Here is a 114209-nt window from a genome sequence, read left to right on the forward strand (position 1 = left end):
CAGTAAAGGTGTTGCTGCTCTTGTCGCCATCGCTGTCGGTGGCGGTGTAGCCGAAGGTCAACGACAGGTTGTTCTCGTTATTGCCAGCCGCATGATCCAGCGGCTTGACCAGCGTGAAGTCATAGCTGCCGTTGGCAATATCCGAGACCGAGGCGTAGAACACCACATTGGACGAGCCCTGGCCCGTCACGGCCGTCGGGGCGGTCTCGCCGGTATAGCCGACCAGGACGCCGTTGATCAGGACGGTCGAGACCGTCAGGCCAAGCGAGGTCAGGGCTGTGCTGCTGGCGCCGGAAACTGCGACAATGGTATCGGTGAAGGCAACCGAGCGATCGTTCAGGCCGCCGGCATTGGCGCTGTCGGCACCCCAGTTGATGTTCAGCGAAACGCCCGACACGCCAGCGGATAAATCGTCGGCTTCGTTGTTGCCGCCGTTGACCGCTTCGTCCTCGACCGTCGAGGCCGTGCCAGCGTTGGCAACCGGAACATCATCAACGATGTTGACAGTAAAGGTGTTGCTGCTCTTGTCGCCATCGCTGTCGGTGGCGGTGTAGCCGAAGGTCAGCGACAGGTTGTTCTCGTTATTGCCAGCCGCATGATCGAGCGGCTTGACCAGCGTGAAGTCATAGCTGCCGTTGGCAATATCCGAGACCGAGGCGTAGAACACCACATTGGACGAGCCCTGGCCCGTCACGGCCGTCGGGGCGGTCTCGCCGGTATAGCCGACCAGGACGCCGTCAATCAGTACGGTCTTGACCACCAGACCAAGCGAAGTCAAAGCTGTGCTGCTGGCGCCGGAGACGGCAACCGCGGCATTGGTGAAGGCAACCGAACGGTCGTTGGTACCGCCCAGATTGGCGTTGTCAGAACCCCAGTTGATGTTCAGCGAAACGCCGGAGACGCCGGCCGACAGAAGGTCACCCGGCTCGTTGTTGCCGCCGTTGACCGCTTCGTCCTCGACCGTCGAGGCCGTGCCAGCGTTGGCAACCGGAACATCATCAACGATGTTGACAGTAAAGGTGTTGCTGCTCTTGTCGCCATCGCTGTCGGTGGCGGTGTAGCCGAAGGTCAGCGACAGGTTGTTCTCGTTATTGCCAGCCGCATGATCGAGCGGCTTGACCAGCGTGAAGTCATAGCTGCCGTTGGCAATATCCGAGACCGAGGCGTAGAACACCACATTGGACGAGCCCTGGCCCGTCACGGCCGTCGGGGCGGTCTCGCCGGTATAGCCGACCAGGACGCCGTTGATCAGGACGGTCGAGACCGTCAGGCCAAGCGAGGTCAGGGCTGTGCTGCTGGCGCCGGAAACTGCGACAGTGGTATCGGTGAAGGCAACCGAGCGATCGTTCAGGCCGCCGGCATTGGCGCTGTCGGCACCCCAGTTGATGTTCAGCGAAACGCCCGACACGCCAGCGGATAAATCGTCGGCTTCGTTGTTGCCACCATTGACCGCTTCGTCCTCGACCGTCGAGCCCGTGCCCGCGTTGGCAACCGGACCGTCATCGCGGATATCGATCGATGCGTTGCCGATGACGGTGTCGCCATCCTTGTCGGTGACAGTGTAGGTAAACTGCAGGCGCAGGAGATCATCGGCGCCGCTCTGGCCCTGATCCGGATGATCGAGAGCATACAGCTGCTCGAAGGTGAAGGCGCCGGTCGCGGTGTTGGTGACCGTCAGCGTGAACACGACGGCGCCACCGGCGGTGCCGGTGAGTGTCAGGCCATCTGCCGAGACTGTGACGACGACGGCGGCGCCGCCCGATGTCAGCGCGGTGGCGAAACCTGTCTGCGTGGGCTCATCGATATTCAGCGTGTTGACATAGGCGATCGACGCAATCTGGCCGGTGTCGGCGCCGGGTACGAAACCGAAAATCCCGTCGATGGTCTGGTTTTCGAACGTACCATCGGCATTTGCCGTTTCAGTAACGAAGCTCAAAGCGGTTTCGGTGATGATCGGGGTGTCATCGAACAGCAGACCGTTGCCATCGCCGTTCGGATCACCGAATTCGGTATTTCCCAGAAGATCGGCCAGAGGACCGGCTTCCGGGGTGCTCTGCTGCAGCGAATCCTCGAAATTGCCGCCTGAGCTCTGCGGGCCGGAGCTTGTGGCCGAATAGGAACCGTCGGGACCGGCAGCGACGTTGACGCCATCCTGTTCGAGAACAGCAAGAAGGACCTGCTGGGGAACCTCGACTTCACCAATAAGGAATGTCGGGATGCGAAGCGCGCCGTTGATGATGGTCACTTCCGTGCCGTCTGCCTGCACCAAAATGAGATTGGCGCCCTCGACGCGAATTTCATCGACCGTCACATTGGCCGGGAGACGCGCGATGTTGTTCTGATCCGGCACGATCTCCTTCGGCCGTTCGTCAACTGCGGCGGCTTCAGCAGGCAGCCGGTGCGACTTGGCGGACGCGCCATCATCCGTCGCCTGGGCCATTTCAATATCAGTGGCTTGCCGGCCATCGTCCTGAAATTCCGACGAGAACTCGGTCACGGCCTGATCAGCATCGATGGCGGAAACATTCAAATCTTCAATAGACATAATGGCAAACCTCTCACAGAAACATGATCGCACTCAAATACCTGAGGCTCGCCGAACGCAATACTTCCTTAACTATGGAGACATATTCGGTTATGCACCTCCCCAAAAAAGGACAAGACTTGGTTAACTTTAGCGGCAGGAGAAACATCGCAGAACAGCTGCTGTATTCGGGTGGCCGGCCATAGAAACGCCGATGCCGGGCATGTCTTGCCGGGCCGGCACGCGGACGCTTTTGGGCGAGCGGACAGCAACAAGCGGCCTGCGGAACGATCCACACGCCGGCAGCAGCGCGTAGACGGCGCCAGATATGTTTGTTTGATATGCAGGCCTTACTTAGCCGCGAAGCATCGCAACGAGCGGCAGCTCGGCCGGTCAGTTCTTGACGGGAGCCGGTCCTGACATCCGCTCGAGCCTGCCATTGCTGATGACATGCGGTGTCAGCTTGCGCTCGGCCTGACCGGACGCAGTCAGGCGGAACAGGCCGGTTATGCCGGTAAAGCCGGCTTTTCGGGTCAGAAGCTCAGGCGTTAGCCCTGCTGGCCCCTTTGCCCGGATGATCCCGGATGCGAGCGCGACCGCATCATATCCGTAGGCTGCAGCCGCCGACAGCGGGCGGCCATAGCGGCGGTTATAACGCTCGGCGATCAAGGTGCGGTTTTCGCGATCAACCGAAGCAATCATGACGCCCGTTACACTAGGGGCCGATAGAACCTCCTCGGGCCAGCCGCTGGTGCCGATGAACGCCATTTTTGGCGGTGCGCCGGATGTTTTTACGGCAGAGACTAGTCCGGCAACAGTGCTGGTATTGCCAAGCACGAGGACCGCATCGGCACTTTTCAACACAGCCTGCGCGCCCAACGCCGCTTCGGATACACCGGCGCTGCTGGCGACGTACCGCGGCGATGCCAGAACTGTGCCGCCCGCAGCACTCGCGGCTGACAGTATTCCGGCCTCATAGCCTGCCGGATAGTCCGACGGTACAAAGACGACAAACTTGCGGCGTCCATTTGCGGCCGCAGCCTTCAAACCTGCAATTGCACTATCGACTTCATCGGAAGCGAAACTGAAGACGCCGCCGGAAGCGCTCACCTGGCGTCCGACATTGATGAGCAACGGCCGCTGATCGGCTGGCATGGCAGCGATGGCGGATGTCACGTTGCTCGGCGCATAGCTGACGAGAACAACGGAACCGCGGGCCTTGGCGGCGGCCGCTTCCGAAACGCCGGTTGCAGCGCCCTTGGACACGTCGGCCACCCGGGCATGCACCATGTCCTCGCCGAGTTCACCGATCGCAAGCGCTGCGCCATCGCGGACATCACGCGCCTCACCCATGACATAACCGGCCGGCGCTTTCGCCAGGATGAGCGTGATCTCGGCACCCTTGTCGCCGAAGGCTTCGGTAACGGACGTCGACGGCGGTGGCTTCAGGTCATTCTTTCCCTTGACGCCACCCAGGCTGTCGACTTCGGACTGACATGAGGCAAGCGCCAGCACCATACCCGAAGCCAGAACGAGCCTGGAGAGGCGGCCGCTGATGGATTTCCGCGGGAGAGATAGAAAATCCGCCGGACCGGTCCGGATATCAGAAGCATTTCCAGACTGCGCCTTCAGGCAAGGACTCAGACGTCCGGCGCCCAGCAGGATGCCGGCGATCCACGATCCACGCATTTTCAGCAAAGCTCTCTCCCCAACGCATGCAGTCAAGTTTCGGTTTTACCGATTTTCTTTTCCGCAGAATAAAGCCGACTGCGAGCAACGCCGCTGATTGATAGAACATTAAAAAATTCTTTCAATGTCTTTTCTCATTCGACGTTTTATTTTTATCCAAGGTTATCTACGCCTCCTCACGGTAATTTTATCGATCCGTCCTAATGTTTCTCCAACCGCCGGAGAACGTGGACAAATGAAAAAACAAATCAAAAACTATATCGCTGCCATTGCCTTCGCTACCACTGCAATTCCAAGCTATTCCTTGGCAAATTCAACAAGCGTAGTCGAAAATAAAAATTTTGAACAAAATTTTACTTACTTTCCCTCATTGTCGCTTCTTCCGGCAACAATCTTTTATTCTGCCATTGCGTTAAAGCAGCAGATCACCACGCTGTATTTCGCACCGGCTGAAGTGCGGACAACAACCGTGGACGCCAACATCCAGACCGGCGCGATCCCGGCCAAACTGGCCGATCCCGCAGCCGTTCGTTCCAAACAAACCAAAGGCACCAGCCCAACCGCGTCGAAAGCGGTGTTCGGCACCGTCGCTTTTCCATTGAAGCGCCTTGGCGCACTGAAGAAGTTTGCGCCGTCTTTGAGCCAGATAAAGGATGGTTCGGAATGGAACTGCGCGGCAGGGAACTGCAACGCGGCGGCGCTTGCGATCAAGGCCTCCTATTCCCGCGTCGCTCAGGCTTCCTTGCGCGACAAGTTGAACGATATCAATGCGACGGTAAACGGCTCGATCCGCTATAGCCGCGACGCCGATACCTACCGGACGGTGGACAATTGGGCCAAACCCAGCGAGACGCTGAAGCGCCAGACCGGTGATTGCGAGGATTTTGCCATTCTGAAGATGGCGGCTTTACATGCCAGCGGCATCAGCCTGGAAGATATGGCCATCGTCGTTCTCTACGATCAGAAACGCCGCTTCTATCACGCCATTCTCTCGGTTTCGGCTGGCGACAGATATTACATACTCGACAATATGCGTAACGCTGTCCTAAGCGACGATCAACTTGTGGACTATGTGCCGCTCTACTCGATCCTCAATGGCCGCGGCTATTTTCATGGCCTACCGGTATCGCGGTCGAAGCAGATGGCGGGCAATGTGCTGCCATTCGAAAAAGTAGCGCCCGGGGAGGGCTCGCCTCTCTAAGAGTGTCACTGCGACCTGATGGGTGCGCCCGTTCACACTCTTGATCGAATATAAAAAAGCCCGCCATCCGTTTGAGATGACGGGCTTGGACACCAAACATATATTGACCCTGAAAAGCCCCTCAATACAAAAAGTCAAAAACGCTTCCGCTTTAAAATGCTGTTCCGGTTTCGGCCAAGGTAACAACATAAGAAAATTAGCATTGGCTTAATAACAAGTCGAGTCACGTTTTTCGGGCATGTGAAAGGCGGCGTGAATGCTGGCGAGGGCTTCCTGTTGGCCAGAGAAACAAGCCCCGTTACCCGGCCCTTGTCGTCGCCAAGCCTTTCCGAGACCTCTTCTGTAGCGAAGTGTTGCACTGGGACCTTTTTGCTACAGAAAAAGATGGCTGTTGTTGAGGGAACAGAACGCCTGTGCGTCAAAACACGCCATCTGCAGACGAAATTGTGGGTATCAATCGGCCGAAAAATCTGTCAAAGCCCCCTCGTCCGCAAGGACCGGACGCGGCTGCTATTAACTTTAGAATAGGGCCGGGCGGGCAGATTGACGTCTCTCTCGCTGCCACGAAAAGACGTGGCCGTCCATTTTGCGATCCAGCCGACCCGCCACGCGCAAGGATCAGGGCCTATCGTACCACTCCACCCTTCCACGGGTCACTTGGAACATGAGACATGGACGGGCAAGGACTTGCCGCCGCCAGGGCGGCATTCGAACGGGCAGACTATCTGGAAACCCTGGCGCTTGTCAGCCCGATGCTTGGCGCGAACGCAGATGCGGCGCCACTGATCCTTCTTGGCGAAGCGCTCGAAAAACTCGGCCTTCCTGCTGACGCAGCTGACGCTTTCGAACAGGCCGCGCAACATGCCGGCAATGGCTCCGCACTGTTGCTCAACCGCGCTGCAAACCTATATTTCGATGCCGGCGATGATGATCGTGCGCAACTGATCGGCATCCGGCTGCTGGACGTCATCCCCAACGACGGTACGCTTGCCTACATGCTGGCACGCTCATTCCGGCGCACCGGTGACATCGAGCTCATCGATCTGGTCAAGCAGAGCCTGGCAAACAGCGACGAGACCAGCCATCTGAAACTTGCCGGTGAAATCCTAAACGGGGACGAGCGAAACCCGCTGGCCCTTCAGGTATTCGGCAAGCTCGCGGCGCTCTTTCCCGGTGATCCCTACACGCAGTTCAAATTCATGTCCGTGGCGCGCGATTTCTGCGATTTTGCAGCGATCGAAAAACTGGAAATGACGTTGAGTGGCCAGATTGCCACCGGTGACCTTTCCGCGCTTGAGGGTGAAACCGCCTATTCCAATCTTCTGCGCTGCGGCGACGAGCGGCTGAACCGGCTGGCCACGAACAATCCCGGCCTGATGGCAGCGCCATCACCTGCCGCCAGCCGGCAAAGATGGATGCGGCAGCACGCCTGGGGCGAGCGGATACGGATCGGCTACCTCTCCAGCGACTTCTGGAGCGAGCACGCGACCATGCGACTTCTGAAAAGCGTGCTGGAAGCGCATGACGAAAACCGTTTCGATGTCACCCTCTTCTGCTACACACCGGAACGCCATGTCTCCGCCGATGCCAACAACCGGGCGCGATGGGGCCGCATTGTCTCTCTGCTCGGCACGACCGATGCGCAGGCCGCCTACATCATCCGGCAGCAGAACATCGATATTCTTGTCGACCTGAAGGGGCATACCGGCGGATCGCGCTCAAACATTCTCAACCAGATGGTTGCCCCGGTGCAGGTGGCCTGGCTCGGTTTTCCGGGCAGCGCTGCGAATGTCGATTGCGACTATGTCATCGGCGACCGGATCGTGCTGCCGAATGGCGCCCGGCTGAGTTATCACGAGAAGATCTGCCAGCTGCCGGAAAGCTACCAGCCGAACGACCCGGTCCACCGGGTTTTGCCGCCTGCAGCGGCGCGCCAGGCGCTCGGCCTGCCGGCGGACCGCTTCGTGTTCGCCGCCTTCAATGCCGCACGCAAGATCTCGCTTGACGCCCTCGACCGCTGGGCGGAGATTCTTCGCCGCTCCAGCCGCTCCGTCCTCTGGGTGATGATCGACGGAGATCTGGCGCGCAGCAACTTTCTCGCGGCTTTCGCCAAACGCGGCGTTGCAGCGGACCGGATCATCTTCGCTTCGGCGACCGGCTATGATGCCCATATCGCCCGGCTGCAGGCTGCCGATATGGGGCTGGATACTTTTCCCTATAACGGTCACACCACCACGTCGGACAAACTCTGGGCGGGCCTGCCGGTCGTGACCGTCAAGGGGAGCAACTTCGCCTCCCGGGTTTCCGAAAGCCTGTTGACGGCGCTTGGTCTGCCAGAGCTTGTGGCCGAAACGCCCAGCGCCTTTGTTGATCTTGCCGTCGCATTGTCGGAACATCCGCAGCGGGTTGGCGAGTTGAAACGAACCATCGCCCGCAACAGGTTCCTGGCACCGCTGTTTGATGCTGAACGGTTCTGCCGCCACCTGGAAAGCGGATACGAAATGATGGCCGAACGGGCCAAGGCAAAACTGCCGCCGGATCATCTCAAGGTCCCCGGACAGCCTGCGCGATCGGAACCGTTTTCGGCGCGCACTGCCGCAAATGTTCCGGCCTGAATGCCGATTGTGGGTACAGGATGCCGCAATTGATGCTAAAGGCAATGACGGGATCAGCGACACGGCGCACTCGACCGCCAAGCTGAAGACCACCAAAAACCTGACACAACGGCCATCACCGGCTTTGCCGGCGCCAGTTCCTTGAAAGGGCCATCCATGGCCGCGAAATTCATCATTATCCCCTATCGCAAGGCGCGCGGCGGGATGACCCCCGGCGAAATGCGCCAGGCATCCAGTGCCGCCAGCGCCGAGAAAATCGCTGCGGCCATGGCCGATCGATTTGCCGGCGTCGCGGCCTATGCCGTTGAGGTGGATGAGGAAACAGGCGACATGACCAGCCCGCGCCTATTGGCAAAATTCGGGGAAATCGCGGAACTTCCCTCATCTTAAATCTCCACTGTGGCTGGTTTGGCGGCCATAACAGTCTTTTCGAGGAACATTCGTCCTGTAGCGACGTTTAGTTGGCAGTTGCCTTCAACGTTTGCTGGCACAGGCACCATTTCTCGAAAGGATATGAACGCCATGAATCAACGTTTTGACCCCAGTGAAAACCGCAACGTGAATCCTGCAGCATGGCCCGCCGAACAAGCAGGTCCGCCTATCGATCCGGTGACAGGAACGCCGGTGAACGATCCGTTGGCCAACCAGCGGCGCGTCGAAGAGATAGAACCGCGCAAGTCGCGCTCAAGCTGGCCGTTACTGCTCATTCTGCTCGCAGGTCTGGTTCTGGCCCTGCTCGTCTGGCTGCCGGCGGAAATGTCTTCCAATCAGCCTGCGGACACGGCAACACCGCCCGCGACCACCGGTGAGACAGCAACGCCACCAGCCGATAACAGCATGACACCCGGTACAGCCACGCCGGAAACCAGTGTTACTCCCGGCACGACGACCACGCCGAATGCAACACCGGCAACCCCGGATACGCAGACCCCGGCTACGGGTACCGATACGCAGACACCGGCCACCGGCACTGCACCCCAAAACTAATCTGCACACCATCTTCAGAAATGGCGGATCCGCTCAACGGATCCGCCATTTTTCGTGTTCGCTTTCGCAAATGATGCGGATCGATGGATGCGAATGAACCAAATGCCTCGTCATCCGTTTCTGTCGTGATCTACCAGAACGAGGACATGACGATGATCGACAAGACACCAAAGAGCACCGGACGCGAGGAAGACTACCGCGACTACGAGGAGCGCGACATTGATGAAGGCTGGCCCTATGCCGACGGCACTCCGGGATCGGAGAAGAAGGTTGGAAACAGCTCCTATGGGCAGGGGGGCGACAACTTCGATGAGGCGGGCAATCCCGGATTCCAGCGCAGCAATAATCCTGCAATCGAGAGCGAGAATGGTCCCGACCTTTTCGGCGACGAGACTGAGGCGGATGTCGATGACGATGCCCTGGAAGATATAATTGCCAATGTTCTTGAAGACAGCGACATCGAAACCTCGGGCGTCGACATCAAGGCACGGCGTGGATCCGTCTGGCTGAAGGGCTCTGTCGATACGGCACACGAACGCCGCAAGATCGAAGTGCTGGTCTATTCGATCCCCGGTGTCGTGAGCATTCGCAACGACCTGGAAACCAGTGGTGCCGATGGCGGCATCCCGGCGGATTGGGACGATTGATCCAGCGGTTTCCGCCTGATTGCTGCTACGCGGACACCGTTCGCCCGGCTTTACGTTCGAGTGCAAATGGGGAGATTCATGCAAGTAGACGGCACCGCTGCGGCCACTAGCGGCGATGAGGCCACCCGGTCAACAGACGAGCCCGCTCCTGCCAAATTTCTGGTCGGCATGGGCCGCGGCGTTGCAGGCGCGCTTCTGTTTGCATTACCGATGCAGATGACGATGGAAATGTGGGAGTTCGGCATTACCATGGAGCGGTGGCGCCTTGCACTGCTGATGGTGATCGCCATTCCGCTGCTGGTTGGTATTTCTCATCGGATCGGTTTCGAAGACACGTTTTCCTGGAAAGACGGGGCTCGCGACGCGATGATTGCCTATGGCATAGGCATTTTCACAAGTGCTGTCACGCTGACGCTGTTTAAATTGCTGATGACAGGTATGCCGGCAGAGGAGATCAGCGGCAAGATCGCCATCCAGGCCATTCCCGCCAGTATCGGCGCATTGCTTGGGCGCAGTCAGCTGGGCAGTGGCAAGGATGACGCGGAAGACGATCCTCAAGCGGGTTACGGCAGCGAACTTTTCATGATGGCGGTGGGCGCCCTGTTTCTCAATCTGAACATGGCGCCGACCGAGGAGATGATCCTGATTTCCTACAAAATGACGCCGTGGCACGCCCTTGCAACAATCATTCTCTCGATCGCGCTGATGCATGCCTTCGTCTATGCCGTTTCTTTCAAGGGCGGCCATGAACTATCCAGCGATACACCATGGTGGCACGCGCTTATCCGGTTCACGTTGCCTGGCTATGCGATCGCCCTGGTGATCAGCCTCTATTCGCTCTGGAGTTTCGAGCGGCTGGATGGCGTATCTTTCACGCCAGCGATGACGGCGATGATCGTCCTTGCCTTTCCCGGCGCAATTGGCGCCGCCGCCGCGCGGCTTATCCTGTGAGAAACAAATACAATGCCTGAAGCGACGAAGGACACAGCAAGCAGCCGCAGGGTCAAGCGTGGTGCGCACTGGATCGAGTGGGCGGTCGGCGGGCTTTGTACCCTGCTGGTCGCGGCATTGATCCTGTGGATCGCTTACCATGCCGTCATCAATTCCGCCGGCGTTCCCGAACTGGATGTCAAGGTCACTCACCAGCAGGCCAACGCGGGCGGCAGCTACACGGTTTCCTTTGTGGTCAGCAATAAAGGGACACGAACGGCAGCCGCAGTCCCGGTCACGGGCACGTTAAAGGATGGGGAAAGGATTATCGAGACGCAGGAGATAACCTTTGACTACGTTCCCGCGCAATCGACGGCAACGGGCACATTGCTGTTCAAGGCCGATCCTGCCGCCTATCAGCTCGACATACACGCGTCAGGTTATGTTGATCCGTGATCATCGTGCAGCCTTGCCTTCTACCGGCCAGCGGCGGGACGGAATGGGGGAAACCGCGTTCCAGCCAAATTGGCTCTGTGACGGGTCTCCCTTGCCAGGCACCCAGAAACTGGCCGGTGGCATCGCGCGCTCTGCCGGTTTCGACAGAAGCGCAATCACCGCGCGTCTTGCTTCCGGTGCGCGGGAAAACAGCCGGCCATCAAGGCTCCAGACGGCATATTTGACGGCGAGGAAGCGGAACCGGTCGCCATCGGGCATGAGTGCGCCCACGGCTTCGCCGTTGAATTCGATCACCTGTTTCTGCATGAAATTCCTCCCGCCACTGCTTGCCGCAGTAGTCTTTTCAATTTCTGCGCATAGCGCAGCCGACCGATCCCTCGCCTTCAGCCATCACAGTAACGGCGGAGTTTGACGTTTGTTCCGGCGTCGAAAAAAATAATCGGGAAAAATGTTGGGAGTGGCCGGGCGCAGGAAGCTTCATATGCGCCCGCGCCCGTTCGGATCAAATCAGATCAGGCCAGGAAACGGTCCGGCCGGAATGGCTTGATATCGATCACGGTCTTCTCGCCCGTCATCTTTTCGGCAAGGGCGCGGCCGGTGACCGGGCCAAGGGTCATGCCGTGATGGGCATGGCCAAAGGCAAACCAAAGGCCTTCATGACGCGGTGCCTTGCCGATGATCGGCATCATGTCCGGCGTGCAAGGGCGCGCCCCCATCCACGGCTCCTCATCGCGGCGCTCAGCCAGCGGAAAGAATTCGCGGGCGACACGCTCTGCCCTCGTCAGCTGAACGGGGGTTTTCGGCGCGTCACGATTGGCAAACTCGGCACCGGTGGTCAACCGAACACCGCGCAGCATCGGCGCCAGGAAGTACCCCTTTTCGGCATCGAGCACCCAGTTGTTCAGCTGCGCGCCCTCCTCCATGCCATAGTGCATATGGTAGCCGCGCTTGACTGCCAGCGGGAAACGATAGCCGAGCTTTCGGGTAACGGTATCCGCCCATGGGCCGAGCGCCACAACCACTTCCTTGGCCTCCAGCGGACCTTCCGGCGTCGCAACGCGCCAGCCTGCACCTTCGAGAATATGCTCAAGCGTCGCAGCGTCACCGGAAACCAGGCGGCCGCCAAGGGACTGGAAATAACTCAGGTAAGCCTTGTTGAGGCTGTGCGGATCGCGGATCGACCACGGATCTGTCCAGCGCAGGCCGCCGGTGAGGTCCGCCCGGATCGATGGCTCCATCACCTTCAACTCACTGCTCGATAGCTTCTGGTGATTGACACCGAACGTGGACGACAGCTTTTCCGCTTCCTTGTAGGCCGCGTCCCGCGCAGCCTCCGTGCGGAAGACCTTCATCCAGCCATCCTTGCGGATGAGATCACCGGCACCGGATGCGTTGATCAGGTCGGCATGTTCGGCGATCGAATTCTCGATCAGCGGCGCATACATCGAAGCGATATTCTGGTGCTGGGTAAAACCCGAATTCCACCAATAACGGATGAGGAACGGCACGAGCCCCGGCAATGCACGGAAATGATAATGCGCGTCGATCGTGTTGTTCAGCGCGTAGCGGAACAGCGCGCCGAAATCATGCGGGAAACCGTAGGGAAAGACGCCCTCGCGCTGGATCAGGCCGGCATTGCCATAGGAGGTTTCCTCGCCGGCGCCGCGGCGGTCGAGAAGGACCACGGACTTACCCCGCCGCGCAAGGTGGATGGCCGTCGACAGGCCGACGATGCCTGCGCCCAAAACAACGACGTCTGTCTTCATGTCCGGTTCCCCCCGCTTATTTCTTCAGTCTGGTCATGATCTGCTCGAGGAACCCAAGCATCAGCGCGGAGACCACGAAAGCAATATGAATGATCGTCGCCCACATCAGCTGCTCGCTGGTGTAGTTCTGCACATTCAGGAAAATCTGCAGCAGATGGATGGATGAGATCGCCACGATCGACGACGCGACCTTGATCTTCAGACTGCCGGAATCAAGCTTGCCCAGGAACGACACTTCGGCATCGCCCTCGTCGAAACGGCTGACGAAGTTTTCGTAACCGGAAATCATCACCATGACGATGAGGCTGGCAACGAGAGCCGCATCGATCAGACCAAGCATCGCAAGAATCATGTCGGATTCGTCATAGGTAAAGACCATGATGGCGATCTTGTAGAATTTGTAGACGAAGGACACCGCGTAAAGTGCCAGTGCCGCGACCAGCCCCAGGTAAAAGACCACCAGGAGCCAGCGGCTCGACAGGATGATTCTTTCGACGATGAGTTCCAGCGATTTCATGCTTCGCGCAGCTCCGGCATGTCCGATTGCAGTTCCGATCATGCATAGCCAAGCCAACCCTCTTCGGCAAGGCGCAAGCGGATGCCTCACATTGCCGCGTCCGCTGAACATGGAAAAGGGAGCGATGCTTTTGCATCGCTCCCTTCTCTCACGCATTACCTGAGATGGGATCAGGTTCTGCGCATCAGGCCAGCCACCAGCGAGATGACAAGGAACGCCAGGAACAGGAAGAACAAAATCTGCGCGATACCTGCGGAAGCACCAGCAATACCGCCAAACCCCAGAACACCTGCGATGATGGCAACAACGAGGAAGACGAGAGCGTAGTAAAGCATCGAGAATTCTCCTTTGTTTAAACTTTCGCTGACTAAACGCTGGTGAGGAAATTTTGTTCCGAAGGCCAGAAATCCCGGCCAAGCTGCATCTAAACCATTGATTAACCATGGCAGGAAAGATTGCCCCGATTTGACACGGATTGGCCACAGGTTTCACGGAACATTCCCAACGCGGCTAACGTTGTGAAGGCATATAACCTCATGCGAGATAGTAAAATGACCGTATCAAACACCAATATCTGGAAGTCAGCCGCGTCTGCGGTACGCCGGCCGCACGATTTTCGCGGAAACAACCTGCATATCGGTAAGACGCTGCGCGATTTGTATTTCCCCGGAGATATGCCCAACACCGACGGTGCCTTTTCAGGACTTCTCGCTGAACTCGAAGCGTCAGAGAAAGCTTCCGGTGACAATGACCACTGACGACGACACCCTGCAACAGACAAAAATACAGCGGCCTTGAGCCGCTTTTTTTGTCTAACAACGACCGACAGTCAGAAAACCGGCGCCATTCAGACGCCGGTTTTTTCAAAAAGTTCTAGTTTGGGTTTGACAGGATAATACCGCGCGGGTTTGCCTTGTAGGCCTCTTCGTCATAGGCAGCCTGACTCTCAAGTTGCGCCTTGGTAAAAGGGGAATAAATAGCCATCGTGCCGTTGGTATCGGCCATCACTTGAACGCTTTCGCCGCTCATAGCGACCGGTTTCTCTCCGATGCCGAGAAAGCCACCAACGTCGATGACATAGGCTTCGATTTTCCCGTCTTTGCCGACGATAACATCGCCGATTTCTCCGACCTTGGTGCCGTCAGCAACTTTGACCTCCGTGCCGACGAGTTTATCGGCGCCGATCAAAGCCGGGTCCACCAGTTTCAATTCGTCCGATGGAGTGGAAGCCGTTGTATCCGGATCGACCGGCTGATTGAGATCCGGGTCCGTCATCTGAGGGGTCGTACCGGTTGCCGGCTGCGTCACTCCGGCATTTTCATCAGTGATAACGGGCGGTGCCGACGATGCAGAGTTTTCCGGCAAAGTCGCAGCCGCCCCTTCCATGATGGCTGCCCGCTGAAATTCGGGAGCGGCCTGAAGCTCTTCTTTCGTGGCGGCGACTACAATAATGCGCTGGCCATCCCGGTCAGACCAGGAGACACGGTCGAAGCCGATCGCCACATCCTTTTCGCCGATACCGAGGAAACCGCCGACACCGATCACCATCGCCTCGGCACCACCATCGGCGTTGATCACGACATCGTTGACATCACCAATCGCCTCACCTTGTTCATCGACGCCGGTATAAACGGTTTTACCGAGGACCGAGCTTGCGAGCACCTGCTCCGGGGCGGCCGTGAAATAGCCCGCCAAGCCCTGCTTAGCCTGGGTATTGGCTGTGGAGGCCTGAGCCGGATCAGCCTTGGTGGCAGCATCCTGCGCAAGCGCAACAGAGATTGAGGCGCCGGAAACCAGGAACGCGGCAAGCGCGGTCGTCGCCAGGAGAGTGCGGATCATGTTGTGCTCCTTCATGCAAATTTGAATACGCCAGCCGCACAAGCGGTGACTGTCTACTGGCCGCTAGGGCCTTTTGTGAAACGGCATCATCCAGATTTTGTTCCGTATTTTATCCGCGCTCCGCAGAAGTCGGATATGAAAACGGCACCCGGACGGATCGTCGGGGTGCCGTTTGATGAGTCAAAGACGAACAGCCTCAGTGGCGTGAAGACCACTCATCAACCTGCCGCTCGGCTTCGTCTTTTTCGATGCCGTAGCGGACCTGAATCCGGCCCGCCAATTCCTTGCGGCGGCCGTTGATAACGTCCAGGTCATCGTCGGTCAGCTTGCCCCACTGGGTCTGCGCCTTGCCGCGATATTCGGTCCACTTGCCTTCGATCATATCCCAATTCATGACAATCTCCTTCTTTGGGTGTTGAGAAACGGTGCTTCCGCTGCAATGTTCCGGCAGTTATGGCGATCAATTGCTCAAAATCGCCTTGCGATCTGCCTTCAGTGCAACGACCATGGGGGGAGCGGGATCATCGAATGTCACCTGTACGTCCAGTTCGTTCGCAGGCGTGATGTCCCAGGTTATCGTTGCATCCTCAAGGTAGAGGGCGGGATCGATTTCAGCGCATTTGCCGTAGACAATCTTGTATCTGCCCCCGACGTCTTTGATCGACGGCTGTAGCAGTTGCTGGCATTCTTCGGCAGTTTCAAACCCGACGGCCGGCGCGGGCAATTCCTTGCATTCGAGATTGCCCTGGCTGCACCCGACAAGCATCATGATCGCTGCGATATGTTCCATCCTCGTGCTCCCTGCACAATGATTGATGTGCCAGATGAACGGGGAAACGCGGCAAGAAGTTCCATCGGTCTGTTCCGGGGACCTTTTACGCTGAATGGCGTTCTGCCAAGGCGTCAAAGAATGCCGGCAATGTTGCGCACCCCGTCACCCCATTGGCTTTCTCAAGTCCCAGGCATGGAAACGGTGCTCATCAATGTTATGGTGATGTCGCCGGCGTTCTGGAGCTGCTTTGCGCCAAGCATCGTGCGCGATGAGGGGCAGGCTGTGGCCTATCCGCTTCCGGGCCATAGCCCGTGGACATTGGATGGATCTACCAATGGCCTCGATACAGCTGATATCGTCCATGTCTAATGCAGGGGCGATCGAGCGCGACTTTGCGGGCGACCGGTGACCCTGATTGGCCATTCAACCGACGGCTTCGTTTCCCTATTGCTCGCTCGACAAGTCCGCAGATTGGGAAACGGAAGAGACAATCGCTGCAATGGAGCAGGTTCGCGAACATCTGCTGAAATCCGAGGCCAGCGAAATCGCCACTTTCGTTTCCTGGATGTCACGGACATCGGTTATCGACGGATTACCTTTCTTCGATGTGCCTGTCTTCAACATGACCGGCGCCCATGATGCGATCGTGCCGCCATCAGATCCATCTCTCCTTCCGCGGGTCCATACCGTCATCCTCGACAAGGTGGACCGCCTGATTAGCACCTTCCTGTTGTTCGGCCCCTTGACGCCGCCCCGTAAACAATCGCTTACCAATCGGGCTAGATCGCACCCTCTTGTGAATGCCATGCCTGCCGGAATTAAATGAGACCCCGGCGCGGGAACAAAATTGTGTGACAGACGTTACCGCAGCATAATCCCGTCGGCCCGAAGGGGCCTGAACCCCGAAGAGGAAATATCATGCTCGGTACAATTCTCCTGATTGTCTTGGTGCTGTTGCTGATCGGTGCGCTCCCCAGCTGGGGCCACAGCCGCAACTGGGGCTATGGACCCTCGGGCGGCCTCGGGCTGGTTGTGGTAATTCTCCTCATCCTTGTACTGATGGGCCGAATCTGATCGGCTGTCATGCTACCGTCCTTGTCCACTAACCCTTGTCCATCAACGCCTTCAAAAGGAACCCATCCATGAAAAAGATCCTCCTCGCAGCCGTTCTCATCCTACCGCTGGCAGCTTGCTCTCAGACGGAAAAGGGCGCCGGCATCGGCGCTGCTTCCGGCGCAATCATCGGCGGCGTGGCAACGGGTAATGTCCGCGGTGCGGCAGTTGGTGCTGCGGTCGGTGGTGTCGCAGGCGCGTTGATTGGTAATGCCAATGAGCCTGGCCGCTGCGTCTATCGCGACCGTTACGGCCGCCGCTACACCGCATCCTGCTGATCGCACGGCAGCAGCACTTAAAACAGGAAAACGGGCCTCGGCCCGTTTTTCATGTGAATGCGAAGGGATGAAACTGGCTGGGGATGGCACAGCACACCCCGTTACAGTTGCGGCTTGTCAGCCCGTTCCGCTCTGTCAAGCTTCTCAAGTAGATCGAGAAACATGTCGGGGATTGGTTCCTGCTCGACAGAGCTATAAAGTGCTTTCAGCTTGTGGGCGATCTGGTTGTTGGGGTCCGCGATGTTACCACCGGCCCTGCCTGCCCGCCGCTGATTTTCCGGGATGTCACTCATCGACCGTTTCACTCCTTACGCCGCAACGTCGATTGCCAGACTGCGACGCTTACACGCGTCTTTCTGATACACCGAAAACGTTGCAATATCGCAAATTTATTGGGGTTTGGTTTCTGCCGGTATCCGATTGGGTCCGCCTGGAAACTTCCCATAAACCACAAAACATGTTCAAACCAATGCCATGTTTCGACTCAATATAGCGTCGTACGACGGCAAATTCCGGCGCCATCATACTGAAGGAAGTCATAAATGTCACTTTCCATGCGGATCGCAGCCCATCTTCCTTATCTGCGGCGCTTCTCCCGCGCGGTCACGGGATCGCAAGCCTCCGGCGACGCCTACGTTGCCGCCGTCCTTGAGGCGCTGATTGCCGACATCACGATCTTTCCGCAGGGTGCCAACGACCGTGTAAACATCTTCAAGCTGTTCTCCACGTTGTTCGATACGCTCAGCATCGATTTGCCGGAAACGGCTTCGCCCTTCGGCTGGGAAGCTAGGGCAGCGGCGAACCTCTCGCTTATTCCGCCAGCGGCCCGCAAAGCCTTCCTGCTGGTGTCGGTGGAAGGTTTTACACAGGCGGAAACAGCCGAAATTCTCGGCGTGAGCGAAGCAGAAACCGCGGCGTTGCTGCGTGAGGCTTCGGAAGATATTTCCAGGCAGGTTGCCACCGAAATCCTGATCATCGAAGATGAACCGCTGATCGCCATGGATATCGAGGACATGGTAAGCAGCCTCGGCCACAAGGTTTCGGGCGTAGCCAGAACTCATGGCGAAGCCATCACGCTGTTTGAAAAGACCGCGCCGAAGATGATCCTCGCCGACATCCAGCTTGCCGACGGAAGCTCGGGCATCGACGCCGTCAATGAGATCCTGAAGAGCGCGACGATTCCGGTGATCTTCATCACCGCCTTCCCGGAGCGGCTGTTGACGGGAACGAAGCCCGAGCCTGCCTTCCTGGTGACCAAGCCGTTCAATCCGGAAATGGTCAAGGCGCTGATCAGCCAGGCTCTGTTCTTCGACGAGAACGCACGTTCGGGTAAGCGCTGAGGTATCAGCCGGCAGGCGGCGGCCGGTCGATGGCGAAAGCGTCGAACCAGCCTTCTCCCCTGCCGGCGCACAATTCGGCCAGCATCCGCGACGCCATGAAACTGAAGGTTATGCCATTGCCGCCATATCCATAGGCGGCAAGGATGCGTGGCATTCCGGGAACGGCGCCGATCAGCGGCAGTCCATCGTCTGTCTCGCCAAACGCGCCGGACCAGCTGAAATCGACCACCGGGTTGGCAGTGGGCCAGAGCCTGACGAGACTTTCGACCAGCGCTGCCGTTTTCTGCGGCATCTTGCCGTCACGCACGGCCGGATCGATTGTGCCGTCGTCTTCGCCACCGATGATGATCCGCCCATCCGCCGTCGTCCGTGCATAGTTGTAGGTTTCCGAAGCCTCCCAGATCAGCGCGCCATCCCGCCAGAGGCTGCCCGGAGCCTGCGGTACGGTTGCCAATGCCCAGCTCGATGCCGTTTGATGGATGCCGCAGCGGACGAAATCCGGCATGAGATATCCCGTGGCAAGAATGACATGCCGCGCCTCGATGACGAAAGGGCCGTCCGTTTCCACGGTTACCGAGCCCGGCGCGTCGTGATACTCCGTCACCATCGCATCGAAAAGCCGCGCACCCCGCGCTTCGGCATCGTGCAACAGTCCCCAGGAGAGTAGCACGGGATCGGCCTCGGCAGATCCGGGTGACAGAATGGCGGCAGCCCGATCGATACCGAAGCCGGACAAGAGCTCTGCATGATCAAGCAGCGCGCCCGGCAAACCCGCGCGTTGCCGCAGCAGATGCTCGTCACGCAGGGCCGACGGACCCGCCTCGCCGGCGGAGAGATAGAGGGTTGATCGCGGCCGGAAAGAACAATCGATACCAAGCGCACCAACCAAGCCCGACAAGCCGTGAACAGCACCAGCGCTGCGCTGATAAAGGGTTGCTGCCCGATCAAAACCGTAGAAGTTCGTCAGTTCGCCAAGCGTGCAATCGATCTCCCATTGCAGCATAGCCGTACTTGCAGCGGTACTGCCGAGACCGGGTTGCTCGCGATCGACAATCACCACATCCACTCCCCGCGCCGCCAGATGCTGGGCCGCCAGCGATCCGGTAATACCGCCGCCGACGACGAGTACCTCCGTCTTTATACTTTGTGTCAGGCTGCCATGCTGCGGCGGGCGAAGTCCCCTTCCCCATGGCGCCCTTCCTCCGTGAAGATCCGCCTGGGCAGTATCAAGGGCATCAAGCATTTGGGACATGCGTCAGTCTTTCTGTTCGTGCATATGATCGCGGCAAGCTCTGCTAGCCGCCGGGCTTCAACCCGGCAACTGCCGCTCCGGCGGTTGGGTGCGGACTTCGTTGAAGATCGTCATTGCGATCAAGGAGAGCGGCAGGGCAAGCATGGCTCCGACGGCGCCCCACATCCAGGTCCAGAAGATGATCGCCAGGAAAATCAGAAACGGGTTGATCTCCAACCGGTGACCAAGGATCGCCGGCGTTATCAGGTTTTCCATTACCAGATGCAGAAGAAAAAATGCAGCGGCCGGTGCAAGTGCCAGAAGCAGGGCGTCATGGGTCATCATGCCAGCGCAGAGAAGTGCTACCGTCATGATGGTGACGCCGAGATAGGGAATGAAGCTTGAAACGAAAGCGAACAATCCCCACAGGGGAGCCACCGTCAGTCCGCCGAGGAAGGCGATGGCCATCGTGATCAACCCCAGCACTATGTAGATGATGCTGGCGGTCGAGAAATAGAAACCGACGGCATTTTCTGTCGCATTCATGATCCGGATCGCTGCCAGCCGGCGCTCGCGCGTGGCGAAGGCAAGGATGATCGTCTTGCGCAGATGCCCGCGCCCGACAAGGAACAACCCGAGTGCCGCCATGAAAATCATCGTCTGGATGAAGGCTGGCGTTACCCCCGAGGCGACAAGTCCGAGCATGGCGCCGGCATTCTGGATGGCCACATCCGTGACAGCCTTTTCATCCGTGCCGGCGATTGCGTTCTTTGCCCAATCAAACCGCTGGATGAGGGGAAGAACGCGTTCGATCGCCCGCTCCAGGATACCAGGCGCCTGTCCCACCAGAGATGTTAGCGGATCGATCAGCGCGTTGATCAGAAAGAACAGGCCGATGACAAAGACGATCGCCAGAAACAATCCGCCAAGCGCGGGCGGTACTCCGAATTTCGCGAGCCGGTCCGCAGCGAGCCCCAATACCATGCCGATGACAATGGCGAGGGTCACCGGCATCAGGATCGATTCCATCGTATAGATCACCCCGGAAGCAAAGATGATGAACGTTCCGATGATGCTCCAAGCGACGACCAAATCCAGCCCGGTCTTCGGCGACGGTTCCGGGTTGGCGGCCTCAGCCACCTGCGCCTCTATTTCCGCCTGTTTTCTTTTCTTGAAAACCCCACTCGCCGAGAAGGCAGCGTTCATGGTCCAATTCTCCAGGATGTCCGGTGCGGTACGGTCTCTGCCGGCTGACAAATATGATCGATGTGAGGAAAACGCCGGCGCATAGGCTACACCGGCATGTCGGCTGTAAACTCGCGAATTGCGGAAAAGTTCCCGGGCACCTTCCTGCGGCGAGAAGCTGCGTGCCTTACCGTTTTCCGCTGCGCTTCAGATTGGAAATGTAATGCGCGCGCGCGTTCCCGTGGAAAAGCTGCGGTCGTAGGCGAGCTCCGCACCCATCGTTGCCGCCATGGCCCCCAGAATTTTGGTCCCAAGCCCCGTGCCTTTGGCAGGTGCGTCCAGATCAAAACCATCGCCATCATCTTCTACCACGAGCTCGATGATATCGCCGCTGCTACGGGAGACCCTGACACGGATTTCGCCGGCATTGCCGTTTGCATAAGCGTATTTAAAGGCATTGGTGACGAGCTCACTGACGATCAGCCCCAGCGGCACGACCTTGTCGGTTGGCAGCTGCGCCGGCTCGATCAGACGGATAATCGTGTGCGGGCGTGTATCGTCATGCATCGATGACTGCAACTCGCTAAGAAGGCTCTCCAGATAATCGTCGAGATCGACTACACCTATCTGGTTTTTGGCATAGAGATGGCGGTGCACATTGCCGATCGCATGAATGCGGACCTGGGTTTCCTGAAGGGCACCAAGGGCGACGGGATCCGTAATCAATGAAGCCTGCATGCGCACCAGGGAAGCGGCCAAACTGAGGCTGTTGGCGACCCTGTGATTGACTTCGCGCAACAGGAGTTCGGCACGATCGCGCGCTTTGCGGATTTCCTCCTGCGCCACGGCGGCTTCGCGGCGAAACCGCGCCCGTTCCAGAGACTGCCTGACGGCGGCCGTCAGAAGATCGAAGAACTCAGTCGAAACGCTTTTTGCCACATAGTCGTCAGCACCGCGTTTCAAGGCCTCAACTGCGATGCTCGCATCTCCGGCGCCGGTTACATAAACGACCGGCGGCCTATCTGGTAAGCTCACGATGGCGGGCAGAATGTCCAGACCCGTTTCGCCAAGCAGGTAATGGTCAAGGACGATGACATCGACCCCGCCGGCGGCCAGTTTCGAGAGGCCCGACTGCCTGTCGAGCGCATTGACGACCGTAAACCCTCGGCGTGCAAGGTTCTTGCGCAAGAGAACACCGAGTGCCTCGTCATCATCAATGTAGAGTATGGCGATGTCCGTCTCTCCACCGGACACACCCAGGCTCATCACGATACCTCCGGCACGGTGACGACGGACAGGAACAAGCCGAGCTGCTGGATGGCATTGACGAATTTTTCGTATTCCATCGGCTTGGCGACATAGACATTCGCGCCGAGTTCATAGCAGCGATTCACCTCCACCGGATCATCAGTGGTCGTCAGTACGATCACCATGATGTGGTGAAGATGGGCGCTTTCGCGAACCCGGGCCAGGATGTCCATTCCGGTCATATCGGGTAAATTGAGATCCAAAAGGATAAGAAGCGGCTTGCCCTCGTGAACCTTGCCGCTGCCATCCGGGCCGAGAAGGTAGGAGAGTGCCGCCAGGCCCGTTTCAAACGGCACGATGTCGTTGGTCACGCCCGCGCGCCGAATGTTCTTCTCGATCAGCCGGGCATGGCCCTGATCGTCCTCGATCATGATGATGACGACCGGATGTAGTCCTTGGTTCATCTTTCCCCCCTGTCTCTGGCTGACCGCACATCAGCTGCGAGGGTCACGACGAACGTCGTCCCTTCCCCCAGAACCGATTTCACGGCTACATCTCCCCCCAGGCGGCGAACCAGCGCACGCACATGCGCGAGACCGATGCCATCGCCTGGCCTGTCCTGTGGTCCGGAACGCCGGAAAAGTTCGAAAACCCGTTCCCGGTCCCGCTCGGCAATGCCGCGGCCATTGTCAGCGACGTCGATCATCGCAAAACCGTTGGCGATCGTTCCCGAGACACGGATCACTGCCCTGCGCGATGGATCGGCATACTTTACCGCATTGTCCAGAAGGTTGCCAAAAATCTGCTGCAAGGCAAACCGGTCCGAAACAACAGGCGGCAGAGCCGGCGAAAGCACGACGCTCGCACCCGTCTCATCCAGCCTGTGCTGCAGATTGGCCACGGTTTCTGAAAGTAGATCTAAAAGGTTTAACGGCTCGGCGTTCAACTGCCGGCTTCCGGCGCGCGCCAGTCTGAGTATCTCGTTGATCAGGTCATCCATCCGCTTCATGGAAGAGCGGATAAATCCCAATGCTTCGGGAATGTCGTCGTCAACAGCCTGGCGCACGATCTTATCGGCGAGGTCATCACGGGTGTCTGGCGATCTCTTCACATAATCGGCGAATATCCCCGCAGCCCGCTCCAGTTCCGACGTGAAGCCCATGATGTTGACGAGGGGAGCCCGCAGGTCATGGCCGACAATATAGGAATAGCTCTGCAATTCCCGATTGGCGCGTTCCAGAAACTGGGTGCGCTGCTTGATTCTCACCTCCAGCACGTCGTTCTGTTCTGCCAGGGCTTGGCGTGCTGCCTCAAGTTGCCTTGCGTGGACGACGGCAAGAAAGATCGCGCCGCCAACCAGGATGACAAGCAGCACCGCACCGCCAGTGATGGAGATCAACAGCCACTTCGCCGCATTGGCCATCGTTTCCTCACGCTGGAACCCGATGTTGCCCGTAATGGCATCGATCCTGGTCATGATCTCACGGATTTCATCCATCACCCGCTTGCCCGAATCGGTCTGGACAACAGCTATCGCTTCGGCATCCCGGCCAGCTTTCTTCAAGCCGATGGTATCGCGCATCTCCCCCAACTTATCGTCGATCAGACGCTTCAGTCTTTCAACGGTCACGTGGCTGATCCCGACCTTCGTCAGATCACCACTCACGCTGAGGAAATGAAGGGCAATGAGTGCTTCGGCACGCTTGAAGGGACTGAGATATTTCTCTTCGCCGGTGATCAAATATCCGCGCTGCCTGGTTTCTGCGTCCTGTACCAGGGTCAGCAGCAGCATTGCGCGATTGTTCAAGCGGGCGGCATGGAGAGCTCCTTGCGAACTCTGCTGGGTCAGCGTGGCGAAACGGAGCGAGGCGAGTACAAGACCCAGAAGCAGAATGGCGCCTGCGAACAACAATAGCGGCACAAATCGGGAAAATACAGATTTACCGATCACCATTCCCGGGCACCACACAACCGTTTGATAGCACGCATCACGGCCAAGTTCCCCTCAACCGAGCCGCCTTCTCGCCACATGCTTGGCGAGAATAAAATCAATAATCAATCATGAGAAGCAGCTCCCGTTGCGAACGTACAGCGTTCGCCGGAAAATAAAACTGTTTTGATGATGCGTCTCAACAGTGCGCTTCAGTAGCGTTCCGGAGGAAAGACATGCAACGTCAGGGAGAACAGGCCGAGGCCCAAGATCACGACGATCAATGTATTGGCAATGTCTTCCGACGTTGCGGGCAGAATACCCAAGCCCACAATCGCAGCGGCAAGCAGGAACAGGCATAGCCTTGGCAACCAGTACAGCATGGCACATTCCTTTATGTTTGAGAGCATTCCCTTAGAATACACAGTTTAACGCAGCTCAAGCCGAATGGTTCCATAGCCTTGCGTTGATCCAGGCGAAACATTTGGAGTAGGCCCTGCTCATCCCATTGCTGAGTGATCCAATTGCCGGGCGCGGCGTATGGAGTGCAATGCGATGGAGACTACCATGCGGAAAATTGCAATCATCATTCTGAGCGTCACAGTGTCCGGCCTCGCTGCGGCGGCGGAAGTGACCCAAATGAAGGAGGCTGATATCCGAAGCCTCATCATTGGAAAGACGATCTATCTTGCCGCTCCGATGGGCGGGGAGTTTCCACTGAACTATCATCCTTCCGGGCAAGTCGATGGCACCGGCAAGGCGCTGGGTCTGGGAAAATTCATTCAGCCGACCGACCAGGGCCGCTGGTGGATTCAGTCCGACAAGCTCTGTCAGCAATTCAAGGTTTGGTACGACGGTTCGCCGATGTGTTTCGACCTGACGGAAACCGGCGAGGGTAAGGTCAAATGGGTGCGTGACAACGGCGAAACCGGCACGGCCCGCATCGGAAACTGACAAGTAGGCATAAAAAAGCCGGCGCCCTTCACAGGCGCCGGCTTTTTCGCGATAAGTGGCAGCCCTTAGAGAGCGGCGATGACGATGACTTCGACGAGATAGTCCGGGGTTGCAAGCTTGGCTTCGCCGGTCGCACGCGCCGGTGTGTTGCCCTGCGATGCCCAGGCATCCCAGACAGCGTTCATCTTCGGGAAATCGACCATGTCGGCCAGCCAGATGGTTGCCGACAGGATGCGGGACTTGTCGGTGCCGGCTTCAGCCAAGAGACGATCAACCGATGCGAGAGCCTGCTTGGTCTGCTCGGTCACATCGGAACCGGCTTCGCCGACCTGGCCAGCGAGATAGACGGTGCCATTGTGAACAACGGCCTGGCTCATGCGCGGACCGGTTTCGAAGCGTTTGATTTCCATCTTCATATTCCTCGTAAGATGCGGCGGGCCGCATATGAATTGTGGTGACGCAGGCGCTTTACCGCAGATTTCCGGTCAGTGGAACCGTCATCACGCGATTGTCGCACCCGGCGCCGTTCAGGCCGCTTTTTTGCGGGCGAGCCGTGCCTTGATGCTGTCGACATCGGCGCGCGGCGTCGCGGCAAACAGCGTCTTGGTGTAATTGTGCTTGGGATCGCTGAAGACCTCTTCACGGCTGCCATATTCCACGGCTTCACCGTAATACATCACCATCACGTCGTCGGCGATGTAGCGAACCACCGACAGGTCGTGGCTGATGAAGACATAGGTCAGCTGGAATTCGTCCTGCAGATCGGCGAGCAGGTTGAGAACCTGTGCCTGCACCGACAGATCGAGCGCCGAAACCGGCTCGTCCAGTACCAGCAGCCGCGGATTGAGCATCAGCGCACGGGCAATCGCCACACGCTGGCGCTGGCCGCCGGAGAACATGTGCGGATAGCGGCCGTAGTGCTTTTCCTCAAGTCCCACCTTTTTCAACATGGCCATCGCCTTGTCGCGGCGGTCGTCGGCTTTCATGCTGGTGTTGATGATCAGCGGTTCGGTGAGGATTTCGCCGATCTTCTTGCGCGGGTTCAGCGTACCATAGGGGTTCTGAAAGACGATCTGCACCTTCTGGCGCATTTCCGGTGTCAGCCGTTCCTTGGCAATGTCGACCTTGTTACCATCGATCAGCATGTCGCCCGAGGTTGCCGGATCGATCATGGTGACGATACGGGCCAACGTCGATTTTCCGCAGCCGCTTTCGCCGACGATGGCCAGCGTCTTGCCCTGATCGACCGCAAAGCTCACGCCCTTGACGGCGTGAACGGTCTTGGACTTTTTAAACAGGCTCCCCGGGATGTGATAATCGCGGGTGAGGTTTCTGGCTTCGAGAACATGGGTCATCGAACAGCTCCTGCAAAGATCTGGTCGTCGCTGAGGAATTCCGCGATCGTCGGAAGGCGGTCGCCGGTGGCATTGTCCGGAAGTGCCGACAGAAGCGCGCGGGTGTATTCGCTCTTGGGGGATTCAAACAGCGACAGCACGTCAGCTTCCTCGATCTTGCGGCCCTTGTACTGGACGATGACGCGATCGGCGGTTTCGGCCACCACGCCCATGTTGTGGGTGATGATGATCAGGCCCATGCCATGTTCGGCCTGCAGCCGCATCAAGAGATCGAGGATCTGCTTCTGGATGGTGACGTCGAGCGCCGTGGTCGGCTCGTCGGCGATCAGGAGTTTCGGATTGCACGACAGAGCGATGGCGATCATGACGCGCTGGCACTGGCCACCCGACATCTGGTGGGGGAAATGCCCCAGGCGTTCTGCAGGGTTGGGAATGCCGACCAGATCGAACAGTTCGATGGCCCGCGCCCGGCGCGCCGCCTTGTCGAGGCCGAGGTGAATGCGCAGCACTTCCTCGATCTGGAACCCGACGGTAAAACAGGGGTTGAGGCTGGCAACCGGTTCCTGGAAGATCATGGCAATGTCCTTGCCGACGATCTTGCGCCGATCCGATGGCGACAGGCCGAGCAGATCGATGCCGTTGAACAGCAGTTTGTCGGCCGTGACCTTGGCCGTCCAGGGCAACAGGCCCATGGCCGCCAGCATGGAGACCGACTTGCCGGAACCGGATTCACCGACGATCGCAAGCACTTCGCCAGCATTGACCTTCATCGAGACGCCATCGACGGCACGGAAAGGACCGGCAGCCGTCTGGAACTCAACGACGAGATTTTCGATTTCGAAAAGCGACATCATGACCTCTTCAACTTGGGATCAAGCGCATCGCGCAGGCCGTCGCCCATCAGATTGATGGCAATGACGGTGACAAGAATGGCAAGACCGGGGAACGTGACGACCCACCATGCACGCTGGATGAACTCGCGGGCTTCGGCCAGCATCGTGCCCCATTCCGGTGTCGGCGGCTGTGCGCCCATGCCGAGGAAGCCGAGTGCCGCCGCGTCGAGGATGGCCGCCGAGAAGGCGAGCGTTGCCTGGACGATCAACGGTGCGAGGCAATTGGGCAGGATGGTCAGGAACATCAGCCGCATCGTGCCGGCACCGGCAACCCTTGAAGCGATGACATAGTCCTTGGTGCGCTCCGACATGACGGCGGCGCGGGTCAGCCGCACGAAATGCGGCAGGTTGACCAGCGAAATCGCGATCATCGCGTTGACCAGTCCCGGTCCGAGGACTGCCACCAGCACAAGGGCCAGAAGCAGCGACGGAAAGGCCAGGATGATATCCATGACGCGCATGATGATCGTATCGGTGCGGCCGCGGAAATAGCCGGCGATCAGGCCGACGAGAACGCCGGAGATGACCGAAAGCGTGACGACCACAAGGCCGATGAACAGCGAGAAACGCGCACCGTAGATCAGGCGGGACAGGATATCACGGCCGACAGCGTCGGTTCCGAGAAGATAGGTCCACTGCCCGCCTTGCGTCCAGCCGGGCGGCAACAGAAGCACATCCCGGTTCTGCACACTTGGGCTATGCGGCGCGACGAAAGCCGCAAAGACCGCAACGAACAGGATGATCAGGAAGAAAACAAGCCCCATCACCGCGCCCTTGTTGCGCGAGAAATAGAACCAGAACTCGGCAAAACCGGTCTGCGGCTTGATAGTTTTGATTTCAGCGACAGCCATCAGACCCTCCTAATGCCGGATACGCGGGTTGATGAAGCCGTAAAGCACATCAACGATGAGGTTGATGATCATGATCATGGCGGCGATCAGCATCAGCCCGCCCTGCACGACCTGATAGTCACGCTTGAACACGGAATCGACCATCCATTTGCCGATACCCGGCCAGGAGAAGATCGTTTCCGTCAGGATCGCGCCGGCCAAGAGCACGCCGACCTGCAGGCCGATGGTGGTGATGACCGGGATCAGCGCGTTACGCAGCGCGTGAACGCCGATGACCCGGAACGGCGACAGGCCCTTGGAACGGGCGGTGCGGACATAATCCTCACCGAGCACTTCCAGCATGGCCGAGCGCGTCTGACGGGCGATGACCGCCAGCGGAATGGTCGCCAGCACGACGGTCGGCAAGATCAGATAGCTGACCGCCGATTTGAAGGCGCCCGCCTGCCCCGAGATCAGACTGTCGATCAGCATGAAGCCGGTGACCTGCGGGAAGAAGTACATCATCGAGATGCGTCCCGAGACCGGCGTCCAGCCGAGATAGCCGGAGAAGAAGATGATGAGCAGCAAGCCCCACCAGAAGATCGGCATCGAATAGCCGACAAGGGCGACGCCCATCAGCGACTGGTCGAGCCAGGTCCCCCGTTTCACCGCGGCGATCACCCCGGCCGGAATGCCGAGCAGCACCGCAACGATGATGGCGCAGAGCGACAGTTCAAGCGTTGCCGGGAAGAGGTTCATGAAATCATCGAGAACCGGCCTCTTGGTGACGATGGACGAACCGAAATCGCCCGTCACGAGACCGCCGAGATAATCGAAATACTGAACATACATCGGCCGGTCGAGACCGAGCTGGTGCATGAGTTCGGTGTGGCGTTCCGGAGCCATGACGCGCTCACCCGACATCAACATGACCGGATCGCCCGGCAGAAGTCGAATGAAGGAGAACGCGATCAGCGATACCCCGAGGAACGTGGGTATCAGGACGGCAAGACGTCCGAAGATAAAGCGCAACATGGGAGCCAATCCCTTCTTTCTTTGAAAAACCGACGGCCCGAATGTCTTCGAGCCGCCGGCCATTGCACGCTCTTTGCGGCGTGCCTTTCTTTATCTCAGCCGATCTTATTCGGCGATGTCAACGCCTTCGAAGACAAAGTCACCGAGCGGAGACTGGACGAAGCCCGAGACCTTCTTGCTCATCGGAACGACGGCGAGCGAATGGTCGAGGGTGTTCCAGGGGGCTTCCTTCTTGAAGACGATCTGCGCCTCTTCATAGAGCTTCGTGCGCTCGGCAACGTCGGCGGTTTCCTTCGCCTTCGTCACCAGGTCGTCGAACTCCTTGTTGCACCACTGAGCGCGGTTGTTGCCGCCCACGGCATCGCAGCCGAGCAGGGTGTCAAGGAAGTTGTCCGGATCACCATTGTCGCCGGTCCAGCCGAGGATTGCCGCACCGTCGCGGTCCTTGGCAGACGAGAGCTTCAGATACTCGGCCCATTCGTAGGAGACGATTTCGGCGGTAACGCCGATCTTGGCAAGGTCAGACTGCATCAGTTCGGCTGCACGGCGGGCGTTCAGCATGTACGGACGCGCAACCGGCATGGCCCAGATCTTCATCTTGAGATCCTTGACGCCAGCGTCTTCAAGCATCTTCTTGGCGACTTCCGGGTCGTACTTGTCGTCTTCAACCTTGTCGTTATAGGACCACATTGTCGGCGGGATCGGGTTCTTGGCAACCGTTGCGGCCCCCTGGAACACGGCATCGACGATGGCCTGCTTGTTGACCGCCATGTTGAGCGCCTTGCGGACTTCAACCTTGTCGAACGGCGCAACGAGCGTGTTGTAGGCGAGGTAGGAAACGTTGAGACCGGCCTGCTCGGAGATGTTCAGGTTCGGATCGGCCTTCAGTTCGGCAACGTCAGCTGCGTTCGGATAGGACATCAGGTGGCATTCGCCGGCCTTCAGCTTCTGGGCGCGGACTGCGGCATCCGTAGTGATCGCGAACACGAGGTCATCGATCTTCTGCTTGCCACCCCAATAATCAGGGTTTGCCTTGTAGCGGATGGCGGCATCCGGCTGATAGGCGACGAACGTGAACGGACCGGTGCCGAGCGGCTGCTGGTTCATCAGTTCCATCTTGCCGTCAGCCTGAAGCTTGTCGGCATATTCCTTCGACAGGATCGAGATGAAGGGCATGCCCAGGTTGGCCAGCAACGGCGCTTCCGGGCGCTTCAGCACGATCTTGATCGTCAGGTCGTCGACCTTCTCGACCTTCTCGAGAAGATCCGGCAGGCCCATGCCGGAGAAATATTCCCATGAAGCACCGGGAACGTACTTGTTCCAGGCATTGTCGGCCTTGTACTGACGCTCGAACGAGAAGATCACGTCATCGGCGTTCAGTTCGCGCGTCGGCGTGAAGTATTCGGTCGTCTGGAACTTTACGCCCGGACGCAGCTTGAAGGTATATTCCTTGCCATCAGCGGAGATTTCCCAGCTTTCGGCCAGCGCAGGCTCGATTTCAGTCGTGCCGCGCTTGAATTCCACCAGCCGGTTATAGACCGTGTGCGCAGCCGCATCGAACGTCTGACCGCCCGTGTAGAGACCGGGGTCGAAGCCTTCCGGCGACGCTTCCGAGCAGTAGACGAAGGTCTTCGACCATGCAGAACCGGCCATCAAAGTGGCAATTGCGGTTGCTGCAAGGAGAGTAGAGAGCTTTTTCATGAGTTTGCTTCCCAGCTTTGTTCTTGTTCTCGTATTTTTCTGACGCAGAAGCCGTTGTTTCCGGTCAAGGCCGGATGGAACGACATTTGATCGGGCAATGCAATAAGCGACCCGAAAAATTTGTCCAATTGGAAAATTCTCCCAGATGCGACAAGGTCGGAGGCTATACACGACTTTCTTATCGCCTCCAGCATCGCCGTCCGAATCGATTTCGTTTTACCGTTAAAGTCAATCCCAAATTGCACTGATAGCGCCAGGGCAGCTCACATGCCATAAACACCCTGCGGGGCGGGGAGGACTGTCCAGCCTTTGTCTGCCAGGCGGGGATAGACGAAGGCAACTACACGCGGTCCTCCCTCTCGTTGCAACCTTACCGGCATGAACCGAACGGTTTAAAACTGCCGATAACTCCCCCTTTCGATTGAGATGCCAGTTGCTTATAGTGAACTGCGCGTTAAACTGGTGTCTGCGGAACACTTGGGGACGGCCGCGTCGTGGCAAACTATCAGAAAAACCACCGGCAATACTATTTTGACAGCGATTTGGAGAAAGCTCTCAATCGGGTTGATTTCTTTCGTATATTCCACACGATGACGCTTCGTTACGGCTTCGACCATTTCGGCATTCTACAGCTTGGCAACGAGGGTGACGCCTGCACGCTGACAAACCGGCTGGCCTTGCACGATCTGCCTTCCGGGCTTGCCGAGGAATATGACAAGCGCCACCGCTTCGGCGATTCGATCGTGTTCAAGAGTCTGCATACGTCTTCCATACCGTCGGTTTGGAAATCCGATGACTTGCATCTGGGCAATGGCGGCAATCTTCTCGGGCAACTCGGCTTCGACATGCTGATGTGCGTTCCGGTGACCGGCATGAACGGCGCCCGCTACGCTGTTCTGTTCCTCGGCGACGGCGAGATGATGGAGCAGCAAGCCCATTTCGCGCTTTGCTACGATGCCATTTGCGCCTTCGACTATTTCTACCGCCTCGTCCTGTCGAACAAAGCGGGCCTCGGTCTCACACCACGGGAGAGAGAGATATTGCGCTGGATCTCTCACGGTAAGACTGCAAGTGAGATCGCCCTGATCGTTTCGGTCTCCGAACACACCGTCAATTCGCACACCGCGACAATCCTGAAGAAACTCGACGTCGTCAACAGAACCCAGATGGTGGCCAAGGCTATTCGGGAGCAGATCATACAATGATGCGGCAGCGCATCACAGACGGCATATCACAAGTCTTATTGTCAGCTATTCACCAAGCGAAATTGCCAGATGACACACCCGGTCCACATCCTCCTTGTTGACGACGATCCGGCTGAAAACCTGATCATGCGTGGTTTGATGAAAAAGGTCTCGAGTATCGAGATCCATCTGCATTATTGCGAAACGATCGACGCCGCACTCGATTTCATCAAATCCGGAACGCCGGTCTCCATGGTGCTGATGGATAACCGCCTGCAGCCGCAATTCGATTTTCGCGAAACCGTCCCTGCCATGCGCCAGCACGGTTTCATCGGCCCGATCGGGGTGATCTCTTCATCGCTCGCCGACCCCTATTTCCAGAAATTCGAGGAGTACGGCGCCGATTTCCGCATCGACAAGGCAGAACTCGATCCCACCGCCATCGAATTCATCCTTCGGGAATATGTGACCAAGTCATAGACAACAAAAAGCCCGGACGAGCCGGGCTTTTTGTTGATTGAAGCGGCATCAGGCCGCCGCTGTTTTCGGATGGGTCAACTGATCGAGGCCGAGCAGGAAGTTGATCTGCGGCCGGGCCTTGACGAGGTCGTCGATCGAATATTGCTGCAGCACTTCGAAAAACGCATTGAGCGCTTTGCGCAAGGCTGCGTTCAGACCACAGCTGTCGACGAGCGGGCAGTCGATCTCGCCAGCCTCGAAACATTCCGCCATGGCGAAGCTGTCTTCGGTGACCGTGACGATATCGAAGAGACTGATGTCAGCGGCCGGCTTGGGCAGGCGCACACCACCATTGCGGCCGCGCACAGTCTCGACGAGACCGGCCTTGTTGAGCGGCTGCAGGATCTTGAAAAGGAAGAGTTCCGACACTCCATAGGCCTTGGCAATTTCCGGGATGCGGCTGAGGTGGCCGTCATTGGCAGCGCAATACATGAGCATGCGGACTGCGTAGTTCGTTTGCTTCGTCAGGCGCATTATCTACTCCAGGCTTCGAATTTAGGTGCCCCGGTTCTGATGAACCCGCGAGCCTCCGGCGACACTCAAGAACATGTGACCTCCGGCGATTCTACCGGTAGTGTCGCAATCTCCTGCTTTATATAAGGCCGATGATAGTTTGGAACAATTCCAAAAAGCAGAAAATCGTGCCGAAGTGATCATGATCAGCTTCTGGCAAGCTGTCCACCCTCCAAACGGGATAAAGTTGACGTTGCAAGTCATGTTAGCACGGTGCGCGGCACAATTCGCTTAGTTTGGGCTGGTTTTCTGGCGCAGTTCGGCCTCGTAATCGCGAATCGCCTGCTTGCGTTCTGGTGTCCCCGGATGCGTCGACAGGATATTCGTCCCGGATTTATCGCCGAGTTTCTTCTCGATGATCTCGAAGAAGCGCGCGATGGCGGTGGCATCGTAACCGGCCTCTTGCATCAGTTCGACCGAATGCCGGTCGGCAGCCGCTTCCGCATCTCTGGAATAGGAGAGCGCCAGAAGACCACTCCCCTGGACAAGCAGATCCTCGGCGCTGTCACCGACGTCGCCGGCAATCAGCATGATCAGGCCAGCCATGCCCGCAGCCCGGTAAATTTGGCGCAGGCTGTGCTCCAATTCGACATGGCCAATTTCATGCGCCAAAACACCAATGAGCATTTCGGTATCGCCGCCTGAAAGATCGACCAGTTCATCGGTGATGATCAGCGTGCCATCCGGCAGCGCGAACGCATTCGGACCGATCGCTCCGCCCTCGCGAAAGTTCAGTGTATAGGCAGCCGGACCACGGGTAGAATTTATGGCGATACGGGCGAAACCGTCCGAAATTGCCCGCCGCTTCGCGTCGTCCAGCTTCGTTTCGCTGAGAACGGTGCGATCCAGTGTTTCCAGCGTGCTGATCGACATCAGGTGCGGCACCACCGGCGGCGTCACGGCGACCGCGACTTCCACCAGCACCGGCAGAGCATAGCGGTAGACCAGGCCGGACAGCAGGAACACCGCAACGACAAAGATCAGAAGACGGGGATGAAACCGTTCAAGGCCATGAATGAGCCCTACCCGCTTACGTCCATTCGCCAGTTGAAGAGCGTCGATCGCCCCGTTATCCGCGGTTTCGAACAGCGAGCCATCGGGAAATTCGATACGGCGGGGGATCGAGCCAACCCGCGGCGATATATCCAGCGCCGGAAAGAGCGCAGATGCGAGTTCCTCGCCCTCGTCCGTCTGAGCGGCAATATGCCCGTTCTTCCCGATCAGTTGGGCCGGCACCGAGCGGCTGGAATCGCGCGGATGCCAGTCACCACGGCAAACAGGCTTTTCATCAGAAGCCAAAATCGAAGCCCTCGAACTCCATGAATTCCGCGCCGACTGCAGAGCCTTCCTGCTCGGCCGTTGCGAGGATTTCGCCGACGTCGCCGTCGAAACGGATGGCCGTGTGCTCATTGATGTAGCGGGCCATGCGGACAGCAGCCCAGGGACGCATCAAGCCAAGCGTCAGAACAGTTATGATCACATTCGACACGGCAATCCAGACATAGCGAAACCGCGACAGATCGCTTTTAAGCTCATGCTTGCCATCGAAGCGGGTCGCCGACCAGGCGATATTGCGCACGCCGGCACGATAGAACAGCGCCGCAATGCCGAAGGATAGAAGTACGGCCAGATAGGCGACAATACCAAGAACGACCATCGATGCCTGGAATTCGGGAGGCAGTGCATTGGGGTTATCGATCAAAGCGACGATCAGGGACAGGTTGGCAAGTGCTGCGACAGCGATGACCAGCAAGCCGAGGACGATGATCAATGCCGAGAAGAACCAGGTCTGGTAGATCGGCCCGAGTTTTGGATCCGTTGTAAACGACCGGCCACCATAGCGCAGATTGTTGCCGAGATAGCGGTACATCCAGCGGCTGGCGAGCGGCGCCAGGATACCGAGCGACAACACGGCCATGACCGGACCGGCCATGAAGGCGATGAACGCACCGCCCATCTTGCCGACGAAATTGAAACGGACGTTACGGTAACTGGTGACGCGGGCGCTGAAGCGCAGGCCGCGCATGATCAGCCAGGGAAAGAAGCACAGGACGACCAAACCCACGACGAGGCCGGCAATCGGCAACACCGCCAGGATGATATTGTAAACCACAAGATAGCCAAGGACGATCAATCGTCCGATGAAAATCTGCTTGCCCTTGGCGTGATATTCGAAGGCGCGGCCGAGCAGCACCGTGTTGCCGTAGAAATAACGGTTGCGGCGCACCTTCGCCCAGGCCGAATAGATGCCCAACGTGATGATGGTCAAAAGGATATTGACGATCCAGATGCCGAAATACTCCGCCGCATTTCCGGTAAACGACAGCCGGTGAAAATCCTGCGATGCGGCCGGCAGTGGTGCCGTGTCGGTTGTGCTCATCGTCGCCCCTCTTGCGTATCATCAGATGCAATTCAAGAACGGCCGACTATCCCCCGATATTCGGCCGCTTGGGCCATGTCTTAAACTGTCACCCCGGCAGGTCAACCGCACCACGGAGTTCACAACAAAAAAGGGCCTCCATGCGGAGGCCCAATCGGGGAGGATAGACGATATCTCGACGTTACTTCATCGTCGGGATGGAGAACTCGGCACCGTCCTTGATGCCGGAGGGCCAGCGGCTCGTGATCGTCTTGGTACGGGTCCAGAACTTGATTGAGTCCGTGCCGTGCTGGTTGAGATCGCCGAAGGACGAGGACTTCCAGCCGCCGAAGGAGTGGTAGGCCAGCGGAACCGGGATCGGAACGTTGACGCCGACCATGCCGATGTTGATACGGCTGGCGAAGTCACGGGCCGCATCGCCATCGCGGGTGTAGATCGCGACGCCGTTGCCATATTCGTGCTTCATCGGCAGATCGAGGGCTTCCTCGTAGGTCTTGGCACGAACGACGGAGAGAACCGGGCCGAAGATCTCCTGCTTGTAGATGTCCATATCCGGGGTGACGTTGTCGAACAGGCAGCCGCCGACGAAGTTGCCGTTTTCATAGCCCTGAAGCTTGAAATCGCGGCCATCGACGACGAGGTTTGCGCCTTCTTCGACACCCTTGTTGATCAAGCCGAGAATACGCTCCTTGGCTTCCTTGGTGACGACCGGGCCCATGTCGGCCTTCTCGTCGGTGTAAGGACCGATGCGCAAGGATTCGACCATCGGGGTCAGCTTTGCGATCAGGCGGTCGGCGGTTTCCTTGCCGACGGGAACCGCAACCGATATCGCCATGCAGCGCTCACCGGCCGAGCCGTAACCGGCGCCCATCAGGGCGTTGGCGGCCTGGTCGAGATCGGCATCCGGCATGATGATCATGTGGTTCTTGGCGCCGCCAAAGCACTGGGCTCGCTTGCCGTTCATGGCAGCCGTGCCATAGACGTAACGGGCGATCGGGGTCGAGCCGACGAAGGAAACGGCGGAAATGTCCGGGTGCGTCAGGATCGCATCGACCGCGCCCTTGTCACCGTTGACGACATTGAGGATACCGGCAGGAAGGCCCGCCTCGATCATCAGTTCGGCCAGACGCATCGGCACGGACGGATCACGCTCCGAAGGCTTCAGGATGAAGGCGTTGCCGCAGGCGATTGCCGGGGCAAACATCCACATCGGGATCATCGCCGGGAAGTTGAAAGGCGTGATGCCGGCGCCGATGCCGACGGCCTGGCGGATCGAATACATATCGATGTTCGGGCCAGCACCCTCGGTGAATTCGCTCTTGGACAGATGCGGAATACCGATGACGAACTCGCAGACTTCCAGCCCGCGAATGACGTCACCCTTGGCGTCGTCGATGGTCTTGCCATGCTCACGCGACAGCATTTCGGCCAGTTCATCCATGTTGTCGTTCAGAAGCTGCACGAACTTCATGAAGACGCGGGCGCGGCGCTGCGGATTGGTCGCAGCCCATTTCGGCTGTGCAGCCTTGGCGTTTGCAACGGCGGCAGCCATTTCCGCGTCGTTTGCAAGCGCCACGGTTGCCTGAACTTCGCCGGTAGCCGGATTGAAGACGTTGGCGGTACGGCCGCTCGTGCCCGCAACGCGCTTGCCGCCGATGAAATGACCGATCTCGTACATGGGTGATCCTCCTGATCTTGATTATGACGGGAGTGTCGCACTACAATATGCACAAATCAACGCGCGATATTCAGGAACCGTTGTGCAGAAATTGATGTTCGAGTCGTGTTTCCTCTTCTCCCCAGCGGGGAGAAGGTGGCCTGCAGTGCCGGATGAGGGGGCGACACCCTCGGAAATTGACGCAGCCCCCCTCATCGCCTCGCCATGCTCGGCACTTCTCCCCGCTGGGGAGAAGAGGAAGTGCATCCATGAACTGGGATGACGTTCGCATGTTCCTGGCGGTTGCCCGCAGTGGCCAGATCCTGTCGGCCTCGAAACGGCTGGGGCTCAATCATGCGACGCTGAGCCGGCGGGTCACAGCTCTGGAAGAGTCGTTGAAGACGCGGCTTTTGATCCGCCGAACCAACGGCTGCGACCTGACGACCGAGGGCGAGATTTTCCTGCATGCGGCGGAGCGAATGGAAACCGAGATGCTGGCGGCGCAGGCGCAGATCGGCCGGATCGATACTGCGGTCGCCGGTACCGTGCGCGTTGGGGCGCCCGACGGTTTTGGGGTTTCGTTCCTCGCCCCGCGCCTTGGCAAGTTGACAGCCCGCTTCCCGGAACTGCGCATCCAACTGGTGCCGGTGCCCCGCTCGTTTTCGCTGTCGCAACGCGAAGCCGATATTGCCATCACGCTGGAGCGCCCGGAACAGGGCCGACTGATATCGTCGAAACTGACCGATTACACCCTGGGGCTCTATGCTTCGCAGGAATACCTGTCGTCCTATGGAGCGCCCGAAAGCGTTTATGACCTGAAAAGCCATCGCCGGATCGGCTATGTCGAGGACCTGATCTTTACCGCCTCGCTGAATTTTACCGGCGAGATCATGCGCAGCTGGGATGCCTCGTTCGAGATTTCCAGCGCTACAGGCCAGACCGAAGCCGTGCGCTCAAGCGCCGGGATCGGCATCCTGCACAACTATATCGCCCGCCAATATCCCGAGCTAATCCGCATCCTGCCGGAGACGACGATCCGGCGGGGCTACTGGACCACCTATCATGAGAGCGCCCGCGAACTCGTCCGCGTCCGCACCGTCGTCGATTTCCTTCAGGAACTGGTGACGGAGGAGCACGGCATCTTCCTGTAATGGCTGCTTATTGCGGCACGGACGCAAAGTCCGACGGCATGGGGACGAAGGAAGGCTTGGCGGCCGCCTTTGAAACGTCCTGTTCGGCAACCACAGCCGGGGTCGCCGTCGCAGCCAATGCTGCGGCTTCTCCCGGTAGCGGCACCTTGGCGGCATGGGTGACGGGCTTTTCGGCTGGCGCGTCCACTGGTGTTTCCGCGACGACGGCGGGTTTTGGCGTGCGGCGCACGGCGACCGGGGTTTCCGACTTTGCGGGCTGCGGCTCTGTAAACGGTTCAACCAACGGCAACGGGGCCGGCGCGAAAACCAAAGCTCCGGCATTTGGTAACGACGGATTGATACGCAGGCCCTGCATCAGCGCGACGACACGGTCGGCCGCGATCGACGGGCTGCAATAGCGCATCCGGATTTGGGCGGCGTCTCCGGAACCGATCCCCCGCCCGCCGTCATAGGGCCTGATATTCCTGGCAAACTGCCATGCGTAGACGCAGCTGCCACCCTTGCCAAGAGAACCGGTGGCATAACCGAAGACACCATAGGCATTGTCGGCGATCACCGGGCTGATCTGCATCGTCACGCCGGACAAAGCGCTTCGCATTTCCGCTTCGACCTGCGACCGCGACGGCGCGCCGTTGCTGCGCGTGATCTTTGCGGACGGATCGATCGTCACGCTCAGTAGGTTCTCGCCAGCAAGGTCGGTCGCATTGGCGTAGACGATCGTCTGCTCGATTTTCCCCTTGGCTCCCGTCTGCCGCACCGTGGCGGCCGGAAGCCCAGGAAGGGCTGCGACTGCGTATTCGGGAGAAACCGTGGTTGCGAGCGACGGCCAATTGCCTTCGACGGACCCTGTCCGCAGGAACGGGTCATCGACCATCGACGTGCACGAGGCGAGCATCGAGACCAAAGCGATTGTTGGAAAAAAACTTTTCATCGGCGTGTATCCGTCTGGCTCGTGGCGACCAGGCCGGCTCTCACGCCGGCATCCGACAGGTGATCGTTGAGGCGCTGGAACACCTGTTTGGCGACCTGCTTGTTTCCAAGGTGATAGTAGGCCCAGCCGCGCAGCTGGCTGAGATCGGCCGGTTCCGCTACGAGGCTTGCCCTCGCATTCAGTGCGTCGAGCGTCTTTTGATATTGCTTGCGATCGAAGCTTGCCCGGGCGCGCTGGAAATAGATTTCCACCCGGATTTCCCGGTCGCGTTCGGCGCTGAGCGGATAAGCCATGATGATCGCCTCGGCATCATCCGTCAGACGCCCGCGCAGCAGGGTGAGTGCTGTTCCATACGCAGCATCGGCCTGCACCTGTCCGCCGGCGGAAAGACCGTCTGCGAAGGCTGCGCGTGCCTCTGCAAGGCGGCCAAGACCGAGATAGCACCAGCCGCCGATCTGGGCCGCATCCGATGACAGTTGCCCGCGACTGCGCAGGTCGGCCAGATCGTTGATGCAGGCGGCATAGCGCTTGGCCTGGAAATTGCGAAAGTAGTTGGCCTGAATGATCCCACGCGGCTTGATCACCGCAGCGGCAGCCCTTCCCTTCGGCGGCGATGCGACGCGAATCTCGTCCCAGATATTGGGATAGGCCGAACCGTATTTTTCCTGCAGCGCGGCAAATTCCTGTTTCTGCGACAGGCGCAGATAGGAGAGCGCCAGCCCCTTGACGCGCGCCGGTGCCATCTTCCAATCGACGGCCTTCTGGAACCAGGCAGATGAGGCCTCATACTGCTTGGAATTATAGGCATACCAGGCAAGAGTTTCCGCGTGGTCGGCATTCAGGGTCTGCAGGATCGTCGTCGAATAGGAAGCAACGATCTTTTCATCGATCACCGCCATGTCCGGCTTGTCAAAGCGCAGCGACAGCGCGTTCATCAGGAATTCCGGGTCGCCGGACAAGTCCTGCAGATAGGTGGTCGCCACCTTGTAGGCTTCTTCCTCAAGATTTTGTGCGGCGAGGCTAAGATAGAGACCCTTGGCATTGGCAGCATCCGCCTGGAGCTCCAGCGCCTTGCTGAACCATTGCGCACTAACGGCCGGCTGCTTGATCTTCAGAAAATACCAGCCGAGCAGCGCCATATCCTCGATCTTCGGCGGCGCGGCGTTCTTGAGTGGCGCCAACTGTTCATCAGAGAGGGGCACTGTCTGTTTTTCATTTGCGTTGAAATCGGCGACCGTCCTGCGCAGGAGATCAAAGGCAACAGGCTGCAAGCCCGCCTGCATGGCCGGCGTCACGGCGAGTTTCTGCATGACGGCCTGGACTTCGGCGGCAGGAAAATCCCGGATGGCCTTCTGCAATGTGGTGATCAGCACCGCATCCGGCAGACGCTTGTCGCCCTCGCGTAGAAGGATGCCGCGATAGACATCCGCGAGCGGCTGTTTCATGCCGGTCTGCGCGTAGGCATCGATCAGCGTCCAGAGCAGGTCCACTTCGGTTTCCGTCGCAGGATCGATGCTGCCGCCGGCCTGGATGACATCCGTCCAGTTCTGGTCCTTCGCCGCTTCGGTCATCAGCACGCGCTGTTTGCGGCGCGCCAGCTTTTCGGTGAAATCCGCAGTCGGCTCCCAGTCCGGCATCTCGCTCTTGCGGCGGATGATCTCGGCGTCGATGCCGGTGAAATCGCTCTTGTCATAGAGCTGCCAGAGCACGGTCTCGTCGATACCGCGCGCCGATTGCTGCAGGTACAGGTCCTGCGGCATCTCGAATTGCGGGAATTTCAGCCGCAAGCGCGCAGCCTCGGCGGCAACACGTCCATCCTGCTTCTGCTCGGCGTAATAATAGAGCGCCGCCATTTCAACTTCATCTGGCTGGTTTGCCGCCGCCTGGGTTGGCGCAGGCTGCGCTCTGCCCGCCGCTGCCGAGGGCTCGATCTGTCCGGCCGCTGAATTCAGAGCCTCATCGACGATGCGAAAAGAGCCGCCGGCCTGCGTCAGCAGCTTTGCCGAATCCTGCGAGAATGCCGTTGCCGGCAGGAGCAGGCTCGATGCGGCCAGAAGGGCGAGCCAATGTTTCTTCATCATGATCATTGATCCGACCTCACACCCTTGCGCGGAATGGCAAGCCCGAGCCAAACGGCAAACACGCCCATCAAGCCGACGATGAGCAGAACGTAGAACTGGAAATTGTCCGAGAACCAGGCAGCAGCCAGACGGCGGATGTTGCTGGGGCTCTGATCGGTCATCCCAGCGATGAAATGCGACCCGGCCGGCACGGTGTTGACCGCCAGGCTCGCCGTCTCGATCTCGGCCGAACCGCCATTCAACCCTGCCCAGACCGCCGGTTCGACAAGCCGGTGCACACCAAGCGCGATGTCGGCGGGCGATGCCGCATGCACCACCGTCCAAACTGCGTCCCCGGAAGGCGACGGGATCTGCGTCAGGGTCAGCAGGGAATGTCCCGGCTTGAGCTTCGCCACCGGGCCGGAACCATCCTGATAATTCAGCCATTTGGCGAAGCGTGTGCCCGCCATGGAAAGCCAGCTTTCCACTTTCGACGTGACGGAGAGCTGATCATCCGCGCGCGTGGTCGATTTGCGGAAAGCTTCCAGCAAGGCACTGGATTCGCCGCCGTCCTGCTCGACATTTGCGGTGAAGGCGCTGCCACCGATGGCGGCCGTCTGCAACGGATCGACGTCAGAAGCCGCTGCCGCGTCCATCTGGAATGCACTGCTCGGAAACGCTCCCTTGCCGGCATTGCCGAGATCGGCAAAGGCGTTCTGCGTATTGATCACCAGCGCATTACGCCCTTCCGAAGGGGTGCTCACACCCAGCCGGATATCGGCATTGAGCGGGTTGCGGGCAGCCAGCGCCAGGCGGGACAGGATGGTGAGGGCAGCACCCGCCGACTGTGCGTCCGGCCGCTCGACCACAATATCGAAGGGCTTGCCGTCTGCATAGGGATAGGCGTTGCCGGCAAAAGCGCCAATATCCGGAAGGCGGCCGATCCGGGCAAGTGCGGGGATTTCGATCGCCGTTTCCTTCAACAGGATGAAGCGTGGTGTCATGTCGTCGCGCGCTTCCGGTGCGCAGGTCTCATCGGCGCTGACAGGCAGTTCGGCGAGAAGCTCGACCTTGTTGTTGCCTGGGCGAAATGCCCGTAGCGGCAGCTCGATCAGCTTGCCGTCGAACTGCTCGCCGGCGCTGTTGCGGAAGGGATAGCTGGTGACGACACGGTCGTTGACCCGCACAAGGAACTGCGCCGTCCTGTTCAGGCCGGGCGACGTGGCGGCGTGCAGTTTCAGGCCGATCGTCGCATAATCAGCCGGATAGAAATCCGCCGGCATAACCATATTGAAGCCCGTGCGCGACAAACGCCCGGAAAACACGCGGGTCTCGTAGCCGGTTTCCGCCAGCGTAAAGCTCTTGGATGCATCGGCAACGATCGTCCCCGACCCGGCAGCGAAGATGCCGCTGTCGAGGCTTTCCTTCAGCGGACCCCGGATCGCCTCCAGCAGCTGGCCGCTCATTTCGGCGCGGGTGGCGCCGCGCAGGCTGACCATCGCACGCCCGTCTTCTGCCGCATTCTTCACCGCCAAACCATAGGGCGGCGTGTCACCGCTGCGTGTCTGCGCGCGGGTCTTGTCCGTCGAGACATAGAGGTCGATGCCCGGACCGGTGCCCGGCTTTTCGCCGATGGTAACGGCCATATCATCGCGATTGAGAAACAGCACCAGCGTCTGCAAAGCGGGAGCCGCGTCGTTCAACATCTCGGCAGTCGCCGTCTGCGGCAGGATCAGCCTGACATCGGTGACATTGGCATCGGTGCGCGCAACCGTCAGCAGATCGTTAAAAGAGCGAAAGCCATGGCCGCTTGCAGCAACGAAACCGCTGGCGGCAGAATTGAATTCGCTCCAGAGTTCATGGGTTGCTTCCAGCGAGCAATCGACCCGATGGAACTGGCGCGCCCGTACCTGCACCTGATTGCGGCCGGGCCGGAGCAGATCGTCACCAACGCTCACCAGCGCGGTCTTGAAACCGTTCGGCGAGCCGATGCGAAACGTGCCTGCAGCCTTGCCGTTGACCTCGACCTCCATCACGGACGTATCCGGCAGGACCGAAACGGCGTTGCGATAGGCAAGCGCGATCTCGCCGCCTGCTGCAGCCTGATCGGCCGAGAGGTTGAAGCTCAGCCTCGCCACGTCATCCTCGCCGGTCAGACGATAGGCCGGCAACGCTTGTTCGAACGGCACGAGCACACCACTCATCCTGGCAACAGCAACATCGGCCTGTACCGGCCGGGTCGACAGGATGCTTTCGCTTTCAAGCGGCGCCGTGCGGACAACGGCGGGTGCAGCGTCCAGCAGGCTTTGGGCAGACAGCGGCAGTGCCTGGGCCAGGATCAGCGCAACGGATAAGCCGGCTGTCCGGGCGCGACGGGATTTAGCCATAGAGTTGCGCTCCTGGATGAATGGGGCCGGCTTCGGCAATTTTGGCAGGCAGAGAGGCGGTGACGACCTTATTATTGTCGTTCAGCACCATCGGTGCATCCTCGAAAGACTGGACGACGCTTTCGCGGATCAGGCCGGCGCTGTAGCGGATGGCGCGCAGCGATTCCGTCAGGCTCCAGAGCGCAAACCGGCTGGTGCCCCAGAAGAAATTCTTGCGGGTCTGACGACGCACCAACCGGTCCTGCAGCACGGATTGGTCGGAATACATCAGCTCGGCAATCGCCATGACCGTTTCCGGCGTTCGTTCGGAATAGGCAAAGCCGCAGATCGCCGTCTGGTCGAGCATACGCCGCGAGCGGTAGACGACATTGAAGTTGATGACCTGGCCGCCGCGGCGCACTTCAACCTTGGCGATGGTCGGATTGACGAGATCCAGCTTCGGCTCCTTATCGACGAACTCGATCGACACGCCGCCGCTCGAGGCATCCTGGATGATGACATGGTGGATGATATCATCGACGTGCATCAGCGCATGACGCTTGACCGGCAGACGCTGGTTGCGGCGCAGTTCGCGGCGTTCGGCAATGGCACCGAGGGCAGCACCGGCGAGGCCGAGATTGATCAGGTTCCACATGGCGACGATCAGAAGCAATTCGCTGGCGACCGGCTCGGTCAGCACGCGGTATCCGGAATAAAGGGCAGCGGCGAGCAGCAGGAAGAAGATGGCAAAGTATGGTGTTGCCAGCGGCGACAGCTTGCTCTTGTCCAGTGTCTGGCCCTTGGCCGTCACATTGAAGGTCGGCTTACGCGGATTACGCACGACGCTCACGATGCTGCCGAACAGGAAGACGGCCTGGACATATTCATAGAGCTCGGAAATCCATGGCCAGCGGACGCGGCCATAGAGATAGCTCTGCATGGCAAACGAGCTGATCAAATAGGTGACCGCGTAGGAAGCAAACTCGAGGATATTGGCCTTGTAGATTTCCAGCGAGAAGAAGATGTAGAGCAGCGGCGAGAACATGAAGGCGAGCCGCGACAGCGGAAACAGCCAGAACATGTTGATACCGGCATAGCAGATGCGTTGCGGGATCGAGAGACCTTTGGCAAGGAACGGCCGCTTCAGGATGAGGATCTGCAGCATGCCCTGGCACCAGCGGGCGCGCTGGCCTATGAAGGAAACGAAGGTTTCCGGCTGCAGGCCTGCAATCAGCGGCTTGTCGATATAGACCGAGTGCCAGCCCTGGCAATGCAGCGACAATGCCGTTTCGCAATCCTCGGTGATCGACTGACCGGAAAACCCATCCGTGGTCATCAACGCCGAACGGCGAAGCACCGCTGCCGAGCCGCAGAAGAACGACGCGTTCCACTTGTCGAGCCCGCACTGCAGGATCGAATAGAACATCTCGTTTTCGGACGGCATGCGGGCAAAAGTCTGGAGGTTCTTTTCCAGCGGGTCGGGATTGAGGAAATAGTGCGGCGTCTGGACGAGGAAGAGCTTTTCGTCCTCCCTGAAGAAGCCGACCGTCTCGCGCAGGAAGTCGCGCACCGGGGCATGGTCGGCATCGAACACGACGACCAGCTCGCCCTTGGAAACCTTCAGGCCTTCATTGAGATTACCGGCCTTGGCGTGGTCGTTCTGCTTGCGGGCATGGTAGTGCACGCCCATCGCAGAGCAGAGCGCCTTCAGCTGCTCATGGCGGCGGATGGCGGCGACGGAGACATGCGGGTTCTTGTGATTGCGCTTGGCATCCGTGCCGCCATCGTCGAGCAGGTAGATGTTCAGCTTGTCCTTCGGATAAGCCATCGACTTGGCGGCGGCCAGCGTCACGGCCAGAAGCTCGGCGTCTTCATTATAGCTCGGGATGAACACATCGACCGTCGGCAGGTCGGCGGCAGCGCCCATGTCCGGCGTCTTCCGCTTGATCGGATCGATGACCATGAAGAAGCTGATCGCCAGCATTGCCAGGCAATACATTTCGGCGAGGTAGAGCAGGAAACCAGGAATGAAGTTCAGCGGCTCGGTTATATCCGGCAGCGTCTCGGTGGTGCGCCAGAAACCGTAGCGCAGCGCAATGATGCCGGCGAAGACGAGCGTGATAACGCGGAACGTGCTGTTATCGGGCCGCGTCATGCCAATGAACATGATGCCGAGAACCGCGAAAGAAAGCATGAGCTGCGCCTGAAGGCTCATAGGCAACAGAATAAGAGTCAAGCCGAGAGCGCCGGCTGGAATAGCCAGATATTTTCCGCACATCATGTGCCACCAACCCCATCGTCATCTTCAGCGGCGCATCATGCGGGCCGGTTCTACATCGAACAGCCGGAACCTAAGCGGCGAAGGGTCAACAGAATGCTAATTTGCGGCAGGCTGACCGGAAACGACACAGGACTAGGTAAACACAAGGTTTACGGACCGCTCCAAGATCTGAGGAGGGGGCGCGGGATCGGCCGAAGGAACCTGCGGGCCATCATCGCGTTGCTATTGCGACAACAGGAGACAAACGATGACGCTTCCCGCCGATCCCATTCCCGGCCCCATTCCGCAGATCGAGCAGCCGGTACCGGTCAAGGAGCCCGAGCCCGACCGGCTCCCGGACGAGGAACCCTTGCCCAATCCCGATGAAAATCCGCAACCGCCGCAGCAGGTGGAACACCGCTGAAATCACTCGTTCTGGAATGACAGGACAGGCGGTAAATCTCCAGTGAGCTGATAGAGACCACAAAGGCCCAGCAATGCAGGCCTTTGTGTCGTCGCTTGGTCCCTATGCAGTGCCTCCCGCGGCGACAGGTCTCCACACTTTCTCCCGATTCACCTCGGTGGCGAGATCGATCAAGACACAGGTGCCATTTCTGATCCGCCTTCGCCAAATGCCGGCGGCGTCTGGCGCGGTTTGAAGCAGACCACCATCGTACAGAGCCCGCAGCCGCGTGCGCGATAGCTGCAGCTCGCCCGCCAGCAGGCGATCAAGCCGCATGCTGGCCGGAAACGGCACGTTCAGCTCGATGTTGAGCGCGGTCCAACCGGGCGCTTCCTCAAGCAGTTCCTTGGCGATTTCAAAGTTTGAAAACTCCTCGATGCGTTGCGATTTCCGCCGCAGAGCCTCAATGTTGAACGTTTCAGTCCTGATCCAATCTGGATCGTTGGACTGCAACGATTCAAGAATGGCCGGATCAATATCGCCAACAGTCTTGCGCTCGAAGATCGGGCGGTTCCAGGTCTTTTCGCAGGTCAGGCATTTGTAGATCAGCCAGGCATCGAGCTTGCGGCCGTTGGCGTTGAGCCGGATCTTGCCACTGCTCTGGAATGGCCTTTGCATTCCGCATCCGTTGCAGGCGATCCAGGGTTGCGGCGCCGTTTGCGGGGTGATGGTCCATCGAACCCGAAGTGTATTGCACATATCGTCTTGGTCTTCCGTTCGGAAGTCCACCAAGATGGTGCAGGAGAAAACCCTTGCGGGCGCGGTGTGGCGATGTTCTGGGCGGCTGAAGAGCTGAGACAGCGGAGCTGCACATGGCACATTGTAACAATGCCAGACCGGTCTCATGCCACCACCCGATGAACACATCTGTACGGCGACGGCATCGCCATCGCGCAGTACGGGGTGAAACTGGATTGAGACCGGTATTACTTAGGCAAACTGCAACCTCTGTGCGCCAACGCTCTTCGCCTGAAGGAATAACAAATGATCTGGCTGGCGTGGAGCCCTTTTACACGCTCAGGCGCTAAAAGAGGGCGCGTGGTGACTTTTGTGCAACTTTGCGGTGATCACAAATCGGCTGAGGTCAAAGAAGGGCGTCGTTAAAGCAGCCCTTTAAGACGCAGCAGCCCGAATGCCGCCACCGTGGCGGCATCCTTGATTTCGCCACGCACAATCATGTCGATGACCGCCTCCGTCGCAAAGCCACGACTGATCAATCCTTGTTCTTCCGGGTCAAAGTCTGTCAAAAGCGGGCGCAGACCGCGGGCGAGAAAAATATGACATCTTTGCGTCGAATATCCATACGCTTCGAAGAGCTGGCCGACATACATCATTTCATCGGCGGCGAGACCGGTTTCCTCGCGCAGCTCGCCATAGGCCAGCTCAAGGGGATCGACACCCTCGCGCTCTTCCCAGGAGCCCTGCGGCAGCTCCCAAAAGCGCTTTCCGACCGGATAGCGAAACTGTTCGACCAGATAAACAGTCCCAGTCGCATCGATGGGGACGATCAGGGAAAAGTCATTCTTCTCGACAACTCCGTAGACGCCCCGCGAACCATCCCGGCGCTCGACTATATCCTCGCGGACCTTCATCCAGCGGTTCTGATAAACAGCCTTGGTGCTCAGAGTCGTGATTTCGGGAGCGTCGTCAATCATCTGTTCCCCGTCGTGTCAGCTTCGGCGGTGAATCGCCCACAATCCCGAATAAGCCATTTTTTGACAGCTCTCGATAGGTGGGGCCGTCCCAGATCATCAAAATACGGGGAAGTCTGAGGCGCAACTGGACACGGGATACAGAGTATCAAAAACGAAGGGAATTTCGATGCGTCAAACCAACAGCGGCGAAAACGCAATGTTGTCAGATATTTGACTTTGAAAGTAATGGTACGGTTGGGTGGAATCGAACCACCGACCTCAGGATCCACAAACCTGCGCTCTAACCAACTGAGCTACAACCGCACAACACAGCGATGCACAGACATTATCATGTGCCGCTGAGGGGTCAAATACGGGCAGTCCATCTTTTTTGCAAGCCATAACTTGCCCGTAGATGTGAAAAAACCGGGTAAAAAATCACCCGGTTCTATTTGTCATGCTGCGCCGGCAAAACCGGCGCCTGCAGAAATCAGTTCTTCTTGAAGCCGGAGATGGCCTTTTCGGCGGCATCCTTGCCTGGCTTCGTCACGGTTTCGGCAATCTTGCGGGTGGCTTCCTGCATCGACTTTGCCTGCTCCATGGCAAGCTCTGCCTGCTTGCGGATGAAGGCGGTCTGCAGTTCGAACAGTTCCGAAACCGACTTGACGCCGAGCAGCGCTTCCATGTGCGACAGCGAGTTTTCAGCATTGGTGCGCAGGGCATCGATCGCCTTGAGGCCGAGCTCGACGGAGCCGGACTGGGCGCTTTCGATCGTCGCTTCAACAGTCTTCGTTGCGTCTTCGGCGGCGGTCTTCATCTTGGAATAGGCTTCCTTGGACTGGGCAGCACCCTTTTCAGCGAAATCGCGAAAAGTTTCGGTGACCTTTGCCGGGTCGAACGAGGCAAGCGAAAAGACGTCGTCGGTTTTCTTGGTAGCCATGATCTGCGCTCCTTGGTTTTGGGCCCTCTCATGAGGCACCCATTGTGTGATGATGTCTATATAGGCGATTTCGTTGTGCATTGCAATATATTTGTGCAGTGCAGCATCCATTAAAATCACCTGCATTAACCTTGCGCCGCGAAAGGCCTGTGCGCCATAGTCTACAAGCTGGACCCCTGGCGCCCCGGCGTCTATTAATAGACTGTTAACAATCCCGCCCCTGTGGCGATTGCGCAAACCAGGTCAGCCGATGCCCGCAAAATCGTATCCCTTTATCGACATCGCCGTTCATGAACGGGTGCGGGAGCATTTTGCCAAGGGCGATGCCGCCGTCCTGTTTTCGCCGGATATGAGCCAGGTGCTGTGGTCGAATGGAGAAGGCGCGTTCCTGTTCGGCCTGCCGTCGATCTACGATTTCATCGACAGCGGCGCCAACCGCAACGATGCCGCCTATCGCCAGATGGAGGCCGCCGCCCGGCAGTTGAAGCGCAGCGGCGATAGCCGGACGTTCCTGATGCGCATCGCGTCGGGTTTCCAGCGCGCGTCAGTCAGCGCCTCGGTCGAGATGATCTCCGTGCGGCCGGGTGAAACGGCCATCCTCTTTGCAGCCCCCCGCAGCGGCAAGCCGCTTGCCATTCAGGATCGTGCAGCCCGGATGATCTCGGGCTTCGACGACCCGGACACGCATATGGCCGTTTTGGATGGCGATGGCGCCGTGCTTGCCGCCTCACCCGGTTTTGCGGCGTTGGCCATGACACCACAGACCTGCCGCTCGCTGGTGACCGCAGTCACCCGCGACAGCGACTGGCTGCTCAAGCGGCCGATCCCGACGGGCAAGGGCCACCTGCCCGCCGCTATCGGCAAGCTCTCGGAGCGCCCCGCCCTGCATTTGCTGTTCGCGGTCGAGACTATTCTCGGCAACCTTGATCCGGGAGCGGATTTTCAGGAGATCGCAGACACCGATGACGCGCCAGCCGCTACCGAGCCCGTCGTGAGCGAGGCCGCTGTGCTGATTCTCTCACCGGCAGCCCTGCCCGCCGATGTCATCGACGAAATCGAGCAGATCGAGGAAATCGCGCCGGAAGACGACGGTTTCGTCGATCCGCATGATGACGCTGTGCCTGCGGCAGAGGCTGAACAGCCATCCGCTGAAGATTTCACGGTTCATGCTGAACCCGTGACCGAAGAAGCAACCCCGCATCTGGAATTGCCCTCCGATGCACAGCCAGAGCACATCGGTTCTGATGTCGCTGATTCGGATCAGACCGACGACGCCGATGTCTCCGAGGAAACTGCCTTTCTGCCGGAAGCCGATGAAACCGTGACCGACGAGATTGAGACCGGCGAAACATTGCCGGCCGAACCGGTCGAAATCCCGGAAGAGCCTACCCAAGACAGTGTTGCGCTGGATGAAACGGTTGTGGCCGAGGTCGCCAGCGAAGCTGCGATCGCCGAAACCGCCATAGATAGTGCGGCAGACGACGACGTCGCCACCGTTCCAGCCGATAGCGCACCTGAAGAAACGCCAGGCGACGACGCAGGTACAGCAGAGCCTGTGCAGGGTTTCGTCTTCAATCCGAATAGTCGCGCTGTCCGTTTCGTCTGGAAGATCGATGCAGACGGGCGGTTCAGCGAGATTTCTGAGGAATTCGCAACGGCGGTCGGGCCGAACTCCGCCGATATTGCCGGGCAGAGTTTCAGCGACCTGGCGGATCGCTATCACCTTGATCCCGGCAATACGATCAGCGAGCTTTTGAAGCGGCGCGACACGTGGTCTGGAAAGACGATCTATTGGCCGGTCGAAGGCACCGGCCTGCAGGTGCCGGTCGATCTCGCCGCCCTTCCGACCTATTCGCGCAACCGCGAATTCGACGGTTTTCGCGGTTTCGGCATCGTGCGTGTGGCCGATACGGTCGATGACGAACAGGCGATGGGGCTGACTTTTGGCGCGCAAACCGAAGACAACGCCGCAGCTGCGATTGGCGACGAACCCGATGTAGCGGATGTACTGTCCAGCGATGTAGAGCCGGACGCTATTGCGGTCTCTTCAGACAATTCGATCGACGATGACGTGCCCCTGACTGGAGATATGGAGGCAGACGAACCTCCCCTATTCGAACCGGTAGCTCAGCAGTCCGACGACGAGGCATCCTTTGCCGACCTGGAAGAGGAACTGCCAGAAAACAACGATTCGCAGGAAGATCCCTTCCGTGGCGAGCGTCCGGCGTTGAAGCTGGTTGAAAATGCCGGCCGCCGCGCGTCTGACAAGGTCGTCCAGCTCGACAATCACCGTCCGCAGGGTACGGAGACGCTGAGCCGCAGCGAACAGGCCGCGTTCCGAGAGATCGCGCGGCAACTGGCCGAGAATGTTGGCAAGCGCTCGAACGAAGACATGCCTGCCACGAACGAGCCCGTCATGGCCACTTCGCTCGAAGATGCTACAGCGCCTGTGGTTCTGGAAAGCGATGAGGGCGCCTTTGCCGGTAGCGATGAGACGACTGTCGCAATTGCCGAGGATATCATAGCCCAGGCGCCGGCCCCGATCGTGCCGGCCCGCACCAGCGGCAACAGCAGCCTGACGCCGGAGATCCTCGACAATCTTCCGCTCGCTCTCCTGGTCCATAGCGGTGACGATCTGTTCCACGCCAATTCCGAATTCCTGACGCTGACGGGTTATGGCGATCTGGACGAACTGCGGAAGGAAGGCGGCATCGATGCGCTTTTCGCCAGCGACGAGGACGATCTGTTCGACTTGCCGGATGGCACGATGATGCTGATCCGCAACGACGGCCAACTGGTGCCGGTCTCGGCCCGGCTCCAGTCGATCCGTTGGGAAGACAAGAATGCGCTGATGATGGCCCTTTCGGCAACGCAGAAGGCGCCTTCGCCTGTCGCTGCCGAAATCCAGCAGGTGGCCGCTGTTGAAGAGCCCATGGAGGCGCCGGAAATCCAGGCGCTGCGCATGGAGGCGGAAGAACTCCATTCCATTCTCGAGACGGCCACCGACGGCGTCGTCGTCGTCGGTGCCGAGGGTGAAATACGTTCGGTCAACCGCTCGGCGAGCGCCCTGTTCAACTATGACGACGGTGAAATTCGCGGCAAGCCCTTCGCCATGCTGTTTGCCCATGAGAGCCAGAAGGCGGTTCTCGACTATCTCGCCGGCCTTTCCGGCCATGGCGTCGCCAGCGTGCTGAACGATGGACGCGAAGTCATCGGCCGCGAAGCGTCCGGCGGTTTCATTCCGCTGTTCATGACCATGGGCCGCCTGTCCTCCTCCAACGGCTTCTGCGCCGTCATTCGCGACATTACCCAGTGGAAGCGGACCGAAGAGGAACTGCGCAACGCCAAGCGGGCAGCCGAAACGGCAAACGCTCACAAGAGCGATTTCCTTGCCCGTGTCAGCCATGAAATCCGCACGCCGCTCAATGCGATCATCGGCTTTTCCGACATGATGGCGAGCGAACATTTCGGCCCGATCGGCAATCCGCGTTATGTCGAATATGCCGGCGATATCGGCCGCTCCGGCCGCCATGTGCTCGATATCGTCAACGACCTGCTCGATATTTCGAAAATCGAAGCCGGCGAGATGGATCTCGAATTCACCGCCGTCGAGATCAACGATGCGGTGTCCGAGGCCGTCGCTCTCGTGCAACCGCAGGCCAACAGCCAGCGCGTGATCATCCGCACCTCGCTGTCGGGTTCGGTGCCCAACGTGGTTGCCGATAACCGCTCGATCAAGCAGATCGCGCTGAACATCCTGTCCAATGCCATCCGCTTCACCCCGTCGGGCGGCCAGATCGTCGTTTCCACCGCCTATGAGGCCAATGGCAGCGTCATCCTGCGCATCCGCGACACAGGCGTCGGCATGACCCGCATCGAGCTCGAGCAGGCGATGAAACCCTTCCGCCAGGTGACCACCGGCGCCCGCAAACGCGGCGACGGCACCGGGCTCGGCCTGCCGCTGACCAAGGCGATGGCGGAAGCCAACCGGGCCCACTTCTCGATCAACTCGGCCCCGAACGAGGGAACTTTGGTGGAAATTTCCTTCCCGTCGCAGCGGGTTCTAGCCAATTAGGCTGAGGCGACATGCCCCCAAAACAGCAGACAAAAAAAGAGGCAGCTGGGAAGCTGCCTCGATAAGTTAAATGCTAAAACAGGTGCTCGAGAGGTAATGACATCATGTCTGCGCCGGCATCTCTGCCAAAGCCAACCCCACATCGGGTGGCCTCAAGTTGAGATCACCATGCGCTGCCATTCGTAAACAAAACCTTTCCAGCCAACCCGCAAATTTTAAGCATCGGCCCGTAAGACCTAAGCTTTGGTTAATTCGGCGAGCCCGAAATCGTTAACGCGCCGAACTTAGTTTCCAAGCTCGGCAAGGTTGGCGTAGAGATCGAGCGCTTCGGGATTGGCAAGCGCTTCCTTGTTCTTGACCGGCCGGCCATGCACGACTTCGCGCACCGCAAGCTCGACGATCTTGCCGGATTTCGTGCGCGGAATGTCGGTGACGGCAATGATCTTGGCTGGCACGTGGCGCGGTGAGGCGCCGCTACGGATTCTGGCTTTGATCGCCTTCACCAGATCGTCGTTCAGGATGATCCCTGCCGCAAGCCGCACGAACAGGATGACGCGAACGTCGTCATCCCAGTCCTGGCCGATGCAGATGGCCTCGGCCACCTCGTCCATCTGCTCGACCTGATTGTAGATCTCGGCCGTGCCGATGCGCACGCCGCCCGGGTTGAGCGTCGCGTCCGAGCGGCCGTGGATGACGATCCCGCCATGTTCGGTCCATTCGGCAAAATCGCCGTGGCACCAGATATTGTCGAAGCGCTCGAAATAGGCCGCCTTGTACTTCGCGCCTTCAGGGTCGTTCCAGAACATTACCGGCATCGAAGGAAACGCTCTTGTGCAGACGAGTTCGCCCTTTTCCTGACGCACCGGCTGGCCGTCATCATTCCAGACATCCATCGCAAGGCCGAGCCCCGGCCCCTGGATTTCACCGCGCCAGACCGGCTTCAGCGGATTGCCGAGCACAAAACAGGAGACGATATCTGTTCCGCCGGAAATCGACGCCAGCTGGACATCCGGCTTGATGCCTTCATAGACGAAGGAGAAGCCTTCCGGCGATAGCGGCGAGCCGGTCGAGGTCATCAGCCTCAACGACGAGAGATCATGGGTCGAGACCGGCGTGAAGCCGCCCTTGCGCACGGCGTCGATATATTTTGCCGAAGTGCCAAAGATGGCGAATTGCTCATCACGGGCGTAGTCGAACAGCACGTTGCCATCGGGATGGAACGGCGAGCCATCGAAAAGGCAGAGCGTTGCGCCGAAGGCAAGCCCGGAGACCAGCCAGTTCCACATCATCCAGCCGCAGGTGGTGAAATAGAAGAGCTTTTCCCCCTCGCGCAGCCCGCAATGGAAGCGATGCTCCTTCAGATGCTGCAATAGCGTGCCGCCGGCTGAATGGACGATACATTTCGGAACGCCGGTGGTGCCCGACGAAAAGAGAATATAGAGCGGATGCGCAAATGGCAGGGGCGCAAACTCAATCTCGCGCGCGGCGAAGGGTTCGATGAAGCCGGCCAGCGTCTGGCCGTTTTCCAGCGATCCGGCCAGCGTTTCAGCATCGCCGGCATAGGGAATGATCAGGGCGGGGACGCCGAGTTTGCCGGTAACCGCCTGAACCTTCGCGGCGACATCCTGGCGCTTGCCGGCGTACCAGTAGCCGTCGCAGGCGATAAACAGCTTCGGTTCGATCTGGCCAAAGCGGTCGAGCACGCCCTGCTCGCCGAAATCGGGGGAACAGGACGACCAGATGGCGCCGATCGAGGCGGTGGCCAGCATCAAAGCAATTGTTTCCGGCATGTTCGGCATCATCGCGGCGACGCGGTCGCCCTTGCCGATGCCCCGTGCCTTCAGGGCTTGCTGCAGCCTGGACACCAGCGCCCGCAGTTCATCCCAGGACATGCGTGATTGCACCTTGTCCTCGCCCCGGAAAACAAGCGCGTCGCCGCTAACGGTATGGCGCAGGAGATTTTCGGCGAAATTGAGCGTGGCGTCAGGAAAGAAACGTGCGTCGAGCATCACGTCGCCATGGATGAGCGCGCGTTCACCGCGATTGCCGATGACGCCGCAATGATCCCAGACGCCAGTCCAGAAATCGGCGCGCTCGGTGATCGACCAGTCATGGAACGCGTCATAGTCCGCAAACGTTCTCGAAAAGCGTTGTCCGCACCAGTCGATGAACGCCTTCATCGGCGTCTGTTCGATGAATTCTGCCGACGGTGTCCAAAGGGGCCGATCTGACTGCATTTTTTCCTCCGCTTCCCAAGCCAGCCTCTATATCATGCTGCGACGCAAGATAAACAGGCAGGACAAATGATGGCTGTGGCAGTTGCGACATTTTGCGTGTCAACCGTTTGATTTCTGAACGATGAAAGCCTATCCAGAGGCCGTTCAAACCGATTGAAAGTGCCCCGGACGGCCATGAGGCAATTCTTTACCCGCAGCAGCAGAAAAATCGGATGGCAGGCATTTTTTCTGTCGCGTACCGTCGCATGGCTTCTTGTCGGTGCGGTCGTCCTTACTGCTCTGTTTAAAATCGCCTTGCCGCTGTTCGTCTCGACGGCCAACGTCAAGACGAACATGGAGGACGTGCTGTCTTCGTGGACGGGCGCGCGGGCAAATATTGCCGGCGATCCACAGATCAGCTTCTGGCCGCACCCGGTCCTGACCCTGCGCAACGTCACCTTCGAAGGCGGCGATGCGGCCGCACCGGAACTGCTGGCGAAGGCTGACGCGATTGCGGCAGGGTTCGACATTCTCGCCGCCCTGCGCGGCGCGCCTGTCTTTTATGATTTCCATCTGGTCAACCCGGTTTTCAAAGTGGAACGCCGGCTCGACGGGACGTTCAACTGGCGGCGTGCCGGCTGGATGGCGGATGCCGTCGCCGACGCTTCAGGCAAGACGCCGTCCAGCGCCCGCAATACGCCGATCGGCGATGTCGAGATCGTCAACGGCACGCTCGAATTGACCGACCGTGTGACGTCAAGCACGCATCGCGTCAGTGCCATCACCGGCTCCGTGCTATGGCGGACCCCAACCACACGAATGAGCGCCGATCTTTCGGCCCTTATGAACGGTGAGAAGGTTCAAGGATCCTTCATTTGCGACGAACCGTTGATGCTGCTTTCGGGCCAGAACAGCACGTTTCAGGCATCGTTCAACTCCCTGCTGTTGACTGTCAGTTTCGACGGCAGCGGGAACGTTTCAAGCCATCCGTTTGCCACCGGCCGGCTGCAGCTCAAGGCAAAATCGGTTAGCGCGCTGCTTGCCTGGTCCAAAGGCGAGCCCCAGCCGCTTGCTGCGACAGGATCGGTCAGCATCGATACCAGCATGACCATGTCTGCACAGACATTGAAGATGGACAGCCTTTCGCTGTCTCTGAATGACGCCAATGCGACCGGCGTCCTCGACCTGGCTTGGGATCAGGCACGTGGTCCGCGTATCGATGGCACGCTCGCCTTTGATCGGCTGGACCTGGAACCGCTTCTCTCGTCAGCTTTTCCCCTGCGCCCGGAACAGGACGCTGAGAACAGGCCGGAAGTGACGTTTCTCAAGCAGATCAGCCTCGATCTTCGCCTGTCGGCACAAGAGATCAGTTATGGTCCTGCGGCCCTGACGGATGTTGCCGCCGGTATCATGGTGGAAAACGGCCGTGCGTCCATCGACATCGGTGATGGTACCTTTGCCGATGGCTCGCTCAGCGGCCACCTCGCCCTTGCCAATGACGGCGCCGACGGTGGACAATTGCAGCTTGCGCTGAAGAATGCAGATCTCGCGTCCGTTTCGGCCAGTTTTGGCCTTGCAGGACCGTTGCCGCTTGGCCGGGGCATGCTGAGCCTGGACCTGTCTTCCGCCGAACCCCTGTCGAAGATGACGGCTGACGGCGTTTCCGGAGAATTTCGCTACGCGGCGAACAATGGCACCGTGGTGAATTTCGACCTGCCGGAATTCGCGCGGCTTGCCACGCTGGGCCACGTTTTCAACGTCAGCCATGCCACCAATGGTTCGTTCGCCTTTACCAGAACGGAGATCGCTGGAACCTTGCGCAAGGGCGTTGTCGAACTGACCACGGCTGATATCACCGGCGACGGAAAGACGGTGTCTCTTGCCGGAACCCTTCCTTTCACGAACGGCAAACTGGCGCTTGCCGGTGCCATCCGGTCAGACGATACGACAACACCTGCTGTGCGCTTCTTTGCCGACGGTTCCTGGCCGAACCCGGTCATTTCCCCCCTGCCCGCGCGCACCACACAGCCATAAGCGGGCCAGATCGACTTTATCGCAGGGCATTCTAAGATAAGCAGGCGAATCAGCTCACAGGAGATGTGTCCGTGCTGCGTTTCCTTGCCGCCTTGCTCAAAATCTCGCTGGCATCGCTGCTGACGGGTGCCGGACTGTCGATCTTCAACATATCATCAGCGCAGATCCTCGAGCAGGCGGGACTGACGCCGGATGTGCTGTGGGCTCACCTGCTGCGCTTCACCAACTGGGCACTGCCCAACATCATGCTCGGCTCGATGATCGTGCTGCCGATCTGGTTGCTGACCTACGTTTTCCTGCCGCCGCGCGAAAGAGAACGCGAGCGCGACTGACGCGCCTGCTCCCGCCGCGTTCGCATCAATGCGCGAAAGCTGCCTGCTCGTCTTTGACGCGCTGGATTTCCCGGCGGCGCGAGACCACCGAGGCGATCAGCACGGCAATGGCGACAATGCCGATCAGGATCGTGCAGACGGCGTTGATCTCTGGCGTGACGCCCAACCGAACCTGGCTGTAGATCCGCATCGGCAGCGTGGTGGCGCCTGGGCCGGAGGTGAAGCTCGAGATCACCAGATCGTCCAGCGACAGCGTGAAGGCGAGCACCCAACCGGAAAAGACCGCCGGTGCTATGACGGGCAAGGTCACCTGCAGGAAGGTTGCCACCGGCGTGGCGCCAAGATCCATTGCGGCCTCTTCGATCGACCGATCGAAGCTCAAAAGCCGGGACTGCACGACGACAGCGACGAAGCACATGGTGAAGGTGATGTGGGCGAGCGTCAGTGTCCAGAAGCCGCGATCGAAACCGATGGCGACGAACAGAAGCAGCATCGACAGGCCGGTGATCACCTCCGGCATGACCAGCGGCGCGTAGATCATCCCGGAGAACAGCATGCGGCCGCGAAAGCGGGTGTAACGGGTCATGGCGAGCGCTGCCATCGTGCCCAGAACCGTCGCGATCGTTGCAGAAATGAGACCGACGCGGATCGTGACCCAGGCGGCGTCGAGAAGCGCCTGATTGTGGAACAGCTGCACATACCATTTGGTCGAGAAGCCGGCCCAGACGGTGACCAGCTTGGATTCGTTGAAGGAGAAGATCACCAGCAACACGATCGGCAGATAGAGAAAGGCAAAGCCGATAACGATGGAGGCGATATTGAAACGGGACCAGCGCTGCATGACTATCTCCCCTCGGCGTCGGCTTTGGCCTGCGCATGCTGGAAGAACATGATCGGCACCACAAGAATGAGCAGAAGAATGGTCGCCACGGCCGCGGATACCGGCCAGTCACGGTTGGCGTTGAACTCGTTCCACAAGGTCTTGCCGATCATCAGCGTCTCGGAGCCGCCGAGCAGATCCGGGATGACGAACTCGCCGACGGCCGGAATGAAGACCAGCATGCAGCCGGCGACGACGCCGGGCATGGAGAGTGGAAACGTAACGCGCCAGAACGCCCGGATCGGCGTGCAGCCGAGATCCTGCGCCGCCTCCGTCAGGCTGTGATCCATCTTTTCCAGTGACGAATAGATCGGCAGCACCATGAAGGGCAGATAGGAATAGACGATACCGATATAGATCGCCCAATTGGTGTTGAGGATGATCAGCGGCTGGTCGATCAAGCCGAGCGTCAGGAGCAGCTGGTTGAACAGCCCCTCGGGTTTCAGGATGGCGATCCAGGCATAGACGCGGATCAGGAAGCTCGTCCAGAATGGCAGGATCACCAGCATCAGCAGTGTCGGGCGGATCGTGTTGGGCGCCTGCGCCATGCCGTAGGCCACCGGATAGGCGATCAGCAGCGTCAGGACTGTCGAGACGCCGGCGATCCAGAGGCTGGAGGCATAGGCCTTGGTATACAGTGCGTCCTCGGTCAGCCAGATGTAGTTGTCGATCGAGAACTGCTTGATGTTGTCGATGAACCCCCTAAAGCCGGACGCGAGGTCGAACACCGGCAGATAGGGCGGCATCGCGACCGCGGTTTCCGAGAGCGAAATTCGCAAAACGATGAAAAAGGGTATCAGGAAGAAGAACAGCAACCAGGCATAGGGGATGATGATCACCAGCCGGTTGAACAAAGCCGATCCGAATTTTGCCATGGCTTCAATCCTTCAGCACGACGCCGGCATTTTCATCGAACGAAATCCAGACTTCCTGATCATAACCAAGGGGGTCTTCGACGGCGCGCACGGCATTCAGCGACGAGGCCTTGATCACCTTGCCGTCCTTCAGCTTGATGTGGAAGACCGTCATGTCGCCGAGATAGCCGATGTCCCAGATTTCGCCCTGTGCTGCATTGAGCGGCGCGCAGGCGGGCCGGTCGCGGCCGACACGGATCTTTTCCGGACGAACGGCGAAGCCGGCCTTGGCGCCGACGGCGGGTGGCTCGGTCGAGGCGACGCGGACAGTAAAGCCGGTTTGTGTCGCGATCTCAACAGTGCCGTTGCCGGCAGACGAAACAGTGCCGTCGAAAATATTCACATCGCCGATGAAATCGGCGACGAAACGGGAGTTTGGCGCTTCGTAGATTTCCGGTGGTGTGGCGACTTGCACGACCTTGCCATGCGCCATGACGGCGATGCGGTCGGCCATGGTCATCGCCTCTTCCTGGTCATGGGTGACAACGACGAAAGTGAGGCCGAGTTCCTGCTGCAGGTCCATCAGTTCGAACTGGGTTTCCTCACGCAGCTTCTTGTCGAGCGCGCCAAGCGGCTCATCCAGCAGAAGCACCTTCGGGCGCTTGGCCAGCGAACGGGCGAGCGCGACGCGCTGGCGCTGGCCACCGGAGAGCTGATGCGGCTTGCGCTTGGCAAACTTATCGAGCTTGACCAGTTTCAGCATCTGCTCGACGCGCGCAGCAATATCGGCCTTCGGCATGCCGTCCTGCTTCAGGCCGAAGGCGATGTTGTTCTCGACCGTCATATGCGGAAACAGCGCATAGGACTGGAACATCATGTTGACCGGCCGCTTGTAGGGCGGAATGCCGGCAAGGCTCTGTCCGTCGAGGATGATCTCGCCCGCGGTCGGCTGTTCGAAACCGGCGAGCATGCGCAGCAGCGTTGATTTGCCGCAGCCCGACGCGCCGAGCAGCGCGAAGAATTCGCGCGGATAGATGTTCAGCGACAGATCATCGACCGCGACGAAATCACCAAACTTCTTGGTGACGTTCTTGACGGCGATGAACGGTACGGAATTGGGATCTGCCCAGGGAGCAAAGGAACGCCGGATACTGCCAAGTGACTTCATCATCTATCCCCGAATGACTTGCACAAACGGCGCCGTCCCCAGCGCCACAAAAGAAAATTGCCCGGATTTCAGGTCCGGGCAACTCTTTTCGACTTACTGGCCGGTGACCACTTTGGTCCAGAGCCGCGTCACCAGACGCTGCGATTTGGCGTCATAGGGCGTCACCGTAAACAACTTGGCCAAAACCTCGGGCGTCGGATAGATCGCGGTATCCTCAAGCACGGCCTTATCGATGAACTGCTGCGAGGCCTTGTTGCCATTGGCGTAGAACACGACGTTCGACGCCTTGGCGACGACTTCCGGCTTCATCATGTAGTTGAGGAATTCATGGGCTTCTGCGACATGCGGCGCATCGGCCGGGATGGCCATGACGTCGAACCACATCTGCGCGCCGGTCGGCGGAATGACATAGTTGACCGTCACGCCGGCCTTGGCTTCGGCAGCACGATCGCGTGCCTGGAAGATGTCCCCTGAATAACCGACAGCAAGGCAAATATCGCCATTGGCGAGCGCATTGATATATTCCGACGAATGGAACTTGCGAACGGAGGGACGGATGGAGACCAGAAGTTCCTCGGCTTTTTTGAGATCGTCCGTGGCGCGGCTATCCGGATCGAGGCCAAGATAGGCCAGCGCCGAGGGCAGCACGTCGGAAGCGGAATCGAGGATGTGGATACCACAGTCCTTGAACTTGGCAGCCACTTCCGGCTTGAAGATCACGTCCCAGGTCGGTGCTTCGTCGGTGCCGAGGATCTTCTTCACCTTCTCGACATTGTAGCCGATGCCGGTCGTGCCCCACATGTAATCGACGGCATATTCGTTACCGGGATCGTATTTCTGGATACGGTCTGAGATCACATCCCACATGTTGGAGAGGTTCGGCAGCTTGGACTTGTCGAGCTTCTGGAAGACACCGGCTGCGATCTGGCGCTGCAGGAAGCTCGCCGTCGGCACGACGACGTCATAGCCGGTGCCGCCTGCAAGCAGCTTGGTTTCGAGGATCTCGTTGCTGTCGAAGACGTCGTAAACGACCTTGATGCCGGTTTCCTTGGTGAAGTCTTCGAGAATGCTGGCATCGATATAATCGGACCAGTTGTAGACATTGACCACGCGCTCCTGCGCAGTGGCAATGGTCGCGGACCCGGCAAGGATCAACGCGGCAAAGGCGGTGGCAATCGTACGCGACATAGAATTCCCCTTGGTTTTATCGGGCCAGTCCAGGCACGCCGCCGTCGCCTGCCTGTCTGTCCCTCCGTATGCGCGTTTGGAAGTTAGGCATGTTTTCCAACAACCACAAGCGCTTTTACTGGCCCTACGCGAACCATTCGGCAACATCTCAGATTTTAGCGATCACTGGCAAAAGCCGAATCTTTTCAGTGCGCCATGCCCGACCAATGACCATCGAGACCGGGTTGCCGGCGCGAATTAACCATAAGCTTAAATCGATCCCGAACCACGGCGTTTACGATTGCTTAACCATGCCTGGAATGCGATTTTGCGCCGCAACGGTTATGCGTTTCGGAGTTGGCCATCATGAGTGTGAAGTCGCAGCGGATCGACCCACGGGAACTGAAGCGGCTGTCGGTGCTGCAATCCCACCGGACGCTTCTGGCCATCGGTTTCGACTGGGCGCTGATCGCCGGCGCCATCGCCTTCAGCAAATATATGCAACATCCGCTTGCCTATTTCGCCGCTGTCTTGGTCATTGCCGGACGCATGCACGCCTTCGGCTGCCTGATGCACGAGGCTGCTCATTACCGCATCATCAAGAACCGCAAAACCAGCGACTGGATGAGCGACCTTCTGCTCGCATGGCCGATCATGGCGACCGTCGACGGTTACCGGATGAACCACCTTGCCCATCACCAGCACACCAACACAGACGACGATCCGGACTGGGCTGCCAAGCTTGGCATGACCCAATTCACCTTCCCGCAGAAGGTCTGGCGCGGCGTGGTGCAGTTGCTCGGCTATCTCGTCGCGATCAATTCGGTGCGCGATATCCTGCACATGGCCAAGCGCATCGCCAAGCATGACCGGTCGACCCGGACCTACAAGCTTCTGCGGATCGGCTTCTACGCCATCGCTGCCGTTATCGTCTCGGTGTTTGGGCTCTGGACGGATTTCACGCTCTACTGGCTAGTGCCATTCTTCACCTTCTTCTGCCTGTTCCTCTATGTCCGCAGCGTCGCCGAACATTTCGGCAGCATGGATTATTCCGACGAACTGGGCAGCTCGCGCACGGTCTATCCCCATCTCTGGGAAAAGCTGTTCTTTGCTCCCCACAACATCAACTATCATCTGGAACACCACCTTTATCCCGGCGTGCCCTATTACAATCTGCCGGGACTGCATGCGCTGCTGATGAAGAACCCCGCCTATGCCGCAAAGGCGCACATCACTCGCGGCTACACGACAGGGCTTGCGTCAGAGTGCTTTGCGCCGAACGCGCCGCTGCTGCCAGCCCATCATCCGGTCAGTTACTGAAAATCAAAGGCGCTTAGGCCGGTCACCATCTCATCGAGTCCGAGCGGCCGGGTGACCGGCGGTTCGGCCCGGGCAAGACAGCCCTGCCGCTCGCACAGGCGACAGGCAGTGCCGCCGGCGACGGTGGCAAGTGGTCCACCGCCATAGACGGTTTCCAATGCCTGGGCTGCGTCGCAACCGATGAGAATTGCCGTACGGCGAACACGCTCCTGAAAATTCGCCCGTGGTCCCTCGACGGTCCTTGCGATGGTGACGAACTCCCCGCCTCCGAAAATCTCCACCCGATCGGCCAAGACCTGCCCGGCTTGCGCAAATGCCGTGTGAACATTGAGCTTGGGACAGCTGCCGCCGAAGCGCGCTTGCGGAAAGCCTGAGGCCCCCGCCTTGCGCAGCCGGTTACCGGCATGATCGATCTCCATCAGGAAGAACGGTAGCCCTGCAGCCCCGGTACGCTGCAGCGTCACCAGCCGGCTTGCCGCCTGTTCGAACGAGACCTGGAAGCGGGCGCTCAAAACGTCGATATCGTATTTCGCCCGCTGCGCCGCTGCCAGAAACCCGCCATAGGGCATCATGATCGCATGCGCCGCATAACGCGCCAGCTCGAAACGGCCGATGCGGCGTGCCTCGCCCGTCGAGAATGCCAGCGATTGGAGATCGGCGGCGATGGCTTGCGGAAAAGCGATCTGCGCCGCTTCCATGGCGATTTCCCGCACGTGGTCCTGCGCCGACAGCCGTTCCGATAGAAACAGCCGCATCGAATGGCGGTCGAAGCGGCGGCGCAGGTCCGGCATCACATGTACGGGCAAAGTCCGCACGGACAGGCCATGCTCCTTGCGCAGCCAAGTTTTTAGCGCCCCGGCAAGATCGTCGCCGGGCGACAGCTGCGCATGAAACGCTTCGGCGGCGTCATCGATCCCGGCAAAATAATGCGGCCGGTTTTCAAAAATGTCGCGCACTTCATCCATCGGCAGGCGGGCATCGGAAAGTGCCGCCATATGCCCGTGATCGGACAGGAGTGCGCTCAGGTCCTTCAGCCGCAGGGATTGTTCGCGGTAAGCACGGTACAGCTTGAGCACGCCCATCGCGGCATTGGGGGCTGCCTCCGCCACCTCGATCAGCTCCTGATCGCCCGGCAACTCGCCTGAGAGCAGTGGATCAGCAAACACTTCGCGCAGCTGCGTGACGCTGCCGGTCGCCTCGCCCTGCAATTCATCGAGATCGACCTTGTAGACGGAGGAGAGCTTCAACAGCAGCTGCACCGTCAACGGCCGCTGATTGCGCTCGATCAGGTTGAGATAGGACGGCGAGATGCCCAGCGCCTCCGCCATCGCCGTCTGGGTCAACGACAGGCCATTGCGGATGCGCCGTACGCGGGCACCGGCAAAAATCTTGTTTTCAGCCATCTGTCACGCCTTTTACAACTTCGGCCAGGAACATCTTATTTACAGATTTTACAAAATTACAGACGGTCTTTGTAAAAGACAAGACATGATAACCCTTTTGAATGCAACAGAAATCCTTTTATTCTGGCGAGTTTGTGCGGCGCACTGTAAAACTCGTCACATCAGATCGACGATCGAGCGGCCATTAAACTAAAGTCGAATGGCCTTCGAAAAATTGCAGGAGGAATTTATGACTGATTTTTACAATCTCGTTCCCGGCGCACCACAAGGCCGCTTCGATGGCCTTGATCGCCCCTACACCGCCGACGACGTCAAGCGGCTGCGCGGCTCCGTCCAGATCCGGCATACGCTGGCCGAAATGGGCGCCAACCGGCTATGGCAGCTGATCCATGAGGAAGATTTCGTCAATGCGCTGGGCGCGATGACCGGCAATCAGGCAATGCAGCAGGTCCGCGCCGGCTTGAAGGCGATTTACCTGTCCGGCTGGCAGGTCGCCGCCGACAGCAATACCGCATCATCGATGTATCCCGACCAGTCGCTCTATCCGGCCAATGCGGCACCGGAACTGGCCAAGCGCATCAACAGGACATTGCAGCGCGCCGACCAGATCGAGACCTCGGAAGGCAAGGGTCTCTCGGTCGACACCTGGTTCGCCCCGATCGTTGCCGATGCCGAGGCCGGTTTCGGCGGGCCGCTCAACGCTTTCGAGATCATGAAGGCCTTTATCGAGGCGGGTGCTGCCGGCGTCCACTATGAGGACCAGCTGGCATCGGAAAAGAAGTGCGGCCATCTCGGCGGCAAGGTTCTGATCCCGACAGCGGCCCATATCCGCAATCTCAATGCCGCGCGCCTTGCCGCCGACGTCATGGGCACGCCGACACTGGTCATCGCCCGCACGGACGCCGAAGCCGCCAAGCTCCTGACATCCGATATCGACGAGCGCGACCAGCCCTTCGTCGATTACGATGCCGGCCGCACCACGGAAGGTTTCTATCAGGTCAAGAACGGCATCGAGCCCTGTATTGCCCGCGCCATTGCCTATGCGCCGTATTGCGACCTGATCTGGATGGAGACCGGCAAGCCGGATCTCGAACAGGCCCGCAAGTTCGCAGAAGCCGTGCACAAGGTGCATCCGGGCAAGAAGCTCGCCTATAATTGCTCGCCGTCGTTCAACTGGAAGAAAAACCTCGACGATGCGACGATTGCCAAATTCCAGCGGGAGCTGGGTGCCATGGGCTACAAGTTCCAGTTCATCACGCTTGCCGGCTTCCACCAGCTGAACTTCGGCATGTTCGAACTGGCGCGCGGCTACAAGGACCGGCAGATGGCGGCCTATTCCGAGCTGCAGGAGGCGGAATTTGCCGCCGAGGTCAACGGCTATACGGCGACCAAGCACCAGCGCGAAGTCGGCACCGGCTATTTCGACGCCGTCTCGATGGCGATTACCGGCGGCAAGTCATCGACGACAGCCATGCATGAATCGACCGAACACGAACAGTTCCGCCCGGCGGCGGAGTAACAAAACTCCCCTCCCCAGCCCCTCCCCACAAGGGGGAGGGGCTCGCTTGCCGCACCTTCCATCGCCGCCAACGACCTCCGTAAATTCAGCGGTCATTGTTGAGCGGAGAGGTGCCACGGGGTTAGCCCCTCCCCCTTGTGGGGAGGGGTTGGGGAGGGGCCTTAAAGACCCAACATCAACCAGGAGGAAACGAGCATGACAGTCCAGACACGCGTCAAGGAACGGGCAGAGGAACAATCCTCGGCCATGACACCGGAACAGCAGGCGATGATCCGTATGGTCGCCAATGACCTGCACAGGCTCAACCAGGCCGTCATGAAGGCCGTGGATGCCGGCGTTTCCGTCGAACTCGTCCGCTCGGCCCGGCATCACGGCGGCGAAGGCAACTGGGGTGATCTGCTGATCCCCGTTATCGTGACGCAGGGACGTGGCTGAGGCATGGTACCTGTCCACGGAGATCCCGGCGGGACTTTTCCCGCCGGGATTTTGCGTTTTTACACAGCTCCAAATGCTATTCACCGTAGCAACTACAGGCTTCGGCTTGGCCGTTTGCCGGCGAAGAGATCGGCGTGGCTTTTCACCAGCCGGAACAGGCGCTCTGAAACCGTGCGGATTTCGCGGCGGTGGCGGTCTTCGCTGTTGGTGACGATCCATTGCCCGTGACGCAATTGTTTCAGCTCTTCCCCAGCCCGCTCCAGGCCCGGATCGAGATCGCCGACGAAACAGGGCAAAACCGCCTGCCCCGCCCCTGCCCTTGTTAGATCGAGCAATGAGCGCGGGCGGCTGACGATGACGGCGATCGACGCCACCTGCTCATGCGGAAAGCGCAGATAGGGCGAGATCGCATCCTCCTCCGACACGGCAAGCCAGGCAGATGAGAGCCCTTCCGGCGCATTGCGCTGGCGGTAGGCGGCATAGGCGACGTCGCCGGTATGACGGCTCGCCAGATGCGGCTCTTCCGGTGCAACGGCCCGCACGCCGACATCGCTTTGCCGGTGCGCCAGCGTCGCCCGGCGCTCGGAAACGGACATGTCGAGGCGGAACCCGTCGCGCTCGCTCCAGATCGCCTGGATGTTTTCGCAAACCAGCCAGGTCACCCAGGTACCGGCCATCAGCCGCACCACGGAGGCGCCATGCGCTTCCTGCCGCCAGCCATCGACCTTACGGACGACGGCATCCATCGCCTGCAACTGCTCGAAAAGAGCCTGGCCATCAGCTGTCAATCGATAGCCCGTCTGGCTGCGGACAAACAGTTGCCGCCCAATCCCCTGCTCAAGATCAAGCACCCGGCGGCCGACCGTGGCCGGGCTCAAACCATTGGCCTGCGCAGCGCCGGTCAATCCACCGTGGCGCGCGACAGCCAGAAATATCTGATAGGCATCCCAACTTATGTCTTTCATCAATGAAAAACATACTCCGGTTTCTTGCGTTTATAAACTGACTTTTGAAGCATAGGTTCGAGGCGTAAACGGAGCGCGGCTGAACCGCCGCCTCACCCCAAATTGAAGACAGCTGGCTGCAGGACACCCGGTCCGGCAAATGGCTTTCTGTTGCCGAAGGAGACTTGAACGATGCCAGAGATGATGGGAGTGGTTTTATGGGCGGACATGATAGCGAAGGACGCAAGCAAGCCGCACGAATTTCAGGAGTTGATCAACCGGAACCAGCTGTCCAACAGGATGTCCACCGCGCTGCGGCAGCTTTACCTGCGCTGGGTACGATAAAGCAACAAACAGAAAGCCCGGCGATACGAACGCCGGGCTTTCCTCGTTTGAACATCGTTGGATCAGGCGGCGCGACCCATCTGGCGCGCCGTACTCACCGGCTCCAGGCGGAACTGCTCGACCAGCATCATCAAGGTATCGGCCTGGTTGGCAAGTTCGCGGCTGGCGCTGGTTGCCTGATCGACCATGGTAGCGTTCTGCTGGGTCATCTGGTCCATCTGGTTGACGGAGCCGTTGACCTCATGCAGGGCAGCGGCCTGATCGCGGCTGGCGGTGGCGATCATTTCGACATGGCTGCTGACCGAGACGATCTGCTGGCTGATCGAGGCTAGAACCGCACCGGTCTGCTGGACCAGTTGCGACCCGGAATTCACCTCGTTGGCAGACTTGTTGATCAGGCCCTTGATCTCGCGGGCGGCTCCCGCCGAGCGCTGGGCGAGCTCGCGGACTTCCTGCGCAACCACCGCGAAACCCTTGCCCGCATCGCCGGCGCGCGCAGCCTCGATACCGGCATTCAGCGCCAGAAGGTTGGTCTGGAAGGCGATCTCGTCGATGACGTCGATGATCTGTTCGATCTGGCGCGAGGCATCCTCGATCCGCCCCATCGCAGCAATCGCGTTGCTGACGACAACTGCCGAGCTGTCGGCGCTCTTCTTGGTATGCGTGACAGCGATATTGGCCTCGTGGGCGCGTTCGGCCGATGAACGGACCGTAACGGTGATCTGGTCGACGGCAGCGGCGGTTTCTTCCAGTGACGCTGCCTGCGCCTCGGTGCGCTTCGATAGTGAATCGGCCGACGCATGCATGTCGTTGCCGCTACGCTGGATCGACAGCGCATGATTGCGGATCTGCAGGAGCGTGTCCTGCAGGCGGATCAGCGAGCCGTTAAAGTCCATGCGCAGCTGCTCGAGGCGGCCGGTGAATGGCGTTTCGATCTGCTGCGAAAGGTCGCCCTGCGCCAGGCGGCCGAGGCCGGCCGCAAGCTGGCTGACGGCGAAATCGATCTGGCTGTCGAGCGCGCGCTTTTCCGTGTCGTTGCGGGTGCGTTCGGCATCGGCCTGCGCGCGCTGCTCCTCGCTTTCGGCCTCGATGCGAACCTTGGACAGGGCATTTTCCTTGAAAATACCGAGCGCCCGGGCCATATCGCCAATCTCGTCGCGGCGGCCACCGCCATCGATCGAGGTATCAAGCGCACCGTCAGCCAGGCGGCGCATGGCGGCGGTGATCTGACCGATCGGGCCTTTCAGTGTTAGCACCAGCGCACCGCCGGCCAGAAGCGCGATCAGGATACCGGTGACGGTTGCGAAAACGGACACCTGGTTGGCCTTATCGCGCTCGACCGAAGCAGTGGTTTTCTGGCCTTCAGCAAAGGCCGTCAGCTGTCCCCAAATGTCATCGATTTCGGCGGCTGCGGTGCTGAATTCTGCTTGGCGGGCGGCGCTGCTGTCGACGAGCGCGGCGCTGTCTGCTTGCATTTTTTCCGTCACTGGCTTCACGGCAATGACGAGATTGTTGAAGAACGGCAAATCGCCAGCCGACTGGGCCAGACTCTGGATTTCCTGATTCATCAGGCTGAATTCGCGCATCAATCGCTCTTTGCCACCAGCATCTGTCTTCTCAAGGAAGCTCGCGGCGGCGATACGGATCGAGTAGACGGAGTTGACGATCGCACGGGTGCCCGAAAGGACGGCATTCGCCTTCACCAGTGCCGCGTCGAGCTTGCCGAAGGTCGCCGTTGCTTCACGCATCTTCAGACCTGCGGCGGTGTTGAGCTGTATGCTCGTCTGGCGGAAGCGAGCCATGAGCCTGCCGATCGAAGCAGCCGTTTCGTCGCTCTTGTCACCGCTGTCGACCAGCGTCTTGATCTCGCCGATGGTCGTCTTGAAAGTTTCTGAAACTGCCTTCTGGTTTTGCGGCAGTCCGGAGCTCATCTTGCGCAGAACCTTGGTCATGGCACCATAGGAATCGGCCGCTACCTTGATCTTGTCTTCGGCATTGGCGGCCTTTGCGAAACTCCCGTTGAAAGCAACGAGCGTGTCGCTGGACGAGATCAGGCGCTCTGCCTCGCGTAGCAGCGACTTGGCGGCCTCCTCGTCCTGACGGACGTTCTGTTCCATGGTCGTCGCTTCGTCGAGGATTTTCATCTGTGCGGCGAGCAGCAGTCGAAGGCTTCCATTCATGGACTGACGCAGGGTCACTTCCTGTTCGTAGAGCTTCCACAGGCCGTCGACCCGCGCACCGATCGTTGCGCTACCGCTCAAAGCCTGCTGAAGCTGACTGCGCCCCTTCTCGTCATCGACTTGTTCCAGCGTCCCCTCGAGAACCGCGCGCTGGGCTGTAATCTTCTCAAGCACCGCCTGGCGCGACTCTTCGGTCGTGTTCTTCAGGAAAGCGTTCATGCCGGCATAGACATCCTTGAAGCCGCTCAGCGACTGGAGAACGCTGTTGGAAATCTCCATCCGCCCCTGCAGCAGGCCGGACGCATACAGCCCGGTAATGCCGACGGCGCAAATGCTGACGACGAACGGCAGGATGAACAACAGCACCTTGGTCTGGATTTTGAAGCGGGCAAGAATCTTGTCGATGAACATGAACGCACCTTGGCTCGCAGCCTGCGTCCGCCCTCCTCAAGCCGTACAGGCTTCCCCGGTGCGCCAACAAGCTGGTGATTTAACTGAAAAATCATACGGCGCATTGCCGCCAGCCTGCCAGGCATTCATTGCATGATCCGCCGCCTTCCGGGGCTAAGATCACGGCAGGCTCCGTTGAAAAACGATCTTCAACGGCAACGATTAATATTTGAATAAATGCGATCTAAATCGTTTCAGATGTATTCTACCGCATATCGGCAGGTAAAGCGGCCGTGTGCGATTTTCACAAGACCATGCAGCAAAGCATCGGCGTACCATTGCCGCTGTCATTCCCAAGCGAAGTGAGATCGGACTGCTTAGAAGGACCAGAAAGACGGCAGAGCCACGAGTGCTGCAAGAGCGAACACGGCAATCACTGAAACGCGGATCAGCAAAGCCTTGCGCGCTGCGCTTTCATCGGCTTTCGCGATGGCGATTGCGCGGGCTGTGGAACGGCTGCGTGACTGATTCATGGCATCATGTCCTTTCGACCAAAACCAACAATAGACCCGGACGATCCGGACCGCTAGCCCACTTGATGTTGCGACCGCTCACGAAAGCGGAAAAATGTCACTTTTCTGAAACAATTCCTGAAAACTGCATCCTTGCCGCGCCGCAAAGCCGTTGAGCCAGCGTGTCAAACAGGTTCCGTCAGATGTCTTAACAAGTGCTGAAGCGGCCTGCGCTTTGTCCGGTTATGCCGCCTGCCCCGCCGAAAAGCCCGATGCCCAGGCCCATTGAAAATTATAGCCGCCGAGCCAGCCGGTGACATCGACACATTCGCCGATGAAATAGAGGCCGGGCACGTCGCGTGCCCGCATGGTGCGGGAATCGAGAGCCTTGGTATCGATACCGCCCAACGTTACCTCGGCGGTGCGGTAGCCTTCCGAGCCGGCGGGTGTGATGGCCCAATCCTTGATAGTGAGACAGAATGCATCGATGGCCTTGTCGGAGAGATCGGCGAGCGGCCGGTTGCTGAGGCCGGCGGTCTCCGTAAAGAACTGTGCCAACCTTTTTGGTAGAGCTTCGGCCAAAGCAGTCTGCAGTGCCTGACGGCCATTCTCCTTGCGCGCCGCCTTCAACAGAGCGGCGATATCGACATGCGGCAAGAGGTTGAGGCGGATATCACCGCCCTCGCGCCAGTAGGAGGATATCTGCAGGATGGCTGGACCGCTCAAGCCACGATGGGTGATCAGCAAGGCTTCCTCGAACATCGTCTTGCCACAGCGCACCTGCGCATCGACAGCAACGCCGGCAAGGGCATTCAGGCTCTCAAGCTGTGTTGGATCAAGCGTCAACGGCACCAGTCCCGGACGTGTTTCGACCAGAGGCAGACCGAACTGCTCGGCAATCTTATAGGCAAAACCGGTCGCGCCCATTTTCGGGATCGACTTGCCGCCGCTGGCAGCGATCAGCGATGAACAATCGATGGCCCCATCCGCCGTCACGATCCGGAAGCCGGACACGGTTTTGTCGACTGTCTGGACCTGTGCGCCAAGCCGCAGAACCGCGCGAGCCTCCTTCATCTCGGTCAGAAGCATGCGGATAATGTCCTTGGCGGTGTCGTCGCAGAACAGCTGGCCAAGCGTCTTTTCATGCCAGGCGATATTGTAGCGATCGACCAGACTGATGAAATCGTGCGGCGTATAACGCGCCAAGGCCGACTTGCAGAAATGCGGATTGGCGGAGAGAAAGTTCTTCGGGCTCGCATGGATATTGGTGAAGTTGCAGCGCCCGCCACCCGAAATACGGATCTTCTCGCCCGGCGCCTTGGCATGATCGAGCACAACGACGCGGCGGCCGCGCTTGCCCGCCTCGATCGCCGCCATCATGCCGGCGGCCCCTGCCCCGATTATCACCACGTCGAACTGTTCAGCCAAGACATCCATTCCCGTTTCAGTTTCCTTTCGAAGGCAAGGGCACCAAAGTCAATCGCTGTTGCTGCGATGAGCGCGAATACAGCCTGTACGGCGGCAAAAGTCCCGGTTTTCACCCTAGCCAATTGCCAAACTGTGGCTATGATGCCCCATCCGAACCCAAAACCGGTGATTTATGCCCGTCAGAAGAAATGCTGCCCAACCAACTGCAAGGACTGTCAAGAGCACGAAAATACCCGCCGCACTGCAATCTCCACGCGGAGTGAAAACCTGGAAGGAAGCCGCCGACTGGCTGAAGATTCGCGGTATCGAAGATATCGAATGCATCACACCTGATATTGCCGGCGTTCCGCGAGGCAAGATGATGCCGTCTTCGAAGTTTACCTCCAACACCTCCCTTGCACTGCCCTCGGCGATCTACCGCCACACGATTTCCGGCGAATATCCCGAAGAAACGGGCAACTTCCGATATGACAGCCGCGACAGCGACATCAAGCTGGTGCCCGACCTTTCGACCCTTTCGGTCGTTCCCTGGGAGAGTGACCCGACGGCGCAGGTGATCTGCGACATTGCGGGTTCGCAGGGCGAGAAGGTTCCCTATACCCCGCGCAACGTCCTGAAGCACGTTCTCGACCTCTATCACCAGAGGGGCTGGAAGCCGGTCGTCGCACCGGAAATCGAATTCTATCTGGTCGCCAAGAACGAGGACCCGGATTATCCGTTGCATCCGCCGAAGGGCCGCTCCGGACGCGCCATCCAGGGTGGACAGGGCTATTCGATCGCCGGCGTTAACGAATTCGACGAACTGATCGACGACATCTACCACTTCTCGGAAAAGCAGGGTCTCGAGATCGACACGCTGATCCACGAGGAAGGTCCGGCGCAGCTGGAAATCAATCTTCGCCATGGCGATCCGATCGAGCTTGCCGACCAGGTCTTCATGTTCAAGCGGACGATCCGCGAAGCGGCGCTGAAGCATGGCATCTATGCGACCTTCATGGCCAAGCCGATGCAGGCGCAGGCCGGTTCCGCCATGCACATCCACCAGTCCGTCATCGAAGTGAATACCGGCCGAAACCTGTTTTCCAATGCCGATGGCTCGCCGTCCAAGGAGTTCTTCTCCTTCATCGGCGGCATGCAGACGTTTGTCCCGAAGGCGCTGTCGATGATGGCCCCTTACGTGAACTCCTACCGGCGGCTGACGCCTGACATGTCGGCACCGGTCAACAACGCCTGGGGCTATGACAACCGGACGACGGCGTTTCGCATTCCCGTTTCGGAACCCGTCGCCCGGCGTGTCGAAAATCGCCTGCCAAGCTCGGACGCCAATCCTTACCTGGCGCTCGCGGCTTCGCTCGGCTGCGGTTATCTCGGCATCATTCAGGGACTGGAGCCATCGGCACCGGCGGACGCTTCGGCAGATAAAGGGACGATCGATCTGCCCCGGGGCCTGCTGGAAGCCGTGTCGCTGTTGGAGGCAGAACCAGCTTTTGCCGAGATCTTCAGCCCGGAATTCATCGCCATTTACGGCGGTGTGAAGCGGGGCGAGTTCGAAACCTTCATGCAGGTGATCAGCCCCTGGGAGCGCGAATACCTGCTTCTCAATGTCTGATCCGAAAGGTGCCGCCATGCCATGGCAAAGCCCGATCTCGCCGGGGATCTCCTGGTATGAGTCCAACATACCGGAGCGGCCGGAATATCCGGCCCTCTGCGGCTCGGTGGAGACCGATGTCGCCATAGTCGGCGGCGGCTTCACCGGTCTGCAAGCGGCGTACAATCTGGCGCTGAAGGGCGTTCGCGTTACGCTGATCGATGCCTGCCGCTTCGGCGACGGCGCGTCCGGCCGCAATGGCGGCCAGCTCGGCACCGGCCAGCGCTGGTCTCCCGAAGAGATGGAAGGAACGCTCGGCTTCGAACGGTCCAAGGCTTTGTTCGATCTGGCGGAGGACGCGAAGAAACACCTTCTCGACTTTGCATCCGTGCATGGCATCGATATCGAATATGTCGAGGGCCAGCTGAACGTCTGCCACAAGCAACGCCTCGAAAAAGAGTACCGCGAAAGCGTCGAGATCGCCGCTTCGCGCTATGGTTATGCGCACCAGAGCTTCATGGAACGGGACGAAACCTTGGCTCGGCTCGGCTCGGAGCGCTATCTGTTCGGCATCCGCGATACCGGCACCGGCCATATCCAGCCGATGAAACTGCTGGTCGGCCTGGCAAAACAGGCGGTTCTCGCCGGCGCCTCGCTGCATGAGCAGACCAAGGCGTTGAAGATCAACCAGGCCGGTGGCCGCGTCACCATCGAGACGGACAAGGGCACCATCCGCACCGACCGCGCCCTGATTGCCTGCAATGGCTATATCGGCAATCTCGAACCGGTGACCGCACGGCATGTCATGCCGATCCGCTCGTTCATCGGCGCCACCAAGGTTCTCAGCGATTTCCCCGATGTGCTGCCGGGCGGCGAAGCCGTTGCCGATTCGCGCTTCGTCGTGCGCTATTTTCGTAAGTCGCAGGACGGGCGATTATTGTTTGGCGGCCGCGAGGCCTATACCGCGGACAATCCGCTCGACATTTCCGACCATATTCGCCGCCAGATCAGTGAAATCTATCCGTCGCTGGCAAATATCGAGATGACCCATGCCTGGGGCGGTTCGGTCGGCATCACCCTGCCGCGACAGCCTTTCGTGCGCGAGGTCATGCCAGGCGTCACCTCGATCGGCGGCTATTCCGGCCATGGCGTCATGCTGTCAAACTATTGTGGCAAGCTCTATTCCGATATGGTGACCGGCAACCGCTCGGACCTCGACCTGTTCCGGGAGTTGAACATTCCGGCATTTCCGGGCGGCACGCGGTTCCGCTCCGTGCTTTTGTTCGTTGCACTCAGCTGGTATGCCTTGCGCGACAAGTTTTAAAAGCCGCACCTGAAAGGCGGACGAAACGCATTTTGTTGCGTCGCACCCTAGCGCTTTTAAATCGATTAGATTATACACTCCTCAGACCAGAACGAGATCGAGATTTCTCATGAGCAGCCAGATCATTCCTGTGGAACCCTTTGACTATGTGGTTTTCGGAGGCACCGGCGACCTTGCCGAGCGCAAATTGCTTCCTGCCCTTTATCATCGTCAGCTGGACGGCCAACTGAGCGACCCGACCCGTATCATCGGCGCATCACGCAGCGTGCTCAGCCACGAAGAATACCGCAAGTTTGCAACCGACGCCCTCAAGGAACATCTGAAGGCAGGCGAATACGATGAGGCGCAGGTCAAGATTTTCACCGACCGCCTGTTCTACATTCCCGTCGATGCCAAGTCGGACAATGGCTGGGACCAACTGAAGGCCCTTTTGGACGAAGGCAAGGAGCGCGTGCGCGCTTTCTATCTCGCTGTCGCCCCAGGGATTTTCGGCGATATCTCCGAAAAGATCCGCGACCACAAGCTGATCACCAAAATGACGCGCATCGTCGTCGAAAAGCCGATCGGCCGCGACCTTGCCTCGGCACTCGAGCTCAACGACACGATCGGCAAAGTGTTCAAGGAAGAACAGATCTTCCGCATCGACCATTATCTCGGCAAGGAAACCGTGCAGAACCTGATGGCTCTGCGCTTTGCCAACACGTTGTACGAACCGCTGTGGAACTCGTCCTACATCGATCATATCCAGATCACCGTTGCCGAGTCGGTCGGGCTGGAAAGCCGTGCCGGCTACTACGACAAGGCGGGCGCGCTGCGCGACATGGTGCAGAACCACATTTTGCAGCTTCTCTGCCTCGTGGCGATGGAAGTTCCGCCGTCGATGAACGCGGAAGCTGTGCGCGACGAAAAGCTGAAGGTGCTGCGCGCGCTGAAGCCGATCAACCCCAGCAATGTCGAGAAGATGACGGTTCGTGGCCAGTACAAGGCGGGCGCTTCGGCCGGCGGTGCGGTCAAGGGCTATCTTGAAGAGCTCGAAGGCGGCGTGTCCAACACCGAGACCTTCGTCGCCATCAAGGCTGAGATCAACAACTGGCGCTGGGCTGGCGTTCCCTTCTACATCCGTACCGGCAAGCGCATGGCCGGCCGTATGTCGGAAATCGTCATCAGCTTCAAACCGATCCCGCATTCGATCTTCGACGAGGCCGCCGGCCGGATCGCTGCCAACCAGCTGATCATCCGCCTGCAGCCGGACGAAGGCGTCAAGCAATCGCTGATGATCAAGGATCCCGGTCCGGGCGGCATGCGCCTGCGCAACGTCTCGCTCGACATGACATTCGCCGAAGCCTTCAATGCCCGCAGCGCCGACGCCTATGAGCGCCTGCTGCTCGACGTGGTGCGCAACAACCAGACGCTGTTCATGCGCCGCGACGAAGTCGAGGCCGCATGGCGCTGGGTCGATCCGATCCTGAAATCCTGGGAAGCCGTCAACCAGCAGGTCCAGGCCTATACGGCCGGCACCTGGGGACCGAGCCAGGCGATCGCGCTGATCGAGCGGGACGGCCGCACATGGCATGAAGTGATCTGAGGATAAGGCCATGACGGCTGCGATGCATACATTTGACGACGGAGCGGCCCTTGCGGACGGCTTGGCAGACGCGGTGGCGGTTGCCCTGTCGGCAGCGATTGCAGAGCGCGGCGAAGGCACCATCGCCGTCTCCGGCGGTTCGACGCCCAAGGCGTTCTTCAAGGCCCTGTCCGGCAAAGCTATCGACTGGCCGAAGGTCACCGTGACACTTGTCGATGAACGCTTCGTCGAGCCGGACAGCGACCGCTCGAACGAGAAGCTGGTTCGCGACAATCTGCTGATCAACGCGGCCGCAGCAGCAAAACTGCAGCCGCTCTACTATCCGGCGGCGACGGCCGAAGAAGCAGCAGCCGCTGCCACCAAGCAGACCGCCGCTCTCGGCTGTCCCTTCGACGTCGTCATTCTCGGCATGGGCGGCGACGGACATACGGCCTCGTTCTTTCCGGGCGGCTCGCGCCTTGCCGAGGCGCTTGATCCAGCCACGCCTCGCGGCGTGATGACGATGGAAGCCGATGGTGCGGGTGAACCGCGCCTGACATTTACATTCTCCAGCCTTCAGGATGCCCGACTTCTGGTGCTCCATATCGAGGGAACGGCCAAGAAGGACGTCCTTGCCAAGGCTGAAGCGCCCGGTGACGAGGCGGAGATGCCGATCCGGGCCATATTGCACCGGGCAGCCTCCCCGCTTCAGATCTACTGGGCACCCTAAAGCGGGTCGCGATCCTTCAGGATCGCTTCCTGCGTTTAGGTCTTTGATTATACGCATGTCGTTATCGCAAAACCGCTGCACACTTTTGCACGACATGCTTTAAGCCCGACATCCGGGGACCCAAGACCCGGATAACCGAAACCATGCAGACCACAGGGGTGCCGAACACTCCGGAACAGGATTGCCATGTCCGCCGACAGCCGTATTGCCGCGATCACCGCCCGCATCGTCGAACGCTCGAAACCCTATCGCGAGCCCTATCTGGCCCGCGTTCGCTCGGCAGCATCCAAGCGCGTCAACCGGTCGGTTCTCGGCTGCGGCAACCTTGCCCATGGCTTTGCCGTCTGTTCCCCCTTGGAAAAGGTGGCCCTTTCCGGCGACGAGGTGCTGAACCTTGGGATCATCACCTCCTACAATGACATGCTGTCGGCGCATCAGCCGTTCGAAACCTATCCGGCACTGATCCGCCAGGCGGCCCATGACGTTGGCGGCGTGGCGCAGGTGGCGGGCGGCGTTCCTGCCATGTGCGACGGTGTTACCCAAGGACAACCGGGCATGGAGCTTTCGCTGTTTTCCCGGGACCTGATTGCCATGGCTGCAGGCGTCGGCCTGTCGCACAACATGTTCGACTCCACCGTTTATCTCGGCGTCTGCGACAAGATCGTTCCCGGCCTGATGATCGCCGCCATGACCTTCGGCCATCTGCCTGCCGTGTTCATCCCAGCCGGTCCAATGACCACTGGCCTGCCGAACGACGAAAAGTCGCGCGTCCGCCAGCTGTTTGCCGAAGGCAAGGTCGGACGCGACGAACTGCTCGAAGCGGAATCGAAGTCCTACCATGGCCCGGGCACCTGTACCTTCTACGGCACCGCCAATTCCAACCAGATGCTGATGGAGATCATGGGCTTTCATCTGCCCGGCGCCTCCTTCATCAATCCGGGCACGCCGTTGCGCGACGCATTGACCCGGGAAGCCACCAAGCGCGCACTGGCGATCACCGCACTCGGCAACGAGTTCACGCCTGCCGGCGAAATGATCGACGAGCGCTCGATCGTCAACGGCGTTGTCGGCTTGCATGCGACGGGCGGCTCGACCAACCACACGATGCACCTCGTCGCCATGGCCCGTTCGGCCGGCATCGCGCTGACCTGGCAGGATATTTCGGAGCTTTCCGACATTATCCCGCTGCTCGCCCGCGTCTATCCGAACGGCCTTGCCGACGTGAACCATTTCCACGCGGCCGGTGGCATGGGTTACCTGATCAGCCAGCTTCTCAAGCATGGCCTGCTGCATAACGACGTCCGCACCGTTTTCGGCCAAGGGCTCGACGCCTATGCGATCGATGTCAAGCTGGGCGTAAACGGCACCGTCGCGCGCGAACCGGCGCCGGACGTCAGCCACGATCCCAAAGTGCTTTCGACCGTCGAACATCCCTTCCAGCATTCCGGCGGCCTGAAGATGCTGACCGGCAACCTTGGCAAGGCCGTCATCAAGATTTCGGCGGTCAAGCCGGAGCGCCATGTTATTGAAGCACCGGCCAAGATTTTCCACGATCAGTCGGAACTGCAGACGGCCTTCAAGGAAGGCAAGCTCGAGGGCGACTTCATTGCCGTCGTCCGCTTCCAGGGGCCGAAGGCCAACGGCATGCCGGAATTGCACAAGTTGACCACGGTGCTCGGCATCCTGCAAGACCGCGGCCAGACCGTGGCACTCGTCACCGACGGCCGCATGTCCGGCGCTTCCGGCAAGGTGCCGTCGGCCATCCACATGACGCCGGAAGCAAAGGATGGCGGGCCGATCTCCAAGATCCGCGAAGGCGACATCATTCGGCTGGATGCCATCCACGGGACGATCCAGGTGCTTGTCGATGCCGCCGAGCTAGCCGGCCGGGCCCCGGCCGAAGCCGATCTGTCGGACAATGAATTCGGCATGGGCCGCGAGCTGTTCGCCCCGTTCCGCGCGGCAACGGGCTCCGCCGATCACGGCGCCAGCGTCTTCTTTCACTGAACTCAAAAGCCCTCGATGGAAAATCTGGGGCTTTTTCGTGAACGCTTGATCAGGGTAGCGGCCCCGGATGCATATCGCTCCGGCCATCATAGCGTTCGATGTTCAGCTCGAAAATATCAATGCCCTCGATACACCGGGCATTCACAGACACCCGCTCACCGGGATAACCGCTGCGCATCAGGGCCACGCCGCAGGTCGGGCAGAAATGGTGCCCCTCTGTAATGCAGCGCCAGACATAGGTGGACATGCGCCGCTTTTCGCTGATAAGCGTCACCTTGCTCGCGGATATTTTCCAATGCAGGAAGCCGGAACGCCGGCAAGTCGAGCAGTTGCATTCGACGACCTCGGAAATCTCGTCATCGACTTCAAGGCACAGATCACCACAATGACATGAAAGGCGATAGGGTCGGTTCATCGGCACTTTTCTCGCTTCTCTCGCTCAAACCCTATCAATCCGCCTCTCGCCTTCGAAGTCAAGCGGAGGTCACGACGATGCGTGCATGGTTTTCCCAAGAGAAAAACAGAGCGCGCAACCATGGCGACAGGAGGAAGAAATCAACTGTAGATGTCGAGTACGCGGTTGCGGTGGTTCGGGTGCGTCGAATAGACGAAAATGCGGTTGAGATCACGCTCGGACATCAGTCGCAGGAAGCGCGCTTCGATGATGTTGTTGGCATGCACGCGCTTGACGATGCAGCCGACCATGCCGATGCGGGCACTGGGAACATCGAGATAGAAATTCTGCGGCAGCTTGAATTGCGTGGCGATGCCTATAACAGCACTGCTTTTCGATATTTTCAAGAGTTCGCAGCGGCGCGAGGTGAGGTTAAGCATGCCGTTTTCGGTGTACTCGATCCGGGCATCATTGCGCGTGTCCTCCATCGGGAAATTGGCTTCCCGATCGTACATGAAGGACTCTTCCTTGCTGAGATATGTCGGTCTATCGGATGCCTGTCCCCGCATCTTTCTGCTCCATGCCCTTTGTTTTTTGAAACATTAGCGGCGGAGATTTAACAGAGCGTGAGTCAGTGACCGATTCTGACACAACACGCGTAAAAAAACCGCCCAGACCTGCAGCCCAGGCGGGTTTTAAACATTCCGCCCCGTTCTACGTCCGGTAGCTTTTTCCGCCCGCATCGAAAAGATGCAGCTTTGCCTTATCGGCGGTGAAGCGCACCTTCTCGCCGCGCTTGATGTCGAGGATACCCGGCACCTTGGCGATGATCGGCTCGTTGGCAACCAGCCCTTCGATATAGAGCAGCGTCACTTCGCCCAGGGCCTCGATGATGGCGACAGTGCCTTCGAACAGGAAGCTGTCGCCGGTCGAGACGCGCAGGTCTTCCGGCCGCACGCCGAAGCTTGCCGCCTTGCCGTTTTCGGAAGCCGCGGTCGGAATATCGAGAACATCCGTCTTGCCGCCAGGCAATTCCACCGTGGTCTCAGCTCCGGTTCCAACGATCTTGGCCGGAATGATATTCATCGCCGGCGAGCCGATGAAGCGGGCGACAAAGAGGTTGGCCGGACGCTCATAGAGTTCCAGCGGCGGGCCGACCTGCTCGATATGACCGGCGGAGAGCACGACGATGCGGTCGGCAAGCGTCATCGCCTCCACCTGGTCGTGGGTCACGTAGATCATCGTCGTATCCGGCATGGATTCGTTCAGCTTGGCGATCTCGATGCGGGTGGCAACACGCAGCGCTGCATCGAGGTTCGACAATGGCTCGTCAAACAGGAAGACTTTCGGATCGCGGCAGATGGCCCGGCCGATGGCAACGCGCTGGCGCTGGCCGCCGGAGAGCGCCTTGGGCAAACGGTCGAGATATGCGGTCAGTTGCAGAATATCGGCGGCGGCGCGAACGCGGCGGTCGATCTCTTCCTTGGATTCCTTGGCGATGCGCATGCCGAAGGCCATGTTGTCATAAACGGTCATATGCGGATAAAGCGCATAGGACTGGAAGACCATGGCGATGCCGCGCTGCGATGGCGGCACCTCGTTGACCAACCGCTCGGCGATATACATTTCGCCGCCGGAGATTTCCTCAAGGCCGGCGATCATCCGCAACAGCGTCGACTTTCCGCAGCCGGACGGTCCGACGAAGACGACGAACTCGCCCTGCTTGATATCCAGATCGATGCCATGGATGACATCCACCGCGCCATAGGACTTGCGGATATTCTTCAGTTGCAAACCTGCCATGTCATCCTCCCCTTCATTCTCTCGTTTTTCGCCGGCTCCTTATTCATTGGAACCGGTTTGATCTCATTCATTCGACCTGGGCGAAAAAGCCGCTCCAGGCCGGTATCGTGATGGTGCCGCCGTTCAATGCCGATCCGAAGCCATGACCTTCCAGCACGTCGAGTTTTTCAACCGGGCGCTCGGTGGTGACAGGCTCGGCACTCATATTGAACAGGCACAGGATCGTCTCGTTGCCGAATTTGCGCTCGAAACCGAGCAGCGGCGCCGGGTAAGGGCGAAACTCGATCTCACCCTTGGCAAGGGCCGGATGCTGCTTGCGGAATGTCAGAAACCGCCGGTAATGGTTGAGCACCGAATTCGGGTCCGACTGCTGTTCGGAAACGGCGCGGCCGAGATGTTCCTTCGGCACCGGCAGCCAGGGCTTTCCCTCACCGAAGCCGCCATTGACGGCGTTCTTGTCCCAGACCATCGGCGTACGGCAGCCGTCGCGGCCCTTGAAGTCGGGCCAGAACTGGATGCCGTAGGGATCCTGCAGGTCTTCGAAGGCGAGATCGGCTTCCGTCAGGCCAAGCTCTTCGCCCTGATAGATACAGACGGAGCCACGCAGGGTCATCAGCAGGCTGGCGAGGAACTTCGCATGCGCCTGATGATCTGCGATACCCTGGCCCCAGCGGGTAACGTGGCGCACGACGTCATGGTTGGAAAACGCCCAGCAGGCCCAGCCTTCCGGTGCGGCACGGGCAAAATCATGCAGAACCTGCGCGACGCTCGACGGCGTCAACGGATCGGGCGCCAGGAATTCAAAGGCGTAGCACATATGCATCTTGTCGTTGCCGGACGTATATTGCCCGGCAATCTCGAGGCCGATCTGGCTGTCGCCGACTTCGCCGACGGCGGCGATTGCCGGGAATTCATTCATGACAGCGCGGAAACGCTTGAGGAATTCGAGATTTTCAGGCCGGTTTTTGTCGTAGAGATGTTCCTGATAATTGTACGGATTGACCGCCGGTGCCGTATTGGCATTGCGGCGCTCCGGCGCCAGCGCCGGGTTGTCGCGCAGTTCCAGATCGTGGAAGTAGAAATTGATCGTATCCAGCCGGAAACCATCGACGCCGCGTTCCAGCCAGAAGCGTTCGACGGCCAGAAGTGCGTTCTGAACCTCGGGATTGTGCAGGTTGAGATCCGGTTGCGAGGTCAGGAAGTTGTGCATGTAATATTGCAGGCGTGTCGGATCCCATTGCCAGGCCGAGCCGCCGAAGATCGACATCCAGTTGTTCGGCGGCGTGCCGTCCGGCTTGGAATCGGACCAGACATACCAGTCTGCCTTCGGGTTGAAGCGACTGGAACGGCTTTCGACAAACCACGGATGCTGGTCCGAGGTATGAGACAGAACCAGATCGATCATCACCCGGATGCCGAGGCGGTGGGCCTCGGCGATCAACGCGTCAAAATCGGCAAGCAGACCGAAGATCGGATCGACGCCGGTATAGTTCGATACGTCATAGCCGAAATCCTTCATCGGCGACGTGAAGAACGGCGAGATCCAAATCGCATCGACGCCGAGCGAGGCGACATGCGGCAGGCGGGCAGTAATGCCCTTCAGGTCGCCGATGCCGTCGCCGTTCGAATCCTGGTAGGAGCGCGGATAGATCTGGTAGATCACCGCGCCACGCCACCAGTCCTGGTCGGCCTGCAATGTGGAACCACTTGCCTGGGTCATGCTCGTATTCATTCCTGTAGACGTCCTTGTACTATCGAAAAGTCTCAGCCGCCCTTGACCGATCCTGCCAGCAGGCCACGCACCAGGTAGCGCTGCAGAGTGAAGAAGACGATCAGGGGCACGATGATGGTGATGAAGGCCGAGGCCGTGAGGATTTCCCAGTTGCCGCCGCGCGAGCCGAGCAGGTTGACCAGACGGCCGGTGAGCACCAGCTCGTCGTTGCCGGTTCCCAGGAACACCATGGCGACCAGAAGATCGTTCCAGGTCCAGAGGAACTGGAAGATCGAGAACGACGCCAGCGCCGGGAAGGACAGAGGCAGGATGATCTTGATGAAGATGTCGAAATCGCTGGCGCCATCGACGCGGGCCGATTCCATGATTTCGCGTGGCAGGCCGGCCATGTAGTTGCGCAGCAGATAGATGGCGAGCGGCAGGCCGAAGCCCATATGCGCCAGCCAGATGCCGACATAGGTCTTGGCCGGAACACCGAGAAACGCACCGACGCCATTGTAGAGTTTCAACAGCGGGATCAGCGACATCTGCAAGGGCACGACCAGAAGGCCGACGACCACGGCGATCAGGATTGCCCGGCCGGGAAACTTCATCCAGGCCAATGCGTAAGCAGCAAAGGCTGCGACGAGGATCGGGATGATCGTGGCGGGAATGGCGACGGTCAGCGAGTTGATGAAAGACGAACCGATGCCGGCGGCGCGCATGACTTCACGATAATTGTCGAAGGTGAAGCGTGGCGGGACGGCGGCGGTATAGAAGATACGCTGGCCGCGCGAGCCGTCCATGCGGGTCGGCGAAACGATCTCGTAACTGCCGTCGTCCTTGACGGTCAATGTCTGGCCGTCGCCGATGTCGGCGACCGCGCCGGCCGCGAATGCAGTGGGCTGCAGGGGCCGGAAACCGAAGGCCGAAACCTTCGCATTCCTGCTCTCCAGAAGATTGCCCGCGATGACGAACTTGCCGTCACGTTCGACCTGCTCGTCGGGCGGGGCAGCGCGGCCGGTCAGGTTCTGCGACGACGTGGAAAGAGCCGTCCACCAGCCGGACACGGCAAGCTGGTCCTTGTCGCGCAGCGACGAAATCAACAGGCCGGCGGTTGGCAGGGTCCAGAGGACGACGAGCAGGATGACGGAAATATGGACAACCCAGACCAGTGGCGAGCGGGAAGAAGCAATCATCTCAGTGGCCCTCCATTTCCTTGGCAGCGTTGCGGATGTTCCAGATCATGATCGGGATCACCAGCACCATGATGATGACGGCGATCGCGGCGCCGCGGCCGAAGTCACCGCCACCGCGGAACATCCAGTCGAACATCAGATTGGCGAGAACCTGGCTTTGCCACTGCCCGTTGGTCATGGCGAGCACGATATCGAAGACCTTGAGCACCAGGATGGTGATGGTGGTCCAGACGACGGCGATCGTGCCCCACATTTGCGGGATCATGATCTTGAAGAAAATCTGCAATCCGTTGGCGCCGTCGATGACGGCCGCCTCGATGGTTTCTTCCGGGATGCCGCGCAGGGCGGCTGACAGGATGACCATGGCAAAGCCGGTCTGGATCCAGATCAGGATCACCATCAGGAAGAAATTGTTCCAGAAGGGCAGCGTCACCCAGGCCTCCGGGGTGCCGCCGAAATAGACGACGACGGCGTTCAGGAGGCCGATCTGAGCGGTGCCTTCGGCGCGGTAGTCGTAGATGAATTTCCAGATGACCGAGGCGCCGACGAAGGAGATCGCCATCGGCATGAAGATCAGCGTCTTGGCGATATTTCCCCACCAGATGCGATCGGTCAGGGCTGCAATGATCAGGCCGAAGAACGTCGCTGCTGCCGGCACAACCAGCAGCCAGAGGAAATTGTTGTAGATCGACTGGCGGAATTCGCCGTCGTTGAACATCCAGATGAAATTGTTCAGGCCGACGAAATTCTCGCCCGCCCTGTCATGCAGACTGAGCCAGACGGAGGCGATCACCGGATAGATCAGGTAAATGGTCAGCGACAACAGCGCCGGACCGAGGAAAAGCCATGGCCGGATGGCATTGGTGATGCGCAGGTTGCGCGAGGCGACCGGTCCCGTCAAACCCTTGGATGGAAAGAGCTTGTCAAGGATCCAGTTCGTGCCGAAGAAATAGGCGGCGCAGCCGAGAACCCCGGTGGCCATCGTGGCGATGGCGAATATCAACTGCTGCATGGCAACTTCCTCCCCCAGGAATGTAAGGCCGGATACGCGGCCTGCCTGCCCTTGTTGCGTCAGTATCCCGGCCTTTCGGGAGATCACACGCGACCAGAATAGTCACACCGTTTGTTCTGCCCCAGCCGGATGTGCGGCTGGCAAGGGTGTGTTCATTCAAAAGGGCTTCTTGTGTCAGCTTTCCCCGAGCCGTTCCACCGCACCCACTCTACCGAGCGGAAGGGCAGGCGGCATTTCAGGCCCGGCAGTCTTTTGATTTTGGCTCCGGGATATTTCGCCCGGAGCCGCTTTTCGATGAACAGGCAGGCGATCCTACTTGATCGAATCCCATGCCTTCTGGATGCCGTCAGAGACGTCCTTGGCCGACTTGCCGCCGACATAATCGACCATGCCGGTCCAGAATGCGCCGGCGCCGATCTTGCCGGGCATCAGGTCGGAACCGTCAAAGCGGAAAGTGGTGGCGTTCAGCAGGATTTCGCCCTGCTTCTTCATCGGGCCATTGGCATAGGCATCCTTGTTGGCGCTTTTCAACGGCGTCAGGAAGCTCGACTGAGCCATCCAGACTTCATGCGCGATCGGCGTTTCGAGGAACTCGATGAAGGCGCGAGCCGCCGGGGTGTCCTTGGTGATCATCGCCAGCGTACCGGCGCCGAGCACCGGATTGCCGAGGTCCGGTTTGCTGGCGTAAGGCGGCATGTAGAAGAAGTCCGCGTCTTCGCCGACCTTGGTGCCTTCCGGGAAAAACGATGGAATGAACGATGCCTGATGGTGCAGGTAGCACTTCGGCGGCGAGGCAAACAGACCCTTCGGGCTGTCGCGGAAGTCGGCGGAAGCAACGGCTGCTGCACCGCCATCGACATTCTTGTCGTTCTTGGCAAACCAGCCGAATTCATCGATGGCGCCGACGACGGCCGGATCGTTGAACGGGATCGCGTTGGTGACCCACTTGTCATAGACGTCGGCCGGCTGCGTGCGCAGCATCATGTCCTCGACCCAGTCGGTGGCCGGCCAGCCGGTCGCACCGCCGGAACCCAGACCAATGCACCACGGCGTGCCGCCATCGGCGACGATTTTTTCCGTCAGGGCCTTCAGCTCTTCCATGGTCTTCGGAACTTCATAGCCCGAATCCTCGAAATTTTCCGGCACGTACCAGACCAGCGACTTCACGTCGATCTTGTAGGGGAATGCGTAGAGTTCCTTCTTGCCGTCCTTGCCGGCATAGGTCGACAGATCGACCCAGGACTGGCCAGCGGCATAATTGTCGAGCAGCCACTTCTGGGTCTTTTCGCCAAGCGGTGTCAGGTAACCCTTCGACGCCAGATCGGCGATCAGGCCCGGCTGCGGCAGGATGGCGACATCCGGGGGACTGCCGGCCTGGGTGTCGATGACGATCTGCTGTTCGTAGTTTTCGGACGAGGAATATTTCACCTCGACGCCGGTCGCGTCGCGGAAATAGTCGAGCATGGACTCGGCCAGCGCTTCGTCTTCACCGCGCCATGGACCAAAGATGGTCAGCGTCTGACCCTTCAGGTCATGGCTCTTCTTGAACTCTTCGAAGCTTGCCCAGTTGAACTTGGAATCTTCGCCCGGCTTGAATTTCAGTTCGGCCGCATGCGTGGCTCCTGCCACAAGCGCAAGCGCCGCCACTCCCAACAAGAATGTTCTCTTCACGTCATTTCCTCCCAAGAAAGACCCGACTCATTGATGCCGGGCGAACACCACAGCGCCGCCAAAATTCAAAGCGCTTTGAGTTTGCTAACAAACCATTGCGATAGGTATCAAGTCAAGAGCTTTCCCGCAACGGTCGAACAAAGGCCTCTTTCCTGCAGTGCAGCGAAGGTTTGCGCTGCACTGAAGCTGATTTTTCTGGTTGATGAGCAAAGCCGATGATACAAAATTCGTCGCGCATGAAGATTGAAAGCAAAAACAAAATAAAAATCAAAGCGCTTTGGGAGTGCGCGCTTGTCATGAACGTGAATTTGAAGCAGCTGGCGGAGATGTTGGGCCTGTCGCAAACGACAGTCAGCCGGGCGCTCAACGGCTATCCGGAAGTCAACGCCGAAACGCGCCAGCGAGTCCTGAATGCCGTGCGCGAAACCGGCTATCGGCCGAACCGCGCCGCCCAAAGGCTGGCGACAGGCCGGGCCGGATCGATCGGACTGGTGATGCCGATCGCCCGGGGCATCGATTCCGACGTGCATTTCGGCGAATTTCTGGCCGGGCTCGGTGAAGAATCCGTCCGGCACGATTTTCATTTCGTCATCAATCCGAGCGCACCCGACGACGAGGAATCCACTTTCAAGCGGCTGGCCGCCAGCGGCAATGTCGATGCGCTGTTTCTCGCCTATGTGCGTGCCAACGATCCACGCATCGCCATGCTGAAATCTCTGTCGATCCCGTTCGTCGTCCATGGCCGGGCGATCGACCAGCCGGCCGATTATCCGTTTCTGGATATCGACAATACCGGCGCCTTCTATGATGCGACCCGCCTGCTTATCCAGTTGGGACACCGGCGCATCGCGCTGATCAACGGGCCGGGAAACCTGACCTTCTCCGTTCGCCGCATGAAGGGAATGCGGCGCGCGCTTGAAGAAAACGGGCTGCAGTTCGATGAAGGCCTGGTCCAGAATTCACTGATGACCGACGAATACGGCCACCGCGCCATGCAGCAATTCCTGGAGCGGGATCAGCCTCCAACGGCCGTTCTCTGCTCCAGTACCGTGATCGCGCTTGGCGCCGTCAGGGCGATCAACAGGGCGGGTCTGCAGATGGGCGAGGATATCTCGCTGATCGCTCATGACGACGTGCTGCCGATGCTGAAGCCTGAGAACTTCAGCGTGCCGCTGACGACGACGCGCTCATCCCTGCGCGCAGCCGGCGCCAGGATCGCCACCCGGCTGATTTCCCGCATTCTCAAGACAGGCGACTATCCGGAACAGGAACTGTGGCGCACAGAACTGATCGTCAGGGCCTCGACAGGCCCTGCCCCGAAATCTTAGGGCTGCGGCCCTCAGCCCGATCAGAACTTCGGCGCGACCTTGCCAGCCTTGCGATAGGCGGCAATCACCGTGTTGGCCATCAGCATCGCGATGGTCATCGGACCGACACCACCCGGTACAGGCGTGATGACGGCTGCCACCTTGGCGCATTCCTCAAAGGCGACATCGCCGACCAGACGGGACTTGCCCTCGCCCTTTTCCGGCGCCGCGATGCGGTTGATGCCGACATCGATGACGGTGGCGCCGGGCTTGATCCAATCGGCCTTGACCATTTCCGGACGGCCGACGGCGGCGACCAGGATATCGGCGTTGTGGCAGACGGCGGCCAAGTCCTTGGTGCGCGAATGGGCGATGGTCACCGTCGCATTGGCGGCCAGCAGCAGCTGTGCCATCGGCTTGCCGAACAGGTTGGAGCGGCCGATGACGACGGCGTTGAGGCCTGACAGGTCCTCGCCATGCGTGCGCTTGACGAAGACCATGGCGCCGGCCGGGGTGCAGGATACGAGGCCGCCATCGAGATCGCCGGTCGCCAGCTTGCCGGCATTGACGACATGAAGGCCGTCAACATCCTTTTCCGGCAGGATGGACTGGATGATGGCTTCCGAATTGAAATGTTTCGGCAGAGGCAACTGCACGAGAATGCCGTGAAGCGTTTCGTCCTTGTTGAGTGTCTGGACCAGAGCGGCCAGCTCTTCCTGCGTCGTCTCTTCCGGCAGCGTGTGCTGGACCGAGGTGAAGCCGCACTCCTTGGCCATCTTGCTCTTGGAAGAGACGTAGGCGTGGCTTGCCGGGTCGTTTCCGACGATGACGACGGCGAGACCGGTCTTGACGCCGGTCTGTTCGGTCAATGCCTGCGATGCGGTTTTCACGGCATCGATCACCGACGCTGCAACTTCTCTGCCATCAATCACGGTCGTCACGGTGTTCTCCCAGATTCTCGTTTGTTCTGTTCAGTCTAGTTTCAGCAAAAAATAGCGGTGGCCTCAATGCGTCCTATGCTGTTCAGATCGAATAAATTCAAGGCAGGACCAATGATGGCAGTGCGAAAACACCGTTGCGGCCCGATTTTCTTGCATTTCTGAGAAGATGGGCCGCGCTCGCCGCCGCCTGGATGCGAGACCGCTAATAGCGGCCGCCGGCCCGCAGCTTCGTATAGTGTTCGACGCGGTAGCGCAGGGCGCGCAGGTTTTCCTGAACGTGAGCGATGCCGCTATCGTCAGCGTCCTTCTCCTGCATCTCGCGCAGATAATCCCTCAGATCGGGCGGTGTCGTGTCCTGACGCTGAGGAAAGACGGAGAGAGCCGCAGCAGAGGCAGCCGCGTGATGAGCCGAGGGCATAAGCGGCCGGTATTCCGCAGTTGCCGGAGGAGATTCAACGGCATGGCGCTGCGTTCCCGCACCATCCGGATGATGATCGTCCCTGCCCGGCGGATCGCGTTGCGGAGTGGCCGCGACCGTACGGTTCGACCGTTGGAGAAGATCCTTGAGGCTGCGATAGGCACCGAGCATGACACCCAGTCCGACGCCTGCCATGAAGCCGGCGATCATACCGCCAATCGCGATCAGCTTGCGCGAAGGTCCGGCTGACTGCAACGGTGGTTCCGCCGAGGAAATCACCCGGATATTCTTTGAGGTCAGCTTTTCCTCCTGGCCAGTTTCGCTTGCCCGCTTCAGGAAGGATTCGTAGATCATCCGCGTCGCATTGGCCTTACGCTCCAGCTCGCGCAATTCGATGAAGCTGGCCGACGAATTGACCTGCTGCGCCTTCAAGACAGCCAGCTGCTGAATCAAGTCCTTCTCGGTCCGGATGGCCCTGTCCAGTTCGGTCTGCGCGGCCGCTTCGATGCGGCGGAGTTCGTTGCCGATTTCCGAACGTGCGACCTCCAGCGACTGGACGGCCGCAAGTCTCTGCGGATGCCGGGGACCAAGGCTTGCATCCAGTGCGCCCAACTGTGCACGGGCTTGGGAATATTGCTTGCGCAGTTCCTGCAGCGCAACCGAGCTGAGTTCTTCCGGGAACGCGCCGGTGAGCACATCATCCAGCCGGGTCTTTGTGACGACCTCGACTTTCGCCCTCGCATCGGCGATACGGTTTCGCACGGCGCCGACCTGATCGTTTAGGGAAAACAATTGCTTGTCTGAAATCAGCTCACCACCGGCGCCAACGATATCATGGTCAGCCTTGTATTTCTCGACCGCATTTTCAGCCATATCGAGCTCTGTCTGAAGCTCCTTCAGGCGGCTGTCGAGAGCAGCGGTGGTCCGCTGGAAGAACCCGGATTGGGCTGCCTGTTCCTCGTTCAGGAAGGTGGTCACCAAGCGATTGGCGATCAGCGCCGATTTTGCCGGGTCCCGGCTTTTCACATCGACTGTGACGATGAAGGTCTTCGGATCACGTGACACCGTTACCGCGTTGCTTAGTTTTTCCAGCGTCTGCGGGCTGACCCCGGATGCAGGCATAGGCTGCGCCTTGCGGGGGGAGAAGATTTCGCGGATGAGGCCGATCCCGGCTGAAAGGCCGCCTCTGCCGGCGGAGGCGCCACCGAATTCCGGATCACGATCGAGCCCCATGTCGAGGGCAACCTTTTCCAGAACCGTTCGGGAACGCAACACTTCCAACTGACTGTCAACCAGGGCCAGGATCGCTTCGGTCGCCAGGCTTTCCTTGGATAGATCGGAATCCGTCAACCGCACTTCGCGCGGATCGACGTAGAGCTTGCTTTCGGCCACATAGACACTTGGTGTCGACATCGCGATGAGCACTCCGCCGACAGCACCAACAATTGTCAGGACCACGATGATTTTTCGCACCTGCCAGACGGAGGTCAGGATCGTCGTGAGATCGATCAGCGGCCGGTCCCGTTGCTCTGTATAGGATTCGGAATTGGCCGCAGGAACGTAGGCAGGCGCGTCTGGAACTTCGGAAGTCCGCGCTGGCTCGGTCTTGCTGCTCTTGAACCAACCCAAAAGGCGGGCAGTTATTTTCTCAGAAACCGCTGCTTCGGGCAGGCGGACCGGTTGCGTCCCATCGACGGGCGATTTCGGTTTGACAGCGGGACCGCCCAACCGATTCAATAACTCGTTTGCATTACGCGCGACGGGAGCAGCGGCACGAGCCGATGTCCTTGAACGCAACAATCCGTCGCGCTCAATCGATGCCCGATCGAAGAGGGGCTGGCGAGCCACGGTCCGCTTGTTATCTTCCGGATCAAACATCAATGCCTGCAAACACCCGTAACCGGGCAAAGTGACTAGTTATGAATGAAGCTTAAGTTTTTGTGGCAAACAAACCGTTAACAAGTTGCGGTTACCTCGCTTGCAATCAAGAACAACCTGCAATCTCAAACTGCTCATTAAGCTTTACCGGTTAGAAACGGGACTGACCATTCGGACCCCACTCGTGATCGATTTTGCAAAGACCCTCTACGCGCGCCATAGCAGCGTCATTCACGCCTATATCTCGATGACAAGCGGGTCGGCGGGCAGGCTTGTGCTGTCGCTGGTCTATTTCATCTGTATCGCCAACGGGCTTTCGATCGCCGAGTTCGGTCTTTTTGCCACCGCATCCGCAGCCGGCATCATGATTTCACGCGTGCTCGCCTTCGGCTTCATGTCACCGCTCTATCGCGTTGCCACCGTCAAGCCGCTGCTGGTGGGTACCTATAGTGCCGGGTTTGCCGCCGGCGCCCTGTTGTCGCTGCCATTGATCGCAGTTCTCTGTCTTGCGGTTTACTATGCTGTTTTCGCCCGCGATATCGGGCTTCCGGTTTTCCTCGGTTTCATGGCCGCCGAAATCATATGCTGGCGTGGGCTGGAGGTCGTGGTCATTGTCCTCAACGGGCTCGGGCGCTTTGGCCGGGCTGCCCTGCTTGTGATCATCGGAACGGGCATCCGGACCGCGGCAGCGCTGGCGTTTTCGCTGCTGCATTTCGCTTCGCTCGGGACATGGTCGCTGTTTTATCTCGGGGCCAACGTACTTGCCCTCTTGATCGCGGTCATCTGGTTTTATCCGAAGGTACGGTTGCGCTGGCGCCTACACCTTTATATCCGACGCTGGGGAGATTCGGTTTCGGTCGCCGGTGCCGAGGTGCTGTTCTATATCCAGTCGGAGTTCGACAAGATCGCAGTCCTCGCAATCGGCGGGCCGGAAGTCTCCGGGGTCTACGCGATCATCATGCGGCTTGCCGACCTTACGGCGTTGCCGGTACGTTCGTTCAACACGCTGCTGGTTCAGAAGATCATGCGGGTGCCCGGTACCATCTCGTCCTGGCGTACCCGGCTGACAATCGAAGCCCTGGTGGCGGCCATATCTTTCCTGGCAATCGCTGCCATGGCAATCTATCTCTGGATTTTTCCGTATGGGCTTGGAAACAACGTCGCTCAGGCCGCGTCCTATCTTATGGCCGTCCTTCTCGTGCCCTCGTTCCGCAACCTGATCGAGTATCACTCGGAATTGCTCTATGCGACGGGCCGCACCGTGCGCCGGATGACCAATCTGGTGATTGCCGGGATCGTCAAGGTCGCCTTGCTCACCGCCGTCTTCAAGACAAGTACGGACACCGCCTATTGGGCACCCCTGCTGAACGGCGTCTATCTGGCGCTCTACGTCGCATCCTTCGCCCTCACCTACAGCGCGCTCCGCCGTGAAAAGGGCCGCGTCATCTAAGCAGTATCACGCGGCGCGTTCGAGGACGACGTTGCGGATATCGGCGAGATCATGGCCGACGAAGGACTGAACGCCGATGCCGATCTGGTGTGGTGCCATTTCGCGCATGAAATGCCTCAGCCCGCTGATATCACGCGCATAACTGTCGTCGAACCACAGGACGTGGCAGAGCCCATCGGGCGAAGCAGCATGGCCCTTGCCCATCAATACCTCATCGACGAAACGGCCATAGATGGTGCATTCCGAGAATTGCCGTGACCGGATGATGGCGCGGATCCAACTGCGGCCATGCAGCGCTTCGACATGATCGAGCAGCGCACGGCAACTATCGGTGCGCCAGGCGATCAATGTGTTGATATAATCGTTGGCCGGCAGGCTATAGGGGCCGATGCCGAGCAGGCGGTCGGAATGGGCAAGCCATTCGAGATGATTGGAGCGCATGCGCTCGCCTATCCCGCCATCCTTGCGATAGTGGGTCAACCGGTCGCCCTGCCACAGGCTTGCCGGATCGAAGTCACGCAGGATGACCACATCGGAATCAACGGCAAACATCGCCGCCTCTTCGATATGCCGGGACAAGGCCAGACGGCGCAGCTGCTGAACGTGCCAGCCGCGCAAAGGCAGGCTGTATGGACTGACCCAGAGCTTGCGGCGCCCTGCCGACATCGGATCGGGAATGGCGCGCAACCACCAAGGCAACAAATCGCTCTCACTGATGACTTGCCGGCGCGTGCCTTCCAACTGCCGGAACAGCGCGACGTCGAAGGCGGCGACGAGCAGATAATGGACCCAATCGCCTTTCAGGCGCATGTCCATGCTCTCGCACAGCAGACGGCAACGCTCAAAATCATTGGCGTAGGAGGCTGTAACGACGGCTGTGCGCATCATGGTTTCCGTCAGAACGATCGTGATCCGGCACGCTGGCCGTCGATATTCGACGAGCCCTCACGCCCTTTCAGCTTGTGGCGAAGAACATAGTATATGAATAACGGGTTTCCGAGGATATAACGGCGCCACAAGCGGCGTGGCTCAACGACCAGCCGATGCAGCCATTCCAGACGCAAACGCCGCATTGTCAGCGAAGCGCGCGGCACTTCCTCTGCCATGAAATCGAAAAGTGCGCCGACGCTCAGAACCAGCCGGGCATGGCCCGGGCCGACATGGCGGTCGATCCATTTTTCCTGCTTCGGGCTGCCCATGGCGATCAGAAGGATATCCGGCCTGACGGCACGAACCATGGCCATGACGTTGTCGGATTGCTCAGGATCGAAAAACCCATCTGAGACCGGAATGAACTGGTGCCACGGCGCATGCTTCTGGAAATTTTCCGCTGCGCGCTTGAGAACGTCCGAACGCGCCCCGACCATGGCGACACGGCTCGGTGTCGTCATGTAGGTCATCAACGCCGGCACGAAGTCCGTGCCGTTCAGGTTGGCCGGAAAGGCCTTTCCGTGAAACAGCATGGACGCCAGATCCATGCCGTATCCATCCGGCAGCACGATCTGACGGTTGAGGACGGCCCTATATTCCGGGTCCTGCATCATCAAATTGGCATTGTGGGCGTTGAGGAACGATATCACCGTCTGCCCGATCGGCAGCGAAGCGATTTCGTCAGCAAAGGCGAAGGCATTGGCCCAGCCGAAATCGCAGACCTGCATGTCGAGGATCGGCCGTTGCGACGCGGCGATGGTTGTACCCGGGAAGACATTCATTGGGATTTCCCTCCCTCGCGCGTGGCTAAGCCATACGGTGCACTGTTCGTTTTCCTGGCCATGCCGGGGTTCTGACGGGTTGCCTCAAGCGGCATGCCGAACCGCGAAAGCCCCTCGCGCATCGTCCCGAGCAACAAGTCTTTCTGTGCCTGGTGAAAAGCCGCTCCGGAGCAGCGCTGGCGATTACCAGCCCGAACCTGGGCAACCGTTGCAACCAATAATTGCGTAAAATCAGCCGGATCGTCAGCAACTGCGCAGTTTTCCGGAAGTGCGCCAATGCCGCGCAGCGATGCGCTTGTCGCCACACTTGGCAGGCCTAATTCAAAGGTCTCAATGGTCTTCAGCTGGACACCGGTCCCGCCACGGCTGATCAATGGTATGATTGCGCCGGCCTCAACGAAGGCGCGTGCATCCGGCACCCGTCCAAGCAGGCGCACGCCCGGATGCGCGATCAACGGCGCGTCCGGCAGATGGCCGGCAATACCGATTGACATGTCCGGCGGCAGCAATGGCGCCACTTTCGACAGAAACCAGTCGAGGCCGATGCGGTTGGCCTTCCAGCTCCAGGTGCCGATCAGGGCAAGGTCATGCTCCGGTGCCGTTTCGATACTGCTTTGCGGCAGATCCCAGCGCGTTACCAGCGGCAGGACGGCGGCCCGGCCGGAAACGGCATGGCCGAACCCGAAACGATCAGCCTCGGCAAAGGTCCAGACCGCCGAGGCAGTCTGTGTCAATTGCCGTTCGAGACGGCGCAGATAGTGCGCCTCGCGTTTGAACAGCAGCCTTTCCAGCCGATTGGACGCAGTCGCGGCATTTTCGAGTGCGGAATCCGCCTCAACATTGTGAGCGACGTAGATCGTTGGATATTTCACGAAAATATCGGCGAAGGCGCCGGGCAGCTGCACGGAATTGAGGACAATACCGTCGAACGGCTGCAACCCCTGCAATAGTGTTTCTATTTGAGTGCGCTTGACCTGCAGCATCTTTGCAGAGGAAAGGGTCGTGCGCTTGAGCAAGGCCGCCGTTAGCCAGCGTAACTTCGTTGCCCGGTCGACCCTGGCATTGGTGACTTCGAGTTCGCCAAGCACATGCATGTCTCCGCCCGGAGCCACAGCATGACCCGGCTGCAGATAGCCGATCACGCTCACCCGGTGACCGAGGGCGCGAAGACCGTCCAGGACGGTACGATTGGCGATGTCGAACCCCGATGAAGGGTTCTCTACCGGTACCAGCGAGGAAACGAAAACCAGATGCATGCTGCCACACGAGACTTGAGAACAACTGCCCCAACTGTAGCAACACGGCGTGAAGTCACCTTTAAGCCATTCATTCAAAAGCAAATTCGGAAATTTAGCGTCTGTTTAGGAAGATTTGCTTTAGTGCTTGCCAGATATTCGCCTTTGACAGGTTTCCCCATGCCCCCACCCGCCCAAGATGTGACCGTGTTTTACCAGGCGATGCTTGACGCGGCGGACAATATCGAACTCGTCGTCACCCTGCCGACATTCCGGCGGCCCGAACACCTCTTGAAAACCTTGAGAACCGTTATTTCACAGGCTCCCGGCTGTCCTTTCGCGATCGTCGTCATGGAAAACGATGCCGATGGGCTGGAAGGCGCGAACGCGGCAAAAATGTTCTTTGCCGATCACAGGATCAACGCCCTCGTCGTCGTCGCGCACCAGCGCGGAAATTGCCACGCCTACAATGCGGGCTGGTCTATGGCGCTTGCGACCTATCCCAATCTCAATGCCATCGCCGTGATCGATGACGACGAGATCGCATCGCCGGACTGGCTCGACAGTCTCATTTCGGTACACAAACAGACACATGCCGATCTGGTCGGCGGGCCGCAGCTGCCGGATTTCGAAGACAAGACACGCAACGATCAGAAACGGCACCCGGTCTTCATGCCCCACTACGATACGACCGGCCCCGTTCCGATCCTTTACTCGTCGGGAAACGTGCTTGTTGCCCGGCAGGTGCTCGATGCGATGCCGCGTCCGTTCCTCGATCCGCTGTTCAATTTCATCGGCGGGGGGGACAGCGACTTCTATCGCCGTTGCCGTGAGAAGGGCTTTACATTCGCATGGGCAAAGGAAGCCTGGGTAGCGGAAACCATCCCGGCACGGAGAACGGAAGCTTCGTGGATCAGGGCGCGAAGCCTCAGAAACGGTGCGATCTCAGCGTTGCTTGAACATCGCGCAGCACCGGGGTTTAGTGGCCGCGCCAGGACGATCGCCAAATCGCTGACACTGCTTGCAGCGTCGCCGTTTCGTGGTGTGCGATTGTGGAAATCAAGCACCCTGCCATCCGCAGGGCTTTACCACTTTTACGTGGCGTGCGGCCGTCTGATGATGGAATTTGGAATGGTCAACGAGCAATATCGCAACCCGGAAAAGAACTGACGGGCGCTGGCTTTCAGATCAATGTCCAGCTGCGGCAGCGCGCTTTTCGCTTTCAGGCATCTGGTCATGAGCCGTTTCGCCATTTTTGTCGACGATCGGAACAGGCTTGCGCTGCTTTTCGTTGGCGGAATTGGCGATACGGGCGACGTCAGCCTTGGAAAGATATTCGAGCTGTTCGATCAGCACGTCAAAGATCACTTCGTCACGCAGTTGCTTGTTCAGCCCGTCCTTAACCTTCGTCTTGAAAGTGGCTAGATCAAAATTGCTGGTGTCAGCAACGTTGATCAGCTTCTGGCCGACGAGAATGTCGTACAGCGCATTCGTCACCGATTCCTTGAGCGGCACTTCCAGCATCTTGGCCTTCGCCTTGTCGACGGAGAAGGACAGCTTGGTCAGGAAATAGCCTTGCACGGCACCATCGGTGATCACCGGGACGGTAATCAGTTCACCCTGCACATATTCCTGCAATGCGCGGCGTTCAGCTTCCGCACTCGATTCCACCGGCGCCGATGCATGCTGGATCGAAAAATAGACGGATCCGAGCGATACGGCGCAAATCCAGACACCGGTGAAAACGAGCTTCAGCATCAGAAGTCGCCGTAGCGAAACTGCTGTTCGGTGTAGATGCCATCCGCATCGGCTTCCTGCACGGCGGTCTTCAAGAGATCCACCACCGAGCGGCAGGCTTCCATATGCGCGTTCACCTTCTGCGAATTCATCACAAGCTTCGTCTTGATGTGCTGTGTCTGCGAAACGAATGCCGGCGAAATTTCATTCGGCGAAGCGTCGCGATGCAGCATCGTCAGCTCATAAAGGCAACGGCTCTTGCGGGCATTCGACGTCTTCAGGTCGAAGCTCGGGTCGATGCCGATCCGGGTGTTTTCATTGTCGAGGATCATTTCGAGACGCCCCAGCACGTTCTGGATACGCACGTCACTCGATGCTGCAACTTCCATTCTTTGGCTCCCGTTGGCGCGTGCCGCACGCGGGTCTGAGCCCATGGCGTGGTCTGTGCGCGAAACTTCTATGTCAGGTCAGCCCGGCATGTCCGGGATAGCCTCAGGCTTGTTCGTTGTTGTCTGGCGTGCCCATGAAATCGGCGACGGCCTTGCGCTGGTACTCCTGGACCATGCTCAGGGCGACATTGTTGTCATTGCCACCGAGCGATGCATTGACCCGGTCCGGCGCGTCCGACCCGACGATCCGGTCGGTTACCATGCGCTCGGCGATACCCACGCCATCGCCCTGCGCCATGACATTGCCGATCTGCTCGGCCATCATGCTCTTCCACATGTCACCGGCGGTGCCCTTGCCGTAGATCTCTTCGCTCTCGCTAGGCAGCATCGACTTCACGAAATTCTGCAGCACCATGGCCTCGAATTTGCGGTAGCTCTCCGGAATCTTCTTGGCTTCGGCCCGATTGGTGATGTCGCTAAGACTGTTGGTCGGGCTGTCCTGATTGAGGACGGCGACCGTGTTGGCAAAGCCGTTGCCGTTTTCCGCAAGGCTTGTCGCCTGAAAGGCAGCACGATTGGCTTTCAGGCGCGCCTGCGCTTCCTGCACCTCGGCCGGATCGGCGGCGCGCACAACATCCATCACCAGGTCGCTTGGAGGAGAAATGGCCATGCGGTATCCTCTTGGTCACGGAGTCCTTCCAAGCGCATGCATGTGCGCTAGCGATAACCCCATAATTTCAGCGTTTTAAGCGAACGGTCCGGACGCAATCTGCGGCCGCTCCCGAAGCCGCACTATGACCGGTCAACCTTACCGGAAGCTGGTGACTTGCTCATCACATGCTGGTCGACGAGATCGTAGATGGCCTCATCCGCCTCGGCGCGATCTTCGAGAACGCGGGCGTCCTTCATGTTTTCCTCAAGCCGGTCGCCCTTTGCCCGCTCCTTGAGAACACGGGTCTCGTGCCCTTGCTGGATGTCCAGAAGCATCTGGTCCTTAAGGGCAAGACGGCCAAGCTGCGAGGAATAATGTCCTGAAAACATGGCGTGCAACGGGCTGGCGGACCCCATGGCATCGACCACGACATCAATGGTTTCGGCAAGATCGCGGCGTTTCCTGGCGGTTTCGGCCAGATCCCGCTCTGCCATCTGCTCCAGGTGCCGCTGCACGGTGACGAGCCGCTTGAGTTTCTCAGACCGGTTTTTCATCGACGCTAGCCCCCTTGCATCATCGGGCCGAAGCCATCGGCAAACAGCTTCAGCATTGCCGCGATACCCAGATAGAGAAGGAACATGCCGCCCATGATCAGATAGGGCAGCGAGATGAAATAGAGAGGCATCTGGGGCGCCAGCTTGTTGACCATGCCGATCGCCAAGTTGAACAGCAGGCCGTAGATGATGAACGGGCTCGCCAGCCGCAACATGATATAGAAGGTCGTCTCAAGCGCGTTGGTCAGCGTGATCAGCACGCCCTGCGGATCAAAGCCAACGCCGAGCGGCATCACCTTGTAGGAATCCACAATGCTCGCCAGAATGACATGGTGGAAATCCAGCATGAAAAGAACCATCAGGCCGGCAAAGCTGATCAAGTTGGTCAGCTGGTTTTCCGCTGTATCTTCCAGCACGTCCGCCGCCGGGGGAGCGTTGAAGCCGATCATCATCGTGATTACCGTGCCGGCAAACTGAAGTCCGAGGACATAGTATCGGGCGATCAGGCCAATAACGCTGCCGATGACGGTCTCGGTGGCGACGATGTAGATATAGGTATGTCCTTTGCCGGAAATCTGCGGGTAGATCTCGTTCCACATGATCGGCAGGATCGCCATCGAGATGGCCAGCGCGACGAAGATGCGGATCTGCACCGAGACACGCGCCGTCGAAAACCCGGGCATGACCATGATGCAGGCGCCGATCCGGCAGAATGCGGCGAAAAGCGCCAGCACTGTGCCTTCAGGGTCGGTGATCATGAAATCGAGCCGATAATCTTTATCTCGAGGCCCTTGGCGAGCTCGACATGCGAGAGAACCGGCAATGTTGCAAAAAGACGCTCGATGATCATGCGCACATAAGAGCGGGATTCGGGCGAACTTACCAGTACGAACGGCATGCCACGGTCAAGATGTTCACGGATAACCTTGGTTGCCTGCTCGCTGAACTCTTCAAGATGACGCGGATCGATGTCGAACTCGACAATCTCGCCCTTTGCATCGCGCTTCAGTGCCTGGTGGAAAACCATGTCCCATTTGTTGCCGAGACGCAGGACGCGCAACGTTCCATTGTCGGCAAGATCGCCGCACAACTGCTGCGACATACGCACACGAACGTGTTCGACGATCTGCTCGGTCTTCCTGACATGAGGCGCGAGTTCGGCGACCGCTTCGAGGATCAGATGCAGGTTGCGGATCGAGACGCGCTCGGCCAGCAGCAGTTTCAGCACGGCCTGCAGGCCGGAATAGGACATATGCGAGGTACAGATTTCGTCGGCAAGCTTGCGGTATTCCGGGTCCAGCCGCTCGATCAGGATCTTGACGTCCTTGTAGGACAGAAGCTGCGGCAGGTTGTTGCGGATGACTTCGGACAGATGCGTCAGCACCACCGAGACGTTGTCGATCGGGTGGAAACCTTCGCGCTTCAGGTCCTCGGTAAAGGTCTCGAGGATGGAGACCGCCGGCATGCCGAACGCGGGTTCGCGGATTTCGTCTCCCGGGACGCTCGGCTTGCGGCCGCCGCCGGTGACGACGATGACTTCGCCGACGCGCACGGTATTGGATGCGATCGTCGTGCCGTGAATACGGATATGGTAGGCCTTGTCGGGAATACCGATATCGTCGGAAACCTTGATTTCCGGGACAATCAAGCCGTACTGGCCCGCGAATTTGCGGCGCATCTTGCCAACGCGGAACGCTAGTTCCTGGTGTGCGCCGAGGAGGCGCGTTGATACCTGCTTGCCGAGGAGCAATTCGATCTCCGCCGTCTTCAGGACCGACTTGACCGAATCCTTTTCGCTGTCGGTCTTCAGCTGTGCCGTCTGCTGGTCCTGATCACGCTTGAGCTTGTTGGCCGCAGCCAGCTGACGGGGGATAACCCAGCTGAGAAACGCCATTCCGCCGCCAAGAACGGCGAAAGGGAAGAATGGCAGACCTGGCATGAACGCCAGCATGATGATCAGGCCGGACGCCACCATCAGCGCACGCGGGTAGCCGCCGAGCTGGTTGATGACTGCCTGATCGGTGGAACCGGACGTGCCGCCGCGCGAAACGAGCAAGCCTGCGGCGAGTGACACGATCAGGGCCGGGATCTGGGAAACCAGACCATCGCCGACCGACAGCTTGACGAAGACGTCGGCAGCTTCGCCGATCGACATGTCATGGCGAACGTAGCCGATGATGATGCCGCCGAAGACGTTGATGGCGGTGATCAAAAGGCCGGCGATCGCATCGCCGCGCACGAACTTGGACGCACCGTCCATCGAGCCAAAGAAGGAGCTTTCTTCTTCCAGCTCGCGCCGGCGCCGTTGCGCTTCCTTTTCGTCGATCAGGCCGGCTGAAAGGTCGGCGTCGATCGACATCTGCTTGCCGGGAATGGCATCGAGGGTGAACCGCGCGCCGACTTCGGCGATACGCGTTGCACCCTTGGTGATGACGATGAAGTTCACCGTGATCAGGATCAAAAAGACGATCAGGCCGATGACGAAATCGCCACCCATGACCAGTTCGGCAAAACCGGCGATGACACCACCGGCCGCGTCGTGCCCTTCATGACCGTGCGAAAGAATGACGCGCGTCGTCGCAATATTGAGCGCCAGCCGGATCATGGTGGAGATCAGCAGAATGACCGGAAAGGACGAGAAATCCAGCGGCTTCTGGATCCACAGCGAAACCATCAGGATGAGCACGGAGAAAGCGATGGAGAAGGCCAGCCCGATGTCGATCAGAAACGGCGGTATCGGCAGAAAGAGGATCGACAGGATCGCTACGATGCCGAGCGCGAAGCCAATATCACGGCCTTTGGGCGCGACTTTCGGAATGATCAGTGCAGGAGGTTGTGCCATCGGAAATTCCGTCTCTTCATGAGAGGCGGACAGCATTCATACCTGCTGCCCAAACTAAGCAGCAGGCCTAACGCACCAAACTTGCGCGAGGGTGGCATCGATGCTGGAAAGAGAAACCAAATGTGCTTTTCGCAGCGGCCGGCTGATTTCCCGCACGCCGGCGGCTCAGAAGCCAGTTTGAATGCGGGAAAAGACGACGTCGGTGAAGATGGATATCTGCGCGCCCACGAAGGAGGCAGAAAGGGCTACGGTCACCAGAACGGCCAGGATCTTAGGCACGAAGGTCAGGGTCATTTCCTGAACCTGGGTCAGCGCCTGGATGAAGGCGATGACGACGCCGACCACCATGGCGGCAACGACAGCGGGCCCGGAAGCGACGACCACTGTCCAGATCGCCGCTTGCACGATATCGAGGGCATCCGCCTCATTCATTGACGATCACTTTATGGTGACACCCGGGCCCACGACAAGTTCCTTGCCGCTATCAAGCACCGCGATGATTCCATCCGAGTATAGCTTTACTTCCTTGACGACACCAGTCGTCTTGCCGTCGGCGCTGGTCACCGTCTTGCCAATCACCGCGTTGGCTTCGCTGAGCGACGTGCGCTGCAGCAGGCTTTCCAGATTGGTATTGGTCTTGATCGTCTGCTCGACCTGCGAGAAAGTCGCCAACTGGGCAATCTGCTGGGTCGAATCCATTGGCTCTGTCGGATCCTGGTTCTTCATCTGAGCGACGAGCAGCTTCAGGAAGCTGTCATAGTTCAGCGTTGCCTTTGCCTTGTCAGCTCCAGATTCCGTTCCCGATGCCGTGGGTATGTAGCCGTTGGCTGTATTGACGCCGCCTACCGCCATGGTGCGATCTCCTTGCGAATCTGTTCGATCGTTGCCGGGGTGATTTCCTGATTATTCAGGATACTGTCTTCGAGAGCGTAGAGACCGCGGATGGCCTTCAGCGCGTCAAAGGCGCGCCCCTGCGTGACCATGCCATCGACTTTCTTCAACTCCGAGACGACCTCGTCGTTCTTGAAGCAGGTCAGCAGCATGACCACCGACTTGCGGAACATGTTGGTCGACTGCTCGGCGCCTTCAGGGTTGATCAGAATCATCTGGGCGATGAAATAAAGCTGCTTCAGCGGGGTTGTCGCGTCCTCCGGCTGCAGAACGTGGTTTTCAAGCAGGAAGGTCACGTCATTCAGGAATTCGACTGCCACCTTGCGGTCGACGCGCAACACCGCCCCGTTGACAAAAATCCGTTCGCCCGACTTCAGCGAAATTCGCAATGTGCTTTTCATTTGAGTCCATCCCTGATGATGGTTGTGATATCGATAATGCCCTGGAAGTTCGAGGACTCGCGCTTGCGAATCTTTTCCGTCTCACCGAGAATCCAGATGGCTATGGAAATAAGGTTGGCGCGCAATTCGTCATTGAGCTGATTGTCCGAAGCGCGGAGATCCTCGATGAACCGTATCCAGACCCGCCGGGTATAGTAGATCGCCTCGATGGCCTCCCGCGAGTACCCCTTCTGCTGCTTTGCGGCTGTCAGCAGCGCAATCGAGCGGTCGAGCACTTGCCGTTCGCGATCCTTGGAGTCGGCAACGCCATCCTCCATGATCTCGGCGTATGAAAACTGATACATTCAGACATCCTTCATGTTTGTCCTGGTCCTCACCGCATCAGAGGAAATTTATCAAACTCAACTGCTGTAGCCGCGAGGTTAGCGTGTAGGAAGTCTCAAGCTGCGTCTGCAAAGTCTTCAGCATGGTAGAGGCTGCGAAAGTATCGATGCCCTCAAGATCCAGCTGATTGGCTTTGATGATCTTGGTCTGCGCCTCGATCGACGTATTGGCCTTCTTCACGCGCTCCTGTGACAAGCCGAGATTGCTCTGCATACTGATCAGGCCCGTTACGGCGGCGCCCATATATTCAATGGCCTTGTCGGTGACCACGCCGCGAACGTCATCGCTCAAGCCGGCGCTAAGAAGCTCAGTAGACACAATACTGGCCAGGGCAAACTTGCGTGCGCCTTCCGTATTGACGTTCGCCGAACTCTGGATGACTTCGTTGGCGCTGATGCGGCTTGTCATGTTCTGGCTGGACGCGTCGGACCAATCGGCCCATTTGGAGCCCGGTACAGATGGATCCGCATACATCGGCGCCAGTGAGTTTTCGAGGAAGTCGGTCATCTGCGCCTTGGTGAACTGCGTGACCGAGGTCAGAGGCGGCACCTGGGCCGGTTGTGCGGAGATAAAGGTCGATAGGGCCGCATCATAGGACGCCTTCGCATCAGAAGTGGCCGAGTATTCGGTAAAAGGCTGCACGTCGGTGTTGATGCCCGAGAACAGATATTCCCCGTTCAGAGACGTATTGGCAGCCGATGTGAACGTCGACATTGCCGCCTTGTTCTGGTCCTGCGCAATCTTCAGGAGATCGGCAGTGCTGTTACCCCGAAAAGACGTCAGGGAGTTCAGTGTCTTCTGCGCGGCATCCTGCATTGTCTTCAAGGCTTCCTGAGATCCTGAAAGCCTTTGGTTGACGATGGAGTTGGTGCTTTTCAGCGTTGCAAGCCGGTCGAGCTGGGATGAAATATTGACCGACCGCGACGTGGAAGCACCCAAAGCCAGACCGTAGTCGGCATGAACCCCTGTCGAGACTTCGTCATTCAACTTCATCATTTCTACCTGACCGCGTTGGATGGTCAGGCGCATGGCGTTTTGAACTGCCAGATTGGAAACGAAAGACGCTTTCATGATTTTATCCTACAGCTTGCAGAAGGGCCGCCATCATGGCGTCCACTGTACTGACCAATTTTGCTGATGCCTTGTAAGATTGCTCGAGATCGAGCAGCTGCGACAATTCCTCGTCGAGACTGACGCCCGTGACGTTGCTCAATGCATCCTGCGTGCGCGACAGCATGGCCGTCTTGTTGTCATTGGCGGTCGATGCACCGCTGCGCAGTCCTTCCAGCCAGCCGATCGAGGAGGCCGAGAAATCCAGAATACTGCTGGAGCCATCGAGGTCTGTGGCGGGATCGAACGTCATGTCGGTACTGAGCGATGTCAGAAACTTATCCAGAAGCGCCGTGTAGCCCGAGCCACCTGACGTGTTCGACTTGTAGGTGGGACCGTTGAAGCCGCCGTCGCGGACAAGTGCCGGATTGCCCGCCGCAAGTGGATTGATTGCCAACGAAGCTGCCATGCCGGGAATCGCCGGCGGGCTCGAAAGAACGGTTGTGCCCGACCAGGTAAACAGACCCGGCTTTGCCGTCGTGGCCGGTGTGGTATTTTCCTGAAAGAGCGTTACCAGACCGCGCGCGATCTCGTCGAGTTGTGATTGGAATTTGGGAGCGAGTTCGTCCCGCATCTGAAGGAGGCCCGCGAGCTTTCCTGCTCCGGATGTATCGGCTCCGCTGCCGGCCTTGAGCGGTACGCCATCCACATAAATGGCGTTGCCATTGGTCGTCGCGTTGAAGGCAGCCGTTGGTTGAAAGGTAACGGCACGTGGACTGTTTTCAAACAGGACCGTCCCTTCCGACGTAAAGATGACTGTATCGTTATTGGCGCGCGTGACCGTCGAAATGCCGACAATATCGGAAATCTGGCGAAGCAGCTTGTCACGTTGATCCAGCGCGTCGCTCGCATCGACGCCGCTGGCCGTCGCGCCTTTTACTGCGTCGTTGGCTGTTTCAAAATCAGCCAGCAAGCCGTTCAGCTTTTTAACCGAAGCATCGATTTCCTTGTCTGCCTCATGGCGGACATCCTGAACGGACGTAGACGTCTTGTTCAGAGACTTGGCCAGATCCGACGCGCTCGACACGGTTGTCGCGGCGATGGCCGTGTTTCCAGGTGTCGATGCAAACGTCTGCAGGCTATCGCGAAACGCCTTGAGATATTTGGACGGCGAGGTTTCGTAACTATTGCCGCCGAGGGCTGCCTTCACCGTTTCCAGGCCGGTCAAAAGCGCGTCCTGGGCGGAGGATTGCGAAATACTGATGGAATGCTGCCGCATCAGCGCGTCGTTCTGTGCGCGCTGAATGGACACGATCTGCGCGCCATTGCCAGTTGAGCCCAGCATTGCCATGCGGCGTGAATAGTCCGCATTGCTGACGTTGGCGATATTCTTCGAAACGAGTGCCGTTTGGGCCGCCGTGTTGTTGAATATCGTCTGAGCAGTGTTGATGGCTGATGACAGCGACATGACGCAGACCGTACCTTTTCAATTATCGCTTCAGGTTCACAAGAACGTCCAGCAGGTCGGCACCTGTCTGGAAGACCTTCGAGTTTGCCGTGTAGCTACGCTGGGATTCGATCATAGCCGTCAGTTCGTTGGCGATATCGACGTTGGAGCCTTCAAGTGCGCCGGACTGAATGCTGCCGAAGTCGCCGGAGCCGGCAAAACCGGTGATGATGACGCCCGAATCCACGCCCTGCGAATAGACGTTGCCAGACTGCGGAACGAGATTGTCCGGGCTCTGGACGCTGGCAAGCGCCACGCGGTAGCGTGGATCGAGCGTGCCATTCGCGTACTCAACGTACACGACACCAGCCTTGTCAATCTGATAGCCTTTGACCTTGCTCGGCGCACTGCCGTCGATCTTTCCACCATCACCCTGGAAAGCGGCACCGAGTTGTTTGGTATTGCTGAGATCGATCGTCAAAGCGCCGAGATTCGCACCCGTACCAGGAAGCCCGTTCATCGCCGACGTGGTGACCGAGGCAGTAGCAGGCGTCAGATTTCCACTTGCGTCAAAATTCAGTGTCTGCGTACCGACGCGCCCCACGACTGGTGGGCCGGCGCTGTAAGTGGTGCGGTCTCGAACCTCAACCGTCCAAGCATTCGGCCCGGTCTTTTCGTAGACGAAGTCGAGGAGCCGCGAATTGCCTTGGCTATCAAAAACGCTGAGCGACGTCGTGGATTCTTTGCCGACAGGATCAGCCGAGTTAAGGGTCGCACCCATGGTGCCTTTGGTGGAGCCTTTTGCCACCAGACCGTCAGAAGCAAGATTGACCTTCGTCAGACCGTCAAAGCCATTGACGACAACCGTCGGGTCAACACCCGCCTGATATTCATAGCCCATCAGGCTGTAACCGGCCGAATTTACCAGGTTGCCATCGCCATCCGGCGTGAAAGCGCCGGCGCGGGTAAGAAAATTGGAGCCGTCGGTACCTGAAACGATGAAGAAACCGCCGCCATTGATGGCCATATCGGTTTTGTTCGTGGTGTAGGTCGTCGGGCCTTGTTCCGAAATGCTGTAGCGCACGTTGGTTTCGACACCGCCGGAATTGTACGAGCCATTGCTTGTCGGCAGGATCAGCGAGGAGAACTCGGTCGAGGCCCGCTTATAGCCGGTGGTGTTGGCGTTGGCGATGTTTTCGGCGACCGTGCCCAGGCGGTTTGCCTGAGCATTCATGCCGGAACCACCGGTTCTCATCATTCCGTAAAGACTCATGTCCGATCCTCGTTTTCGTCGTTATGGCAAGACTATGGAGTGGGCCTTGCGTGAACCTGTCTTGGGGTGCCGGATGCCGCACATCCGAAACCCCGTCGAAGATCAGCTCCAGTCGATGCAGTAGCCAAGGAAACGCTTGGAATCGATCGGGTCGAAACCGAGCCGCTTGCGCAGCTTCTTGCGCAGCTTGCTGATATGGCTTTCAACGACGTTTTCTTCGACGTCCTCATCGAAAATGCCGTAAATGGCATTGAAAATCTGAGACTTGGAAACGCGGCGTCCGCGATTGGAGACCAGGTATTCGAGAATGCGGCGCTCGCGGCGCGGCAAGGCAAAAACCTCACCCTGGACTTCCGGATCCCGGCCGTCCGAAAACACCCGGATCGGCCCGATGTCGGTAAAATTCACCAGTGCCTTCAGGCGCCGGCGGATTGCTGCCGCACGTGCCAGGATTTCGCGGGGGTGAACCGGCTTGCGCACAACGTCATCGACGCCACAGTCGAAGAACGCCAATGTCGTCTCCAACGATGGGCTGTCGCTGATTGCGATGACTGGGGCCGTGGAACGGTCCCGGATAGCACGCGGAAGGCTCATGGCCTTTTCGCCCTGGCCGATCAGGAACGCCTCGACCGCATCGATATCGCTATCGGCCGCCTTTGAAACCCAATCGCCGAACTCGCTGGGGTCGAACCCCTGAGAGGGTACGCCCTCTCGCCCGAACAGTGAAGTATATCCGTCTTTCACGAGCTCACGCTCATCAACCACTACGATCATTCGTCCGCCTCCGAATCAGTATGGTGCCTCTATGGTTAAGAGATACGAATCGGGGGATTCATGAACAACTATGGGAACTTACTGGCTGAAATTAATACTAGATTAAGATTTGTGTACCGATTTGATCTACATCTAGTGGGCTCGCGCGGATTTGGCACTAAAATTCATGTGGAAACGTTAACGTCATGTTAAGAAAACGCTTGGGTCATTTTTCTAACGCAATCTTGCCGCATTCGTCTGACGCGAATTAAAGATTTTTATTATTCATCTTAAAGTTGAATTATTGACAGAAGTTAGACGCATTCGGCGTCCATTTCCCGTAGCCCGTCGCCACCAGATTGGAGATCACCCGGCAAACATATTTCTTCTGGGCGGGGTCATTGTTGGGCCCGGCATGGTAGCGGGCGACGGCCATTGTCCAGGTTTCATGCCGGGCGTGAAGATTTGACAGGAAGCGAGCTGCATATTCGACATTCTTTCGCGGGTCGAGCATCTCGTTGGGTGAAGAAAAATTCTCGCCGTGGAAGTAATAATTGATCTGCATGCAACCAAGGTCGATCAGCTTGGCGCCTTGCGCCCGCGCCGCACTGAAGCGTTGCAACACCGCATCGGCACTGCTTTCAAAATAAGCTTTGCCTTCAATATTCATTGCAAATGGCTGGAGCGATCCCTTGCGGCCGGTTTCCGTCAAGCCAACGGAATAGAGAATTCCTGCCGGGATCTGGTACTTTGCCGCCGCCGCTGTGATCTCGCTTTCGCACACGCCGGGGCTCGCCTGTGCACTACATATAGACGTCACCAGTGCGGTTAAGCTCAGCACCAGAAGACGCATCGCCTGTACCGCCATTGCCTGTCCACCTTTCGCGGCCCTGTTCCTGGGCTCCATTGTCGTTGCGCTGGCCCTTAGCACCGTCTCCTGCCGTCTCACGGCCCTGCTGGCCTGCCTGAGGCTGTGCCTGCTGCTGGTTGCTGCCGCCAGACGAGTCCGAGGCGTTAAAGACGATATTGACCTGATCGATGGCGAAGCCTTGTGCCCGCAAAGCCTTGACCATGGCGCTCTGATCGTCGCTCAACTGCCGGAAGGCATCGCCGGTCTCAACCTTGATTTCGACCTGCAACTCATCGTCCTTGAGACGCAAGGTCGCCGTAACCATGCCGAGATCAATGGGGTGCATCTGAATCTTCAGCGTATTGAGAACCTTGCCGGCCGCGGCATCACCCGGCGAGGCCGGTGCTGCAGCGCCAGACTGGAGCGTCCGCGCCCATTCCGGGTTGCTGGCGATCTGGCTGGTGACTGCCGCCGCATTACTGGAGGGAGCAAGACCGAGATAGCGGCGCGCTTCCAGTACGGTCACGGCTTCTGCCTTGGCCGATACTGCGGCTGTGTCGTTCTTGATGACAGTCTTGTCTCCGTCGGAACCAACGTTCATGGACACAGCCTGACCTTTGCCATCGGCACGGGCGAAGCGGAAGACCTGATCGGACCCTGCCTCCGTGGCATTCTTAACCGCATTTGCATCGCCGGCCTCATGCGCACCGGCTTTGCCTGTGGTTGCATCCTTGGCAGCGGCCTTGGCTTTCCCGGCCCGCTCGGCAAGCACCTGGAGTTCAGACATCACCGGGGCAGTTTCCTTGGTAGATGCCTGATTTGCTGCAGCCGGAGTTTGCGCTGCGTCAAGCAAATTCAACAACTGGCTGACATCAGCAGAGGTCGCATCGCCTGAAGGATTTGGCGCCAAAGTATCGTCAGGCGTTTCCGTTGCGCCGCTGCCCTTCGTAAGGTCCGCCTTTGCCCCCTTCAGGAGGCCGGCCACCTTCTCGCCCAGCGGTGCATCAATGGCTTTACCACCATCTGCGGTTGCGCCGTCAATGCTGGCGAAGCCGGGTAGTCCGCCTTTGCCGTCGGTGCGCTTCAAAGTGAATTTCTGCGCTAAATCGCTGCCCACCGGCCCATGTTCGCCATCCTGTCCCGGGATCGACTTGGCCAGCGTGCGTAGAGCCGGATTGGAAGAACTTTCGAATGTGGACTTCATGAAACCTTCTTCCGAAGCAACCCCGTGCCGCGAGGAGCCCTGGCCAGTTTCGGCCTCTGCCATCTTCGCGTTCTGTAAAGCGGCCTGGTCGGACGCGGCGCTGTCTTCCGCACCGGTTTTTCCGCTGATTGAGATGGCTGGCTGCTTCTTCCTACCGGCGTCGGCGAAAGCGTTTTCGAAAGCAGACCGTTGACCGGCGGCGTCCACGTCCTGGCCATGGGCAGCAGACTTTGAACCGGATCGCACCGATCGCGCCGGGCTCGTGGCCAGCATATTATCATCTACGAACGTCATTTTGTGTCTTCCTCCTTCAGGAGAGAATCGATCTCGTCGAGCTTCGAGCGGCCTGTGCTCAGAAACGCGTCGTGGACCGGATCGGCCGGGCTCTCCGCTGACAAAGCCGTCTGTTGCGGCTCGGCCGGTTGCGCGGCCTTCACGGCCGCGTCGGACGCCGGTACTGCAAATGGACTTTCTCCGCTGCCTGTACCGGCCACATCCTCTTCCAAACTGATTTCGGATTTTACATTAGAAACAGTTGCTTGCGTCAGGCTTTCCGGTTCGGGTGCCCGCAACACTTCTTCCGCGATGACGGTTGCCGCCTGGCGCAACGCCTGGTCCCGTGGCGAAAGCTCCGCGTCGGGAATGGAACTGATATTTTTGACCGCCTCCAGAATGCCCTTGGAAGATACCCCAGCAAGCCCGGAATACAGGCTCGCCAACGCCCTCGGTTCCGCATCTGCGACATCCGACAGGTCCTCGGCACGTGCAGAGGCGAGCGTCGCGAGTTCCTGCATACCGCCGATCGCAGCGCGCCGGGCAATGCGCAGATTAACCTCGCGTTGCCGCGGCTTGTCCATGAAGCCGAGAATCTCCTGAATCTTGGCTTCCGTCTGCTCACCATAATTGGCCACAGCCAGCTCGACGAAAACATCCGCAAACTGGCTGGCATAAGGAGAAGTCAGGAAGCGCCGGGCATAGGATAGGGAATAGGCAAACCCCTTGTCCGGCATGGCCCCCTTTGTCGCAAGTGAGATCGAGCGCCGCAAGGCTGCTTCCTCGATATTGGTCCCGGGAGCCGTCAGCCGCGCCCAATCATAATATTGAAGTGATTTGGCAGGGCTCTGTTGCGCCGTCGCGTTGCCCAGGACTAGGTAGAGGTATGGACCGACACGGGAATTGCGGTATTCAGCGATGGCCTTTGCCAGGTTTTCCACCATCAGCCCGCCCTTGCCAGCAAGGTAATGGCTCAACGCATCGACGACACGCGTATCGAAATTGCCTTCGATATCGTGGTTGGCAAGATAGGTCAGCGTTTCGGGATTGCCGCCGCTCATCGCATAAATGAACGCCGCATCGACGTTGCGGGGGTCATCGAAGACCGAGGGATCTGCATCCCGCAGACGCTTGTCGATGGCAGCCAGCATGAAGCGTTGCATCTCGGACGCCGAATGATCACCGAGAACGATCGCATCCTGGATATTTTGCAGGGACCGCAGCATCTTGTAGGGCGGCAGGTCCTCCTGGTCCTGCGCACGAACCTCCATCGCGGGAACCACCCCGAAGGCACATGCGCAGAGAAGGAGGGTGCGGATCGCCTTCAACATTGTCATCCACCGTGATCTGTCTGAATCAGAATTTCGATACGGCGGTTGGCAGGCGCCATCGGATCTTTCGTATCCTGCAGACGCTTGTCGGCAAAGCCGCTGATCTGGCTAACGCGGTTCTCGGCGAGGCCGCCGCGGATCAGCATGTAATAGGCGCTCTGGGCACGATCGGAGGACAGCCGCCAATTGTCATAGGCGCCCTTTTTGAACGGCCGTCCGTCCGTATGGCCGCGAATAGCGATGGCGCCGCTGCGGGCCGAAAGCAGCTTGCCGATCTTTTCCATGGCAATCACCATGTCCTTTTCCGGAACTGCCGAACCAAGCCCAAACATCGGCGTGTCTGCCTGCTCGCTGATGGTCACCAGCAGCCCGCCTTCGGTCGGCGTTACCAGCAAGCCTTCAGCGAGTTTGCCGGCAGACCCGCCAATTTCCTTCTCGATCTCGGCCTTCAGGGATTTGGCAGCATCTTCGTCTGACTTTACGGGTGCAGTCTTATCGCTGGCGGCCTCGTCGGGTGCAGGTTTGTCGACTGCAGTCTTGTCTGCCGGAGACTTCATTGCGACTTCGGATTGATTATCGGCAGTAATAGCCTTTTCCTTGGAAGCGTCTTCCGGACCATTTCCGGCCTTCCCCTCAAGGCTATCGCCACCTTTTTCGGCGTTCTGCAACTCGACCTGCTTCGTCCAGAAATCCGGATCGAACGGATCGCGATAGGCTTCGCCGCCGTCCGCGCCCGTGGCAGGACCGGATGTCGATGCACCACCGTCGCCCTTGGCGCTGATATTGGCATTGCGGCCGACCTCGTTGACGATTTCGGACATCACTGAATACGGATTCTCGAAGAAGTCAGCGTCGGAATACTGGGTTTCCTCACCCGATGTCGCGGTCAGGTCGTCGCCGCTTTTCGCCGATCCGCCCGTCTTCGTCTCTGTGCCGTCGACCTTGGACTTCATCTGGTCTTCTTCACCCTTGGCATCCTTGGCCGGCTGCTTGACGCCCTTTTCGGACGGCTTTGCATCGGTCAGCTGCACAGGGTTGAAATAGGAGGCCAATGCCGCCTTCGTCTGCGGATTGGCCGCGTTGATCAGCCACATGACGAGGAAGAACGCCATCATCGCGGTCATGAAATCGGCATAGGCGATCTTCCAGGCACCGCCGTGATGGCCCTCGTGACCCCCGCTGTGACGTTTGATGATGATGATTTCGTTTTTGCCGTGGTGGTGGCCTTCGTTTTCGCTCATGCCAGCACCTTGCCAACGGTATCGGCCCATGCGGCCATTCGTGTCACCAGGATCGAGTCCCCGAACTCCACCGTCAGGTCGATGTCGGCCGTTTCCTGATGACGGAAAATCAGTGTTTCATCATCGAGATGACGCTTCAGCGCCTCAAAAAGCCCGAGCGGACCCTTGACCGTGATCTTCGCACCTTCGCCGGCGCCGATGGAATGCGTGATCATCCGGGCAAGATCGCCAATGGATTTCTGCAGCAGCACATCGTCCATCACAGGCGCCAGAACCCGCGCCGTCTGATCGGCGAGCATGGTTGCCAGTTGTGACCCCATGTCGGAATAACGGTCGTAGATCATGGCAGCGATTTCGTTTTCGCAGCTAACGCGCATGGCCTCAAGCTCTGCCGCATGGCGCGCGTTCAAGGCGGCAATCTCGTTCGTATGCAAACCCTGCTGTTCAGCCTCTGCCTCCGCGCGCCCTTGCGCAAACGCATCGCGGCGTTCTGCTTCAACATCGATTACCGGCTGAGCCTGTTGCTTCATCGCGAAAGTACCGTTGGCCGGAAAATCGTCGTCCAAATCCGGGAAATATCGCGGCGGGACCAGGGACAAATCGACCTTCGGCGCACTGAAATCCTTGAGATAGCGGGAGATGGAAGCGCTCATCGGCGTCCTCCCATGGCACAGATTATCGCCACGCCCAAGCTTGC

107 protein-coding genes and 1 tRNA gene are annotated in these 114209 nt (G+C 59.0%); 33 read left to right on the top strand and 75 right to left on the bottom strand.

What is annotated here, in order from left to right:
• Together ACP7E0_RS05935 and ACP7E0_RS05940 are read right to left on the bottom strand one after the other, a co-directional pair.
• A partial coding sequence (locus ACP7E0_RS05935) for a DUF5801 repeats-in-toxin domain-containing protein (protein ID WP_426123624.1) occupies nt 1-2545 on the bottom strand: 2545 nt, incomplete at its 3' end.
• A gap of 372 nt (nt 2546-2917) precedes the next feature.
• Nucleotides 2918-4213, bottom strand: a complete 1296-nt coding sequence (locus ACP7E0_RS05940) for an ABC transporter substrate-binding protein (RefSeq protein ID WP_426124107.1) — start codon at nt 4211-4213, stop codon at nt 2918-2920.
• Nucleotides 4214-4448: 235 nt separating this feature from the next.
• Here ACP7E0_RS05940 and ACP7E0_RS05945 point away from each other — a divergent pair, with 235 nt between their 5' ends.
• From ACP7E0_RS05945 to ACP7E0_RS05975, 7 genes are all read left to right on the top strand, one after another.
• On the top strand, nt 4449-5414 hold the full coding sequence (locus ACP7E0_RS05945; protein ID WP_426123625.1) for a transglutaminase-like cysteine peptidase: 966 nt from the start codon (nt 4449-4451) through the stop codon (nt 5412-5414).
• Nucleotides 5415-6085: 671 nt separating this feature from the next.
• Nucleotides 6086-8029: a glycosyl transferase gene (locus ACP7E0_RS05950; RefSeq protein ID WP_426123626.1), complete on the top strand. Its 1944-nt coding sequence runs from the start codon at nt 6086-6088 to the stop codon at nt 8027-8029.
• Between the two features lie 156 nt (nt 8030-8185).
• Entirely contained in the window at nt 8186-8419 is a 234-nt protein-coding gene (locus tag ACP7E0_RS05955; RefSeq protein ID WP_426123628.1) for a hypothetical protein, read from the top strand.
• 132 nt (nt 8420-8551) lie between these two features.
• The gene (locus tag ACP7E0_RS05960) at nt 8552-9016 is read left to right on the top strand and encodes a hypothetical protein (protein ID WP_426123629.1); all 465 of its coding nucleotides are present in this window, start codon (nt 8552-8554) and stop codon (nt 9014-9016) included.
• Nucleotides 9017-9099: 83 nt separating this feature from the next.
• Nucleotides 9100-9663 carry a BON domain-containing protein gene (locus ACP7E0_RS05965; protein WP_426123630.1) on the top strand — a complete coding sequence of 188 codons (564 nt, stop codon included), beginning with the start codon at nt 9100-9102 and terminating at the stop codon, nt 9661-9663.
• A gap of 78 nt (nt 9664-9741) precedes the next feature.
• Nucleotides 9742-10614 carry a TIGR02587 family membrane protein gene (locus ACP7E0_RS05970; protein ID WP_426123631.1) on the top strand — a complete coding sequence of 291 codons (873 nt, stop codon included), beginning with the start codon at nt 9742-9744 and terminating at the stop codon, nt 10612-10614.
• A gap of 12 nt (nt 10615-10626) precedes the next feature.
• Complete coding sequence (locus ACP7E0_RS05975) at nt 10627-11049, top strand: TIGR02588 family protein (protein WP_426123633.1); 423 nt, start codon at nt 10627-10629, stop codon at nt 11047-11049.
• On the opposite strand, the gene ACP7E0_RS05980 is transcribed toward ACP7E0_RS05975, so the two are convergent.
• From ACP7E0_RS05980 to ACP7E0_RS05995, 4 genes are all read right to left on the bottom strand, one after another.
• Complete coding sequence (locus tag ACP7E0_RS05980; RefSeq protein ID WP_426123635.1) at nt 11050-11355, bottom strand: hypothetical protein; 306 nt, start codon at nt 11353-11355, stop codon at nt 11050-11052. It lies immediately after the preceding gene.
• Between the two features lie 206 nt (nt 11356-11561).
• A complete protein-coding gene (locus tag ACP7E0_RS05985) occupies nt 11562-12815 on the bottom strand; it encodes an NAD(P)/FAD-dependent oxidoreductase (RefSeq protein ID WP_426123637.1) in 1254 nt (417 codons plus the stop codon).
• A 16-nt stretch (nt 12816-12831) separates the two neighbouring features.
• Nucleotides 12832-13332 carry a TIGR00645 family protein gene (locus ACP7E0_RS05990; protein ID WP_426123639.1) on the bottom strand — a complete coding sequence of 167 codons (501 nt, stop codon included), beginning with the start codon at nt 13330-13332 and terminating at the stop codon, nt 12832-12834.
• 170 nt (nt 13333-13502) lie between these two features.
• Nucleotides 13503-13667, bottom strand: coding sequence for a DUF1328 domain-containing protein (locus ACP7E0_RS05995; protein WP_037105882.1), 165 nt, complete (start codon nt 13665-13667; stop codon nt 13503-13505).
• 216 nt (nt 13668-13883) lie between these two features.
• On the opposite strand from ACP7E0_RS05995, the gene ACP7E0_RS06000 reads away from it, so the two are divergent.
• Nucleotides 13884-14090 (top strand): hypothetical protein, encoded by a 207-nt coding sequence (locus tag ACP7E0_RS06000; RefSeq protein WP_426123641.1) that lies wholly within the window; start codon nt 13884-13886, stop codon nt 14088-14090.
• Between the two features lie 115 nt (nt 14091-14205).
• Here ACP7E0_RS06000 and ACP7E0_RS06005 read toward each other — a convergent pair whose 3' ends face one another.
• The 3 genes from ACP7E0_RS06005 to ACP7E0_RS06015 all read right to left on the bottom strand — a co-directional run bounded on the left by ACP7E0_RS06005 (nt 14206) and on the right by ACP7E0_RS06015 (nt 15961).
• Nucleotides 14206-15171: a PRC-barrel domain-containing protein gene (locus ACP7E0_RS06005; RefSeq protein ID WP_426123642.1), complete on the bottom strand. Its 966-nt coding sequence runs from the start codon at nt 15169-15171 to the stop codon at nt 14206-14208.
• A 196-nt stretch (nt 15172-15367) separates the two neighbouring features.
• The gene (locus tag ACP7E0_RS06010) at nt 15368-15565 is read right to left on the bottom strand and encodes a CsbD family protein (protein WP_426123644.1); all 198 of its coding nucleotides are present in this window, start codon (nt 15563-15565) and stop codon (nt 15368-15370) included.
• Between the two features lie 66 nt (nt 15566-15631).
• A complete protein-coding gene (locus ACP7E0_RS06015; protein WP_426123646.1) occupies nt 15632-15961 on the bottom strand; it encodes a hypothetical protein in 330 nt (109 codons plus the stop codon).
• A 183-nt stretch (nt 15962-16144) separates the two neighbouring features.
• Here ACP7E0_RS06015 and ACP7E0_RS06020 point away from each other — a divergent pair, with 183 nt between their 5' ends.
• From ACP7E0_RS06020 to ACP7E0_RS06035, 4 genes are all read left to right on the top strand, one after another.
• Complete coding sequence (locus ACP7E0_RS06020; RefSeq protein ID WP_426123647.1) at nt 16145-16312, top strand: hypothetical protein; 168 nt, start codon at nt 16145-16147, stop codon at nt 16310-16312.
• A 130-nt stretch (nt 16313-16442) separates the two neighbouring features.
• On the top strand, nt 16443-16769 hold the full coding sequence (locus tag ACP7E0_RS06025) for a hypothetical protein (protein WP_426123648.1): 327 nt from the start codon (nt 16443-16445) through the stop codon (nt 16767-16769).
• A 92-nt stretch (nt 16770-16861) separates the two neighbouring features.
• Nucleotides 16862-17017, top strand: a complete 156-nt coding sequence (locus tag ACP7E0_RS06030; RefSeq protein ID WP_081927957.1) for a DUF3309 family protein — start codon at nt 16862-16864, stop codon at nt 17015-17017.
• Nucleotides 17018-17085: 68 nt separating this feature from the next.
• Entirely contained in the window at nt 17086-17334 is a 249-nt protein-coding gene (locus ACP7E0_RS06035) for a YMGG-like glycine zipper-containing protein (RefSeq protein WP_113314158.1), read from the top strand.
• Between the two features lie 101 nt (nt 17335-17435).
• On the opposite strand, the gene ACP7E0_RS06040 is transcribed toward ACP7E0_RS06035, so the two are convergent.
• Nucleotides 17436-17627 carry a NepR family anti-sigma factor gene (locus ACP7E0_RS06040; RefSeq protein WP_426123649.1) on the bottom strand — a complete coding sequence of 64 codons (192 nt, stop codon included), beginning with the start codon at nt 17625-17627 and terminating at the stop codon, nt 17436-17438.
• 249 nt (nt 17628-17876) lie between these two features.
• On the opposite strand from ACP7E0_RS06040, the gene ACP7E0_RS06045 reads away from it, so the two are divergent.
• A complete protein-coding gene (locus ACP7E0_RS06045) occupies nt 17877-18674 on the top strand; it encodes a response regulator (protein ID WP_113314156.1) in 798 nt (265 codons plus the stop codon).
• Nucleotides 18675-18678: 4 nt separating this feature from the next.
• Here ACP7E0_RS06045 and ACP7E0_RS06050 read toward each other — a convergent pair whose 3' ends face one another.
• The 6 genes from ACP7E0_RS06050 to ACP7E0_RS06075 all read right to left on the bottom strand — a co-directional run bounded on the left by ACP7E0_RS06050 (nt 18679) and on the right by ACP7E0_RS06075 (nt 24651).
• Nucleotides 18679-19926: an NAD(P)/FAD-dependent oxidoreductase gene (locus ACP7E0_RS06050; protein ID WP_426123650.1), complete on the bottom strand. Its 1248-nt coding sequence runs from the start codon at nt 19924-19926 to the stop codon at nt 18679-18681.
• A gap of 57 nt (nt 19927-19983) precedes the next feature.
• The gene (locus tag ACP7E0_RS06055; RefSeq protein WP_426123651.1) at nt 19984-21111 is read right to left on the bottom strand and encodes an AI-2E family transporter; all 1128 of its coding nucleotides are present in this window, start codon (nt 21109-21111) and stop codon (nt 19984-19986) included.
• 186 nt (nt 21112-21297) lie between these two features.
• Entirely contained in the window at nt 21298-22350 is a 1053-nt protein-coding gene (locus tag ACP7E0_RS06060; RefSeq protein WP_426124108.1) for a sensor histidine kinase, read from the bottom strand.
• A gap of 5 nt (nt 22351-22355) precedes the next feature.
• Complete coding sequence (locus ACP7E0_RS06065) at nt 22356-22802, bottom strand: response regulator (RefSeq protein ID WP_426123653.1); 447 nt, start codon at nt 22800-22802, stop codon at nt 22356-22358.
• A complete protein-coding gene (locus ACP7E0_RS06070; protein WP_426123654.1) occupies nt 22799-24292 on the bottom strand; it encodes a sensor histidine kinase in 1494 nt (497 codons plus the stop codon). Before ACP7E0_RS06070 ends, ACP7E0_RS06065 begins: the two co-directional genes overlap by 4 nt.
• Nucleotides 24293-24480: 188 nt before the next feature.
• Nucleotides 24481-24651: a hypothetical protein gene (locus ACP7E0_RS06075; RefSeq protein ID WP_426123655.1), complete on the bottom strand. Its 171-nt coding sequence runs from the start codon at nt 24649-24651 to the stop codon at nt 24481-24483.
• Between the two features lie 184 nt (nt 24652-24835).
• On the opposite strand from ACP7E0_RS06075, the gene ACP7E0_RS06080 reads away from it, so the two are divergent.
• Nucleotides 24836-25222 (top strand): hypothetical protein, encoded by a 387-nt coding sequence (locus tag ACP7E0_RS06080; RefSeq protein WP_426123656.1) that lies wholly within the window; start codon nt 24836-24838, stop codon nt 25220-25222.
• Between the two features lie 65 nt (nt 25223-25287).
• Here the strand turns inward: ACP7E0_RS06080 and ACP7E0_RS06085 are convergent, their stop codons facing one another.
• From ACP7E0_RS06085 to ACP7E0_RS06110, 6 genes are all read right to left on the bottom strand, one after another.
• Nucleotides 25288-25632 (bottom strand): RidA family protein, encoded by a 345-nt coding sequence (locus tag ACP7E0_RS06085; RefSeq protein WP_426123658.1) that lies wholly within the window; start codon nt 25630-25632, stop codon nt 25288-25290.
• Between the two features lie 117 nt (nt 25633-25749).
• Nucleotides 25750-26577, bottom strand: a complete 828-nt coding sequence (locus ACP7E0_RS06090; protein ID WP_426123659.1) for a dipeptide ABC transporter ATP-binding protein — start codon at nt 26575-26577, stop codon at nt 25750-25752.
• Nucleotides 26574-27428 (bottom strand): ABC transporter ATP-binding protein, encoded by an 855-nt coding sequence (locus ACP7E0_RS06095; protein WP_426124109.1) that lies wholly within the window; start codon nt 27426-27428, stop codon nt 26574-26576. Before ACP7E0_RS06095 ends, ACP7E0_RS06090 begins: the two co-directional genes overlap by 4 nt.
• A complete protein-coding gene (locus ACP7E0_RS06100) occupies nt 27428-28321 on the bottom strand; it encodes an ABC transporter permease subunit (protein ID WP_426123661.1) in 894 nt (297 codons plus the stop codon). The genes ACP7E0_RS06095 and ACP7E0_RS06100 overlap by 1 nt, the downstream gene beginning before the upstream one ends.
• Before the next feature lie 9 nt (nt 28322-28330).
• Nucleotides 28331-29335 carry an ABC transporter permease subunit gene (locus tag ACP7E0_RS06105; RefSeq protein WP_113314174.1) on the bottom strand — a complete coding sequence of 335 codons (1005 nt, stop codon included), beginning with the start codon at nt 29333-29335 and terminating at the stop codon, nt 28331-28333.
• Between the two features lie 105 nt (nt 29336-29440).
• Nucleotides 29441-31036, bottom strand: a complete 1596-nt coding sequence (locus ACP7E0_RS06110) for an ABC transporter substrate-binding protein (protein WP_426123662.1) — start codon at nt 31034-31036, stop codon at nt 29441-29443.
• Nucleotides 31037-31626: 590 nt separating this feature from the next.
• On the opposite strand from ACP7E0_RS06110, the gene ACP7E0_RS06115 reads away from it, so the two are divergent.
• A complete protein-coding gene (locus ACP7E0_RS06115) occupies nt 31627-32241 on the top strand; it encodes a helix-turn-helix domain-containing protein (RefSeq protein ID WP_426123663.1) in 615 nt (204 codons plus the stop codon).
• 69 nt (nt 32242-32310) lie between these two features.
• Complete coding sequence (locus ACP7E0_RS06120; protein ID WP_426123665.1) at nt 32311-32700, top strand: response regulator; 390 nt, start codon at nt 32311-32313, stop codon at nt 32698-32700.
• A gap of 48 nt (nt 32701-32748) precedes the next feature.
• On the opposite strand, the gene rirA is transcribed toward ACP7E0_RS06120, so the two are convergent.
• The 4 genes from rirA to ACP7E0_RS06140 all read right to left on the bottom strand — a co-directional run bounded on the left by rirA (nt 32749) and on the right by ACP7E0_RS06140 (nt 37310).
• A complete protein-coding gene (rirA, locus tag ACP7E0_RS06125) occupies nt 32749-33213 on the bottom strand; it encodes an iron-responsive transcriptional regulator RirA (protein WP_113314143.1) in 465 nt (154 codons plus the stop codon).
• A gap of 270 nt (nt 33214-33483) precedes the next feature.
• Nucleotides 33484-34551: a M48 family metallopeptidase gene (locus tag ACP7E0_RS06130; RefSeq protein WP_426123666.1), complete on the bottom strand. Its 1068-nt coding sequence runs from the start codon at nt 34549-34551 to the stop codon at nt 33484-33486.
• Entirely contained in the window at nt 34541-35632 is a 1092-nt protein-coding gene (locus ACP7E0_RS06135; RefSeq protein WP_426123668.1) for a YjgN family protein, read from the bottom strand. The genes ACP7E0_RS06130 and ACP7E0_RS06135 overlap by 11 nt, the downstream gene beginning before the upstream one ends.
• A gap of 181 nt (nt 35633-35813) precedes the next feature.
• The gene (locus ACP7E0_RS06140) at nt 35814-37310 is read right to left on the bottom strand and encodes a CoA-acylating methylmalonate-semialdehyde dehydrogenase (RefSeq protein ID WP_426123670.1); all 1497 of its coding nucleotides are present in this window, start codon (nt 37308-37310) and stop codon (nt 35814-35816) included.
• A 248-nt stretch (nt 37311-37558) separates the two neighbouring features.
• On the opposite strand from ACP7E0_RS06140, the gene ACP7E0_RS06145 reads away from it, so the two are divergent.
• Entirely contained in the window at nt 37559-38440 is an 882-nt protein-coding gene (locus ACP7E0_RS06145; RefSeq protein WP_426123671.1) for a LysR family transcriptional regulator, read from the top strand.
• Nucleotides 38441-38447: 7 nt separating this feature from the next.
• Here ACP7E0_RS06145 and bcsN read toward each other — a convergent pair whose 3' ends face one another.
• Genes bcsN through bcsA form a run of 4 tightly spaced genes read right to left on the bottom strand, consistent with a single transcriptional unit; the run spans nt 38448 to nt 46078 of the window.
• Nucleotides 38448-39371 (bottom strand): cellulose biosynthesis protein BcsN, encoded by a 924-nt coding sequence (gene bcsN / locus ACP7E0_RS06150; protein ID WP_426123672.1) that lies wholly within the window; start codon nt 39369-39371, stop codon nt 38448-38450.
• Entirely contained in the window at nt 39368-41452 is a 2085-nt protein-coding gene (locus tag ACP7E0_RS06155) for a bacterial transcriptional activator domain-containing protein (protein ID WP_426123673.1), read from the bottom strand. Before ACP7E0_RS06155 ends, bcsN begins: the two co-directional genes overlap by 4 nt.
• Nucleotides 41453-41454: 2 nt before the next feature.
• Nucleotides 41455-43818 carry a cellulose biosynthesis cyclic di-GMP-binding regulatory protein BcsB gene (locus ACP7E0_RS06160; protein WP_426123675.1) on the bottom strand — a complete coding sequence of 788 codons (2364 nt, stop codon included), beginning with the start codon at nt 43816-43818 and terminating at the stop codon, nt 41455-41457.
• The gene (bcsA, locus tag ACP7E0_RS06165) at nt 43811-46078 is read right to left on the bottom strand and encodes a UDP-forming cellulose synthase catalytic subunit (protein ID WP_426123676.1); all 2268 of its coding nucleotides are present in this window, start codon (nt 46076-46078) and stop codon (nt 43811-43813) included. Before bcsA ends, ACP7E0_RS06160 begins: the two co-directional genes overlap by 8 nt.
• 247 nt (nt 46079-46325) lie before the next feature.
• On the opposite strand from bcsA, the gene ACP7E0_RS06170 reads away from it, so the two are divergent.
• Complete coding sequence (locus ACP7E0_RS06170; protein WP_426123678.1) at nt 46326-46481, top strand: hypothetical protein; 156 nt, start codon at nt 46326-46328, stop codon at nt 46479-46481.
• A gap of 102 nt (nt 46482-46583) precedes the next feature.
• Here the strand turns inward: ACP7E0_RS06170 and ACP7E0_RS06175 are convergent, their stop codons facing one another.
• From ACP7E0_RS06175 to ACP7E0_RS06190, 4 genes are all read right to left on the bottom strand, one after another.
• The gene (locus tag ACP7E0_RS06175) at nt 46584-47219 is read right to left on the bottom strand and encodes a DUF1062 domain-containing protein (protein WP_426123679.1); all 636 of its coding nucleotides are present in this window, start codon (nt 47217-47219) and stop codon (nt 46584-46586) included.
• Between the two features lie 401 nt (nt 47220-47620).
• A complete protein-coding gene (locus tag ACP7E0_RS06180; protein ID WP_426123681.1) occupies nt 47621-48175 on the bottom strand; it encodes an NUDIX domain-containing protein in 555 nt (184 codons plus the stop codon).
• A 226-nt stretch (nt 48176-48401) separates the two neighbouring features.
• A tRNA-His gene (locus ACP7E0_RS06185) sits at nt 48402-48478 on the bottom strand.
• A gap of 166 nt (nt 48479-48644) precedes the next feature.
• Nucleotides 48645-49094 carry a phasin gene (locus ACP7E0_RS06190; RefSeq protein WP_113314172.1) on the bottom strand — a complete coding sequence of 150 codons (450 nt, stop codon included), beginning with the start codon at nt 49092-49094 and terminating at the stop codon, nt 48645-48647.
• 250 nt (nt 49095-49344) lie between these two features.
• On the opposite strand from ACP7E0_RS06190, the gene ACP7E0_RS06195 reads away from it, so the two are divergent.
• Nucleotides 49345-53169, top strand: a complete 3825-nt coding sequence (locus ACP7E0_RS06195) for an ATP-binding protein (RefSeq protein ID WP_426123683.1) — start codon at nt 49345-49347, stop codon at nt 53167-53169.
• Between the two features lie 284 nt (nt 53170-53453).
• Here the strand turns inward: ACP7E0_RS06195 and ACP7E0_RS06200 are convergent, their stop codons facing one another.
• Nucleotides 53454-55406, bottom strand: coding sequence for an acetoacetate--CoA ligase (locus ACP7E0_RS06200; RefSeq protein ID WP_426123684.1), 1953 nt, complete (start codon nt 55404-55406; stop codon nt 53454-53456).
• 174 nt (nt 55407-55580) lie between these two features.
• Between ACP7E0_RS06200 and ACP7E0_RS06205 the strand changes: the two genes are divergently transcribed.
• Together ACP7E0_RS06205 and ACP7E0_RS06210 are read left to right on the top strand one after the other, a co-directional pair.
• Nucleotides 55581-57419, top strand: a complete 1839-nt coding sequence (locus tag ACP7E0_RS06205; protein ID WP_426123686.1) for an AsmA family protein — start codon at nt 55581-55583, stop codon at nt 57417-57419.
• 71 nt (nt 57420-57490) lie between these two features.
• Complete coding sequence (locus ACP7E0_RS06210; RefSeq protein WP_426123687.1) at nt 57491-57751, top strand: DUF6460 domain-containing protein; 261 nt, start codon at nt 57491-57493, stop codon at nt 57749-57751.
• Nucleotides 57752-57776: 25 nt separating this feature from the next.
• On the opposite strand, the gene ACP7E0_RS06215 is transcribed toward ACP7E0_RS06210, so the two are convergent.
• The 4 genes from ACP7E0_RS06215 to ACP7E0_RS06230 all read right to left on the bottom strand — a co-directional run bounded on the left by ACP7E0_RS06215 (nt 57777) and on the right by ACP7E0_RS06230 (nt 61841).
• The gene (locus ACP7E0_RS06215) at nt 57777-58592 is read right to left on the bottom strand and encodes an ABC transporter permease (protein ID WP_426123688.1); all 816 of its coding nucleotides are present in this window, start codon (nt 58590-58592) and stop codon (nt 57777-57779) included.
• A gap of 2 nt (nt 58593-58594) precedes the next feature.
• Nucleotides 58595-59506: an ABC transporter permease subunit gene (locus tag ACP7E0_RS06220; protein ID WP_426123690.1), complete on the bottom strand. Its 912-nt coding sequence runs from the start codon at nt 59504-59506 to the stop codon at nt 58595-58597.
• Nucleotides 59507-59510: 4 nt separating this feature from the next.
• A complete protein-coding gene (locus ACP7E0_RS06225) occupies nt 59511-60653 on the bottom strand; it encodes an ABC transporter ATP-binding protein (protein ID WP_426124110.1) in 1143 nt (380 codons plus the stop codon).
• 93 nt (nt 60654-60746) lie between these two features.
• On the bottom strand, nt 60747-61841 hold the full coding sequence (locus ACP7E0_RS06230) for a polyamine ABC transporter substrate-binding protein (protein ID WP_426123692.1): 1095 nt from the start codon (nt 61839-61841) through the stop codon (nt 60747-60749).
• A gap of 345 nt (nt 61842-62186) precedes the next feature.
• On the opposite strand from ACP7E0_RS06230, the gene ACP7E0_RS06235 reads away from it, so the two are divergent.
• The gene (locus ACP7E0_RS06235) at nt 62187-63140 is read left to right on the top strand and encodes a fatty acid desaturase family protein (protein WP_426123694.1); all 954 of its coding nucleotides are present in this window, start codon (nt 62187-62189) and stop codon (nt 63138-63140) included.
• On the opposite strand, the gene ACP7E0_RS06240 is transcribed toward ACP7E0_RS06235, so the two are convergent.
• Nucleotides 63134-64543 carry a helix-turn-helix domain-containing protein gene (locus tag ACP7E0_RS06240; protein ID WP_426123695.1) on the bottom strand — a complete coding sequence of 470 codons (1410 nt, stop codon included), beginning with the start codon at nt 64541-64543 and terminating at the stop codon, nt 63134-63136. The genes ACP7E0_RS06235 and ACP7E0_RS06240 overlap by 7 nt on opposite strands.
• 229 nt (nt 64544-64772) lie before the next feature.
• Here ACP7E0_RS06240 and aceA point away from each other — a divergent pair, with 229 nt between their 5' ends.
• Both aceA and ACP7E0_RS06250 read left to right on the top strand, forming a co-directional pair.
• On the top strand, nt 64773-66062 hold the full coding sequence (aceA, locus tag ACP7E0_RS06245) for an isocitrate lyase (protein WP_426123697.1): 1290 nt from the start codon (nt 64773-64775) through the stop codon (nt 66060-66062).
• Between the two features lie 195 nt (nt 66063-66257).
• Entirely contained in the window at nt 66258-66497 is a 240-nt protein-coding gene (locus tag ACP7E0_RS06250; protein ID WP_037119629.1) for a hypothetical protein, read from the top strand.
• A 92-nt stretch (nt 66498-66589) separates the two neighbouring features.
• Here the strand turns inward: ACP7E0_RS06250 and ACP7E0_RS06255 are convergent, their stop codons facing one another.
• Nucleotides 66590-67462 carry a LysR family transcriptional regulator gene (locus tag ACP7E0_RS06255; protein ID WP_426123698.1) on the bottom strand — a complete coding sequence of 291 codons (873 nt, stop codon included), beginning with the start codon at nt 67460-67462 and terminating at the stop codon, nt 66590-66592.
• 171 nt (nt 67463-67633) lie between these two features.
• Here ACP7E0_RS06255 and ACP7E0_RS06260 point away from each other — a divergent pair, with 171 nt between their 5' ends.
• Complete coding sequence (locus tag ACP7E0_RS06260) at nt 67634-67786, top strand: hypothetical protein (RefSeq protein ID WP_426123699.1); 153 nt, start codon at nt 67634-67636, stop codon at nt 67784-67786.
• 62 nt (nt 67787-67848) lie between these two features.
• Here ACP7E0_RS06260 and ACP7E0_RS06265 read toward each other — a convergent pair whose 3' ends face one another.
• The 3 genes from ACP7E0_RS06265 to ACP7E0_RS06275 all read right to left on the bottom strand — a co-directional run bounded on the left by ACP7E0_RS06265 (nt 67849) and on the right by ACP7E0_RS06275 (nt 72296).
• Nucleotides 67849-70377, bottom strand: coding sequence for a methyl-accepting chemotaxis protein (locus tag ACP7E0_RS06265; RefSeq protein ID WP_426123701.1), 2529 nt, complete (start codon nt 70375-70377; stop codon nt 67849-67851).
• 356 nt (nt 70378-70733) lie between these two features.
• Entirely contained in the window at nt 70734-70889 is a 156-nt protein-coding gene (locus ACP7E0_RS06270) for a hypothetical protein (RefSeq protein ID WP_426123703.1), read from the bottom strand.
• A 222-nt stretch (nt 70890-71111) separates the two neighbouring features.
• Nucleotides 71112-72296 carry an NAD(P)/FAD-dependent oxidoreductase gene (locus ACP7E0_RS06275; RefSeq protein ID WP_426124111.1) on the bottom strand — a complete coding sequence of 395 codons (1185 nt, stop codon included), beginning with the start codon at nt 72294-72296 and terminating at the stop codon, nt 71112-71114.
• A gap of 172 nt (nt 72297-72468) precedes the next feature.
• On the opposite strand from ACP7E0_RS06275, the gene ACP7E0_RS06280 reads away from it, so the two are divergent.
• From ACP7E0_RS06280 to edd, 5 genes are all read left to right on the top strand, one after another.
• Nucleotides 72469-73905, top strand: coding sequence for a glutamine synthetase family protein (locus tag ACP7E0_RS06280; protein WP_426123704.1), 1437 nt, complete (start codon nt 72469-72471; stop codon nt 73903-73905).
• Nucleotides 73906-73921: 16 nt separating this feature from the next.
• Entirely contained in the window at nt 73922-75208 is a 1287-nt protein-coding gene (locus tag ACP7E0_RS06285; RefSeq protein WP_426124112.1) for an NAD(P)/FAD-dependent oxidoreductase, read from the top strand.
• Between the two features lie 109 nt (nt 75209-75317).
• Nucleotides 75318-76793, top strand: coding sequence for a glucose-6-phosphate dehydrogenase (gene zwf / locus ACP7E0_RS06290; protein ID WP_426123705.1), 1476 nt, complete (start codon nt 75318-75320; stop codon nt 76791-76793).
• Nucleotides 76794-76803: 10 nt separating this feature from the next.
• Nucleotides 76804-77502 carry a 6-phosphogluconolactonase gene (gene pgl, locus ACP7E0_RS06295; protein ID WP_426123707.1) on the top strand — a complete coding sequence of 233 codons (699 nt, stop codon included), beginning with the start codon at nt 76804-76806 and terminating at the stop codon, nt 77500-77502.
• A gap of 186 nt (nt 77503-77688) precedes the next feature.
• Nucleotides 77689-79509: a phosphogluconate dehydratase gene (edd, locus tag ACP7E0_RS06300; RefSeq protein ID WP_426123709.1), complete on the top strand. Its 1821-nt coding sequence runs from the start codon at nt 77689-77691 to the stop codon at nt 79507-79509.
• A 49-nt stretch (nt 79510-79558) separates the two neighbouring features.
• Here edd and ACP7E0_RS06305 read toward each other — a convergent pair whose 3' ends face one another.
• From ACP7E0_RS06305 to ACP7E0_RS06335, 7 genes are all read right to left on the bottom strand, one after another.
• Complete coding sequence (locus tag ACP7E0_RS06305) at nt 79559-79924, bottom strand: GFA family protein (RefSeq protein ID WP_426123710.1); 366 nt, start codon at nt 79922-79924, stop codon at nt 79559-79561.
• Between the two features lie 140 nt (nt 79925-80064).
• Nucleotides 80065-80472, bottom strand: coding sequence for a hypothetical protein (locus tag ACP7E0_RS06310; protein WP_081927955.1), 408 nt, complete (start codon nt 80470-80472; stop codon nt 80065-80067).
• A 145-nt stretch (nt 80473-80617) separates the two neighbouring features.
• The gene (locus tag ACP7E0_RS06315; protein ID WP_426123712.1) at nt 80618-81706 is read right to left on the bottom strand and encodes an ABC transporter ATP-binding protein; all 1089 of its coding nucleotides are present in this window, start codon (nt 81704-81706) and stop codon (nt 80618-80620) included.
• Between the two features lie 67 nt (nt 81707-81773).
• Nucleotides 81774-83426, bottom strand: a complete 1653-nt coding sequence (locus ACP7E0_RS06320; protein ID WP_426123713.1) for an alpha-glucosidase — start codon at nt 83424-83426, stop codon at nt 81774-81776.
• Nucleotides 83427-83470: 44 nt separating this feature from the next.
• Nucleotides 83471-84616 (bottom strand): carbohydrate ABC transporter permease, encoded by a 1146-nt coding sequence (locus ACP7E0_RS06325; protein WP_426123714.1) that lies wholly within the window; start codon nt 84614-84616, stop codon nt 83471-83473.
• A 1-nt stretch (nt 84617) separates the two neighbouring features.
• A complete protein-coding gene (locus ACP7E0_RS06330; RefSeq protein WP_426123716.1) occupies nt 84618-85628 on the bottom strand; it encodes a carbohydrate ABC transporter permease in 1011 nt (336 codons plus the stop codon).
• A 312-nt stretch (nt 85629-85940) separates the two neighbouring features.
• Nucleotides 85941-87299: an ABC transporter substrate-binding protein gene (locus ACP7E0_RS06335; protein ID WP_426123718.1), complete on the bottom strand. Its 1359-nt coding sequence runs from the start codon at nt 87297-87299 to the stop codon at nt 85941-85943.
• Nucleotides 87300-87595: 296 nt separating this feature from the next.
• Here ACP7E0_RS06335 and ACP7E0_RS06340 point away from each other — a divergent pair, with 296 nt between their 5' ends.
• Entirely contained in the window at nt 87596-88627 is a 1032-nt protein-coding gene (locus tag ACP7E0_RS06340; RefSeq protein WP_426123720.1) for a LacI family DNA-binding transcriptional regulator, read from the top strand.
• Nucleotides 88628-88647: 20 nt separating this feature from the next.
• Here the strand turns inward: ACP7E0_RS06340 and folD are convergent, their stop codons facing one another.
• Together folD and ACP7E0_RS06350 are read right to left on the bottom strand one after the other, a co-directional pair.
• Nucleotides 88648-89547: a bifunctional methylenetetrahydrofolate dehydrogenase/methenyltetrahydrofolate cyclohydrolase FolD gene (gene folD, locus ACP7E0_RS06345; protein WP_426123722.1), complete on the bottom strand. Its 900-nt coding sequence runs from the start codon at nt 89545-89547 to the stop codon at nt 88648-88650.
• A gap of 202 nt (nt 89548-89749) precedes the next feature.
• Nucleotides 89750-91693 carry a GumC family protein gene (locus ACP7E0_RS06350; protein WP_426123723.1) on the bottom strand — a complete coding sequence of 648 codons (1944 nt, stop codon included), beginning with the start codon at nt 91691-91693 and terminating at the stop codon, nt 89750-89752.
• A gap of 334 nt (nt 91694-92027) precedes the next feature.
• Here ACP7E0_RS06350 and ACP7E0_RS06355 point away from each other — a divergent pair, with 334 nt between their 5' ends.
• Nucleotides 92028-93293: a lipopolysaccharide biosynthesis protein gene (locus ACP7E0_RS06355; RefSeq protein ID WP_426123724.1), complete on the top strand. Its 1266-nt coding sequence runs from the start codon at nt 92028-92030 to the stop codon at nt 93291-93293.
• Nucleotides 93294-93299: 6 nt separating this feature from the next.
• On the opposite strand, the gene ACP7E0_RS06360 is transcribed toward ACP7E0_RS06355, so the two are convergent.
• The 3 genes from ACP7E0_RS06360 to ACP7E0_RS06370 are packed head-to-tail and all read right to left on the bottom strand — an operon-like array spanning nt 93300 to nt 96261.
• On the bottom strand, nt 93300-94181 hold the full coding sequence (locus ACP7E0_RS06360; RefSeq protein ID WP_426123725.1) for a DUF6492 family protein: 882 nt from the start codon (nt 94179-94181) through the stop codon (nt 93300-93302).
• Nucleotides 94182-94189: 8 nt separating this feature from the next.
• Nucleotides 94190-95005 carry a WecB/TagA/CpsF family glycosyltransferase gene (locus tag ACP7E0_RS06365; RefSeq protein WP_426123726.1) on the bottom strand — a complete coding sequence of 272 codons (816 nt, stop codon included), beginning with the start codon at nt 95003-95005 and terminating at the stop codon, nt 94190-94192.
• Nucleotides 95002-96261 (bottom strand): glycosyltransferase, encoded by a 1260-nt coding sequence (locus ACP7E0_RS06370; protein WP_426123728.1) that lies wholly within the window; start codon nt 96259-96261, stop codon nt 95002-95004. The genes ACP7E0_RS06365 and ACP7E0_RS06370 overlap by 4 nt, the downstream gene beginning before the upstream one ends.
• Before the next feature lie 159 nt (nt 96262-96420).
• Between ACP7E0_RS06370 and ACP7E0_RS06375 the strand changes: the two genes are divergently transcribed.
• Nucleotides 96421-97410, top strand: a complete 990-nt coding sequence (locus tag ACP7E0_RS06375) for a glycosyltransferase family 2 protein (protein ID WP_426123729.1) — start codon at nt 96421-96423, stop codon at nt 97408-97410.
• Nucleotides 97411-97428: 18 nt separating this feature from the next.
• On the opposite strand, the gene ACP7E0_RS06380 is transcribed toward ACP7E0_RS06375, so the two are convergent.
• From ACP7E0_RS06380 to ACP7E0_RS06470, 19 genes are all read right to left on the bottom strand, one after another.
• On the bottom strand, nt 97429-97998 hold the full coding sequence (locus ACP7E0_RS06380) for a hypothetical protein (RefSeq protein WP_426123731.1): 570 nt from the start codon (nt 97996-97998) through the stop codon (nt 97429-97431).
• Nucleotides 97998-98366, bottom strand: a complete 369-nt coding sequence (locus ACP7E0_RS06385; RefSeq protein ID WP_426123732.1) for a hypothetical protein — start codon at nt 98364-98366, stop codon at nt 97998-98000. The genes ACP7E0_RS06380 and ACP7E0_RS06385 overlap by 1 nt, the downstream gene beginning before the upstream one ends.
• Nucleotides 98367-98469: 103 nt before the next feature.
• Nucleotides 98470-99036, bottom strand: coding sequence for a rod-binding protein (locus ACP7E0_RS06390; protein ID WP_426123734.1), 567 nt, complete (start codon nt 99034-99036; stop codon nt 98470-98472).
• Nucleotides 99037-99158: 122 nt separating this feature from the next.
• Nucleotides 99159-99572, bottom strand: coding sequence for a hypothetical protein (locus ACP7E0_RS06395; RefSeq protein WP_113312458.1), 414 nt, complete (start codon nt 99570-99572; stop codon nt 99159-99161).
• Between the two features lie 5 nt (nt 99573-99577).
• The gene (fliR, locus tag ACP7E0_RS06400) at nt 99578-100330 is read right to left on the bottom strand and encodes a flagellar biosynthetic protein FliR (RefSeq protein WP_426123735.1); all 753 of its coding nucleotides are present in this window, start codon (nt 100328-100330) and stop codon (nt 99578-99580) included.
• The gene (gene flhA, locus ACP7E0_RS06405; RefSeq protein ID WP_426123736.1) at nt 100327-102414 is read right to left on the bottom strand and encodes a flagellar biosynthesis protein FlhA; all 2088 of its coding nucleotides are present in this window, start codon (nt 102412-102414) and stop codon (nt 100327-100329) included. Before flhA ends, fliR begins: the two co-directional genes overlap by 4 nt.
• 165 nt (nt 102415-102579) lie before the next feature.
• Nucleotides 102580-102846, bottom strand: coding sequence for a flagellar biosynthesis protein FliQ (gene fliQ, locus ACP7E0_RS06410; RefSeq protein ID WP_113312445.1), 267 nt, complete (start codon nt 102844-102846; stop codon nt 102580-102582).
• A 6-nt stretch (nt 102847-102852) separates the two neighbouring features.
• A complete protein-coding gene (gene flgD, locus ACP7E0_RS06415) occupies nt 102853-103266 on the bottom strand; it encodes a flagellar hook assembly protein FlgD (RefSeq protein WP_426123738.1) in 414 nt (137 codons plus the stop codon).
• The gene (gene flbT / locus ACP7E0_RS06420) at nt 103257-103706 is read right to left on the bottom strand and encodes a flagellar biosynthesis repressor FlbT (protein ID WP_426123739.1); all 450 of its coding nucleotides are present in this window, start codon (nt 103704-103706) and stop codon (nt 103257-103259) included. The genes flgD and flbT overlap by 10 nt, the downstream gene beginning before the upstream one ends.
• Nucleotides 103703-104050, bottom strand: a complete 348-nt coding sequence (gene flaF, locus ACP7E0_RS06425) for a flagellar biosynthesis regulator FlaF (protein ID WP_113312442.1) — start codon at nt 104048-104050, stop codon at nt 103703-103705. Before flaF ends, flbT begins: the two co-directional genes overlap by 4 nt.
• A 37-nt stretch (nt 104051-104087) precedes the next feature.
• Complete coding sequence (locus tag ACP7E0_RS06430) at nt 104088-105161, bottom strand: flagellar hook-associated family protein (protein ID WP_426123740.1); 1074 nt, start codon at nt 105159-105161, stop codon at nt 104088-104090.
• A gap of 4 nt (nt 105162-105165) precedes the next feature.
• Entirely contained in the window at nt 105166-106608 is a 1443-nt protein-coding gene (gene flgK, locus ACP7E0_RS06435) for a flagellar hook-associated protein FlgK (RefSeq protein WP_426123742.1), read from the bottom strand.
• A gap of 22 nt (nt 106609-106630) precedes the next feature.
• The gene (locus ACP7E0_RS06440) at nt 106631-107860 is read right to left on the bottom strand and encodes a flagellar hook protein FlgE (protein ID WP_426123743.1); all 1230 of its coding nucleotides are present in this window, start codon (nt 107858-107860) and stop codon (nt 106631-106633) included.
• Between the two features lie 102 nt (nt 107861-107962).
• On the bottom strand, nt 107963-108634 hold the full coding sequence (gene rem, locus ACP7E0_RS06445) for a transcriptional activator Rem (RefSeq protein WP_060636008.1): 672 nt from the start codon (nt 108632-108634) through the stop codon (nt 107963-107965).
• Between the two features lie 280 nt (nt 108635-108914).
• On the bottom strand, nt 108915-109466 hold the full coding sequence (locus tag ACP7E0_RS06450; RefSeq protein WP_162745029.1) for a lytic transglycosylase domain-containing protein: 552 nt from the start codon (nt 109464-109466) through the stop codon (nt 108915-108917).
• The gene (locus ACP7E0_RS06455) at nt 109417-110961 is read right to left on the bottom strand and encodes a flagellar hook-length control protein FliK (protein ID WP_426123744.1); all 1545 of its coding nucleotides are present in this window, start codon (nt 110959-110961) and stop codon (nt 109417-109419) included. Before ACP7E0_RS06455 ends, ACP7E0_RS06450 begins: the two co-directional genes overlap by 50 nt.
• Complete coding sequence (gene motC, locus ACP7E0_RS06460) at nt 110958-112271, bottom strand: chemotaxis protein MotC (protein WP_426124114.1); 1314 nt, start codon at nt 112269-112271, stop codon at nt 110958-110960. Before motC ends, ACP7E0_RS06455 begins: the two co-directional genes overlap by 4 nt.
• Before the next feature lie 2 nt (nt 112272-112273).
• Nucleotides 112274-113512 (bottom strand): MotB family protein, encoded by a 1239-nt coding sequence (locus ACP7E0_RS06465; protein ID WP_426123746.1) that lies wholly within the window; start codon nt 113510-113512, stop codon nt 112274-112276.
• Nucleotides 113509-114165 (bottom strand): hypothetical protein, encoded by a 657-nt coding sequence (locus ACP7E0_RS06470; RefSeq protein ID WP_426123747.1) that lies wholly within the window; start codon nt 114163-114165, stop codon nt 113509-113511. The genes ACP7E0_RS06465 and ACP7E0_RS06470 overlap by 4 nt, the downstream gene beginning before the upstream one ends.
• Nucleotides 114166-114209: the final 44 nt, after the last annotated feature.

The sequence above is a fragment of the Pararhizobium sp. PWRC1-1 genome (genome assembly GCF_049897905.1).
Taxonomy (GTDB): Bacteria; Pseudomonadota; Alphaproteobacteria; order Rhizobiales; family Rhizobiaceae; genus Pararhizobium.

What these genes read in the sequence shown, in the direction of transcription:
- ACP7E0_RS05940 (WP_426124107.1), bottom strand. Translation starts at nt 4,213, where the DNA reads ATGCGTGGATCGTGGATCGCCGGCATCCTGCTGGGCGCCGGACGTCTG.
- ACP7E0_RS05945 (WP_426123625.1), top strand. Translation starts at nt 4,449, where the DNA reads ATGAAAAAACAAATCAAAAACTATATCGCTGCCATTGCCTTCGCTACC.
- ACP7E0_RS05950 (WP_426123626.1), top strand. Translation starts at nt 6,086, where the DNA reads ATGGACGGGCAAGGACTTGCCGCCGCCAGGGCGGCATTCGAACGGGCA.
- ACP7E0_RS05955 (WP_426123628.1), top strand. Translation starts at nt 8,186, where the DNA reads ATGGCCGCGAAATTCATCATTATCCCCTATCGCAAGGCGCGCGGCGGG.
- ACP7E0_RS05960 (WP_426123629.1), top strand. Translation starts at nt 8,552, where the DNA reads ATGAATCAACGTTTTGACCCCAGTGAAAACCGCAACGTGAATCCTGCA.
- ACP7E0_RS05965 (WP_426123630.1), top strand. Translation starts at nt 9,100, where the DNA reads ATGGATGCGAATGAACCAAATGCCTCGTCATCCGTTTCTGTCGTGATC.
- ACP7E0_RS05970 (WP_426123631.1), top strand. Translation starts at nt 9,742, where the DNA reads ATGCAAGTAGACGGCACCGCTGCGGCCACTAGCGGCGATGAGGCCACC.
- ACP7E0_RS05975 (WP_426123633.1), top strand. Translation starts at nt 10,627, where the DNA reads ATGCCTGAAGCGACGAAGGACACAGCAAGCAGCCGCAGGGTCAAGCGT.
- ACP7E0_RS05980 (WP_426123635.1), bottom strand. Translation starts at nt 11,355, where the DNA reads ATGCAGAAACAGGTGATCGAATTCAACGGCGAAGCCGTGGGCGCACTC.
- ACP7E0_RS05985 (WP_426123637.1), bottom strand. Translation starts at nt 12,815, where the DNA reads ATGAAGACAGACGTCGTTGTTTTGGGCGCAGGCATCGTCGGCCTGTCG.
- ACP7E0_RS05990 (WP_426123639.1), bottom strand. Translation starts at nt 13,332, where the DNA reads ATGAAATCGCTGGAACTCATCGTCGAAAGAATCATCCTGTCGAGCCGC.
- ACP7E0_RS05995 (WP_037105882.1), bottom strand. Translation starts at nt 13,667, where the DNA reads ATGCTTTACTACGCTCTCGTCTTCCTCGTTGTTGCCATCATCGCAGGT.
- ACP7E0_RS06000 (WP_426123641.1), top strand. Translation starts at nt 13,884, where the DNA reads ATGACCGTATCAAACACCAATATCTGGAAGTCAGCCGCGTCTGCGGTA.
- ACP7E0_RS06005 (WP_426123642.1), bottom strand. Translation starts at nt 15,171, where the DNA reads ATGATCCGCACTCTCCTGGCGACGACCGCGCTTGCCGCGTTCCTGGTT.
- ACP7E0_RS06010 (WP_426123644.1), bottom strand. Translation starts at nt 15,565, where the DNA reads ATGAATTGGGATATGATCGAAGGCAAGTGGACCGAATATCGCGGCAAG.
- ACP7E0_RS06015 (WP_426123646.1), bottom strand. Translation starts at nt 15,961, where the DNA reads ATGGAACATATCGCAGCGATCATGATGCTTGTCGGGTGCAGCCAGGGC.
- ACP7E0_RS06025 (WP_426123648.1), top strand. Translation starts at nt 16,443, where the DNA reads ATGGAGCAGGTTCGCGAACATCTGCTGAAATCCGAGGCCAGCGAAATC.
- ACP7E0_RS06030 (WP_081927957.1), top strand. Translation starts at nt 16,862, where the DNA reads ATGCTCGGTACAATTCTCCTGATTGTCTTGGTGCTGTTGCTGATCGGT.
- ACP7E0_RS06035 (WP_113314158.1), top strand. Translation starts at nt 17,086, where the DNA reads ATGAAAAAGATCCTCCTCGCAGCCGTTCTCATCCTACCGCTGGCAGCT.
- ACP7E0_RS06040 (WP_426123649.1), bottom strand. Translation starts at nt 17,627, where the DNA reads ATGAGTGACATCCCGGAAAATCAGCGGCGGGCAGGCAGGGCCGGTGGT.
- ACP7E0_RS06045 (WP_113314156.1), top strand. Translation starts at nt 17,877, where the DNA reads ATGTCACTTTCCATGCGGATCGCAGCCCATCTTCCTTATCTGCGGCGC.
- ACP7E0_RS06050 (WP_426123650.1), bottom strand. Translation starts at nt 19,926, where the DNA reads ATGTCCCAAATGCTTGATGCCCTTGATACTGCCCAGGCGGATCTTCAC.
- ACP7E0_RS06055 (WP_426123651.1), bottom strand. Translation starts at nt 21,111, where the DNA reads ATGAACGCTGCCTTCTCGGCGAGTGGGGTTTTCAAGAAAAGAAAACAG.
- ACP7E0_RS06065 (WP_426123653.1), bottom strand. Translation starts at nt 22,802, where the DNA reads ATGAACCAAGGACTACATCCGGTCGTCATCATCATGATCGAGGACGAT.
- ACP7E0_RS06070 (WP_426123654.1), bottom strand. Translation starts at nt 24,292, where the DNA reads ATGGTGATCGGTAAATCTGTATTTTCCCGATTTGTGCCGCTATTGTTG.
- ACP7E0_RS06075 (WP_426123655.1), bottom strand. Translation starts at nt 24,651, where the DNA reads ATGCTGTACTGGTTGCCAAGGCTATGCCTGTTCCTGCTTGCCGCTGCG.
- ACP7E0_RS06080 (WP_426123656.1), top strand. Translation starts at nt 24,836, where the DNA reads ATGCGGAAAATTGCAATCATCATTCTGAGCGTCACAGTGTCCGGCCTC.
- ACP7E0_RS06085 (WP_426123658.1), bottom strand. Translation starts at nt 25,632, where the DNA reads ATGGAAATCAAACGCTTCGAAACCGGTCCGCGCATGAGCCAGGCCGTT.
- ACP7E0_RS06090 (WP_426123659.1), bottom strand. Translation starts at nt 26,577, where the DNA reads ATGACCCATGTTCTCGAAGCCAGAAACCTCACCCGCGATTATCACATC.
- ACP7E0_RS06095 (WP_426124109.1), bottom strand. Translation starts at nt 27,428, where the DNA reads ATGTCGCTTTTCGAAATCGAAAATCTCGTCGTTGAGTTCCAGACGGCT.
- ACP7E0_RS06100 (WP_426123661.1), bottom strand. Translation starts at nt 28,321, where the DNA reads ATGGCTGTCGCTGAAATCAAAACTATCAAGCCGCAGACCGGTTTTGCC.
- ACP7E0_RS06105 (WP_113314174.1), bottom strand. Translation starts at nt 29,335, where the DNA reads ATGTTGCGCTTTATCTTCGGACGTCTTGCCGTCCTGATACCCACGTTC.
- ACP7E0_RS06110 (WP_426123662.1), bottom strand. Translation starts at nt 31,036, where the DNA reads ATGAAAAAGCTCTCTACTCTCCTTGCAGCAACCGCAATTGCCACTTTG.
- ACP7E0_RS06115 (WP_426123663.1), top strand. Translation starts at nt 31,627, where the DNA reads ATGACGCTTCGTTACGGCTTCGACCATTTCGGCATTCTACAGCTTGGC.
- ACP7E0_RS06120 (WP_426123665.1), top strand. Translation starts at nt 32,311, where the DNA reads ATGACACACCCGGTCCACATCCTCCTTGTTGACGACGATCCGGCTGAA.
- rirA (WP_113314143.1), bottom strand. Translation starts at nt 33,213, where the DNA reads ATGCGCCTGACGAAGCAAACGAACTACGCAGTCCGCATGCTCATGTAT.
- ACP7E0_RS06135 (WP_426123668.1), bottom strand. Translation starts at nt 35,632, where the DNA reads ATGAGCACAACCGACACGGCACCACTGCCGGCCGCATCGCAGGATTTT.
- ACP7E0_RS06140 (WP_426123670.1), bottom strand. Translation starts at nt 37,310, where the DNA reads ATGTACGAGATCGGTCATTTCATCGGCGGCAAGCGCGTTGCGGGCACG.
- ACP7E0_RS06145 (WP_426123671.1), top strand. Translation starts at nt 37,559, where the DNA reads ATGAACTGGGATGACGTTCGCATGTTCCTGGCGGTTGCCCGCAGTGGC.
- bcsN (WP_426123672.1), bottom strand. Translation starts at nt 39,371, where the DNA reads ATGAAAAGTTTTTTTCCAACAATCGCTTTGGTCTCGATGCTCGCCTCG.
- ACP7E0_RS06155 (WP_426123673.1), bottom strand. Translation starts at nt 41,452, where the DNA reads ATGATGAAGAAACATTGGCTCGCCCTTCTGGCCGCATCGAGCCTGCTC.
- ACP7E0_RS06160 (WP_426123675.1), bottom strand. Translation starts at nt 43,818, where the DNA reads ATGGCTAAATCCCGTCGCGCCCGGACAGCCGGCTTATCCGTTGCGCTG.
- bcsA (WP_426123676.1), bottom strand. Translation starts at nt 46,078, where the DNA reads ATGATGTGCGGAAAATATCTGGCTATTCCAGCCGGCGCTCTCGGCTTG.
- ACP7E0_RS06170 (WP_426123678.1), top strand. Translation starts at nt 46,326, where the DNA reads ATGACGCTTCCCGCCGATCCCATTCCCGGCCCCATTCCGCAGATCGAG.
- ACP7E0_RS06175 (WP_426123679.1), bottom strand. Translation starts at nt 47,219, where the DNA reads ATGTGCAATACACTTCGGGTTCGATGGACCATCACCCCGCAAACGGCG.
- ACP7E0_RS06180 (WP_426123681.1), bottom strand. Translation starts at nt 48,175, where the DNA reads ATGATTGACGACGCTCCCGAAATCACGACTCTGAGCACCAAGGCTGTT.
- ACP7E0_RS06190 (WP_113314172.1), bottom strand. Translation starts at nt 49,094, where the DNA reads ATGGCTACCAAGAAAACCGACGACGTCTTTTCGCTTGCCTCGTTCGAC.
- ACP7E0_RS06195 (WP_426123683.1), top strand. Translation starts at nt 49,345, where the DNA reads ATGCCCGCAAAATCGTATCCCTTTATCGACATCGCCGTTCATGAACGG.
- ACP7E0_RS06200 (WP_426123684.1), bottom strand. Translation starts at nt 55,406, where the DNA reads ATGCAGTCAGATCGGCCCCTTTGGACACCGTCGGCAGAATTCATCGAA.
- ACP7E0_RS06205 (WP_426123686.1), top strand. Translation starts at nt 55,581, where the DNA reads ATGAGGCAATTCTTTACCCGCAGCAGCAGAAAAATCGGATGGCAGGCA.
- ACP7E0_RS06215 (WP_426123688.1), bottom strand. Translation starts at nt 58,592, where the DNA reads ATGCAGCGCTGGTCCCGTTTCAATATCGCCTCCATCGTTATCGGCTTT.
- ACP7E0_RS06220 (WP_426123690.1), bottom strand. Translation starts at nt 59,506, where the DNA reads ATGGCAAAATTCGGATCGGCTTTGTTCAACCGGCTGGTGATCATCATC.
- ACP7E0_RS06225 (WP_426124110.1), bottom strand. Translation starts at nt 60,653, where the DNA reads ATGAAGTCACTTGGCAGTATCCGGCGTTCCTTTGCTCCCTGGGCAGAT.
- ACP7E0_RS06230 (WP_426123692.1), bottom strand. Translation starts at nt 61,841, where the DNA reads ATGTCGCGTACGATTGCCACCGCCTTTGCCGCGTTGATCCTTGCCGGG.
- ACP7E0_RS06235 (WP_426123694.1), top strand. Translation starts at nt 62,187, where the DNA reads ATGAGTGTGAAGTCGCAGCGGATCGACCCACGGGAACTGAAGCGGCTG.
- ACP7E0_RS06240 (WP_426123695.1), bottom strand. Translation starts at nt 64,543, where the DNA reads ATGGCTGAAAACAAGATTTTTGCCGGTGCCCGCGTACGGCGCATCCGC.
- aceA (WP_426123697.1), top strand. Translation starts at nt 64,773, where the DNA reads ATGACTGATTTTTACAATCTCGTTCCCGGCGCACCACAAGGCCGCTTC.
- ACP7E0_RS06250 (WP_037119629.1), top strand. Translation starts at nt 66,258, where the DNA reads ATGACAGTCCAGACACGCGTCAAGGAACGGGCAGAGGAACAATCCTCG.
- ACP7E0_RS06255 (WP_426123698.1), bottom strand. Translation starts at nt 67,462, where the DNA reads ATGAAAGACATAAGTTGGGATGCCTATCAGATATTTCTGGCTGTCGCG.
- ACP7E0_RS06260 (WP_426123699.1), top strand. Translation starts at nt 67,634, where the DNA reads ATGCCAGAGATGATGGGAGTGGTTTTATGGGCGGACATGATAGCGAAG.
- ACP7E0_RS06265 (WP_426123701.1), bottom strand. Translation starts at nt 70,377, where the DNA reads ATGTTCATCGACAAGATTCTTGCCCGCTTCAAAATCCAGACCAAGGTG.
- ACP7E0_RS06270 (WP_426123703.1), bottom strand. Translation starts at nt 70,889, where the DNA reads ATGAATCAGTCACGCAGCCGTTCCACAGCCCGCGCAATCGCCATCGCG.
- ACP7E0_RS06280 (WP_426123704.1), top strand. Translation starts at nt 72,469, where the DNA reads ATGCCCGTCAGAAGAAATGCTGCCCAACCAACTGCAAGGACTGTCAAG.
- ACP7E0_RS06285 (WP_426124112.1), top strand. Translation starts at nt 73,922, where the DNA reads ATGCCATGGCAAAGCCCGATCTCGCCGGGGATCTCCTGGTATGAGTCC.
- zwf (WP_426123705.1), top strand. Translation starts at nt 75,318, where the DNA reads ATGAGCAGCCAGATCATTCCTGTGGAACCCTTTGACTATGTGGTTTTC.
- pgl (WP_426123707.1), top strand. Translation starts at nt 76,804, where the DNA reads ATGACGGCTGCGATGCATACATTTGACGACGGAGCGGCCCTTGCGGAC.
- edd (WP_426123709.1), top strand. Translation starts at nt 77,689, where the DNA reads ATGTCCGCCGACAGCCGTATTGCCGCGATCACCGCCCGCATCGTCGAA.
- ACP7E0_RS06305 (WP_426123710.1), bottom strand. Translation starts at nt 79,924, where the DNA reads ATGAACCGACCCTATCGCCTTTCATGTCATTGTGGTGATCTGTGCCTT.
- ACP7E0_RS06310 (WP_081927955.1), bottom strand. Translation starts at nt 80,472, where the DNA reads ATGCGGGGACAGGCATCCGATAGACCGACATATCTCAGCAAGGAAGAG.
- ACP7E0_RS06315 (WP_426123712.1), bottom strand. Translation starts at nt 81,706, where the DNA reads ATGGCAGGTTTGCAACTGAAGAATATCCGCAAGTCCTATGGCGCGGTG.
- ACP7E0_RS06320 (WP_426123713.1), bottom strand. Translation starts at nt 83,426, where the DNA reads ATGACCCAGGCAAGTGGTTCCACATTGCAGGCCGACCAGGACTGGTGG.
- ACP7E0_RS06325 (WP_426123714.1), bottom strand. Translation starts at nt 84,616, where the DNA reads ATGATTGCTTCTTCCCGCTCGCCACTGGTCTGGGTTGTCCATATTTCC.
- ACP7E0_RS06330 (WP_426123716.1), bottom strand. Translation starts at nt 85,628, where the DNA reads ATGCAGCAGTTGATATTCGCCATCGCCACGATGGCCACCGGGGTTCTC.
- ACP7E0_RS06340 (WP_426123720.1), top strand. Translation starts at nt 87,596, where the DNA reads ATGAACGTGAATTTGAAGCAGCTGGCGGAGATGTTGGGCCTGTCGCAA.
- ACP7E0_RS06360 (WP_426123725.1), bottom strand. Translation starts at nt 94,181, where the DNA reads ATGATGCGCACAGCCGTCGTTACAGCCTCCTACGCCAATGATTTTGAG.
- ACP7E0_RS06365 (WP_426123726.1), bottom strand. Translation starts at nt 95,005, where the DNA reads ATGAATGTCTTCCCGGGTACAACCATCGCCGCGTCGCAACGGCCGATC.
- ACP7E0_RS06370 (WP_426123728.1), bottom strand. Translation starts at nt 96,261, where the DNA reads ATGCATCTGGTTTTCGTTTCCTCGCTGGTACCGGTAGAGAACCCTTCA.
- ACP7E0_RS06375 (WP_426123729.1), top strand. Translation starts at nt 96,421, where the DNA reads ATGCCCCCACCCGCCCAAGATGTGACCGTGTTTTACCAGGCGATGCTT.
- ACP7E0_RS06380 (WP_426123731.1), bottom strand. Translation starts at nt 97,998, where the DNA reads ATGCTGAAGCTCGTTTTCACCGGTGTCTGGATTTGCGCCGTATCGCTC.
- ACP7E0_RS06385 (WP_426123732.1), bottom strand. Translation starts at nt 98,366, where the DNA reads ATGGAAGTTGCAGCATCGAGTGACGTGCGTATCCAGAACGTGCTGGGG.
- ACP7E0_RS06390 (WP_426123734.1), bottom strand. Translation starts at nt 99,036, where the DNA reads ATGGCCATTTCTCCTCCAAGCGACCTGGTGATGGATGTTGTGCGCGCC.
- ACP7E0_RS06395 (WP_113312458.1), bottom strand. Translation starts at nt 99,572, where the DNA reads ATGAAAAACCGGTCTGAGAAACTCAAGCGGCTCGTCACCGTGCAGCGG.
- fliR (WP_426123735.1), bottom strand. Translation starts at nt 100,330, where the DNA reads ATGATCACCGACCCTGAAGGCACAGTGCTGGCGCTTTTCGCCGCATTC.
- flhA (WP_426123736.1), bottom strand. Translation starts at nt 102,414, where the DNA reads ATGGCACAACCTCCTGCACTGATCATTCCGAAAGTCGCGCCCAAAGGC.
- fliQ (WP_113312445.1), bottom strand. Translation starts at nt 102,846, where the DNA reads ATGAATGAGGCGGATGCCCTCGATATCGTGCAAGCGGCGATCTGGACA.
- flgD (WP_426123738.1), bottom strand. Translation starts at nt 103,266, where the DNA reads ATGGCGGTAGGCGGCGTCAATACAGCCAACGGCTACATACCCACGGCA.
- flbT (WP_426123739.1), bottom strand. Translation starts at nt 103,706, where the DNA reads ATGAAAAGCACATTGCGAATTTCGCTGAAGTCGGGCGAACGGATTTTT.
- flaF (WP_113312442.1), bottom strand. Translation starts at nt 104,050, where the DNA reads ATGTATCAGTTTTCATACGCCGAGATCATGGAGGATGGCGTTGCCGAC.
- ACP7E0_RS06430 (WP_426123740.1), bottom strand. Translation starts at nt 105,161, where the DNA reads ATGAAAGCGTCTTTCGTTTCCAATCTGGCAGTTCAAAACGCCATGCGC.
- flgK (WP_426123742.1), bottom strand. Translation starts at nt 106,608, where the DNA reads ATGTCGCTGTCATCAGCCATCAACACTGCTCAGACGATATTCAACAAC.
- ACP7E0_RS06440 (WP_426123743.1), bottom strand. Translation starts at nt 107,860, where the DNA reads ATGAGTCTTTACGGAATGATGAGAACCGGTGGTTCCGGCATGAATGCT.
- rem (WP_060636008.1), bottom strand. Translation starts at nt 108,634, where the DNA reads ATGATCGTAGTGGTTGATGAGCGTGAGCTCGTGAAAGACGGATATACT.
- ACP7E0_RS06450 (WP_162745029.1), bottom strand. Translation starts at nt 109,466, where the DNA reads ATGCGTCTTCTGGTGCTGAGCTTAACCGCACTGGTGACGTCTATATGT.
- ACP7E0_RS06455 (WP_426123744.1), bottom strand. Translation starts at nt 110,961, where the DNA reads ATGACGTTCGTAGATGATAATATGCTGGCCACGAGCCCGGCGCGATCG.
- motC (WP_426124114.1), bottom strand. Translation starts at nt 112,271, where the DNA reads ATGTTGAAGGCGATCCGCACCCTCCTTCTCTGCGCATGTGCCTTCGGG.
- ACP7E0_RS06465 (WP_426123746.1), bottom strand. Translation starts at nt 113,512, where the DNA reads ATGAGCGAAAACGAAGGCCACCACCACGGCAAAAACGAAATCATCATC.
- ACP7E0_RS06470 (WP_426123747.1), bottom strand. Translation starts at nt 114,165, where the DNA reads ATGAGCGCTTCCATCTCCCGCTATCTCAAGGATTTCAGTGCGCCGAAG.